Annotated in this window: 101 protein-coding genes (2 of these 101 running past the window's edge); 21 read left to right on the forward strand and 80 right to left on the reverse strand. The window is 58.1% G+C overall.

The features are described 5' to 3' along the window. From HMPREF2708_RS02705 to HMPREF2708_RS02715, 3 genes are all read right to left on the reverse strand, one after another. Positions 1-907, reverse strand: the 5' portion of a protein-coding gene (locus HMPREF2708_RS02705) for an SPFH domain-containing protein (RefSeq protein WP_070831995.1). 485 nt of this gene lie to the left of the window's left edge; only the first 907 of its 1392 coding nucleotides appear in the window; its start codon is at positions 905-907; its stop codon lies beyond the left edge, outside the window. 91 nt (positions 908-998) lie between these two features. Then, complete coding sequence (locus HMPREF2708_RS02710) at positions 999-1436, reverse strand: NfeD family protein (RefSeq protein WP_042388696.1); 438 nt, start codon at positions 1434-1436, stop codon at positions 999-1001. Positions 1437-1496: 60 nt separating this feature from the next. Then, positions 1497-2351, reverse strand: a complete 855-nt coding sequence (locus HMPREF2708_RS02715; RefSeq protein ID WP_070831998.1) for a DUF3097 domain-containing protein — start codon at positions 2349-2351, stop codon at positions 1497-1499. Between the two features lie 65 nt (positions 2352-2416). Between HMPREF2708_RS02715 and HMPREF2708_RS02720 the strand changes: the two genes are divergently transcribed. After that, positions 2417-3274: a hypothetical protein gene (locus tag HMPREF2708_RS02720; RefSeq protein WP_070832002.1), complete on the forward strand. Its 858-nt coding sequence runs from the start codon at positions 2417-2419 to the stop codon at positions 3272-3274. A gap of 40 nt (positions 3275-3314) precedes the next feature. Here the strand turns inward: HMPREF2708_RS02720 and HMPREF2708_RS02725 are convergent, their stop codons facing one another. The 6 genes from HMPREF2708_RS02725 to HMPREF2708_RS02750 form a co-directional block, all read right to left on the reverse strand. Continuing rightward, entirely contained in the window at positions 3315-4373 is a 1059-nt protein-coding gene (locus HMPREF2708_RS02725) for a ferrochelatase (protein WP_070832005.1), read from the reverse strand. Between the two features lie 116 nt (positions 4374-4489). Beyond that, complete coding sequence (locus tag HMPREF2708_RS02730; protein WP_070832008.1) at positions 4490-5482, reverse strand: VWA domain-containing protein; 993 nt, start codon at positions 5480-5482, stop codon at positions 4490-4492. Between the two features lie 112 nt (positions 5483-5594). Then, complete coding sequence (locus HMPREF2708_RS02735; protein ID WP_070832011.1) at positions 5595-6443, reverse strand: DUF58 domain-containing protein; 849 nt, start codon at positions 6441-6443, stop codon at positions 5595-5597. After that, positions 6443-7447, reverse strand: coding sequence for an AAA family ATPase (locus tag HMPREF2708_RS02740; protein WP_070832014.1), 1005 nt, complete (start codon positions 7445-7447; stop codon positions 6443-6445). Before HMPREF2708_RS02740 ends, HMPREF2708_RS02735 begins: the two co-directional genes overlap by 1 nt. A 54-nt stretch (positions 7448-7501) precedes the next feature. Further along, positions 7502-9121 carry a DIP1281 family NlpC/P60 protein gene (locus HMPREF2708_RS02745; protein WP_070832017.1) on the reverse strand — a complete coding sequence of 540 codons (1620 nt, stop codon included), beginning with the start codon at positions 9119-9121 and terminating at the stop codon, positions 7502-7504. A gap of 628 nt (positions 9122-9749) precedes the next feature. After that, the gene (locus HMPREF2708_RS02750) at positions 9750-10259 is read right to left on the reverse strand and encodes an Rv1476 family membrane protein (protein ID WP_038625409.1); all 510 of its coding nucleotides are present in this window, start codon (positions 10257-10259) and stop codon (positions 9750-9752) included. 366 nt (positions 10260-10625) lie between these two features. Between HMPREF2708_RS02750 and acnA the strand changes: the two genes are divergently transcribed. The 6 genes from acnA to HMPREF2708_RS02780 all read left to right on the forward strand — a co-directional run bounded on the left by acnA (position 10626) and on the right by HMPREF2708_RS02780 (position 18963). Further along, positions 10626-13412, forward strand: coding sequence for an aconitate hydratase AcnA (acnA, locus tag HMPREF2708_RS02755; RefSeq protein WP_083321856.1), 2787 nt, complete (start codon positions 10626-10628; stop codon positions 13410-13412). A 224-nt stretch (positions 13413-13636) separates the two neighbouring features. Beyond that, on the forward strand, positions 13637-14203 hold the full coding sequence (locus tag HMPREF2708_RS02760; protein WP_038625405.1) for a TetR/AcrR family transcriptional regulator: 567 nt from the start codon (positions 13637-13639) through the stop codon (positions 14201-14203). 142 nt (positions 14204-14345) lie between these two features. After that, on the forward strand, positions 14346-15095 hold the full coding sequence (locus tag HMPREF2708_RS02765) for a glutamine amidotransferase-related protein (RefSeq protein WP_070832023.1): 750 nt from the start codon (positions 14346-14348) through the stop codon (positions 15093-15095). Between the two features lie 48 nt (positions 15096-15143). After that, positions 15144-15890 carry a glutamine amidotransferase gene (locus HMPREF2708_RS02770; RefSeq protein WP_083321847.1) on the forward strand — a complete coding sequence of 249 codons (747 nt, stop codon included), beginning with the start codon at positions 15144-15146 and terminating at the stop codon, positions 15888-15890. Positions 15891-15935: 45 nt separating this feature from the next. Further along, positions 15936-18212 carry a sensor histidine kinase gene (locus HMPREF2708_RS02775; protein WP_070832029.1) on the forward strand — a complete coding sequence of 759 codons (2277 nt, stop codon included), beginning with the start codon at positions 15936-15938 and terminating at the stop codon, positions 18210-18212. Continuing rightward, the gene (locus HMPREF2708_RS02780; RefSeq protein ID WP_224786551.1) at positions 18205-18963 is read left to right on the forward strand and encodes a response regulator transcription factor; all 759 of its coding nucleotides are present in this window, start codon (positions 18205-18207) and stop codon (positions 18961-18963) included. The genes HMPREF2708_RS02775 and HMPREF2708_RS02780 overlap by 8 nt, the downstream gene beginning before the upstream one ends. Here HMPREF2708_RS02780 and HMPREF2708_RS02785 read toward each other — a convergent pair. Then, positions 18960-20591, reverse strand: a complete 1632-nt coding sequence (locus tag HMPREF2708_RS02785; RefSeq protein ID WP_070832032.1) for an ABC-F family ATP-binding cassette domain-containing protein — start codon at positions 20589-20591, stop codon at positions 18960-18962. The two genes, HMPREF2708_RS02780 and HMPREF2708_RS02785, sit on opposite strands and share 4 nt — an antisense overlap. A gap of 20 nt (positions 20592-20611) precedes the next feature. Between HMPREF2708_RS02785 and HMPREF2708_RS02790 the strand changes: the two genes are divergently transcribed. Continuing rightward, entirely contained in the window at positions 20612-21820 is a 1209-nt protein-coding gene (locus tag HMPREF2708_RS02790) for a lycopene cyclase family protein (RefSeq protein ID WP_070832036.1), read from the forward strand. Positions 21821-21918: 98 nt separating this feature from the next. Further along, on the forward strand, positions 21919-23382 hold the full coding sequence (locus HMPREF2708_RS02795; protein ID WP_070832039.1) for an amino acid permease: 1464 nt from the start codon (positions 21919-21921) through the stop codon (positions 23380-23382). A 405-nt stretch (positions 23383-23787) separates the two neighbouring features. On the opposite strand, the gene HMPREF2708_RS02800 is transcribed toward HMPREF2708_RS02795, so the two are convergent. From HMPREF2708_RS02800 to HMPREF2708_RS02830, 7 genes are all read right to left on the reverse strand, one after another. Continuing rightward, on the reverse strand, positions 23788-24252 hold the full coding sequence (locus HMPREF2708_RS02800) for a metal-sulfur cluster assembly factor (protein ID WP_070832042.1): 465 nt from the start codon (positions 24250-24252) through the stop codon (positions 23788-23790). Then, complete coding sequence (gene sufU / locus HMPREF2708_RS02805) at positions 24245-24760, reverse strand: Fe-S cluster assembly sulfur transfer protein SufU (protein WP_070832045.1); 516 nt, start codon at positions 24758-24760, stop codon at positions 24245-24247. The genes HMPREF2708_RS02800 and sufU overlap by 8 nt, the downstream gene beginning before the upstream one ends. 20 nt (positions 24761-24780) lie before the next feature. Beyond that, positions 24781-26034 (reverse strand): cysteine desulfurase, encoded by a 1254-nt coding sequence (locus HMPREF2708_RS02810; RefSeq protein ID WP_070832048.1) that lies wholly within the window; start codon positions 26032-26034, stop codon positions 24781-24783. Continuing rightward, the gene (sufC, locus tag HMPREF2708_RS02815; RefSeq protein ID WP_070832051.1) at positions 26027-26788 is read right to left on the reverse strand and encodes a Fe-S cluster assembly ATPase SufC; all 762 of its coding nucleotides are present in this window, start codon (positions 26786-26788) and stop codon (positions 26027-26029) included. Before sufC ends, HMPREF2708_RS02810 begins: the two co-directional genes overlap by 8 nt. Before the next feature lie 95 nt (positions 26789-26883). Then, entirely contained in the window at positions 26884-28074 is a 1191-nt protein-coding gene (sufD, locus tag HMPREF2708_RS02820; protein WP_070832054.1) for a Fe-S cluster assembly protein SufD, read from the reverse strand. 5 nt (positions 28075-28079) lie between these two features. Beyond that, positions 28080-29546: a Fe-S cluster assembly protein SufB gene (gene sufB, locus HMPREF2708_RS02825; protein WP_049170616.1), complete on the reverse strand. Its 1467-nt coding sequence runs from the start codon at positions 29544-29546 to the stop codon at positions 28080-28082. Continuing rightward, a complete protein-coding gene (locus HMPREF2708_RS02830) occupies positions 29543-30241 on the reverse strand; it encodes a helix-turn-helix transcriptional regulator (RefSeq protein WP_038625383.1) in 699 nt (232 codons plus the stop codon). Before HMPREF2708_RS02830 ends, sufB begins: the two co-directional genes overlap by 4 nt. Positions 30242-30427: 186 nt before the next feature. On the opposite strand from HMPREF2708_RS02830, the gene mptB reads away from it, so the two are divergent. From mptB to HMPREF2708_RS02850, 4 genes are all read left to right on the forward strand, one after another. Continuing rightward, positions 30428-32167: a polyprenol phosphomannose-dependent alpha 1,6 mannosyltransferase MptB gene (gene mptB, locus HMPREF2708_RS02835; protein ID WP_070832057.1), complete on the forward strand. Its 1740-nt coding sequence runs from the start codon at positions 30428-30430 to the stop codon at positions 32165-32167. Between the two features lie 25 nt (positions 32168-32192). Beyond that, complete coding sequence (locus HMPREF2708_RS02840; protein WP_070832060.1) at positions 32193-33161, forward strand: ABC transporter ATP-binding protein; 969 nt, start codon at positions 32193-32195, stop codon at positions 33159-33161. Next, positions 33161-33964 carry an ABC transporter permease gene (locus HMPREF2708_RS02845; RefSeq protein ID WP_070832063.1) on the forward strand — a complete coding sequence of 268 codons (804 nt, stop codon included), beginning with the start codon at positions 33161-33163 and terminating at the stop codon, positions 33962-33964. Before HMPREF2708_RS02840 ends, HMPREF2708_RS02845 begins: the two co-directional genes overlap by 1 nt. A gap of 93 nt (positions 33965-34057) precedes the next feature. Next, positions 34058-35071, forward strand: coding sequence for a COX15/CtaA family protein (locus HMPREF2708_RS02850; protein ID WP_070832066.1), 1014 nt, complete (start codon positions 34058-34060; stop codon positions 35069-35071). Positions 35072-35457: 386 nt separating this feature from the next. On the opposite strand, the gene HMPREF2708_RS02855 is transcribed toward HMPREF2708_RS02850, so the two are convergent. Next, positions 35458-36372: a heme o synthase gene (locus tag HMPREF2708_RS02855; protein ID WP_210400313.1), complete on the reverse strand. Its 915-nt coding sequence runs from the start codon at positions 36370-36372 to the stop codon at positions 35458-35460. Between the two features lie 289 nt (positions 36373-36661). Between HMPREF2708_RS02855 and tkt the strand changes: the two genes are divergently transcribed. Together tkt and tal are read left to right on the forward strand one after the other, a co-directional pair. After that, positions 36662-38761 (forward strand): transketolase, encoded by a 2100-nt coding sequence (gene tkt / locus HMPREF2708_RS02860; protein ID WP_070832072.1) that lies wholly within the window; start codon positions 36662-36664, stop codon positions 38759-38761. Between the two features lie 169 nt (positions 38762-38930). Then, entirely contained in the window at positions 38931-40046 is a 1116-nt protein-coding gene (gene tal / locus HMPREF2708_RS02865) for a transaldolase (RefSeq protein ID WP_070832075.1), read from the forward strand. Positions 40047-40267: 221 nt separating this feature from the next. On the opposite strand, the gene HMPREF2708_RS02870 is transcribed toward tal, so the two are convergent. Genes HMPREF2708_RS02870 through HMPREF2708_RS02880 form a run of 3 tightly spaced genes read right to left on the reverse strand, consistent with a single transcriptional unit; the run spans position 40268 to position 42062 of the window. After that, a complete protein-coding gene (locus HMPREF2708_RS02870; RefSeq protein ID WP_070832078.1) occupies positions 40268-40987 on the reverse strand; it encodes a hypothetical protein in 720 nt (239 codons plus the stop codon). Continuing rightward, complete coding sequence (locus HMPREF2708_RS02875) at positions 40984-41703, reverse strand: AAA family ATPase (RefSeq protein WP_070832081.1); 720 nt, start codon at positions 41701-41703, stop codon at positions 40984-40986. Before HMPREF2708_RS02875 ends, HMPREF2708_RS02870 begins: the two co-directional genes overlap by 4 nt. After that, positions 41700-42062 (reverse strand): GntR family transcriptional regulator, encoded by a 363-nt coding sequence (locus HMPREF2708_RS02880; RefSeq protein ID WP_070832084.1) that lies wholly within the window; start codon positions 42060-42062, stop codon positions 41700-41702. Before HMPREF2708_RS02880 ends, HMPREF2708_RS02875 begins: the two co-directional genes overlap by 4 nt. A 233-nt stretch (positions 42063-42295) precedes the next feature. Between HMPREF2708_RS02880 and zwf the strand changes: the two genes are divergently transcribed. The 3 genes from zwf to pgl are packed head-to-tail and all read left to right on the forward strand — an operon-like array spanning position 42296 to position 45632. Further along, positions 42296-43801 (forward strand): glucose-6-phosphate dehydrogenase, encoded by a 1506-nt coding sequence (gene zwf / locus HMPREF2708_RS02885; protein WP_038629644.1) that lies wholly within the window; start codon positions 42296-42298, stop codon positions 43799-43801. A gap of 50 nt (positions 43802-43851) precedes the next feature. Next, positions 43852-44868 (forward strand): glucose-6-phosphate dehydrogenase assembly protein OpcA, encoded by a 1017-nt coding sequence (locus tag HMPREF2708_RS02890; RefSeq protein WP_070832090.1) that lies wholly within the window; start codon positions 43852-43854, stop codon positions 44866-44868. Beyond that, complete coding sequence (pgl, locus tag HMPREF2708_RS02895) at positions 44865-45632, forward strand: 6-phosphogluconolactonase (RefSeq protein ID WP_070832093.1); 768 nt, start codon at positions 44865-44867, stop codon at positions 45630-45632. Before HMPREF2708_RS02890 ends, pgl begins: the two co-directional genes overlap by 4 nt. Positions 45633-45749: 117 nt before the next feature. Here the strand turns inward: pgl and secG are convergent, their stop codons facing one another. The 45 genes from secG to aspS all read right to left on the reverse strand — a co-directional run bounded on the left by secG (position 45750) and on the right by aspS (position 97579). Next, entirely contained in the window at positions 45750-45986 is a 237-nt protein-coding gene (secG, locus tag HMPREF2708_RS02900) for a preprotein translocase subunit SecG (RefSeq protein WP_038628976.1), read from the reverse strand. Between the two features lie 91 nt (positions 45987-46077). After that, entirely contained in the window at positions 46078-48906 is a 2829-nt protein-coding gene (gene ppc, locus HMPREF2708_RS02905; protein WP_070832096.1) for a phosphoenolpyruvate carboxylase, read from the reverse strand. A 202-nt stretch (positions 48907-49108) separates the two neighbouring features. Then, the gene (tpiA, locus tag HMPREF2708_RS02910; RefSeq protein WP_070832099.1) at positions 49109-49897 is read right to left on the reverse strand and encodes a triose-phosphate isomerase; all 789 of its coding nucleotides are present in this window, start codon (positions 49895-49897) and stop codon (positions 49109-49111) included. A gap of 69 nt (positions 49898-49966) precedes the next feature. After that, positions 49967-51178 carry a phosphoglycerate kinase gene (pgk, locus tag HMPREF2708_RS02915; RefSeq protein WP_070832102.1) on the reverse strand — a complete coding sequence of 404 codons (1212 nt, stop codon included), beginning with the start codon at positions 51176-51178 and terminating at the stop codon, positions 49967-49969. Positions 51179-51288: 110 nt separating this feature from the next. Beyond that, the gene (gene gap, locus HMPREF2708_RS02920) at positions 51289-52293 is read right to left on the reverse strand and encodes a type I glyceraldehyde-3-phosphate dehydrogenase (RefSeq protein ID WP_070832490.1); all 1005 of its coding nucleotides are present in this window, start codon (positions 52291-52293) and stop codon (positions 51289-51291) included. Between the two features lie 183 nt (positions 52294-52476). Further along, the gene (gene whiA / locus HMPREF2708_RS02925; RefSeq protein ID WP_070832491.1) at positions 52477-53475 is read right to left on the reverse strand and encodes a DNA-binding protein WhiA; all 999 of its coding nucleotides are present in this window, start codon (positions 53473-53475) and stop codon (positions 52477-52479) included. A gap of 191 nt (positions 53476-53666) precedes the next feature. Then, positions 53667-54614, reverse strand: coding sequence for a gluconeogenesis factor YvcK family protein (gene yvcK / locus HMPREF2708_RS02930; RefSeq protein ID WP_070832105.1), 948 nt, complete (start codon positions 54612-54614; stop codon positions 53667-53669). 23 nt (positions 54615-54637) lie between these two features. Next, positions 54638-55528: an RNase adapter RapZ gene (rapZ, locus tag HMPREF2708_RS02935; RefSeq protein ID WP_005510809.1), complete on the reverse strand. Its 891-nt coding sequence runs from the start codon at positions 55526-55528 to the stop codon at positions 54638-54640. 112 nt (positions 55529-55640) lie between these two features. Then, positions 55641-57689, reverse strand: coding sequence for an excinuclease ABC subunit UvrC (gene uvrC / locus HMPREF2708_RS02940; protein WP_070832108.1), 2049 nt, complete (start codon positions 57687-57689; stop codon positions 55641-55643). Between the two features lie 29 nt (positions 57690-57718). Next, on the reverse strand, positions 57719-58213 hold the full coding sequence (locus tag HMPREF2708_RS02945; RefSeq protein ID WP_070832110.1) for a PH domain-containing protein: 495 nt from the start codon (positions 58211-58213) through the stop codon (positions 57719-57721). Between the two features lie 2 nt (positions 58214-58215). After that, positions 58216-58698, reverse strand: a complete 483-nt coding sequence (ribH, locus tag HMPREF2708_RS02950; RefSeq protein ID WP_070832113.1) for a 6,7-dimethyl-8-ribityllumazine synthase — start codon at positions 58696-58698, stop codon at positions 58216-58218. Continuing rightward, complete coding sequence (locus HMPREF2708_RS02955; protein WP_070832115.1) at positions 58699-59961, reverse strand: bifunctional 3,4-dihydroxy-2-butanone-4-phosphate synthase/GTP cyclohydrolase II; 1263 nt, start codon at positions 59959-59961, stop codon at positions 58699-58701. It abuts the gene before it with no gap. Positions 59962-59972: 11 nt separating this feature from the next. After that, positions 59973-60560 carry a riboflavin synthase gene (locus tag HMPREF2708_RS02960; RefSeq protein WP_070832118.1) on the reverse strand — a complete coding sequence of 196 codons (588 nt, stop codon included), beginning with the start codon at positions 60558-60560 and terminating at the stop codon, positions 59973-59975. A 69-nt stretch (positions 60561-60629) separates the two neighbouring features. Then, entirely contained in the window at positions 60630-61628 is a 999-nt protein-coding gene (gene ribD, locus HMPREF2708_RS02965; protein ID WP_371326290.1) for a bifunctional diaminohydroxyphosphoribosylaminopyrimidine deaminase/5-amino-6-(5-phosphoribosylamino)uracil reductase RibD, read from the reverse strand. Between the two features lie 70 nt (positions 61629-61698). Next, on the reverse strand, positions 61699-62367 hold the full coding sequence (gene rpe, locus HMPREF2708_RS02970; RefSeq protein WP_070832124.1) for a ribulose-phosphate 3-epimerase: 669 nt from the start codon (positions 62365-62367) through the stop codon (positions 61699-61701). A gap of 11 nt (positions 62368-62378) precedes the next feature. Next, complete coding sequence (locus tag HMPREF2708_RS02975) at positions 62379-63836, reverse strand: RsmB/NOP family class I SAM-dependent RNA methyltransferase (protein ID WP_070832127.1); 1458 nt, start codon at positions 63834-63836, stop codon at positions 62379-62381. Continuing rightward, positions 63837-64811, reverse strand: a complete 975-nt coding sequence (gene fmt / locus HMPREF2708_RS02980) for a methionyl-tRNA formyltransferase (protein ID WP_070832129.1) — start codon at positions 64809-64811, stop codon at positions 63837-63839. Positions 64812-64904: 93 nt separating this feature from the next. Next, positions 64905-65408: a peptide deformylase gene (gene def / locus HMPREF2708_RS02985; RefSeq protein ID WP_005510753.1), complete on the reverse strand. Its 504-nt coding sequence runs from the start codon at positions 65406-65408 to the stop codon at positions 64905-64907. A gap of 60 nt (positions 65409-65468) precedes the next feature. Further along, entirely contained in the window at positions 65469-67505 is a 2037-nt protein-coding gene (locus HMPREF2708_RS02990; protein ID WP_070832132.1) for a primosomal protein N', read from the reverse strand. Between the two features lie 49 nt (positions 67506-67554). Continuing rightward, positions 67555-68772, reverse strand: coding sequence for a methionine adenosyltransferase (metK, locus tag HMPREF2708_RS02995; protein WP_070832135.1), 1218 nt, complete (start codon positions 68770-68772; stop codon positions 67555-67557). 118 nt (positions 68773-68890) lie between these two features. Beyond that, positions 68891-70171: a bifunctional phosphopantothenoylcysteine decarboxylase/phosphopantothenate--cysteine ligase CoaBC gene (gene coaBC / locus HMPREF2708_RS03000; protein ID WP_070832138.1), complete on the reverse strand. Its 1281-nt coding sequence runs from the start codon at positions 70169-70171 to the stop codon at positions 68891-68893. 27 nt (positions 70172-70198) lie between these two features. Next, positions 70199-70477, reverse strand: a complete 279-nt coding sequence (gene rpoZ, locus HMPREF2708_RS03005; RefSeq protein WP_005510796.1) for a DNA-directed RNA polymerase subunit omega — start codon at positions 70475-70477, stop codon at positions 70199-70201. A gap of 117 nt (positions 70478-70594) precedes the next feature. Continuing rightward, positions 70595-71167: a guanylate kinase gene (gene gmk / locus HMPREF2708_RS03010; RefSeq protein ID WP_070832141.1), complete on the reverse strand. Its 573-nt coding sequence runs from the start codon at positions 71165-71167 to the stop codon at positions 70595-70597. Between the two features lie 5 nt (positions 71168-71172). Then, a complete protein-coding gene (gene mihF / locus HMPREF2708_RS03015; RefSeq protein ID WP_016422714.1) occupies positions 71173-71499 on the reverse strand; it encodes an integration host factor, actinobacterial type in 327 nt (108 codons plus the stop codon). Positions 71500-71918: 419 nt separating this feature from the next. Then, positions 71919-72788: an orotidine-5'-phosphate decarboxylase gene (pyrF, locus tag HMPREF2708_RS03020; protein ID WP_070832144.1), complete on the reverse strand. Its 870-nt coding sequence runs from the start codon at positions 72786-72788 to the stop codon at positions 71919-71921. A gap of 1 nt (position 72789) precedes the next feature. Next, complete coding sequence (gene carB, locus HMPREF2708_RS03025; RefSeq protein ID WP_070832147.1) at positions 72790-76149, reverse strand: carbamoyl-phosphate synthase large subunit; 3360 nt, start codon at positions 76147-76149, stop codon at positions 72790-72792. A gap of 24 nt (positions 76150-76173) precedes the next feature. Beyond that, on the reverse strand, positions 76174-77406 hold the full coding sequence (carA, locus tag HMPREF2708_RS03030) for a glutamine-hydrolyzing carbamoyl-phosphate synthase small subunit (RefSeq protein WP_371326289.1): 1233 nt from the start codon (positions 77404-77406) through the stop codon (positions 76174-76176). A 38-nt stretch (positions 77407-77444) separates the two neighbouring features. After that, positions 77445-78806 carry a dihydroorotase gene (locus HMPREF2708_RS03035; protein ID WP_070832154.1) on the reverse strand — a complete coding sequence of 454 codons (1362 nt, stop codon included), beginning with the start codon at positions 78804-78806 and terminating at the stop codon, positions 77445-77447. Beyond that, a complete protein-coding gene (locus HMPREF2708_RS03040) occupies positions 78807-79760 on the reverse strand; it encodes an aspartate carbamoyltransferase catalytic subunit (protein ID WP_016422709.1) in 954 nt (317 codons plus the stop codon). After that, positions 79757-80326 carry a bifunctional pyr operon transcriptional regulator/uracil phosphoribosyltransferase PyrR gene (pyrR, locus tag HMPREF2708_RS03045; RefSeq protein ID WP_070832157.1) on the reverse strand — a complete coding sequence of 190 codons (570 nt, stop codon included), beginning with the start codon at positions 80324-80326 and terminating at the stop codon, positions 79757-79759. Before pyrR ends, HMPREF2708_RS03040 begins: the two co-directional genes overlap by 4 nt. Positions 80327-80576: 250 nt before the next feature. Further along, positions 80577-81281 (reverse strand): transcription antitermination factor NusB, encoded by a 705-nt coding sequence (gene nusB, locus HMPREF2708_RS03050; protein ID WP_070832160.1) that lies wholly within the window; start codon positions 81279-81281, stop codon positions 80577-80579. A 48-nt stretch (positions 81282-81329) separates the two neighbouring features. After that, complete coding sequence (gene efp, locus HMPREF2708_RS03055) at positions 81330-81893, reverse strand: elongation factor P (protein ID WP_070832164.1); 564 nt, start codon at positions 81891-81893, stop codon at positions 81330-81332. A gap of 87 nt (positions 81894-81980) precedes the next feature. Further along, positions 81981-83153 (reverse strand): M24 family metallopeptidase, encoded by a 1173-nt coding sequence (locus HMPREF2708_RS03060; RefSeq protein WP_070832168.1) that lies wholly within the window; start codon positions 83151-83153, stop codon positions 81981-81983. Continuing rightward, positions 83150-83626 carry a type II 3-dehydroquinate dehydratase gene (gene aroQ, locus HMPREF2708_RS03065; RefSeq protein ID WP_070832170.1) on the reverse strand — a complete coding sequence of 159 codons (477 nt, stop codon included), beginning with the start codon at positions 83624-83626 and terminating at the stop codon, positions 83150-83152. Before aroQ ends, HMPREF2708_RS03060 begins: the two co-directional genes overlap by 4 nt. After that, entirely contained in the window at positions 83626-84732 is a 1107-nt protein-coding gene (aroB, locus tag HMPREF2708_RS03070) for a 3-dehydroquinate synthase (RefSeq protein ID WP_070832173.1), read from the reverse strand. The genes aroQ and aroB overlap by 1 nt, the downstream gene beginning before the upstream one ends. A gap of 87 nt (positions 84733-84819) precedes the next feature. Further along, entirely contained in the window at positions 84820-85341 is a 522-nt protein-coding gene (locus tag HMPREF2708_RS03075) for a shikimate kinase (protein WP_070832176.1), read from the reverse strand. 40 nt (positions 85342-85381) lie between these two features. Next, on the reverse strand, positions 85382-86569 hold the full coding sequence (gene aroC, locus HMPREF2708_RS03080) for a chorismate synthase (RefSeq protein ID WP_210400310.1): 1188 nt from the start codon (positions 86567-86569) through the stop codon (positions 85382-85384). Between the two features lie 94 nt (positions 86570-86663). Beyond that, on the reverse strand, positions 86664-87275 hold the full coding sequence (locus HMPREF2708_RS03085) for a prepilin peptidase (RefSeq protein WP_070832179.1): 612 nt from the start codon (positions 87273-87275) through the stop codon (positions 86664-86666). A gap of 26 nt (positions 87276-87301) precedes the next feature. Next, positions 87302-88117, reverse strand: a complete 816-nt coding sequence (locus HMPREF2708_RS03090; RefSeq protein ID WP_070832182.1) for a shikimate dehydrogenase — start codon at positions 88115-88117, stop codon at positions 87302-87304. Between the two features lie 14 nt (positions 88118-88131). Continuing rightward, complete coding sequence (mltG, locus tag HMPREF2708_RS03095) at positions 88132-89358, reverse strand: endolytic transglycosylase MltG (RefSeq protein ID WP_070832185.1); 1227 nt, start codon at positions 89356-89358, stop codon at positions 88132-88134. 258 nt (positions 89359-89616) lie between these two features. Continuing rightward, a complete protein-coding gene (gene ruvX, locus HMPREF2708_RS03100) occupies positions 89617-90120 on the reverse strand; it encodes a Holliday junction resolvase RuvX (protein ID WP_070832188.1) in 504 nt (167 codons plus the stop codon). A gap of 37 nt (positions 90121-90157) precedes the next feature. Continuing rightward, entirely contained in the window at positions 90158-92818 is a 2661-nt protein-coding gene (gene alaS, locus HMPREF2708_RS03105; protein ID WP_070832191.1) for an alanine--tRNA ligase, read from the reverse strand. A 128-nt stretch (positions 92819-92946) separates the two neighbouring features. Continuing rightward, the gene (locus HMPREF2708_RS03110) at positions 92947-94272 is read right to left on the reverse strand and encodes a replication-associated recombination protein A (protein WP_246840321.1); all 1326 of its coding nucleotides are present in this window, start codon (positions 94270-94272) and stop codon (positions 92947-92949) included. Between the two features lie 148 nt (positions 94273-94420). Then, entirely contained in the window at positions 94421-95602 is a 1182-nt protein-coding gene (locus tag HMPREF2708_RS03115) for a phosphotransferase family protein (protein WP_070832197.1), read from the reverse strand. A 147-nt stretch (positions 95603-95749) separates the two neighbouring features. After that, on the reverse strand, positions 95750-97579 hold the full coding sequence (gene aspS / locus HMPREF2708_RS03120) for an aspartate--tRNA ligase (RefSeq protein WP_070832200.1): 1830 nt from the start codon (positions 97577-97579) through the stop codon (positions 95750-95752). A 271-nt stretch (positions 97580-97850) separates the two neighbouring features. On the opposite strand from aspS, the gene HMPREF2708_RS03125 reads away from it, so the two are divergent. After that, positions 97851-98738: a KPN_02809 family neutral zinc metallopeptidase gene (locus HMPREF2708_RS03125; protein ID WP_070832203.1), complete on the forward strand. Its 888-nt coding sequence runs from the start codon at positions 97851-97853 to the stop codon at positions 98736-98738. Between the two features lie 27 nt (positions 98739-98765). Here HMPREF2708_RS03125 and hisS read toward each other — a convergent pair whose 3' ends face one another. Both hisS and HMPREF2708_RS03135 read right to left on the reverse strand, forming a co-directional pair. Next, positions 98766-100049 (reverse strand): histidine--tRNA ligase, encoded by a 1284-nt coding sequence (gene hisS, locus HMPREF2708_RS03130; protein ID WP_070832206.1) that lies wholly within the window; start codon positions 100047-100049, stop codon positions 98766-98768. 43 nt (positions 100050-100092) lie between these two features. Continuing rightward, positions 100093-100764, reverse strand: coding sequence for an MBL fold metallo-hydrolase (locus tag HMPREF2708_RS03135; protein WP_070832209.1), 672 nt, complete (start codon positions 100762-100764; stop codon positions 100093-100095). 641 nt (positions 100765-101405) lie between these two features. Here HMPREF2708_RS03135 and HMPREF2708_RS03140 point away from each other — a divergent pair. Next, entirely contained in the window at positions 101406-102245 is an 840-nt protein-coding gene (locus HMPREF2708_RS03140; RefSeq protein ID WP_070832495.1) for a peptidylprolyl isomerase, read from the forward strand. Positions 102246-102367: 122 nt separating this feature from the next. On the opposite strand, the gene HMPREF2708_RS03145 is transcribed toward HMPREF2708_RS03140, so the two are convergent. From HMPREF2708_RS03145 to ruvC, 8 genes are all read right to left on the reverse strand, one after another. Then, positions 102368-104629 (reverse strand): RelA/SpoT family protein, encoded by a 2262-nt coding sequence (locus HMPREF2708_RS03145; RefSeq protein WP_070832212.1) that lies wholly within the window; start codon positions 104627-104629, stop codon positions 102368-102370. A gap of 7 nt (positions 104630-104636) precedes the next feature. Continuing rightward, positions 104637-105173 carry an adenine phosphoribosyltransferase gene (locus tag HMPREF2708_RS03150; RefSeq protein WP_070832215.1) on the reverse strand — a complete coding sequence of 179 codons (537 nt, stop codon included), beginning with the start codon at positions 105171-105173 and terminating at the stop codon, positions 104637-104639. A gap of 110 nt (positions 105174-105283) precedes the next feature. Next, a complete protein-coding gene (secF, locus tag HMPREF2708_RS03155) occupies positions 105284-106501 on the reverse strand; it encodes a protein translocase subunit SecF (protein WP_070832217.1) in 1218 nt (405 codons plus the stop codon). 6 nt (positions 106502-106507) lie between these two features. After that, positions 106508-108433 (reverse strand): protein translocase subunit SecD, encoded by a 1926-nt coding sequence (gene secD, locus HMPREF2708_RS03160; RefSeq protein ID WP_070832220.1) that lies wholly within the window; start codon positions 108431-108433, stop codon positions 106508-106510. Positions 108434-108742: 309 nt separating this feature from the next. Beyond that, the gene (yajC, locus tag HMPREF2708_RS03165) at positions 108743-109207 is read right to left on the reverse strand and encodes a preprotein translocase subunit YajC (RefSeq protein WP_070832223.1); all 465 of its coding nucleotides are present in this window, start codon (positions 109205-109207) and stop codon (positions 108743-108745) included. A 66-nt stretch (positions 109208-109273) separates the two neighbouring features. Next, a complete protein-coding gene (ruvB, locus tag HMPREF2708_RS03170; RefSeq protein WP_070832226.1) occupies positions 109274-110386 on the reverse strand; it encodes a Holliday junction branch migration DNA helicase RuvB in 1113 nt (370 codons plus the stop codon). Positions 110387-110452: 66 nt separating this feature from the next. Beyond that, positions 110453-111073 carry a Holliday junction branch migration protein RuvA gene (gene ruvA / locus HMPREF2708_RS03175; protein WP_070832229.1) on the reverse strand — a complete coding sequence of 207 codons (621 nt, stop codon included), beginning with the start codon at positions 111071-111073 and terminating at the stop codon, positions 110453-110455. Between the two features lie 82 nt (positions 111074-111155). Beyond that, complete coding sequence (ruvC, locus tag HMPREF2708_RS03180; protein ID WP_048731311.1) at positions 111156-111713, reverse strand: crossover junction endodeoxyribonuclease RuvC; 558 nt, start codon at positions 111711-111713, stop codon at positions 111156-111158. A gap of 115 nt (positions 111714-111828) precedes the next feature. Between ruvC and HMPREF2708_RS03185 the strand changes: the two genes are divergently transcribed. Next, positions 111829-112293, forward strand: coding sequence for a DUF3817 domain-containing protein (locus tag HMPREF2708_RS03185; protein ID WP_070832232.1), 465 nt, complete (start codon positions 111829-111831; stop codon positions 112291-112293). A gap of 155 nt (positions 112294-112448) precedes the next feature. On the opposite strand, the gene HMPREF2708_RS03190 is transcribed toward HMPREF2708_RS03185, so the two are convergent. From HMPREF2708_RS03190 to pdxS, 4 genes are all read right to left on the reverse strand, one after another. Continuing rightward, entirely contained in the window at positions 112449-113201 is a 753-nt protein-coding gene (locus tag HMPREF2708_RS03190) for a YebC/PmpR family DNA-binding transcriptional regulator (protein ID WP_070832235.1), read from the reverse strand. Positions 113202-113280: 79 nt separating this feature from the next. After that, positions 113281-113901 carry a pyridoxal 5'-phosphate synthase glutaminase subunit PdxT gene (gene pdxT, locus HMPREF2708_RS03195; RefSeq protein WP_070832238.1) on the reverse strand — a complete coding sequence of 207 codons (621 nt, stop codon included), beginning with the start codon at positions 113899-113901 and terminating at the stop codon, positions 113281-113283. Beyond that, complete coding sequence (locus HMPREF2708_RS03200) at positions 113901-114779, reverse strand: acyl-CoA thioesterase (protein WP_070832241.1); 879 nt, start codon at positions 114777-114779, stop codon at positions 113901-113903. The genes pdxT and HMPREF2708_RS03200 overlap by 1 nt, the downstream gene beginning before the upstream one ends. A gap of 2 nt (positions 114780-114781) precedes the next feature. Then, on the reverse strand, positions 114782-115343 hold the 3' portion of the coding sequence (pdxS, locus tag HMPREF2708_RS03205; RefSeq protein ID WP_005511452.1) for a pyridoxal 5'-phosphate synthase lyase subunit PdxS. 341 nt of this gene lie beyond the right edge of the window; 562 of the gene's 903 nt are visible here — the last part of the coding sequence; the start codon falls outside the window, past its right edge; the stop codon is at positions 114782-114784.

Consider the following 115343-nt stretch of genomic DNA (forward strand, 5'->3'; position numbering starts at 1 on the left):
AGCTCTCGAGGCTGTCACCGAACTGCGACGGAATCATCCAAACAGTATTGCCGTCCTTATTTGCCAGCTCAGGTAGCTTCTCCAGGTACTGCCAGGCAAGAATCTCAGGTGTCAACTGTGAAGCCTTGACAGCGGCGTTGACTTTCTGGATAGCGCGAGCATTACCCTGTGCCTCAAGGTAGGTAGCGGCGCGAGTACCCTCAGCGCGCAGAATGGTTGCCTGACGCTCAGCTTCAGCAGCCAGAATTGCTGCGTGCTTGTTACCCTCGGCGGCCAGAATCTGTGCCTGCTTACGGCCCTCAGCAGTTTTAATATCGGCTTCGCGGGTACCTTCCGCAGTCAGAATCATGGCGCGCTTCTCGCGATCGGCCTTCATCTGCTTTTCCATCGACTGCTGAATCGACGGTGGCGGCTCAATAGCCTTCAGCTCCACACGAGCGATACGAAGACCCCACTTGGCCGTGGCCTCGTCCAGCTCGCCGCGCAGACGGCGGTTGATGTAGTCACGGGAAGTCAGTGTCTCTTCCAGGGTCAGACCACCCACGACGTCGCGAAGCGTTGCGGTAGTGATCTGTTCGACGCCGAAGATGTAGTCGTCGATACCGTAAATCGCCCGATCCGGTTCGTTGACCTGGAAGGTCACGACGGTATCGATAGCCACAGTCAGGTTGTCTTCGGTGATCACTGCCTGTGGCGGAAAGGTAACCATACGCTCACGGGTATCAACCTTTTCGCGCACTCGGTCAATAATCGGGATGATGAAGTTCAGGCCGCTATTCAGTGTCTGCGTGTATCGTCCCAGTCGCTCTACGATTGCCGCTTCACCCTGAGGGACCAGCACAATCGCTTTGAGAACCAAGGTAACAACCACGAGAATGAAAACGACGAGGATGATAAAGCCTTCCATGGAATTCCCTCGTAGCTAGAAACTGTGTGGTCAGTTATTTGATGGTCAGTAACTAAGAGTGCTCCGAGCGCCCTTTAAGTGAGTTGACTGCTCAGAGCAGCTTGTCCACTACTGCGGTATTGCCCGAAATCTCTACAATCGTGACTCTTTCCTTCGCATCGAAGGTCTGCGCAGTTAGAAGACTGCGCGCGCTCCACAACTCGCCATTGACCTTAATCAGACCCGCTGACGAGGAAACTGGCTCGATGACCTCAGCATGACGTCCCGCTAGCAGTTCCGGACGCGACTCCAGTTCGGCGGACTTATCCGGTTTTGCCATCTTCTTGCGCAACACAGGGCGAACTGTCAGCACAAGTGCGGCGGACACAACGGCGAAGATAACCACTGACAGCCAAAGCGGCGCTCCAAGCTGGCTCGCACCGGACGCTGCCAGCGCACCACCTCCGAGCATTAACAGTGCTAAATCTCCGACCGCGAGTTCACCGAGAACCAGTAGGAGGCTTGCTCCGAGCCAAAGGAGAGGAATCACGCCCTCACCCTACCTACTTTGCAGAACAAATGTGGGGCGAGTGGAGCCATTATTTCGGGGTCAGTACTGCATATGTGGCTCAGTGACGAAGTCAACCAGGCGCTCAACTGCACCAATCAAATCCGACTCCAGATCACGGTAGGTGTGTACACCTGCGTAGACGCGTCGCCAGCCCTCCTTGGGGTCGTCTCCCCAACCCAAGCGACGGCAGATTCCTGTCTTCCAGTCCTCCCCGTAAGGAACTTCCGGCCATGCCTCAATGCCTACCGACGAGGGCTTGACCGCCTGCCAGACATCGATAAATGGGTGGCCAGTGACCATCACATGCGGGCCGAGCTGCTGAGTCATGCGGCTTTCTTTACTGCCTTCCACCAAGTGGTCTGCCAGGACTCCGACGCGGCGCTTCGGACCCGGACCAAATTCGGCCAAGCGTTCCGGGAGATTGTCCAAGCCCTCCAGATACTCGACGACTACGCCCTCAACACGCAGATCGTGGCCCCATACTTTCTCGACAATTGCCGCGTCATGAATACCCTCTACCCAGATACGGCTGGGTAGAGCAACCTTAGCCTTGACGTTGTGGACCCTGCGCGAGCCCGATGCCGACAGATCCTGCGAGGGCTTCTTTGGTTGTGCCTTCGGCCGTACCAGAGTCACAGGTTTGCCATCGATGAGAAAACCGCGCTCGTGCATGGGAAACAGCCGCGACTTTCCGTGGCGGTCCTCCAGCCGAACGCACCAGCCGTCGAAAGTTTTCTCCAACCCGATAATCGCACCGACGAATCCGTCATAGGACGCCTCGACGACAACACCATTTTCTGCTGTTACCTCGCGTGCCGGCTGCGGGATACGACGGCGGTGGCCACGTGCGCCAGCAAACACGTCCTGATTGCGATACGGGTCTTGAAAGCTCATGGGTACTGAGATTAACAGCATCGGTTACGGGCCCAACGACACACTGCACTAGGATGAGCTGCACTATGCAGCGCAGTGTTCTCGACCAGGTCTGGAGTCCAACTCAGCACATCGCCCTTTGGCTGGGCGCATGGTTGTCGGGTTTGGAAAACTACGATCATCTCCTCGATGCTCTTGACTCGCTCGGCGGGCCCACGTCAGTTCCGGGGACATTCGTGCTTGCCGACGCCATGGTTCCGAATGTCATCGATTGCGACGCTGATCTCGATCGAAGCGACATGCTCCGCCTTCTTCGAGCAGTTACTGACGCGGGAGATTGGCACAGTGACCATCGTCCCCTCGTCCGCCTTATTCTCTCCGGCCCCGGTGACGCACCTGCACTGCCTGCGGGAACCGACGCCGCTGAGGCCGCACGCGCAGCAGGCTCAGCCATTGTGATTGCGGATGCGGAGCCGGGTTGGAACCATGTGCTCGTACCAGTGACATCGCCGGTGCCCGGTCTGCCGCAGTGGCACTGGTACACGCTCGAAGGACACATCCCGGAGCCGGCCTATCTCTCCCCTGGCGAGGCAGATTTGCAGCTGGCGGATGCGGCGCGAGTTGCGGCTGCCACTATTGCGGCGATGCCGCGTTCACCGCTGACGTCGTCAAGCAGTGGTACCCCGAAGGCGGATCCCCGGCTGATGGTCGGCATGCTTGATGATCACCTGGACATGGCTTTTGTTCCGGATGATGTGCCGCGCCGTGCACTGGGAGTGCTCGCCAGAGCTGATCGGGTGTCGTCGATTCTGGCGGTGGCACAGGGCAGCGAGTCGGGGCACGGCAGCGCCGCGTTTGATGCGCAGCTCATCCCGCTGTGGCGAAAGATCCGGCAGGCGCGGATGAGCGCGGTGGAATACGCGATTCAGGAGTGGACCCGCTAGAGGTTTGCCTTGCCCTGCGGTCCAATTGAGGCCGAAGGAATCAGTGTGGGCGGCGCTTTGCCGGGGTACAACAGGATGTGGCGCAGGGGGCGCCGTTGCAGGCCGAGCCGAGTAGCGGTTCACTTCCCAGGCGGCGGGGTTCGGCATCTGCGATGCGCTCTTCGATGAGCTCCACGAGCATGTCAGTGAAAGTAGCCGTCGGGCCAGGTGTTGCGACACGCTCGATGACAATGTCGTGATGAGCCATTTCATCCTGTAGCTCAGCATCCAAATCCCAGGCGACCTCAACATGGTCCGAGATGAAGCCAATCGGGCACACTACTGCGGATCGAAGGCCTTGAGTGACCTCCGCTTCAACGTGGTCGACGATGTCAGGCTCCAACCACGGCACGTGCTCCGGGCCCGAGCGGGACTGCCAGACGAGGTCAAAGTCGGTGATACCGACTGCATCGGCGACGAGCCGCGCTGCTTCGTTGACCTGGCGAGAGTAAAGATTTCCGCCGAGCTCTACCGGCCCAGATGCCTTGTCCGCAGAGACCGGAATAGAGTGAGCGGTGAAAATAAGCCGGGCCTCGTCACGACGGTCATCCGGTAGCTTGGCAAACGCCTCACGCACGGCATCTGCATAGGCTTCTATAAAGAGCGGATGATCGTAGAAGCTCCGAATTTTCTCCATGTCAAAAGCACGGTCGCCCAGAGATTCGCGCATCCGAGCAATGTCTTCGTGATACTGGCGGCAACCGGAGTATCCGCCCCAGGCGCTAGTGGCGAATACGAGCGCTCGCTTAACGCCGTCATCAGCCATCTTTGCCGCGGTGTCTTCAGCCATCGGATGCCAATTGCGATTGCCGAAATAAACAGGCAAGTCATAGCCACGGCGAGTGAGCTCAGCCTTAAGGTTGGAGACAATTTCGCGGTTTAAATCGTTGAGCGGGGACTTACCGCCGAAGTGTGCATAGTGAGCACCGACCTCGTCCAACCTCTCCGGCGGAATTCCGCGGCCGCGGGTGACATTCTCCAGGAAGGGACGCACATCGGCCATCTTTTCGGGACCGCCGAAAGACAACAGCAAAATAGCGTCAAAATTATCAGAAGACATAGGCAACCAGTTTAGTAGCGCAGTCTGAGGACACCATAAGACGACTGTTCAATGCCCATGGTCTTCTGCCTGCTGGGTTCCATCCAATTGCTTTACGACGGCACCCTGACCCGGCCCTATTGCGGAATTCGACGATTGGTCACAAGCAGTGAGCCCACGGTCACTAGCAGCATCGCGAAGGCTGCGATCAGATAGGGCCTCGGATTCTCGGCCCGCTTGAGTTCGTAACCGATGTCATCCTCCAGTGAGCCATATGCATCGCGGAGCTGTTCGAGGGAACCGGCGCTGAAGAACTCACCTTTTGTTCGACGGGCGATTTCTCGCAGCGAATCGTCGTCGTTAGGCACTGGAATTAACTCGCCTTGAACCGTGATTGCGCCTTGCGCGGTACCGAACGAAATCGTGTTGACAGGCACCCCGGCCTTGGCGGCTTCGGCGGCGGCGGTATACGCGCCGCGGGGATCGTCCAGCTCTTGCGGGACGGTCTGTTTGCCGTCGGAAAGCAGCACAATTGTCGCTGGTGGGGCGCCTTCTCCCCCGCCCTGGACTGAGTCGCTGAACTGATTGATGGCATCGAGCGCGGCAGCGATGGCATCACCGGTAGCAGTCGCCTGATCTAACTCAGCAGCATGAAGGGCTCGATTCACGGTGTCATGGTTGGTAGTCGGGCTGACCGCAGTGCGAGCGCGGCCAGAGAACGTCACCAGGCCGATATTGAGGTCGTCGGGAAGGTTCTCCACGAACTCTTGGCCAGCTTCTTTAGCAGCAGTGATGCGGTCGGGCGCAACATCCGTGGCCGACATGGACAGCGAAACGTCGACCACCAACATGACAGTCGCTCGGTTGCGGGCGACTTTGGTCTCCGAAATCGGGCCGGCCAACGAAATGATGACCAGAACTAGAGACAACAGCGCACTGATAGCCACGACATGGCGTAGGCGTGCCGACGACTTATTCCCCAGTGACCCAACGATGGTGAAGTTGCCAAAGGCAATGGCACGTTGCTTTCGTTGCTTAGTGCTGATCCAATAGGCCACGGCTGCCACGAGAGGCAGAGCGAGCGCGAGCAGCCAACCTGGGTGCGCAAAAGTTGAGTTTAGGAACGTCATCGCGGTATCAGTTTCCTCACATCCAGTCGCCTAAACAGTCGCGTATAAACCAGTGGCTATAGCCGGTTAGTCGGTGGCCTAAAAATAGCACTAATAGGCGGTTACTCAGACGCTAATGTTGGCCAATTTGTCGGGCAAAATCCAGTACCCAATCGGAATCCGTACGCAAGGTAATAACGCGAGCACGGCATTTGCGTAGTTCATTGATTACACGCTCGTGGTGGGCACTAGCCTGAGCTGCGTACTCGGCGCGGGTTTTGTCGTTGATGTTGAGTTCAATGGTTTCACCAGTTGCTGAATCCGCCATGACCACCGGGCCATCGCCGGGTAAGGCTTCATCGGCTGGATCGACCAGGCGGATTGCCATAATCTCTGTCGAGGCCGAGGCAACGCGCAGCGGTCGCGCCCAATCGAGTGATCCAAGGAAGTCCGAGATAACAACCAACAACCCAGCGCGCGGAGCCTGGGTCATTACTGTGTCAATATCCGCGGCGAGATTATGCTCAGCGGTCGCGTCAGCCAAGCGCTTGAGCAGCATCAAGCTGTGGGCACGGCCCTGGCCCGCGGGCACTGGAGTGCCACCGGCGATTAATCCAGTTCGGGACCCCGGGGCGTCGTTAAGCATCGTTACAGCGCCGGCAGCGGCGGTGAGCAGATGTCGTTTGGTGGTATCGGCCAAGCCCGTGGACAGACGTGCGGCGGGTTCGGCGACGATCCAGCACTCCAGCTCGCGCTCGGCCTCGGAGGTGCGAACGTGCGGCACTCCAGTACGGGCTGTCACTGCCCAGTTCATCTGGCGAACATCATCGCCGATGACATATTCGCGGGAGCCAAGCGGCTCAGAGCCATCTCCAGTAGCGGTGGAAAGAAAGCTGCCGCGCAAAAGTCCGTTGAGCTTACGCGTAACAGTTAGCTCTAAGTACGCCAGGACGCGTGCAAGATCGTCTTCACGAGCTGACATTAGGAGGCAGTGCCCTCATCGGAGCCAGTGCCCGCGCCCTGGGGAAGGCGCACGTGAGACAACACGATGTCAATAATCCGTTCGGGAGTAACGCCATCGGCCAGGCCCTCATAGGACAGGACCAGGCGGTGACGCAGCACGTCGGGAAGCACGGAGACCACATCGTCCGGCACGACATAGTCGCGACCGGAAAACAGCGCGTGGGCGCGGGCAGCCGCGACAGCACCAAGGGTTGCACGCGGCGATGCGCCATAGGAAAGCCAGCGGTCGACATCCTTCAATTCCGCCCGCATCGGGTTACGGGTGAGTTCGATGACGGCCACGATGTAGTCAATCAGTGTGTGGTGGACAAAGACTTCGCGGGTAGCGCGCTGCAGTTCCCGAACACTCTCTGGGGTGAGAATCTGCTGCGCGACTGGAGGGGTGGCTCCCATACGGTAGACAATCTCCCGTTCTTCCGCCGGAGTGGGGTAACCCACGAGGACCTTGAATAGAAAACGGTCCCGCTGAGCCTCCGGCAGTGGGTAGACACCCTGGTTTTCAATTGGGTTTTGCGTGGCCAGGACCAAAAACGGCTCCGGTACTGGCGTGGACTCCCCTGCGATGGACACCTGGTGCTCTGCCATGACTTCCAGCAGTGCCGACTGCACCTTCGCCGGTGCGCGGTTGATTTCATCAGCGAGCACGATATTTGACATGACCGGGCCGGACTCGACAATGAACTCCGAGGTGTCCTGGCGGAAAATCCGGGTGCCGACAATATCCGATGGCACCAGATCCGGAGTGAACTGGATGCGGGAGTAGGAACCACCCATCACTTTGGCAAAAGTAGACACTGCCAGAGTTTTCGCAACACCCGGAACACCTTCGAGCAGGACATGACCTCCTGCGAGCATCGCGATAAAGAGCTGCTTGATTAGGTGCTCCTGGCCAACCACAACCTTCCCCAGCTCCGCGTATGCGCGCTCGAGGTCCGTGTGGTCAGTGGGCGTTGGGTAGGTCACAGAGAAACCCTTCTTTAGTTCGGTCGCCCGACCTGTAGAACACGTCGTTAGAAACTAGACGAGGCGGACAACGTTCGGTGTCATTCCGTTATAACGGACTGGCGAGATCTTAACCACAGAACCGGACTGTGGTGCCTCAATCATCTTGCCATCGCCCAGGTAGATAGCGACGTGGCCGTGACCATTCGGGCCCCAGAACAGCAGGTCACCACGCTTCATCTGAGATGCCGGGTAGTGCTTTCCGCGCTGGTACTGGTAGCCGGTGTAGTGAGGTAGGTCAATGCCAACAGCGGCGTAGGCGTACAGAGTCAGTCCCGAGCAGTCGAAACCAATCTTGTTGTAGTCGCCGTGGGAGTCAGCTACTCCGCCGTCACGGATGCCCTTGGTCGGGCCGTTGGCGTTGCCGCCGCCCCATGCGTATGGGACACCGAGCTGCCCCATCGCGCGTGCGATGACAGTCTCAACCTTCTGGCTGGAAGAACCCGAGGTGCTCTGACCGGTCTCCGGATTCGTCGGCGCCACAGTCTGTGCTGGGGTGCCGCTTGACGACGAGCTGCCGGTGCTAGACGATTCCGAAGTCTCGGTGGACTCAGAGGAGTCGGTAGATTCGGTCGTCTCAGAGGAACTGGTGGAGCCAGTCGAGCCAGAGGAGCTCGTAGAACCAGAGGAGCTGTTGGAACCAGTAGAGCTCGTAGAACTGTTGGAACCAGTGGAGCTCGTAGAACCAGAGGAGCTGTTGGAACCAGTGGAGCTAGAACTTTCATCCGTGGACTCAGAAGAGGAATCCTCTTCGGCCTGGTTCGCCTGGGCCTCGGCACGAGTCTTAGCTGCAGCTTCCTCAGCGGCCTTCTTGGCAGCGGCGTCTTCCGCTTCCTTGCGGGCCTGCTCGTTCTCATAATTCTGGCGCTGGGAATTCAGCTCGTTGACCGCATTACGGGCTGCGTCCAAAGATGCTTTTGCGGCATCGCGGTCAACTTGAGCCTGCTGGTAATCTGCTTGCTCCTTTTGAAGCTCCTGGTTTGCCTCGGAGTACGCGTTCTGAGCATCGGTGTTTCGCTGGTTTGCAGTCGCTTCCGCCTGCTGAGCCTCGTCACTCTTCTTGCGGAGTGCAGACTCCTGGTTGGCAGCCTCAGTTCGATTCTTGTCCAGAGAGTCAACGGTTTGCTCTTGACGGTCGGCTTCGCGACGCAAGGCGGACAGGCGATTAATAGCCTCGGATGTATCTCGCGCGCCCTCAAGAATCGAGCCGCTGGAACGTCCCTGGCGCATGATTGTGCGTGCCAGTTCGTCGAACTGCTTTTGTGCACTAGCGAGCTCAGCGCGAGAACGATCGAGCTGAGCGCGAGCCTCGTTGACCGCGTTGCGTGCACGGTTAGCGGCATCCCGGGCGTTTTCAAGGTCCACCATGGCCTTGTTGACGTCCTCGCGAAGAGTGCCCATGCGTAGCTCGAGGTCGGATACTCGGCGCTCGCTAGAAGTCACCTCGGCGACCAGGGACTGCAAGTACGACTCGGCGTTAGAGGCCGCCTCGCGCGCTTGGCGAATCTGGGCGTCACTCGGATTTAGTGGCTGTGCAACTGCAACCTGAGTGTTCGTCGCCAAAAGACCAGCCGTGATAATACCGGCAATTGGACGAGTCCAATATGATGCACGGACTTTGCGATTACTCGGCACCGCGTTACTCCTACATTTCTCCTATGGGGGCGTTCACGCCTCAGGTCCGACACCAGCGACTTCCCCATCGTTGGATATCTTCCTGTTGTTGTCTTCTAGTCTTGAGCGGAACTGTGCGAAACGTCGAACCGAAACAACGACCAAAAGCAACACCAGCGCTCCCGCGAGTTTTCTTTGGTCAATACTGGACCCTTGAGTCCACTATTGGCATCACGGAGCACTTTACGGGTCAAAAAGCTCTAAAAAAACATAAGTAACAAAATTACCAACCGTCCCCTACTTTGTAACCGTTTCGTTATACGTCGTGGCCTGCGGTTATGGCGGACCTTAGTTTTCTGTGTGAATTATGTCACTATCCGAAGGCTTGTCGGTGTGTCGAAGTATTGCAGGTAGTTATTTGGGGTACCGGGTATGAAAAAAGGTCAAGCCTTGATGCTTGACCTGTGAAATGTCGCTGACATCATTACGATGACTGCAACAGTGTTATCCAATTTAGGTGGAGCTTGTTTCTTCGCTGCTACCAGTTTGTGGGGCACTTACCCTATCTCTTGCCTGGGGATGGAAAACCGGGGCGGTGAATCTATTCGGTGGGGCTGACAAGCTTCAGTGCCCGTCGTAAAGCGATCCCTTAGGTGGTTGGGCGTGTACGTAGCCAGTAGAACGTCAGTCCAACGAAGAGTGCGACGATAACTACGCCTGCGATCAGGCTGTAAAGAGTCCATGGAACGACGTAGTTAGTAAGTTCGTGTAAGTAGGCATCTAGGCCCGCCGGATAGTCTCGAGGGGTCTCCATCATTGCGTGGTCGGCGCGTTCAATAGCTGCGCGGGGAAAATCGGCAGATGCGGTGGCCACATTGCCTGGCGTGCGCACAACAGTGGTTCCGCCGACTTGGTCTGCCACTTGGCGGGCAAAGGAAAAGATGTCCGTGTTCTTTTGCTCGGAAACGGGGTAAATCTTCTCGCTATCTAGGTAGATGATATTGAAATTGGGAACCCCCCGATTTGCGGCATCGTCGACAATTGGCTGGACCGCTTCTCGGAGCTGTGGGTTATTTGTCACGATGTTGTCGGTGCGGAGCTGAGCGACCGCCTTTTCGACGGTTTCTTTCGCTGCCTGTGAATCTGCTGGCGTATGCATTAACTGCCTTCCGTACGTGCTCCTGTTTTGCGTGAGAATGGTTTCCACGCGCCCCAATTTGGCGGAGATACTGCTTCGTTTGTCCTATCTATAATGGCCTGTCTTGGACGTGAACGGGGGTAGCTTGACTCGGCGCGCCGCGGGCAATCTACATACAGAACGTTCGTACTGTTATTGTTGATGCAAGGACGGTAACGCTTCCTTAAAAACGTGTGCGTGGGCTCGTGTGCCCCGCGTCGTGATTATTGCTTTAATTGGTTGATAAGGGGCGGCGTGATCGCACCTATGCCTTGTGGAGGGCCGAAATTCGAGTGCCGGTCTCTTCAGTTAAGGCGACAATTCACCCGAATAGAAATGGAGCTGACTGTGGCTGAAAGCAAGAACTCTTTCAACGCCCTGCGCAAGCTTGAGGTCGGAGACAAGTCCTATGACTACTTCGCTCTTGATGCCGTGCCGGGTATGGAGAAGCTGCCTTACTCGTTGAAGGTTCTCGGTGAGAACCTGCTGCGCAACGAAGATGGCGCCAACATCACTGAGGAGCACATCAAGGCTGTCGCCAACTGGGTTCCTTCCGCTGATCCGTCGATCGAGATTCAGTTCACCCCTGCTCGCGTTATTATGCAGGACTTCACTGGCGTCGCCTGTGTTGTTGACCTGGCTACCATGCGTGAGGCTGTTAAGACTCTCGGCGGCGACCCGGATCAGGTTAACCCGCTGAACCCGGCCGAGATGGTCATCGACCACTCGGTCATCATCGAGGCCTTCGGTAGCGAAGACGCTCTGGCTAAGAACGTCGAGATTGAGTACCAGCGTAATGATGAGCGCTACAAGTTCCTCCGCTGGGGTACTGGCGCATTCTCCAACTTCCGCGTTGTTCCTCCGGGAACCGGTATTGTCCACCAGGTCAACATCGAGTACCTGGCTCGCGTTGTCTTCGAGAACAACGGCCTGGCATACCCGGACACCTGTGTTGGTACTGACTCCCACACGACCATGCAGAACGGCCTGGGCATCCTGGGCTGGGGTGTCGGTGGTATTGAGGCTGAGGCCGCAATGCTTGGCCAGCCGATTTCCATGCTCATTCCGCGCGTCGTTGGCTTTAAGCTGACTGGCGACATTCAGCCGGGCGTTACCGCAACCGACGTTGTGCTCACCGTCACCGACATGCTGCGCCAGCACGGCGTCGTCGGCAAGTTCGTAGAGTTCTACGGCGCTGGCGTCTCCAAGCTGCCGCTGGCCAACCGTGCGACCATCGGTAACATGTCGCCGGAGTTCGGTTCCACCGCCGCAATCTTCCCGATCGACGATGAGACCGTCAAGTACCTGTCCCTGACTGGCCGCGACAAGGAGACCCTGGAGCGCGTCGAGGCTTACGCCAAGGCTCAGGGTATGTGGTTGGACGAGAACACTCCGGAGGCTGAGTACTCCGAGTACCTCGAGCTGGACCTGTCCACCGTCGTTCCGTCTATCGCTGGCCCGAAGCGCCCGCAGGACCGTATCGAGTTGGCTTCTGCCAAGGAGCAGTTCCGCAAGGACCTGCACAACTACTCCGACGGCGAGATCAAGGGTGCTGTCAAGGCTTCCGCACCGACCTCCGAGCTGGCCGCTGACTACAACGAGTCCCGCGAGGGACACGGCGAGTCCGCCGCTAACAGCGCTGAAGGTCGCCCGAGCTCCCCGATCACCGTCACTTCCCCGAAGGGCGGCGAGTACACGCTCGACCACGGTATGGTCGCTATCGCCTCCATCACCTCTTGTACCAACACCTCCAACCCGTCGGTCATGGTTGGCGCTGGTCTGTTGGCACGCAAGGCTGTCGAGAAGGGTCTGCAGGCTAAGCCGTGGGTCAAGACCATTTGTGCTCCGGGCTCCCAGGTTGTTAACGGCTACTTCAAGCGCGCTGACCTGTGGAAGGACCTCGAGGCTCTGGGCTTCTACCTGTCCGGTTTCGGTTGTGCAACCTGTATCGGTAACTCCGGTCCGCTGCCGGCTGAGATTTCCTCCGCCATCAACGAGGCCGACCTGGCTGCTACCGCGGTTCTGTCCGGTAACCGTAACTTCGAAGGCCGCATCTCCCCTGACGTGAAGATGAACTACCTGGCCTCCCCGATTCTGGTTATCGCTTACGCTATCGCCGGTACCATGGACTTCGACTTCGAAACCGATGCCCTGGGTCAGGACGCAGAGGGCAACGATGTCTTCCTGCGCGACATTTGGCCGTCCACCGAAGAAATCGAGGCCACCATCGAGGCTTCCATCTCCTCCGAGCTGTACGACGAGGACTACAAGGATGTCTTCGCTGGTGACGAGCGCTGGCAGAACCTGCCGACCCCGGAGGGCAAGACCTTCGCTTGGGACGACAAGTCCTCCTACATCCGCAAGGCACCGTACTTCGACGAGATGGAGATGGAGCCGGCACCAGTTTCCGATATCAAGGGCGCTCGCATCCTTGCTGCCCTGGGTGACTCGGTGACCACCGACCACATCTCCCCGGCTTCCTCCATTAAGCCGGGCACCCCGGCTGCTCAGTACCTCGACTCCATGGGTGTTGAGCGCAAGGACTACAACTCCCTGGGTTCCCGTCGTGGTAACCACGAAGTCATGGTGCGCGGCACCTTCGCTAACATCCGCCTGCAGAACCAGCTGCTTGACGGTGTTACCGGTGGCTACACCCGCGACTTCACCCAGGAGGGTGGTCCGCAGGCCTTCATCTACGACGCTGCCATGAACTACAAGGCGGCTGGCACTCCGCTGGTCGTCGTTGGTGGTAAGGAATACGGCACCGGTTCCTCCCGTGACTGGGCAGCCAAGGGCACCCTCCTGCTCGGCGTCAAGGCTGTTATCGCTGAGTCCTTCGAGCGTATTCACCGCTCGAACCTCATCGGCATGGGCGTTGTTCCGCTGCAGTTCCCTGAGGGTGAGTCCTGGAAGTCCCTGGGCATCGATGGCACTGAGACCTTCGACATCGCTGGTCTGGAGGAGCTGAACAACGGCTCCACTCCGAAGACCGTCAAGGTCACGGTTACCAAGGAAAACGGCGAGTCCTTCGACTTCGACGCTGTGGTCCGCATCGATACCCCCGGTGAGGCTGAGTACTACCGCCACGGCGGTATTCTGCAGTACGTCCTGCGCAACATGATCAAGGGCAACTAGTTTCCCTTCGACTCGTGCGCGCTAGGGCTTGTTGTAAGCAGCGCTTCTAGAGGCCGGTAGGTAGCGCTAGCCCGCGGATTCATACCCCACGGACTAGCGCCCTGCCGGCCTCGGGTTTCTCTACCCCAACCAAGATGAGGCTTGGGAAGTATAGGGATGGCGTTGCCACGTCATGCAGTGAAATATGCCCCCATGGGCGTCGCCGGCAAGAAAAGAGTTTCCTTATGCCAAAAGTGAGTAACCAGGATTTAGCTCAACGGCGGCACGAAATTCTCGACGGCGCGCGGCAGTGCTTTGCAGAATTCGGCTACGACGGCGCAACGGTCTCTCGTTTGGAGGCCACTACCGGTAAGTCTCGCGGTGCTATTTTCCATCACTTCGGATCCAAAGAAGGTCTGTTCTTAGCATTGGCCGAAGAAGATGCCGCAAATATGGCGGAAGTCGCGGAGTCTTCCGGATTAGTGGAAGTAATGCGGGATATCGTGGCGAACCCAGACAAGCATGGCTGGCTGGGAACTCGCCTCGAGATTGCCCGTCGCCTTCGCAGCGACCCGGAGTTTAAGGGCCAATGGTTGGGCCATCAGGATCAATTGGATGACGCTGTTGCCCACCGATTGACCCAGACATCTTCATCTGGCTCTCTACGGTCGGATTATTCGGTTCGCACGATGCAGCTTTTTCTCGAGCTGATGCTCGATGGCATCATCGTTCGTCTGGCATCTGGTCGCACTGTCGACGAATTGGATTCCGTGCTTGATTTAGTTGAAGACAGCTTACGGCGCAAGGACTAGCCACTCAGGCTAGGCCTGATAGTGTTCCGTACCACCCGCTCCCCTAAAACGGGAGCGGGTTTCGGCTTTCTACCGTGGATTTATCCCGTTTGACCGGTGAAGATGCATAGATTTCACTCAATATGGACTAAGCTGTCTATTTATGAGTGTGGGTAGGTTTTTGTTGGTGGCGCTCCGCCCCGCAGATGGTGCGGGGCAAGCCGAGTACCAGGACTTTCTGGATTCCACCGGGCTTGAGCCCAGCCAGTTGGATCTGTTTACCATCGACGCTGTCGGCGCTAAGTTGCCCGACCTGACCTCCTATGACGGAGTATTCGTCGGCGGCAGCCCATTTAACGTCACCGACCTAGAGCATTCGGGTCTGCAGAAGTATTCGCACGATGTGCTTTACGACGTACTTAGGAGTCCTGTCCCCGCACTGCTTATCTGCTACGGCGCTAGCTACACGGCCTTTACTTCGGGTGGTTTGGTTAACCTGTGTCACGGCGAAGTAGCGGGTTCTACCCGGGTAGAGCTCACCGAAGCTGCTACTCAGGATCCAATAGCTTCGGTGTTACCTCCGGCTTTTTATGCGTTGACTGGCCACAAGGAATCCGTTGCGGAACTTCCCAATCACGCAACTTTGCTTGCCACGGGTCCAACCTGTCCGGTGCAGATGTACTCGATCGGGTCGAATAACTGGGTTACCCAATTTCATCCGGAGATGAATGCTAACGGACTGCTCCGCAGAATGTCTTTCTACACCGACGTCGGTTACTTTGACCCGGAGGAAGTCGACGCGATTCGACTAAAGGTATCTGATGTGGACCTCCAGGCCGTTGCGTCAATCATCCCCCGATTTATGCACGTATGTACGCATGCTGCCAATCCGAGCATGCTAATGGTGCAGTAATCTCCGTCCCTTCCAGCTCCCCTTTTTTACGAAACTCTTTTCCCGCATATGTCTACCTCCGCCAAGCCCTTCCTCTTGCTTTCCACACGTGGCGAAGATGCCGCAGCTCACGCAGAACATCTCTCATTTGCCAGGAGATGTGGGTTGGCGCCGGCGAAGTTGCATCAAATTCGCCTGGAACAATCGCGTCCGGCCAATCTAAATCTTGATAACTACTCAGGAGTAATCGTTGGCGGAGGTCCCTTTAACGCCTCCGACGACGATAAGAGCTATCTACAAAAGGAAGTCGAGACCTGGTTTGACGATTTGCTGGCAGAAGTGCTCGAGCGAGATTTCCCCTTCTTCGGAGCTTGTTATGGTGTCGGTCTGCTCGGTACTGCTGGTCATGGCCGGGTCTCCCGCAAGTACGGGGAGCAGGCAGCTGTAATCGAAGTAGCTGCAACGCCGGATGGAGAAACAGACCCAATTCTTGAAGGTTTGCCAGCCCACTTTCACGCCATCGTAGGCCACAAGGAGGCCATCGAAGAGCTTCCTGGCGACGCTACATTGCTGGCAACTGGAAAGGACTGTCCAGTGCAGATGTTCCGGTTGGGTCACAATGCATATGCGACGCAGTTCCACCCGGAATTAGATGCCAACACGTTTGCCCAGCGTCTCCAGATTTACGCCAATCAGGGATACTATTTACCAGGAACAGATCTTGAAGCGGTATCGGCCGCGCGGCAGTTGGATGTTGCTCGAAGTGGACGAATTCTTCAGAATTTCGTTCGGCTTCATACCGCTTGTAGAGGCTGATTAGTTTTATCTAGTGGCAATAAGCAAAAGGAATGTGATTGTCGCATGGAGAGGTGGAATCCCGATTCGGCACTTGCCGGACAGTCACCATCAATTGAAATGTCTGTGCTGCGATCCGGCGCGATTATTATTGCCGTCACCGGATTTTTGTGGCAGATTGAATCGGCTATTCGTTCTGTCCCCTTAGAAAACTTTCTGAGCCACTGGTTCCCTTTTGCATCACTACTCATATTCATTCTCAGCGATATGTTGCTGATTTGGGCAGTGATCAATAATACGCGGCGAGGCCTTATTACTGCACTGCGTGTACCGATGTACATCATGTTGGTTTTCCTGATGTTGGTTTCAACCTATTGGGATCTGCCTCATAACCCCATTGGAAATGCACTCTGGTATAGCCCATTTTCAGGTTTGGCCCTCGCTGCATTTGCGCTGACGGTGCCACTCCACATCAGTTTGTCCGTGATGGTATTTGTTCCCGGACTTATTGCCGTCATTAATTCTTGGTTGCTGGGGCACACTTTTTGGCTCGACATGTTATCGGATGTCGGATTCAATCTCATCAACACTTTTCCATTTGTGATTATCGCGGGCTCTGCACAACCCGTCGCAAGGCTTATTGACTACACCTACGAGAATTCTCGGAAGGTCAATGAGAGAGCGGAGCGTATGCGTGTCCGCGGCGAGGCAATGAGTAGCTTCAACGCCTATGTCCATGACTATGTATTGGCCGCACTGTCTGCAATTGGTAAGGGCTCTAAGATTGACTTCTCGCTAGACGAGCAGACTGGGCTGTTTTTCTCGCCTCGGCAAACAGTAAGCGGTCGAACTTTTGCGGAGGCTGTACGGGCGCAATTGCTGTCGGTGAGCTCTGACATTTCGGTAACGCTAGATACCAGCGAAGAAGGCGGTCCAGTTCGTCTCCCAGGAGAAGTTGCTAACACGTTCCTATTAGCTGCAACTGAGGTGGCAAATAATGCCAAGCGTCATGCAGGTACCACGGCGGAAAAGAAGTGCCACATTCGTGTTGCCTCTGGCGAGGTCTGCATTGATTTTCGTGACGATGGCAGCGGGTTCGACCCCAAGGGAATTGACCCGCATCGTGCAGGTATTCGATTAAGCGTTAAAGGTCGAATGGAGGCCCTTCGTGGCGGAGATGCCGACGTTAAATCAAAACCTGGGAAAGGTACTCGGGTTATTCTCAGGTGGCACGGTAATACCTCTCCTGTGGAAGAGGAAGATGTAGTCGATTCCTCGGTTCATACGACATCGCTGTATGACCTCATGGGAATGTCAATTGTTTTTTCCTGGCAGTTCTACGGCGCGATCGTCGGTGTGTTGTTCATGGTCCTAGTCAGTAATGGGCAATTATTTACGACGGCAGGACAAATCAGCCTGGCGTTAGCAATCGTTCTTCTCGGACTGATTATGTATGGTCGCCATTCACAATTGCCGTTGAGTCGCGCAATTGCAATTGGTGTCGTAATTGTTGTTTTAGCTGGGGTTGGGCTTTACCAGACCATTCCAAACAATTTGGAATGGTCGTATTTCTGGCACTTTAGCTTAATTTCTTTTGCGTCTGCATTGCTCGCCATCCGCGGCCGACCCTGGGTTGCGCTGAATTCCGTACTCGGTGGCGCAATCCTGGTGGAGATACTCAAGTTCTTCCCCTTTTCCCCCTCGGATTCGACCCACATCAGTATCTCTGGAGTCGACCTGCTAGTTCGCTCCGTGATGCTGGTCGCTGGAATTTTGACGTCCATCATGGTCCACTTCTTTATGCGTACCGTTCCGCAGTCTATTCAGGATTATAATCGTGCGCTGTACGCTGCCGGTGCTGCCAAAGAGTACGAAATTAGCAGCCAGAGCAACTACGAATGGCTGCAGCGTCGGGTTGGTCCCATATTTAGCGCCGCTGCAGTTTTGGATAAACCGACCCCGCGATTGCAGCTGCGTGCGCGTCTCACAGAGCAGCTCCTCCGAGACGTTCTACGTTCGCCGCATCTAAATGTCGGGTCACTTCACCAAGCTGTTTGGGATGCGCGGGCCAGAGGCGTTCATGTCCGGCTCCTCGATGACCGTAATCACACGCAGGCCGTTACTGGTCGCACCGACGTGCGCCGTATTCCGCTTGTCGACGATGATTCCGCGGTGGCTAAGTTGATGCCGAACTTCCTCGAAGCAATCGATAACGCCGAAGAAGGATCGGTAACAATTCGTCTATTGCCCCCGGGCAGACGTGCATTTGCATCCATTTCTGATGACAATGGAGTGCAAAGGTTTGATGAAGCCGGTGAGAGGATAGTGATGTCACGTGACTAGGGAGAACATTGCGGGAATGAGCAATGCTTCCATCGACGTCTCGGCTGCAATTGACTCCGACAACATCGGAGACTACAGCGTGCAGTCGGATCGTTTGCTTCGCGTTGCTGCGATTGATGATCATGCCTTGACTCTGCAGGGGCTCGAAACCCTGCTGTCTGCAGAGCCAGACTTTGAGCTCGTCGGCTGTTATCAAACTGTGCCGGCACTACTGGCTGATGTGGGCACCGACGATCGCCTGGATGTGGTCGTGCTGGACCTGCGGCTGGCGGATAATTCAGATCCAGCGCAGAACGTGCTCTCGCTGGAATTGGTCACCGACCACGTGCTCATTCTCTCGTCAGCTGAAAGCCCCTACCTTGTCCGAAAGGCAGTGCGTACCGGAGTGATGGGGGTTGTTCAGAAATCGGAAACCCCGGAAACAGTCGTGTCTGCAGTACGGCTGGCGGCGCTTGGCAAGGGCGCGTTGACTACGGAATGGGCATCGGTAGTTGACTCTGATCCCCTGCTCGATTCTGTCGATTTGTCAGAACGCCAGCGTGAGGTACTGGAGCTCTACGCCTCCGGTGAGTCGACGAAGCGAGTCGCGTCGATGACAGGGCTGACACCGAATACCGTGTTGGACTACTTGGGTCGCATTCGAGCCAAGTATGCGGCAGCTGGCCGGGCCGAAAACAGCCTTAACAAGTCGGAGATGTATAGGCTCGCCCAGCAGGACGGTTACCTGCCTGGACCAATGGATCCGTCTTAAGCCAGCTCGACGATTTCCATGTAGTCGTCACTCCAGAGGTCTTCCGTGCCGTCGGGAAGCACGATGACGCGCTCGGGCTCTAACGCCTTGACCGCACCTGGATCGTGGGTAACCAGTACGACGGCCCCGGTGTATGTGCGCAGTGCGTCGAGCACCTGTTCGCGGGACTGAGGGTCGAGGTTGTTAGTGGGCTCGTCGAGAAGCAGGACGTTTGCGCGGGAGCTAACCAGCGTCGCCAGCGCTAGACGTGTCTTCTCACCACCGGAGAGGGTACCCGCTGGCTGCTGCAGCTTATCGCCGGAGAACATAAAGGCACCGAGCAGGCTCCGCAGTTCCGGCTCGTTGACGTCAGGGCAGGCGTAGACGGTGTTTTCCCAGACAGTCTTGTCCGGGTCAATCGTGTCATGTTCCTGGGCGAAGTAGCCGATGCGCAGGCCGTGGCCGGAGACAATGCCGCCTTCGCCATCGGTGCGCTCCACACCGGCGAGTAGCTTCAGCAGCGTCGTCTTACCAGCACCATTGAAGCCGAGGACAACCACGCGGGAGCCCTTGTCAATCGCAAGATCCACACCGGCGAAGACTTCCAACGAGCCATACATCTTGGTCAGTCCCGTGGCGTTGAGTGGAGTCTTGCCACAGGGCGCCGGCTCTGGGAAGGAAATGTGAGCCACCTTATCCTCGACGCGGACCTCGTCGAGACTGTTCATCATGCGCTCAGCACGAGCCACCATCTGCTTGGCTGCACGGGCCTTCGTTGCCTTCGCGCCTAGCTTCTCGGCTTGCTTGCGCAGTGCGCTGGCTTTCTTCTCCGCGTTAGCGAACTCGCGGCGACGTCGAGCCTCATCGGTCGCGCGTGCCGACAGGTAGTTCTTCCAGCCCATGTTGTACACATCAGCTTCGGCGCGCACCGCGTCGAGGAACCAGACTTTGTTACACACGGCCTCGAGCAGCTCGACATCGTGCGAGATCATAATCAAGCCGCCCTCATGCTTGCTGAGGAATTCGCGGAGCCAGGCAATCGAATCCGCATCGAGGTGGTTCGTCGGCTCGTCGAGAAGCAGTGTCGTGGCGGACTTGCCTGAGCCTTCGGTAGCGGCGAAGAGAATCTGAGCAAGTTCGACACGGCGGCGCTGACCACCCGAGAGCGTCTTCAGAGGCTGGTCGAGTATGCGCTCCGGCAACCCCAGTGCGTCGCAAATGCGGGCTGCCTCGGCGTTCGCCTCGTAACCGCCGAGATCGTGGTAGCGCTCCTCGAGACGCGAAAACTTCCTAATCGCCGCATCGCGCTTCGTGTCAGTGGTCGCGGTTTCCATAATCTCCTGTTGGCGATCCATGCTGCGGCGGATTTGGTCAAGGCCTCGCGCCGACAGCACACGGTCGCGGGCGGAGATGTCGATGTTGCCCTCGCGCGAGTCCTGTGGCAGGTATCCAATCGAGCCGGAGCGCACTACTGAGCCGCCATAGGGTTCAGTTTCGCCGGAGAGAATACGCATAGTCGTCGTTTTGCCAGCACCATTTCGCCCGACGAGTCCAATCCGGTCTCCCGGCTGGACACGCAGCTGCTCACCCGGCGCGGTGAGCAGGGTACGGGCGCCGACTCGGACTTCAAGGTCATGGGTCACAATCACGAACGAGTAGCCTACCAGTTATGACTTCATTTCCCGTGACCGCCTCCGTCGTCGGCCTCGGGCCCGCCGGAAGAATCGCCGCCCACCGCGCATCCGCTCGCGGCTGGGACGTGACCGCTTACGACCCCGCCGGTGGCACACTGCCCTCGACGATTGGTCTCTGGTGCGACCAACTCCCCGACTGGTTGCCCAGCGATTTCCTCGCCGCCACTTTTCAACCCAGCGTCATTCTTGTCGACGGCGCCGAACGTCAGCTCACCCGCACTTACGGCGTTGTTAACAACGACTGCCTGCAAAAACTTGGCGGTTTCCACATCGAACGCCGCGTGCTCACCGATCCCGAATCCACGGGTGCTGACATCACGATCGTCACCACCGGGCGGACACACGCCGCAGTCGGGCGAGGTGGGCAGGTACGGCAGCTTGCCATCGGGCACGTCTTTTCGCTTGACGACGTCCCCAGCGCCCACCGCCGCGCAGTCCTCATGGACTTCACTCCAGCAGACCTGAATGCCCCAGAGACAGAGCCGGCTAGTTTCTCCTATCGCATTTTCTTGGATGACAGGACCTTCCTCATTGAAGAGACCATCCTCGCTACTCCGACTCCTATGGTTGGCGGGCATCTCGTCGAAACCGGTGCGGCAGTCGGCACCGGCGGTAAGGCCGATGACACCGTACTTCTAGAGCTGTTGCGTAGACGCCAAAATGCACGGTTGAAGTCTCTGGAGCTCTCGGAAGATCTGGCCATTGACGAAGAAGTGGTGTCCTTTCCCCTACTGGCAAACTTTCCCTCTCGCCGCGGTGACTTGACGCACAACGGACCATCCATGGGCACCCGCTTCGGCTTTGCCGGCGGTTGGATGAATCCTGCCACTGGTTACTCGGTGGGCTCGGTTATCGCAGATGTCGACCGTTTCTTGGCCGATATGGAAAAGAAGGGAAGCCGGTCGCTGGGGACGTCGTTAAGCATGCGATTGCAGCGATGGTTACGCGAACGTGGACTCGCGGCGTTGCTGGGGTTCGATGCACGACAGACGGGTGCGTTTTTTCGGGCGTTCTTTTCGTTGCCGGAGAAGGACGTGTTTGCCTATTTGATAGGGACATCCCCACTGACGACGCTTCGCGCTATGGCGAAAGTGGCCGTGCCTTTGCTGAAAATGAGTCCGCGTACGTGCGGAAAGCTCATCACAGGGTTTATGCGGGGACCTGGGAGATGGAGAACTCGTTGACGGGGCGTATAGCTGCCAGCCGATTTGTGGGGTGATACCAACAATTAAAGCGGTGTGGTTTTTGCATTCAACGGAGTGGAAACGCTTATGATAAATGAATGACTTCGACGCAATCTGAGGAGACTTCCTCACACAACCATAAGCTTCAGCGCAGGCTGAGAGCTCGCCACTTGAACATGATTGCCATTGGCGGGGCCATTGGTACGGGTCTTTTTGTTGCCTCCGGTGCGACCATTTCACAGGCCGGTCCAGGCGGCGCGCTCATCGCTTACGCCCTTATCGGCATCATGGTGTGGCTGGTTATGCAGTCTCTCGGCGAGATGGCCGCCTACCTGCCGGTGCCCGGTTCCTTTCAAGAGTACGGTCGCCGATACGTCTCAGAATCCTTCGGCTTTGCCATGGGCTGGAACTACTGGTTTAACTGGGCGATTACTGTGGCTGCAGAGCTCGTCGCTGCTGCACTGGTGATGCGCTATTGGTTCCCGGATGTGCCTTCAATTATCTGGTCCGCGCTCTTCCTCGCGATTCTATTCGGGCTGAATGCCTTGTCTGCACGTGCATTCGGCGAAGGTGAGTTCTGGTTTGCGACCATCAAGGTCATCACCGTCGTTGTCTTTCTTGTTCTGGGCATCGGCATGATCTTCGGCATCTTGGGTGGGGCCTCCCCTGGCTTCGAAAACTGGACCACGGGTGAGGCGCCGTTTGTCGATGGCGGAATGGGACTGCTGGCTGTTTTCGTCGTAGCCGGCTACTCCTTCCAGGGCACCGAGATGGTTGGTGTTGCGGCAGGTGAGGCTGAGGATCCTGAACGCACGATCCCGCGTGCGATTCGCACAATCTTCTGGCGCATTCTGCTGTTTTACATCGGGGCCATCGCTGTCATCGGTTTCCTTATTGCGTACACGGACCCGAATCTTCTGAACGCCACCGAGGACAACATCTCCATTTCACCGTTCACCCTGGTCTTTGAACGCGCTGGTATCGCGATTGCCGCTGGCCTGATGAACGCCGTTATTCTGACCTCGGTGTTGTCCGCAGGTAACTCCGGTATGTATGTGTCCACTCGTATGCTGTTTTCCCTGGCCCGTCAAGGACACGCTCCGCGTTACTTCGGCAAGCTTTCCGGGCACGGCGTTCCGCTGCGCGCTCTGATTGCCACCGCTGTCATCGGTATGGCTGGCTTCATTACTTCATTGGTAGGCGATGGTGCGGCGTACACTTTCTTGCTGACGCTCTCTGCCCTCGCGGGCTTTATCACCTGGTTTGGTATCTCTTTCAGCCACTACCGCTTCCGCAAGTGTCTGAAGGCCCAGAATATCCCGTTAGATTCCCTTCCCTACCAGGCAAAATTTTTCCCTGCCGGTGCCGTTCTGGCACTGATAATGTGTTTCTTTGTAGTGGCCGGACAGGCACTTGACCCGATTCGCACTGGCGAGAATATCTTCGCTATCCTCACTCCGTACCTGGGCATTCCGGTCTTCATCCTGCTGTGGTTCATCCATAAGAAGGTCACGGGCTCCAAGCTCGTTGACCCGGCCACCGCAGACATGAGTCGCGAATAGCTGCGAATGGCTGTGAATAGATGCGAGTAGTTATGCATCTCGCATCGAACCCTCACGACTCGGATTAGTAGTCGAAGACAATAGCGACCCCACTTGGCACTCTTTTAGCGCCAGGTGGGGTCGCTTTTTAACTCCAAATCGGACAATCCCAAAAAATTTACGGGCTGCACGTGTGAATACGCGGCTGCACATGTGAAACTGTGCGAGTTTATGACACTTTCAGGCCATTTTTCGGGCCATTTTTGACATAAACGCAGTCAGTAACTCGCATCGACGCACCGCCGCCAGTCATAATCGCAGTCACTAAACCAAAAAAACGAAAAAGTGCCTAGCTGACCGAGCCAGGAGCTCGTCGCCAAGCACTTTTTACGTAGCGGTGCACTCATCACCGCTGCCAATGATCGTCTAGACCGAGAAGCCGAGAGCGCGCATCTGCTCGCGCCCTTCCTCGGTAATCATGTGTGGGCCCCATGCCGGGGACCAGACCCAATTGAGACGGAAGTCGCGGATACCTTCGACCTTCATAACCTCGGAAGCAGTCTGGTCGGTAAGCATATCGGTCAGCGGGCAGGCCGGGGACGTCAGAGTCATGAAGATAACGGCAATGTCGCCTTCTTCAATCCAGATGTCATAAACCAGGCCCAGGTCCACGACGTTGACTCCGAGCTCCGGGTCAACAACCTCGTACATTGCCTCTTCAACCTGGATGGCCAGCTTGTTATCGGCTTCGGTCTGCTCCGGTGCTGGCGGGACGGTAATCGACTCGTACGCGTCCCCCTCATCGACTGGAGCACCAGTGGTCATGGTGTCCTCGTCGACAGCATCAGGCTGTGCGGGCGAGGTGGCGTCATTAGCGATTGGTTCAGTCATGGAGATGGCCTTCCTCGTCATCGGTAACGGTTACAGTCGCGGTGCCAACGCCGTTGCCTTCAGCGGCGTTGGCCAGGGCCTCAGCGGTTGCGGCCTGGAAAGCTTTCCATCCGAGAAGTGCGCACTTCACGCGGGCGGGGTATTTAGAAACACCAGCGAAGGCAATCCCATCGCCGATAATGTCCTCATCGCCCTCAATCTTGCCCCGGGACGTGACCATCTTCTCGAATTCGGCAAGCTTGGCCATGGCCTCGTCGACAGTCTTGCCGACAATCTCCTCAGCCATAACCGAGGTGGAGGCCTGTGAGATAGAACAGCCCACGGCGTCATAGGAGACGTCATTGACGACGGTGAGGTCGTCGTTCAGGGTGACGCGAAGCGTGAGTTCATCGCCACACGACGGGTTGACATGGTGCACTTCCGTGTTGAAAGGCTCCCGCAAACCCGCATGCTGCGGATGCTTGTAGTGATCCAGGATGACTTCCTGGTACATCTGCTCGAGCTTCATGTCCTTCTCCTTTCTTAAAGTTACGGGGTGACACCGAAGAACTTCTGGGCGTGGCGCACTGCGTCGGCAAGCGCCTGAACGTCCTCTTCCGTGTTGTAGATATAGAAGGATGCCCGGGCGGTCGACTGGGCGTTGAGGATTTGGTGAATTGGCCACGCGCAATGGTGACCGACGCGGATGCACACGCCCTGGTCGTCGAGAACCTGGCCAAGATCGTGCGGGTGAATGCCCTCGACCTTAAAGGACACGGCAGAGCCACGCTGCTCTGGGGTAGTCGGACCGATGATGGTCACGCCGTCAATTTCCTGCAGCTTTTCCAGCGCGAGCGCGGTCAGGCGGTGCTCATGAGCCGCCACCTTATCCATACCGATGGCATCCAAGTACTTCACCGCAGCACCAAGGCCGACGACCTGAGAAGTCATCATGGTTCCCGCCTCAAAGCGCTGCGGAGGCGCTGCGAAGGTGGTCTTCTCCATGGTGACGACCTCAATCATCGAGCCACCAGTGAGGAACGGTGGCAGTGCCTCCAGCAGTTCCCGGCGAGCGTAGAGCGCACCGACCCCGTTGGGGCCGAGCATCTTATGGCCGGAGAACGCTAGGAAATCCACATCGAGATCCTTGACATCGACAGGCATATGCGGCACCGACTGGCAGGCATCGAGAACAACCAGCGCGCCGACTGCGCGTGCACGGCGCACCATTTCCTTCACATCGGTGACTGCACCGGTGACATTTGACTGATGGGTAAAGGCCACAACCTTGGTTTTTTCGCTGAGCTCCAGCGAGTCCATGTCAATGCGGCCGTCCTCAGTCACGCCATACCAACGCAGTGTCGCGCCAGTGCGACGAGCCAGCTCCTGCCACGGCACCAAATTCGCGTGATGCTCCAACTCAGTGACGACAATCTCGTCACCTTCGCCGACCTGGTACTGCCCTGCGCGGTCGTCGCCAAGCACGAATGCCACTGTGTTCAACGCTTCGGTGGCGTTCTTGGTGAAGACCAGCTCGTCGTAGTCGGCGCCGATGAAGCCTGCGATGGCTTCGCGGGCATCTTCGTAGGCGTCCGTGGCCTCCTCAGCAATCTCGTAGGCACCGCGGTGCACCGGGGCGTTGTGGTGGGTTAGAAACTCCACCTCAGCATCGATGACCTGTTTCGGGCGCTGCGAGGTCGCTCCGGAGTCCAGGTAGACCAGCCGCTTTCCGTCACGGACAGTGCGCGACAGAATCGGAAAGTCCTCGCGGAGTGATGGGCTGAGCAGTTCGGGATTAGGCATTGATGTACTTCTCGTAGCCGTGCTCTTCCAGTTCGTCTGCAAGCTCCGGGCCGCCGGAGGTGATGAAGCGACCATCGTGGAAGACGTGAACGTAGTCCGGCTTCACGTAGTTCAGGATGCGCTGGTAGTGAGTAATGATCAGGATGCCGCCGTCGTTTTCGTCCTGGTAGCGGTTAATGCCGTCAGAGACGACGCGCAGAGCGTCGACGTCAAGGCCAGAGTCGGTCTCGTCCAGGATGGCGAACTTCGGCTTCAGCAGGTCGAGCTGCAGAATCTCGTGACGCTTCTTCTCACCACCGGAGAAACCCTCGTTTACGGAGCGCTCGGAGAACGACGAATCGATCTCCAGGTCAGCCATTGCCTCACGGACCTCCTTGACCCAGTGGCGCAGCTTCGGAGCTTCGCCACGAACAGCGGTTGCTGCAGAGCGCAGGAAGTTGGACATGGACACGCCGGTGACCTCGACCGGGTACTGCATAGCCAGGAAGAGGCCAGCGCGAGCGCGCTCGTCGACGCTCATCTCCAGCACGTTTTCGCCATCGAGGAGGATCTCGCCCTCGGTGACTTCGTAACGTGGGTGACCTGCGATGGTGTAGCTCAGGGTGGACTTACCGGAGCCGTTCGGCCCCATCACGGCGTGGGTTTCACCGGAGTTAATCGTCAGGTTGACGCCCTTCAAAATCTCCTTGGGCTCGGCGGACTCGTCGGTAGGCAGCACCTGCGCGTGGAGGTTACGGATTTCCAAAGTGCTCATAGTGAAATCTTTTCCTTTAATCGGTGTTAGTGGCCTGCTCCCCCGGTGTTACCGGGGTGACAGGGCGGAAATAGGGTGAGAAAGAAGATAAGCGGTTAGAAGCCAGCGGTGTTGAGCTCTTCGTCAACGAGTTGCTCGAGCTTCTCGCGAACGGACTCGACCGGAATCAGGTTGATGACCTCGCTGAAGAAGCCGCGAACCACCAGACGGCGAGCTGCCATTTCGGGGATACCGCGGGAGAGCAGGTAGAACAGCTGTTCCTCGTCGAAGCGACCAACGGTGGCAGCGTGACCAGCACCGGCAATCTCACCGGTTTCAATTTCCAGGTTCGGAACTGCGTCGGCACGCGCGCCCTCGGTGAGCAGCAGGTTGCGGTTGAGTTCATAGGTATCGGTGCCCGTGGCCTCTGCACGAATGAGCACGTCTCCCACCCACGCGGTGCGGGCCTCACGATGAGCGACATTCGGCTCGCCCTGCAGCGCGCCCTTGTACATGACGTTGGAGCGACAGTTCGGCACAGCGTGGTCTACCAGCATGCGGTTTTCGAAGTACTGGCCGCCATCAGCGAAGTACACGCCCAGTAGGTCGACATCGCCACCCGGAGCGGTGAATGCCACGCGCGGAACGATACGGACAACCTCGCCACCGAAGGTCGCGACGGTGTGGCGCAGCGTGGCATCGCGACCGACGCGAATATGGTGCGCAGAGCCGTGAACTGCATCTTCGTTCCAGTTCACCATGGTCACGACGCTCAGCTTAGCGCCGTCGCCGATTACGAACTCAATGTTGTCCGCGAACGTGCCGCTGCCACGGTAGTTAATCACGCAGACGGCCTCGGCGTGGGACTGCACATCAATGACGATATGGCCGTAGGAAACGTTGTCCTCGCCCGGGCCATCGATGTCAATGACGACCGGTTCCTTGGAAACCGAATTCTTCGCGAAGGTCACGATGTGTGCATCGTCGAAGTTGGAGTACGCCTGTGCTGCCACGCGATCCGTCGGGGTACCGGCGCGGCCAAGGCGTTCGTCGTCACGCTTGACGACGTCCACAGCGACACCATCCTGACCGGCAGTCTCGACCGAAATCGACGCTGCAACCGGATCGGCGGCGGTGCCGTTGTGGAGACCGCGAAGCTTGCGCAGCGGTGTGAACTTCCACTCCTCATCCTTGCCATGTGGCACGGAGAAGTCCTCCACGTTGAAAGATGAGAAAACGTCGCCCTTGTTCGCCAGCACGCGGCGGTTATGAGCAGCCTGGTTTTCGTTGTTAATCGTCGTAGTCATAGGTATTAACCGACCGAACCTTCCATCTGCAGTTCAATGAGGCGGTTGAGCTCGAGGGCGTATTCCATCGGGAGCTCCTTGGCAATGGGCTCGACAAAGCCACGCACGACCATGGCCATTGCATCTTCTTCTTCGATGCCGCGGCTCATCAGGTAGAAAAGCTGATCGTCAGAGACCTTGGAAACCGTTGCCTCGTGGCCGAGGGTGACGTCGTCCTCGCGGACATCCACGTACGGGTACGTGTCCGAGCGCGAAATCGTGTCGACCAGCAGCGCGTCACACTCGACGTTGGAGTGTGAGTGCTTGGCGCCCTTGTTGACCTGCACCAGACCGCGGTAGGCAGCGCGGCCACCGTTGCGGGCCACGGACTTGGACACGATGTTGGAGCTCGTGTGCGGAGCCATATGCACCATCTTGGCGCCGGTGTCCTGGAACTGGTCCTCGCCAGCCATAGCAACGGACAGCACCTCGCCCTTGGCGTGCGGACCAGTCATCCACACTGCCGGGTACTTCATGGTGACCTTAGAACCGATGTTGCCGTCAATCCACTCCATGGTTGCACCCTCTTCGCACTTGGTGCGCTTGGTAACCAGGTTGTAGACGTTGTTCGACCAGTTCTGAATTGTGGTGTAGCGGCAGCGGCCGCCCTTCTTCACGATGATTTCCACAACAGCCGAGTGCAGCGAGTCGGACTTGTAAATCGGAGCGGTACAGCCCTCGACGTAGTGCACGTAAGCATCCTCGTCGACAATAATGAGCGTGCGCTCGAACTGTCCCATGTTTTCCGTGTTGATACGGAAGTATGCCTGCAGCGGGATGTCCACGTGGACGCCCTTTGGGACGTAAATGAAGGAGCCGCCGGACCAGACTGCGGTGTTCAGAGCAGAGAATTTGTTGTCGCCAGCAGGAATAACGGTGCCGAAGTACTCCTTGAATAGCTCCGGGTGTTCCTTGAGCGCAGTATCAGTGTCCAGGAAGATAACGCCCTGGCTCTCCAAATCCTCGCGAATCTGGTGGTAGACAACCTCAGATTCGTACTGAGCGGCGACACCGGCGACCAAGCGCTGCTTCTCCGCTTCCGGAATTCCGAGCTTGTCGTAGGTGTTCTTAATATCCTCCGGAAGGTCTTCCCAGGTCTGGGCCTGCTTCTCGGTGGAGCGAACGAAGTACTTAATGTTGTCGAAGTCGATGCCCGACAAATCCGCGCCCCAGGTGGGCAGTGGCTTGCGGTCGAAGATTTCCAGAGCCTTCAAGCGACGCTCAAGCATCCACTCAGGCTCGTTCTTCTTAGCCGAGATATCGCGAACGACCGCTTCAGACAGGCCGCGCTTCGCGGAAGCGCCAGCGGTATCCGGGTCGTGCCAACCGAACTGGTAGGCACCAATGGACTCAATAATCTCTTCGTCGGTCTGCGGAGTGGCAGCCTTCGTGGATTCAGCCACGTCGGTGGAGTTCTCATGGGCGAGGGTCATTGTCCGCTCCTTTCATGTGGCAATTCAGTAAGTGTCTTTGTTACGGGAGTGAGTGGGATATTTGTGGTGCAGATACCGTTTCCATCAGCGATAGTCGCCAACGGTTGGGTGTGCTGCCCTAATAATTTACTAACGGCTTCATGCTCCGCCGCGCAGAGCTCCGGAAACTCGGAGGCTACGTGGCTAATTGGGCAATGGTGCTGGCAAATCTGCACGCCGCCAGTGTTCTGGTTGATAGTTGCCGCGTATCCGGCCCGTCGGAAAGCATCGACAACGGCCTCTACGACCTCTTCCTTCTCTGCGTCCTGCCCCACAGGGGTGACGCCGAGCAGAATGTCATCAATGCGCTGACGGGCAAACTGGGCAACTGCCTGCTCACCGCCGGCCTTGCGCAGTGCGGTCAGAGCTGCGCTAGCAAGATCGTCGTAAGCGTGTCCGAATCTAGCGCGGCCCCGATCTGTCAGGCGGTAGGACTTTGCTGGCCTGCCTCGACCCCGGGGGCCAGTACTGGGTGCCGGAGCGGTTTCGGCGAGACCTTCGTCCACCAGAATGTCGATGTGGCGACGGACTCCTGCAGCGGATAGTCCCAGGGTGTCAGCGATAAAAGTCGCGGACGCCGGGTTGTGTTCCAGAAGCAATTGGAGAATGCGCTTGCGCGTATCACCGTCATTGACGGTCGGCTTCCGATCAGCCATGACTGGTGAGTCACCTCCTGCGATTGGACTGCTGGATTATAAAAAGGTGTCTAGGTGGCTCAGCGAGGCAAATATCCCACTTGCGCCGCTGGTGTATTAGACAACACAATTGTGTCGTAATTGGTGCATAAAGTCCAACGCATTTAAATATCAATGCAACGTCGCTGATTAGAACGCCCTTTCGGCGTGTCGAATCGTCTACTATGTGACCTTGTGAAAACTAACCGACCCGCCCCGCGCCGCTCGTCCACCTTCGACGATGCTCTCGGGGTGCGTGACGCCATTCCGAAAATTGGTCTGGCCGGTTCCAGGTCGGCAACCCTCCACCAAGGCTCAGAACAGCCGCTCCAACACCGCATCAATTACCGCGAGCTCCGACGCTTCACCTGGCTGCGTTGGCTGGGTACTCTTGGGTCGGTCTTTATTATGGTCACCGGGATTGGCGCAGGCGCGACACCGGTGGTCGGAAATGAGTTTTGGGGTACACCACTCGGGCTAATCCTCGGTCGAATGTTGGTGGCAACGACAATCGTCACCTTCGTGGGGATTGGCATGTTAGTCACAGCCTGGTTGGGTGTCGGAGCTTTCGTTCTGGCCGGTGCGCGGACTCGCGTCACCGCGGTGACCACTCCGATGCTCATACGCACCTACGCGGCATGGGTATTGCCCTTGGTGTTTACCGCTCCCCTGTTTACGCAGGATATTTACTCCTATTTGGCGCAGGCTGCAATTGTGGAGCGGGGTATGGATCCCTATCTCGCAGGACCTGTTGACCTATTGGGAGCCAACGATCCACTGGCCCGATCGGTGCCATTGATTTGGTCGCACTCTCCGAGCCCGTACGGCCCCACAGCCCTCGCAGTGGCATGGGGTATCGCCAAGATAACCAGCGACGGGGTGATTGCTTCCGTCTTTCTACACCGACTCGTCGCCATCGTTTCGCTTCTCGTGGTGTCCTGGGCGCTGGTGCAGCTTGGTCGCCGCTGCGGAGTTAGCTCTCAGTTCACCCTATGGCTGGGCACGCTCAATCCGCTGGTATTACTGCACCTGGTGGGCGGTATCCACAACGAGGCCCTGCTGCTTGCACTCCTGCTCGTTGGCCTCGAACTGTGTCTACGCGCTATCCACGGTCCTGCACAATCGATGGAGCCCGATGAGCTGCCAGAACCCGGACCAATCGGAAACGAGAACCAAAGCCGAGGAAGATCATGGGCGCTGTATGCAGGAGGCATTGTGCTCATCAGCCTCGCCGGAATGGTCAAAGTTACCGGTTTCGTGGCGCTCGGCTTTGCCGGCATGTGGCTGGCCAGAAAGTTCGGCAGCACCTGGAAGGCGGTTGCTCTTTCCGCAGTAGTGACGGGCGCAATAACCGTCGCCACGGCGCTCGTTGTTTCCTTAGGAACTGGTCTGGGCTTTGGTTGGATCACCGCGCAAGGTGGCGCCGCAACGGTGCGCAGTTGGATGTCGTTGACTACCCTGCTCGGGATCATCGCCGGCTTCTTCGGACGGCTCCTGGGGCTCGGCGATATCAGCGACAGTGCTTTGCTGTTTACCCGCGGCATTGGTGTAGCGCTGGTGGCTGCCTGGCTCCTACGCATGCTGTTAGCGACGTTCCGTGGTCGCATTCACCCGCTCGGCGGCTACGGCCTGGCGATGTTCGCTCTCGTAATCCTCTTCCCCGTCGTGCACCCCTGGTACCTGCTATGGGCCATCGTGCCGCTGTCCGCCTGGGCCAACCGGGTACAATTTCGCATTGCCGTGGTTCTGTACTCGGCAATTTTCAGTTTTGTAGTACTACCACGCGGCCTGGGGTTGCCTCCGGGCACCGTCGCTCAGATTTACCTACTGGCGTTGGTATTCTTCGTCGCAGTCATGCTCGTCATCTTGGCGTACTCGACGCGATCTAAGGTATTTCGCCTTCATTAAAACTGTGAGATTAGACTGACTAACCGTGAATAACGCTGCCAATTCTCCTGCTCTGCGCCTTGAGAACGTAACGAAGAAATTCGATGACGTTGAGGCTGTATCAGACCTTTCGCTTTCCCTGGATCGAGGTAGGGTTCTTGCGCTTCTCGGCCCCAACGGCGCTGGTAAGACCACAACCGTTGAAATGTGTGAGGGCTTCATCAAGCCGGATGAAGGGCGAATTCGCATTCTCGATCTCGACCCGGTCACTCAAACCACAGCACTGCGCAGCCGCATTGGCATCATGCTCCAGGGTGGAGGTGCCTACCCCGGTGTTCGCGTTGGCGAAATGCTGGACCTCGTTGCCAGTTACTCCGCAAATCCGCTGGACACTGATTGGCTCCTTGAAGTCGTAGGCCTAGAACGCCATCGTAAGACGAACTACCGCAGGCTCTCGGGCGGTCAGCAGCAGCGACTGTCGCTCGCATGCGCCCTGGTCGGACGTCCGGAGCTGGTATTCCTCGACGAGCCGACAGCAGGCCTCGATGCCCAGTCCCGTCTAGCCGTCTGGGATCTCATCTCGTCGCTGCGCCGGGATGGGGTCACCGTAGTCCTGACAACGCATCTGATGGACGAGGCTGAATCGCTTGCCGACGACGTTGCGATTATCGACCGAGGTCAATTGGTTGTGGCCGGCACTACCGAGGAGATCACTAGCGCAGGCGCATCGGCACTCCATGGGACGTCGTCAAGCACTGCTATAAAGGTCAGCGTTCGAGGCAGCCTTGATCTCGAAGAGGTCAACCGCAGCTTTAGTGAGTCTGGTCTTTCACAACGTCTGCAGCGTTCTGGCGGTGGAGAGTTCTCCCTGATTGGTGAGGCTTCACCGCGCGCCTTGACTGTATTGGCGCAGAGTTGCGAGCGACAAGAGGTGTTGATCACCTCGTTGAATAAGGCGACGCAATCGCTTGAAGATGTCTTCTTGCAGATCACTGGAACGGAGATGAGGAGCTAATGACTACCGCACCGAGGTCTGATGCCTCCCGCTTTGCTAAGGGCACTTTCGCCCCGGCGCCGCAGCGTTCGGACATGGCGAAGTTGGTCATGTCGCAGGCGTGGTTGGAGACGAAGCTCTTCTGGCGGCACGGTGAGCAAATGCTCCTCACCATCATTATCCCGTTGGCGATGCTCATCGGCCTGGTGACGGTGCCTGTGTTGGAACTGGATGATCCGCTCGAGCGCATCTTCCCCATGGTGCTGGCGATTTCCGTCATGTCTGCAGGTTTTACGGGGCAGGCAATTGCCGTGGGCTTTGACCGTCGTTACGGAGCCCTGAAGCGCATCGGTGCCTCAGGCGTGCCACCGTGGGGCATTATTGCAGGCAAGATTGTGTCGGTCTGCACTACCGTCACGTTGCAATACATACTGTTCAGCCTCGTGGGGCTCGCTCTTGGCGCAGAGCTCTCGATTGGCGGCTGGCTGTTGGCTTATGCGGGGATGCTTCTGGGAACGTTCGTCTTCACTTCGCTGGGCTTGCTTATGGGGGGCACGCTGGGCGCTGAGCTGATTCTCGGTCTCGCCAACCTAATCTGGTTCATCCTCATTGGTGCGACGACATACGTCGCCGTTGCTCCGTCGCTCGATGGCATCGGTTCCGTGTTGTTACACCTCCTGCCGTCCGTCGCGCTTGCCGACGTGCTCACCGCGGCATTGGCCATGTCTGTCCACTGGTCAGCCGTTGGTGTGCTGGTTGTTTGGGGCGTGGTCGGTGCTGCACTGGCCACTCGGTGGTTCCGTTTTGATATGCCGAATGATTAGCAATCTGACTGGAAATCTGAATAGAAATTCGCAGCCCAACGCCGGGGTTTCGCTTATTACCATTTTCTGCCAGCATGGGTAGAATTTCTTAATGTGAATACTGCAGATCGAAGTTTGCCCCTATCGTTTTTGCCGCTGACACCAATCGGGCGCCAGAAGCTCTATGCGCTTCTCGTATTGATTGCACAGGCGGCGATCGCGGTAACCGGTTCTATCGTCCGTGTTACTGGTTCAGGCCTCGGTTGTGCATCGTGGCCAGAATGTCACCCGGGCAGTTTCGTTCCTGTTGCCGGGGAAGCAGAAATGCTCCATCAAATTATTGAGTTCGGCAATCGCCTGCTCACCTTTGTACTGGTTGCGCTCACGCTTCTGCTTTTCCTTTCGGTGATACGTGTTGGGCGCCGTAAGGAAATCAAGCTGTTGGCGTTCCTCAACGGTCTCGGCGTTATCGTCCAGGCTGTTATCGGTGGCATTTCCGTGTGGGTTGACCTGAAGTGGTACGCCGTGGCCCTGCACTTCCTGCCATCGATGATTCTGGTCTGGCTCGCGGGCATGCTTTTCGTCAAGATCTCTGAGCCTGACGACGGTACTGCTACCCGCATGTACCCGCGTTACTTGCGCCACCTCGCTGCGGCTTCCGGTTTGGCTCTGACGATGACGTTGATTACCGGCACCATGGTCACCGGTGCGGGGCCGCACGCCGGAGATGCTTCGGTGCTGCCGGAGGATCGCCTGCAGCTGCCGATTGTTGACCTGGCGCATATCCACGCTGGTTTCATGTACCTCTACCTGGGTTTGGTTATCGGCCTGATTTTCGGCTTGCTGGCTTCTGAGGCATTTGCCCCCGTACGCAAGGTAGCCATTGCACTGGTTGTGTTCATTCTGGCCCAAGGCGTGGTTGGAATGATTCAGTACTGGTCCGGTGTGCCCGAGGCCTTGGTTCCGGTGCACGTTGCCGGTTCTGGCATCTGCACCGCTTTGACTGCAGTACTCTTCCAGCTTGGTTACCGCACTGTTGGTGGCAGCGCAGTAGTGACTGGCTCTCTTGAAGGCGATGCGGCAGCCGCTACTGTTGCGTCGGAAAAGCAGGTTGAGGTTCCCGCGTAGCTGTTTGCTGGTTAGCGGCTGTATTAACGACTGTGTTACCGGCCGTTGATTCCTGGTTGAACCGCCTAAACACGCACTTTGATTTCCGCGTGTTTAGGCGGTTTTGCTGTCTGCTTGGCTTTGTGTGCTTGGATGTGCGTTTTCCCAGTGGCTAGCGGGCTGCGCGAGCGGTGCTAGGAGCGGTGTGAGGGGCGGTGCGAGGGGCGGGCTGCCCACCTATCGATCCGAGTTACTGACTGCGTTCATGACAAAAATGTCCCGAAAAATGGCCTGAAAGTGTCATAAACTCGCACAGTTTCACATTTGCAGCCCGTCTCCACACACAAAAGAGGCCCTCCCCGCGAAATTTTCGGGAAGAGCCTCATTAAAGGAGCTCAGCAGCTGCCCTAGAACATGCTCGAAACTGTCTGCAGTCCGAGTACAGCATCCAGCGAAAGCGCCACACACACGATGGACAAGTAGTTGTTCGACATGAAGAACAGCTTCATCGGCTTAATCTTGCCACCGGTCTTAACGTGACGGTGCAGGTCAATGGCGCCCCACAGGAACCAGGCACCAGCGCCAACCGCGCCAATCAGATAAATCCAACCGGCGTACGGAACCAACAGCAGAGTGGTAATGACGGTTGCAGCGGTGTAGTAAATAATGCGCTTGGAAACGACGATTGCCGGCTTGACCACTGGCATCATCGGCACGCCAGCGGCCTTGTAATCCTCCTTGTAGCGAAGCCCCAGCGCCCAGGTGTGCGGCGGAGTCCAGAAGAAGATGAGCAGGAACAGGATGAATGCCTGCCACCAGTGAGCGAGCCCCGTAATCTCCGGGTTGTTGTCAGTGATGACGGCCCAGCCAACCATCACCGGCATACAACCCGCAGCGCCACCCCAGATTACGTTCTGATCAGTTCGGCGCTTCAGCCACAACGTATAGACGAAGATGTAGAACGCAATCGTAATCAGAACGAAAACGGCGGCCAGCAGCGAGTTACATAGCAGCCACAGCCAGAGGAACGACGCAATCATCAAGATGGTGCCGAAAATCGCTGCCGCGCGACGGCTAACCTGGTTGCGCGCGAGCGGGCGACGGCGGGTGCGGCGCATCTTCTGGTCAATGTCGTAATCCATGACCATGTTGAAGGTGTGCGCAGCTGCTGCACCCAGCCAACCACCGAACAAGGTGAGAAGAATCAGTCCAACGTGAACATGACCGCGATCAGCCTGAAGCATTGCGGGAATGGCCGCGACGAGCAGGAGCTCGATAATTCTTGGCTTAGTCAGTGCAATATACGCCTTGACTGTTTCCAACAAAGCAATGTCCCTTTCACGCGCCATAAACAAAGCCCCCGTTTACAGATAGTCGGATGCAACGGTCGGAAAGTTCCCGACGAATTTTTCCGCAAGATAAAATGAGGGGCAGGCAATTAGTTTACCGATAATCATAACGGTTCCAATAATGACCGTCGTAAAGCATGTGCGGCGCGCCCTTTGATACTTACCTCTGAGCTATTCGGCCCGGTTTAAACCGAGCGCACGTATTCCTAGTTAGTATGGAAGAGATCTTTACTAATCCATTTGGATACTAGGAGTCATTCACGTGACACTGTCGACTGAGCATGAAGCACGGGTTGTTCGCAACTACCCCTCGGACTGGTCTGGCTTGGATACGAAGGCCGTAGATACGGCTCGTGTGCTGGCTGCAGACGCCGTGGAAAAGGCAGGTTCGGGACATCCCGGCACTGCTATGAGCCTCGCACCGCTGGCTTACTCTCTCTACCAGCGCGTTATGCGCCATGACCCGAAGGATACGAAGTGGATCGGCCGTGACCGTTTCATCCTCTCCTGTGGTCACACCTCTCTGACGCAGTACGTCCAGCTCTACCTCGGCGGTTTTGGCCTGGAGCTCGATGATCTGAAGGCACTGCGTACGTGGGACGCGCTCACCCCGGGTCACCCGGAGTACGGCCACACTGACGGCGTGGAAATCACCACTGGTCCGCTGGGGCAGGGGCTGGCGTCGGCTGTCGGTTTTGCCATGGCTTCGCGACGGGAACGTGGGCTGTTCGACCCGGAAGCTGCTCCGGGTGAGTCTCCGTTCGATCACTACGTGTACGTCATTGCTTCTGATGGTGACGTTCAGGAGGGTGTCACTGCCGAGGCCAGCTCGCTGGCCGGCACTCAGCAGCTGGGCAACCTGATTGTCTTCTGGGATGACAACGGCATCTCCATCGAGGACGACACCACTATTGCTTTCACCGAGAATGTGGCGGACCGCTACCGTGCTTACGGCTGGCAGGTCATTGAGGTCGACGGCGGCGAGGACGTCGCAGCGCTCGAGGCTGCTGTCGAGGAGGCCAAGAAGGATACGGAGCGTCCGACCTTCATTCGCGTTCGCACCGTGATCGCTTACCCGGCTCCGACCAAGATGAACACCGGCGCTTCGCACGGTGCTGCTCTTGGTGGCGAGGAGATTGCTGGCATCAAGGAAGCCCTCGGCTTCGATACCGATAAGAGCTTTGACGTCGCTGACGAGGTCATTGAGCACACCCGCAAGCTGGTTGAGCGCGGTGCTGAGGCTCACGCACAGTGGCAGGTTAAGTTCGACGAGTGGGCTGCGGCCAACCCGGAGCGCAAGGCTCTGCTGGATCGTCTGACCGCCGGCGAGCTGCCAGAGGACTTCGACGCTGAGCTGCCGACGTGGGAGCCGGATGAGAAGGGCGTTGCCACCCGCAAGGCTTCCGAGGCTGCGCTGCAGGCACTGGGTAAGGCTCTGCCGGAGCTGTGGGGTGGCTCAGCTGACCTGGCTGGCTCCAACAACACCGTCCTGAAGGGCGAGCCGTCCTTCGGTCCGAAGTCCATCACCACCGGCACCTGGACCACCGACCCGTACGGCCGTAACCTGCACTTCGGTATCCGTGAGCACGCCATGGGGTCGATCCTCAACGGCATCCTGCTCCACGGTGGTACGCGTCCGTACGGCGGCACGTTCCTTATCTTCTCGGACTACATGCGTCCGGCTGTCCGCCTGGCATCGCTGATGGGCATCTCCCCTATTTATGTCTGGACCCACGACTCCATTGGTCTGGGCGAAGACGGCCCGACGCACCAGCCTATTGAGCAGCTGGCTTCACTGCGCGCTATCCCGGGTGTGTCCACCGTCCGTCCTGCTGATGCTAACGAGACCGCTCAGGCTTGGGCCGCTGTTCTCGAAGGCGAGGCAGGCCCGAAGGCTCTGGCTCTGACCCGCCAGAACGTTCCGGTTCTGGAAGGCACGAAGGAAAAGGCCGCCGAGGGCGTCCGGCGTGGTGCATACGTGCTTGTCGACGGCACCAAGGAGACCCCGGACGTCATCCTCATGGGTACTGGTTCGGAAGTTCACCTCGCCGTCGAAGCTGCTGACAAGCTGTCTGAGGAAGGTGTCAGCGCCCGCGTTGTCTCCGTTCCATGTCTCGACTGGTTCGAGCAGCAGGACGAGGCCTACCGCGAGCAGGTTCTGCCGAAGGCCGTCCGCGCTCGCGTCTCGGTTGAGGCCGGTATTGCAATGCCGTGGTACCGCCACCTGGGCGATGCTGGTCGTGCTGTCTCCCTGGAGCACTTCGGTGCATCGGCTCCGTACAAGGATCTGTTCGAGAAGTTCGGTATCACCGCAGAGGCTGTTGTCGATGCAGCCAAGGAGTCCATCGAGGCTGCTAAGTAAGTTTGTTAAACCTGGCGCTATCGGCCGCTGTCGGTACGGGATTTGTGAAAACCGTACCGAGCTCCGGTGGCGCCAGTATTGTTTGTGGCGCACAGTAGTTTAAAGACACACAGTATTTAGAGAAGTCTTTAGACAACGAAGCGGTATAGACAGAAAGGCGTTAAACACTATGGGAAACACCACGATGGAAGCACTCGCCAAGGTAGGAACCTCGGCGTGGCTCGACGATCTTTCGCGCCAGCGCCTCACCTCGGGCGATTTGAAGAATCTTATTGAAGAGCTGCGGGTTGTTGGTGTCACTACTAACCCGGCTATCTTTTCTTCGGCGATGACCGCCGGTGAGGACTACGACTCTCAGTTGGCACAGCTCACTGCGGCGGGGGCGAACCCGGCAGATGCTGTGTTCGCCATGGCGATCGACGACGTCCGCGACGCCTGCGACCTCTTCGCCGGTGTGGCTGAGGATACCGACGGTGTCGATGGTCGCGTTTCCATCGAGGTCGATCCTCGCTACGCCGACAACTACGAGGCCACGATTGCGCAAGCCCGTAAGCTCTGGGAGCGCGTCGGCAAGCAGAACGCGATGATTAAGATTCCGGCGACCGATGCTTCCCTGCCGGCTGTCACCCAGGCTCTGTCCGAGGGTATTTCGGTAAACGTCACCCTGATTTTCTCGGTGGAGCGTTACCTGCAGGTCATCGATGCGTTTATCGAGGGCATCGAGCGTGCGAAGGACAACGGTGTGGACCTGGCTTCGGTTCACTCTGTTGCGTCGCTGTTTGTTTCCCGCGTTGACACCGAAATCGACGCTCGCCTGGACAAGATTGGCTCCGAGGAGGCCCTGGCTCTGCGCGGCAAGGCTGGTTTGGCCAATGCCCGTGCCGCCTACGCCAAGTTCGAGGAGACTTTCTCTGCGCAGAATATTCGCTGGGCACAGTTGGAAAACGCCGGTGCTAACCCGCAGCGCCTGCTGTGGGCTTCGACCGGTGTGAAGAACCCGGCTTACCCGGACACTCTCTACGTCACTGAGCTGGCTGCACCACAGACTGTGAACACCATGCCGGAGAAGACGCTGCGTGCTGCTGCTGGCTTCGAGGGCGAGGTTCGCGACGCCGTCAGCGGTCAGGGCGAGGCAGCCAATGCTGTGATGACTCAGCTCAGCGAGATTGGCATCGACCTGGATGATGTCTTCGCCGTCCTGGAGCGCGAGGGCGTGGAGAAGTTTGTGGACTCCTGGCAGTCCCTGCTCGAGTCGATTGCACAGCGCATGGAGCAGCTGAAGTAAGCCTGCTGATTATCTAGCTGCCTGTTGGTAGCGGCCGCGTTTATGGCGGCGCCAGCGGGTCGATGAACGATGCGAGTTACTGACTGCGCTTATGGCAAAAATGGTCCGAAAAATAGGCTGAAAGTGCTATAAACTTGCACAGTTTCACATTTGCAGCCCGTGTTTTTCGGCCCGTAAGCTGCGCACAAAAAGGCTCCCCCGCGGGGGAGCTTTCTTGGCTGTTAGGCCTCGGCGAAGGCGGGGCGCACGGCGGGCAATGGGCGTTGTTCTTCTTTCAGCGCCCAGGCCATCACGACCGCGGAGATCACGGTGATGATTGAGGCGAAGATCGGCACAGCTGGCCAGGGGGCGCCCGGGACGGAGTCGGTCACATCCAGCAGGTAACTGAACAGGAAGAGCGCGACCAGGGCCAAGCCGATGGTGATCGATCCCGCTCGAACGCCCTTCGCGCCGGTGACGGCGCCAATCGCGGTGCCCGCCACGGTGGCCATGAGGAAGCTCAAGAAGACGCACAGGGCCGTGAGCAGAATTGTGGTGTAGTTCTGCCCAGAATCCTCGATCATGTACAGCTCCCCGTTGGTGTCCGGGAACAGGGCCGGTCCAGAGGTGACAATGAAGCTATCGAATAAGCGGTAGAAACCGGACTTGTTCTGTTCGATAACCATCGCCATGACGATGAAGGCGGTAGCCACCAGCGATGTGCCCAGGATTGCGATAATCGCGGAGCGCACCCAGCGGGCGGTGCGCACGCCGTAGTCGCGCAGGGTGACCGAGCGTCGGGCGGTGATGAGGAAGAGGATGCCCAGCGCGACGATGCCCAGCAGCGTGTTGCCGGTGCCGCTGCCCATGAGCATGCGCCCGAAGGCCGAGTACAGGATGGCCACGGCGGCGACGCCGAGGAAGGTTTTCTTGTTGGTTGCGATGAAAGCCCCGGTGCTCATTTCTTGCTCCTTTCGATGTAAGAGGAGGTGCTGGCGAGGTCGATGAGGGCCGTAGGGTCGAGATAGCTCACTTCAATGCCGAGGGCGCGGGCATGCGCGGCGTTAGACGGGCTGAGCGCTGCAGCCAGAATCGCCTCGCAGCGCTCGCCGAGGGTTTTCTTAGCGAGGACTGGGCCAGTCACCTGCGTCACGAGGTCCGCAGAGCCGCGCAGCACCGGATGGGCAGCGCGCAGCTTATCGACGTCATAGGGTCCGTACGCATCCTGCTTGTGGATGACGATCAAGGTGTCCACCAGGTCTGCGAGATCCTGGGAGTGCTGCGACGTGACCACGATGTCGGCCGATTCGGCGGCGTCGATAAGCATGCCGCGCAACATGGTGCGGTGCTCGACATCGAGGCCGTTGAAGGGTTCGTCGAAAAGCAATGCTTCCTTGCCCGATGCCAGGGTTGCTACGGCGATGAGCAGTTGGCGCTGGCCCAGGCTGAGTTGCTTGATGGGGGTGTCGGCGCGGAAATCGAGGAGAGACTCCGCGTGGGTCACATCTAGTTGATCCCAGCCGGTGCGCAGGATGCGGAAATATTCGCGCGGGGTGGCGCCGAAGATTTGGGTGTCGGGTGCTGCCTTCGCCAGGGCAGCCGTGGGCAGTTGCGCGAGGGTGTGAAGGTAGTAGGTCTTGCCGGCACCGTTGGGGCCGATCACGCCGTAGATACTCATTTCTCCTCCTCCAGCATGGCGATGATGTCGTCAAGGGTGAGGCCGAGGACGCCGGCCTCCGCTTTTAGTGGCTCGATGTAGGTACGTTGAAACGCTTCACGACGCTCAGCTCGAATGCGCTCACGGGCGCCTGGAGTGACAAACATGCCGAGACCTCTTTTCTTCTCCACAAGCCCCACCATCGACAGTTCCGTCATGGCCTTGGCGGCCGTGGTGGGATTGACCTGATAGAACTCCGAGAGCTCCTTGGTTGAGGGGGCGCGATTCTCAGCCGCGAGCTCCCCGGACAGGATTAGTGATTTCAGATCCTCGGCAATCTGGATATAGATGGGCCGAGGGTCCGCCTCCTTCGCCTGCATATCCACCTCCATGGTTTACGGGTATACCACCTATGCCATAAACCTAAAGCAAAAGAAAGGGGCCCGTCAAGGCCCCATCGGAGGAATCGGAAACGATTCCACCGGACTTTTCTCGATATGACATTATGTAAACCGTGAGTGATTCTCTGCAACGCAACGATCCGAACTCCCCTACTGCCAATTCTCCGCACAACGGAGATGGCAGCACCAACCACCACGGATACGTCAACCCGCTGCGCGACCCGCAGGATAAGCGCTTGCCGCGTATTGCGGGGCCGGGTGGCATGGTGATTTTCGGAGTGACGGGCGATCTGGCCCGAAAGAAGCTCCTGCCTGCCATTTATGACCTGGCCAACCGCGGTCTGCTACCTGCCTCCTTCGCGCTAGTCGGCTACGGTCGTCGCGAATGGTCGAAGCAGGACTTTGAGGATTATGTGCGCACCGCAGTGGAACAGGGCGCCCGCACCGACTTCCGTGAGAGTGTCTGGCAGCGCCTGGCTGAGGGCATTCACTTTGTTACCGGTACCTTCACCGATGACGAGGCCTTCGATCGCCTGGCCGCGCAACTTGAGGAGCTCGATCGCTCCCGCGGCACCGCTGGCAACTGGGCCTACTACCTGTCCATTCCGCCAGCTAACTTCCCCGATGTCTGTCATCAGCTCGATCGTTCGGGGCTGGCGCAGTCGGGCGAGGATTATTGGCGTCGCGTGATTATTGAGAAGCCATTCGGCCACGATCTGGCCTCCGCTCAGGAACTCAACCGGATTGTGAACTCGGTGTTCCCAGAAGACGCTGTGTTCCGCATTGACCACTACCTGGGCAAAGAAACCGTCCAAAACATTTTGGCCATGCGTTTTGCCAATCAGTTGTTCGATCCGATGTGGAATTCTCACTACATTGACCACGTTCAGATCACCATGGCCGAGGACATCGGTTTGGGTGGTCGCGCCGGTTACTATGACGGTATCGGTGCGGCTCGTGACGTGATTCAGAACCACCTACTCCAGCTGCTGGCACTGGTGGCAATGGAAGAGCCCATCGCCTTTACCCCGGAAGAGCTGCAGGCGGAAAAGATTAAGGTTCTGCGTGCCGTCGAGCCAGTGCGTCCGTTTTCGAAATACACCGCACGTGGCCAGTACACCGCGGATTGGCAGGGCAGCAACTTTGTGCCGGGGCTGCGCGATGAGGAAGGATTCGACCCCGAGTCCACGACCGAGACCTACGCCGCTTGTACGCTCCAGATCAATTCTCGTCGTTGGGCCGGTGTCCCCTTCTACCTGCGCACCGGCAAGCGTCTCGGTCGTCGCGTCACTGAAATTGCGCTGGTCTTTAAGTCCGCACCGCACTTGCCTTTTGCGGAGACGATGACTGCCGCTCTCGGCCAGAACGCCATGGTGATTCGAGTCCAGCCAGACGAGGGTGTGCTCATGCGCTTCGGCTCGAAGGTTCCGGGCTCGGCCATGGAGGTGCGCGATGTCAACATGGACTTCTCCTACTCCGAGGTGTTTACCGAGCAGTCGCCAGAGGCCTACGAGCGCCTGATTCTGGATGCGCTTCTCGACGAGGCCAGCCTCTTCCCCACTAATGAGGAAGTCGAGCTGTCCTGGAAGATTCTTGACCCCATCATCGAGTACTGGGCCAAGCGCGGTCGTCCCGAGGGCTACCCCGCAGGTTCGTGGGGGCCGTCCTCCGCTGACCACATGCTTGAGCGCGACGGTCGTGCTTGGCGACGGCCATAGGTTGCCGACCTCTCAGTTCTTAAGAATTTTCTGACAGAAAGAACACTTTCATGATTGTCAATTTGCCAGACACTGACACCGCGAGCATTGCTCGTCAGTTGGTCCAGCTTCGAGAGCAGGGCGGCATCGTTACCACGGGCCGTGTCCTTACCCTGATCGTTTTGGCCAAAAGCGAAGACGACCTGGAAAACATTATTTCCACGGTCAACTCCGTTTCCCGCGAGCACCCATCCCGTGTGCTGGTATTGGTCTCCGATGATCCGCGTTTGGACAATCGCCTCGACGCGGAACTCCGCGTCGGTGGAGATGCCGGTGCCGCTGAGATCGTCGTTATGCACATGTCCGGTGAGATTGGTCAGCACCACAGCTCTGTGGTGACTCCCCTGTTGCTGCCGGATACACCGGTCGTAGCGTGGTGGCCGTCTGAGGCGCCTCAAGTCCCAGCGGCGACACCAATCGGCAGGATTGCCCAGCGACGTATCACCGATTCGTTGTGTGACCCGAGTAGTAACGCTATCTACACGCGCCGTACGGGCTACACGCCTGGCGATTCCGACCTGAGCTGGTCGCGACTGACGAACTGGCGCGGTGTGTTGGCCTCGGCTTTCGACTTGCCGCCGCACTCACCGGTGACCTCCGTGTCTATCTACGGTCCACAGGAGTCGCCATCGGTGGAGGTCGCCGCCGGCTGGTTGGCAGATCGCCTGGGGCTGCCGGTCAACCGTTACTCCACCGGGGAGAAGAAGATTCCGGTGGACGAAAAGGGCCGCGCCAAGCCACCGGTGACCTCGGTCGCGTTTGAGCGTGAAAATGGCCAGACCCTGCGCATCGATATTGAAAGCGCCACCACTGCATCGGTCACGAACGGAGAAAAGCCCCCGTTCAAGGTCGCATTGTCGCGTCCCACACGCTCCGAGTGCTTGGCAGAGGAGCTGCGTCACCTTGACCACGATACTGCCTACGGACGTGCCCTGCGTGGTCTCAGCCAGATTCACACCGTAGGCATGCAGGCCCCAACGTCCACGATTACCAGCTTCGCGAACGAACCAGGAGTCTCTGACAAGTGACAACCGATAACGTCTCGAATACCGTCCCCGCCCCTCAGTTCCACCGCGCCGCCGACCAGGCCGGCATCGTCGAGGCTGCACGTCAACGCTTCATCGATGCGGTTGTCGCCGTCCAGAATGGCAACGTCTCTCCAGTCACCGATGACGGTTTTGTACGCGTCGTTCTCACCGGTGGCGGCGCGGGTACCGCCTTGCTCAGTGCGCTTGCCGACGATTCTGGAGACATCGACTGGAACCGAGTCCTGGTGTTTTTCGGAGATGAACGCTTTGTCGCTGCCGACTCGGTAGACCGTAATGCGCTGGCTGCTCGTGAGCGTCTCTTGTCCCCCGTCGGCGTGCCGGAGGAAAACATTTTCGAGTTCGCCGCTGCCGACAGCGGCGTGACTACCAGGGAGGCCGCCGAAAGCTACGAAGCTATCGTTCGCCAGAAGGCTCCAAACGGCTTTGACCTGCACCTTCTTGGTATGGGCGGAGAGGGACACATCAACTCGATTTTCCCACATACCGCAGCGCTCGCTGAGCAGGAACGCTTGGTCGTGGACGTGCACAACTGCCCGAAGCCACCACCGACCCGCATCACATTGACGATGCCGGCCATCGCCAGCTCTCAGCGTGTGTGGCTACTGGTAGCCGGTGGTGAAAAGGCCGAGGCAATCGCGGCGATCGCTCAGCAGGACGACCCAGCGCAGTGGCCGGCGGCCGGGGTCCGCGGTGCTCAAGAGACCGTTGTCTTTGTTGACGATGCTGCGGCTGCACAGCTTTAGGCTTCCGGTTCACCGCTAACAGCCCAGAAACAGCAAATTCCCGTCGATAAGCGAAATGCTATCGACGGGAATTTTTATTACTTAAAGGCCTTCGGTGGGGCGTGCTGCGTGCGGAACCTACCAGCCGAAGGTATTGAACAGCAGCAACAGGACAATGCAGAGCAACCAGATAATCATGGTCACAATAGTGACGCGGTCAAGGTTCTTCTCCACCACAGTCGAACCGGACAGATTCGACTGCATACCGCCACCAAAGAGGCTGGACAGTCCGCCACCCTTACCCTTGTGGAGCAGGATGAACAGCGTCATCAGGATGGATGTGATGACCAGGACAATCTGAATGGCGAGGTACACGCGCACTTCCTTTTGAAACGTCGCTTCTTTAAGAACTCCAACTATACTAGCGCAATTACTCCGCTGGCTAGGTATTCCCCAGCCGCCTTTTCTAGCCGGAGTTGCGCAGTGCAGTTGCCAGACCATTCATGGTCAGCTGAATGCCCCGACGCACCTTGTCGCGGTTATCGCCAGCACGGTAGCGACGCAGCATCTCCAGCTGGATGATGTTCAGCGGCATGAGGTATGGGAAGCGCATGTCCACCGAGCGCCTGAGCAGCGGATTGTCTTCAAGCAGGTCCTTGTACCCGGTTACCTTCAGGAACATCTTCAGTGTCAGGTCGAACTCAGCCTTGATGATGCCGTAGATGCGCTCACCGTCGGCCTTATTTTCGCACAGGCTAGCGTAGGCGCGCGCCAGGTTCAGGTCAGCCTTGGACATGACCTGCGCCATGTTCGACAGCACCGAATTGAAGAACGGCCAGTCCTCGTTGAGCTGCCGGAGCTCGGCCAGGCGGGAACCGTCCTCGTCTTCACCGATCCACTCCTGCAGTGCAGAGCCGACACCAAACCAACCCGGCACCATAGAACGCTGCTGCGACCAGGACAGTACCCACGGAATTGCGCGCAGGTCAGAAATGGTCTGGGTCTGCTTGCGTGAGGTTGGACGCGAACCGATGTTCAGGCTGCCGATCTCATCGACCGGAGTCGACGAAGTGAAGAAGTCAATAAAGCCCGGGTCCTCGTGCATGAGCTTCGAATAGGCCTCGCGAGATAGGTCGGAAATCTCCGACATGATCTCATGGGCGCGAGCTGGGTTCTTCAGGTCATCGACGTCGAGCAGAGTCGACTCGATAGTTGCCGAAACCAGCGCGGCGAGGTTCCTGCGTGCCGCTGCAGGGTGACCGTACTTAGCAGAGATAATCTCGCCCTGCTCGGTGATACGCACCGAACCCTGGACTGCACCCGACGGCTGCGCCAGGATTGCCTCGTAGGACGGTCCGCCACCACGGCCGACGGTACCTCCGCGGCCGTGGAAGAGACGCAGGCGAATGTCGTTGTCCTTCGCGGCTGCCACGATGGCGACCTCCGCGTCGTAAAGCGCCCAGTTTGCAGCGAAGTACCCGCCGTCCTTGTTGGAGTCGGAGTAGCCGAGCATGACTTCCTGCAGATCTCCGCGTGCAGAGACGTATGCGCGGTAGACCGGAATGTCCCACGCAGCACGCAGCACGTCGGCACCAGCCTGCAGGTCTTCGATGGTTTCGAACAGCGGGATGACGTCAACAGAACCGGCCGGCTGGGAGCCATTCGGGCGAATCAGTCCGACCTCTTTGAGCAGAATCATCGGCTCCAGCAAATCGGAAACCGATGTACACATCGAAATGATGCAGTGCGGAACCGCGTCGCGACCGTACTTGCGCACCGCACGAGATGCCGCACGCATAATGCCTAGCTCGCGAGCCGTAGCTTCGGAAAGATTTGCGGAAGACGAAACCAGCGGACGCGAGGACTGCAGTTCCTTGGTCAGCAGCTCGACCTTGTCAGCTTCCTTCAATCCCGCGTAGTTGTCCACCACACCAGCAGCGGAGAATAGCTCGGTGAGGATTTCCTCGTGAGAGTCCGAATTCTGACGGATATCAATCGAGTACAGGTGGAAACCAAATACCTCAACTGCATCCATCAGATCGCGCAGACGGTGATCGGCGATGAGGTCATCATGGCTGGAACGCAGTGAGTCATCGATAATCGAGAGCTCTTCAAGCAGCTCCTCGGCGCTGTCATACGGAGTGAATTCCGACCAGTCGCCCTCGATGATGGACTCATCGAAGAAGTTCACCGCTGTTGCCGCCACGCGACCGCGGATACCGTGAACCGCACGACGGTACGGCTCATCTTCACGGTTTGGTACGTCATTGTGGCCGCGGCTGGCCAAGGCGACCAGATCGACGGTGACCTTAGTCAGGCGGTCGCTGAGACTGAGTTCGCGCTCCAACAGGTGCAGCTGCGAGAAATAGTGACGCAGGATGGTGCCCGCTGCTCTATCGGAGGCGTAGCGCAGCGTCTCCTCTGTCACGTATGGGTTGCCATCGTGGTCACCGCCAATCCACGAGCCCATACGAATCGTTGGGTTAGCCTGCAGCTTGTCGCCGCCGAGCTGACGCAAGTGCTTGACGACGTCCCGGTTAATCTGTGGCACAGCTTCCAGCAGAGAAAGCTGGTAGTAGCGAAGACCAACCTCGACCTCATCGCGAATATCCGGGCGGTTCATGCGAATCAGAGCCGTCTGCCACAGCGTCAGGATACGGCGGCGGATATCGGCATCAATCTCAGCGAGTCGGTCCGCGGTGCGTGCATTCAGCGGGGCTGCCTGGATCTCGTGGCGGCGCCGCATTGCGGCCGTGATGTGCTTCTGCACATCGAATACTGTACGACGACGAGTTTCCGTTGGGTGTGCGGTCAGAACTGGGACGACCTCAATGTGGTCCATCATTTCTGCAATGGCGCTGCCAGAAACCTTGGCGTCCCGAAGCTTCTGCCATGTTGCCTCCAGCGTGGAGTCCTGCGGCGGATCGCCAGCATCGAGAGAGGCCTCGATGCCTAGTTCTTCGTGCAGGTCCTCAGCGAGGTTAGCCAAAAGTGCGAAGTGCGTGAAAGCACGGATGACCGGGCTTGCCTCGGCCGGGTCTATGTCACGGAAGAGGCCGGCGAGTTTCTCGATATCGCCATCGCCACGATGGAGTTCGAAGGCTGCGCGGCGAGCATTTTCGACCAGGTTAAAGACTTCGTCACCCTCTTGCTCGCGGATTACCTGTCCGAGAATTCGACCCAGGTGGCGAATATCCTCCCAGAGCAAGTCCTGCTGCTTCGCGGTAGCGGTCGATGAGGATTGCTCATTGGTTGCAGTGCGTTGGTCGGTGTCACGATGTACTTGTTCGTTCATTGAGCACGTCCTTTTAAAACTGCCGGGCGTTCATTGTGGAAAGCCTCGGGAAATGTGTTGCGCTGAAATATTGCCATCCGGTGTGCCTGGGTTGAGCCCGCCTAAAGACAATAACCCCGAATCGGTTTTATGAGAATCAATAAAACCAATCCGGGGTCGCGCATGGCGCCTATCTTATCAGTTGTTCTGATTTTATATAGAGTTAGGCGTTCTGGGCGGCATCTGCAGCAAGTGCGCAGAGCTTCGCGAATGCTTCACCGTCGAGCGAGGCACCGCCGACGAGGCCGCCGTCGACGTCAGGCTTGCCGACGATTTCAGCGACGTTTTCGGCCTTGACGGAGCCACCGTAGAGAATGCGCATTTCCTTAGCGATGTTCTCGTCTGCAATTTCCGCAACGGTTTCGCGGATAGCTGCACAGACCTCCTGAGCGTCTGCAGCCGATGCGACCTTACCGGTGCCGATAGCCCAAACTGGCTCGTAGGCGATGACGGTCTTGGCCAGCTCAGCGTTGGTCAGGTTAGCCAGGGAACCCTTAACCTGAGAGACAACGTACTCGACGTGCTCTTCGGCCTCTCGAACCTCCAGCGGCTCGCCGACACAGACGATTGGGTTCATGCCCTCGCGCAGTGCTGCCTTGGCCTTCTTTGCGACCAGCTCGTCGTCTTCTGCGTGCATATCGCGACGCTCGGAGTGACCGACGACGACCCAGGTGCAGCCGAGCTTTGCCAGCATCGAGGAGGAAATCTCGCCGGTGTAAGCGCCGGACTCGTGGACTGAGACATCCTGCGCACCGTAGGTAACGCCGAGCTTATCGCCCTCAACCAGAGTCTGGACCGAACGCAGGTCGGTAAACGGTGGGATGACGGCGACGTCAACCTTGTCGTAGTACTCCTTCGGCAGAGCGAACGCGAGTTTCTGCACCACACCGATAGCCTCGAGATGGTTCAGGTTCATCTTCCAGTTACCAGCAATAAATGGTGTACGTGCCATAGTGGTGGAATTCACTTCCCTATCAATTAGTGGACTTTTAAGCGTTGAAAAGCCAGTGGTGGAAAAATCTTAGTCTTCCAGGACGGAGACGCCCGGCAGAGTCTTGCCCTCGAGGAACTCGAGCGAAGCGCCACCACCGGTGGAGATGTGGCTGAAACCGTCCTCGTTCAATCCCAGGGTACGTACTGCTGCTGCGGAGTCGCCGCCACCGACGACGGAGAAGCAACCGTTGTTAGTGGTGGCATCGATGATGGCCTGTGCAACCTGGCGGGTGCCAGCTGCGAAAGCCTCCATCTCGAACACGCCCATCGGGCCGTTCCAGAACACAGTCTTGGACTCAGCCAGCACCTTGCCGAATGCCTCAGCGGAAGCCGGTCCGATGTCCAGGCCCATCCAGCCTTCCGGAATCTCGGTGGCGTCTGCAACCTTGTTTTCAGCGTCAGCAGCGAACTTGTCGGCCACGACTACGTCAGTTGGCAGAACAATCTTGTCGCCGTAGCGGTCCAGCAGATCCTTACAGGTGTCAATCATTTCTTCCTGCAGCAGGGAAGCGCCAACGGCGTAGCCCTTGGCAGCCAGGAAGGTGAAGCACATGCCACCGCCGATGACCAGGGAGTCAACCTTCGGCGCGAGAGCCTCAATAACGCCCAGCTTGTCGGAAACCTTGGAACCGCCGAGCACGACGGTGTACGGCTTTTCCGGGGTCTCTGCAACCTTGCGCAGAACCTCAAGCTCAGCCTGAACCAGGTTGCCGGCGTAGTGTGGCAGCTTCTTCGCAACGTCGAAGACCGAAGCCTGGGCGCGGTGAACAACACCGAAACCGTCAGAGACAAATGCTCCGTCCGGAACAAGTGCAGCCAGCTCGGCTGCGAACTCGGCGCGTTCTGTCTCGTCCTTGGAGGTCTCGCGCGAATCGAAGCGGACGTTCTCCAACAGAAGTACATCGCCCTCGGTCAGGCCATTAGCGCGCTCGTGCGCGTCCTCACCGGAGACATCACCGGCGAGCGCGACATACTGCTCCAGGCGCTCAGAGAGAGCTTCAGCGACCGGGGCCAGGGAGAACTCAGGCTTAACCTCTCCCTTCGGGCGACCCAGGTGAGCCATAACAACGACCTTGGCGCCGGCGTCGACAAGAGCGGACAGAGTGGGCAGCGAAGCATCGATTCGGCCCGGATCGGTGATTACGCCGTCCTTCAACGGAACGTTAAAGTCGGAGCGGACGAGGACGTAACGGCCTTCAATACCTTCGTTGATCAGGTCTTTGACAGTCTTAACAGTCATCTCAATGAAATCCTTGTGAAAGTGTGTAAAAAACGGGCCGTGGGTGGCGTGCCCTACTCAGGCACAACCACCCCGGCCCGTTCGGGGTCTGGGATTAACCAGGTGTGTTATTAGAGGCGCTCACCGACGTAGACAGCCAGGTCGACGAGGCGGTTGGAGTAGCCCCACTCGTTGTCGTACCAGGAGACAACCTTGACCTGATCGCCGATGACCTTGGTCAGCGGTGCGTCGAAAATCGAGGAACGCGGGTCGCCCTCGATGTCCTTGGAAACGATTGGGTCCTCGTTGTAGCCCAGAACACCCTTGAGCTCGCCCTCAGCAGCTTCCTTGATGGCAGCGTTGACGGACTCGACGGTGACCTCGTTCTTAGCAGTGAAGGTCAGGTCGGTGACAGAGCCGGTCGGGGTCGGAACACGCAGTGCGTAGCCGTCCAGCAGGCCCTTGAGCTGCGGCAGAACCAGAGCAACTGCCTTTGCAGCGCCGGTGGAGGTCGGAACAATGTTCAGAGCAGCAGCGCGAGCGCGACGCAGGTCCTTGTGCGGAGCGTCGTGCAGGCGCTGGTCACCGGTGTAGGCGTGGATGGTGGTCATGAGACCGCGTTCGATGCCGAACTTGTCGTCCAGGACCTTAGCCATCGGAGCCAGGCAGTTGGTGGTGCAAGAAGCGTTCGAAATGATGTTGTGCTTCTCCGGGTCGTAGTCAGTGTGGTTGACGCCGACAACGAAGGTTGCGTCTTCGTTCTTAGCCGGAGCGGAGATGATTACCTTCTTGGCGCCAGCCTCGATGTGAGCCTTGGCAGCGTTGGCATCGGTGAAGAAACCGGTGGACTCAATGACGATGTCGACCTTGTGCTCGCCCCACGGTAGGTTCTTCGGGTCGCGCTCAGCGTATGCGGCGATGCGCTTGCCGTTGACGGTGAGGGACTCATCGTCGTAGGTGACCTCTGCGTCAAGCTTGCCCATGATGGAGTCGTACTTGAGCAGGTGAGCCAGGGTCTTGTTATCAGTGAGGTCGTTTACAGCAACGACTTCTAGGTCAGCGCTCGCAGCGAGCAGGGAGCGGAAGAAGTTGCGGCCAATGCGACCAAAACCGTTAATACCTACACGAACCGTCACAATAATCTCCTTAATGGATTGGCGAATCGATGCCACTTGTCAGGGCGCTGATTGCGCTCCAACAGGTTCACTACAGAAGTGTACGTTGGGTTTTTCATTCGCGCAGCGATGCTTTGGCGCGAAAATCCCAAATAAACGGAGATTTATCCAAATTTCCGCACCTGACTAGGCATAACAGGTGCTTTACTCGTCAACTTCTTTGTCAAAAAGTTCGTCTGTAACGACTGCAGTTGTGGGGGGAATTCCGAGTTCGTTTGCTCTTTTGTCCGCCATGGAGAGCAAACGCCGGATGCGTCCTGCGACTGCGTCTTTGGTCATTGGCGGATTGGCTAGCTGTCCAAGTTCTTCCAATGATGCCTGCTTGTGCTCGATGCGCAGCTGTCCTGCAGACACCAAGTGGTCTGGTACATCGTCGCCGAGAATCTCTAGAGCGCGTTCTACTCGTGCTGCCGCAATGACGGCCGCACGAGCTGAGCGCCGCAGGTTGGCATCGTCGAAGTTTGCCAAGCGGGTGGCTGTCGCTCGCACTTCACGACGCATTCGCTGTTCTTCCCATTGCAGGCGAGTAGTCTGGGCTCCCATTCGCGTGAGGAGCGCACCAATCGCATCGCCCTCCCGGATGATTACTCGATCGCCACTGCGGGACTTATTTTCCTTACTCTTAGCCGTAATTCCGAGCCTACGAGCACATCCCACTAATGCGAGTGCCGCTTCAGCAGAAGGAGCAGTGACTTCCAAAGCTGAGGAACGCCCCGGCTCGGTCAGTGAACCATGTGCCAAAAATGCACCCCGCCATGCAGCTTCCTGATCAATCTTCTGCCCCATGATCAGCTTGCGTGGTAGCCCACGTACGGGACGTCCTGCAGAGTCAATCAAGCCAGTTTGCCTAACGACGAGTTCCGCGCCATCGGTTACCCGTACGATGTACTTCGAGGTCTTTCGCAACCCACCGGGAGACAAGACATTGAGGCTGGCTTTGACATCGTAGAGTTCGGCCAGCATGGAGCGCAGGCGGCGTGCGACAGCGCCGGAATCCAACTCAGCCTCCAGCACAATCGAACCTGCCACCAGGTGGAGTCCTCCCGCGAAGCGGAACAGGGTCGCAATCTCCGCTGCCTGAGCGCTTTCCTGCGAAACTGACACGCGGGCTAGTTCGTCTTTGACCTTCGCCGTCAATGCCACGATGCTGTCCATCCTCATTTCATGTGTACGAGCTGGGTTTGGGCCTGGCTAATTTAGATTTAATTAACCCCATTTGAGCTCTAGCAATAAACCTCAAGGATAGTATCCTGAACCAATCGAGTGGCAATTAGCTGATTGCCTGCTGCATCCCCGCAGGAGAATGCAGAAATACCCTCGATTGGCCGGACGCTTTAGAGGAACTGACGAAGTGCAGTAGCTAGCTTCTCCGGCGAATGCCGACCCGTCAGAGCTCCGTGGTCGTCCACTTCTTGCACATCGGCGAAAACAACTTTCGCGTCGAGGCTGTTCGCCGCTCGCTGCAGGTATTCCCGTTCGGTATCCGCGAGCGGCGTGTTGTCGTCGACAAGCACGTAATTGAGCTTCAAGTTAGGTGCATGCTGCGTGAGCATATGGATGTGCCGTTCGGAAGAAAAACCGGCGGTCTCCCCCGGCTCGGCGACCAGATTAAGCACCACGACGGTTGTGGCATTGGTTTCTTGCAGAGCGTCCCGCAACCCGGGCACCTGAAGATGTGGCAGAACCGAAGTGAACCACGAACCCGGACCCAGCGTCACCAAATCAGCATTGAGGATAGCTTCAATGGCCTCCTCGGATGCCGGCGGCGCCTCAGGAATCAGCCGGATTCGACGCACCTGACCAGGCGTGGTGGCCACTGCGACCTGGCCACGGACTTGGCGCACGACGCGGGCATCCTGCTCCAGGCCAACGACTTCGGCCTCAATCTCTAACGGGATTGGCGACATAGGCACGACGCGACCTTGGATTTGCAGCAGCCGGCCAATTTCGTCAAGCGCGTCGACTTCATTTCCCATCACACTGGTGAGGCCAGCGATGATCAGATTCCCAATCGCATGCCCTGCGAGTGCGCCAGTTCCGCCAAAGCGGTGCTGCAGTGTCTTTTCCCACAGATCGCCTTTTTCCGTATCTGCGGAAAGCGCGGCGAGCGCCATGCGAAGGTCTCCAGGGGGAATCTGCCCCAGCTCACGACGAAGGCGACCGGAGGATCCTCCATCGTCGGCAACTGTGACCACCGCTGTGACATGGTTCGCAACTTGACGGTCAGCTCTCAGCGTGGCAAATAGACCATGACCGCCACCCAGACTGGTAATTGATGTCAATTTCTACACCTCCACGAAAACCGCTAATTGCGGTCAATATCGCGGTGGACGACGTTGACGTTGATCCCGGAAACTCCCTCGAGCTTCTTAGCCAGCGCCTCCGACATGGCCACACTTCGGTGATGGCCTCCGGTGCATCCCACAGCGATAGTCATAAAACCCTTGCCCTCACGGCGGTAACCGGGCAAAACCAATTCAATCAAGTTTGTGACGTTGTCCAAGAACCCCTGAGACTCCGGTTGGGACAGTACGTAGTCGGCCACTGCTTTGTTGGTACCGCGGCCCGCACGCAGCTCAGGTACCCAATAGGGGTTGGGGAGAAAACGGACGTCGAAAAGCATGTCGGCATCGCGCGGTGCACCGTGCTTAAACCCAAAGGACTCGATGGTAATCTGTTGAATCTTGCTAGCGGTATCCGACAGCTGATGCTCTAACTCACGGCGCAAATCGTGCACGCTCATGTCAGAGGTATCCACTACTAAATCCGACATGCCCTTTATGGGCAGCAGCATCTGACGTTCAGCTGCAATACCCTGTGAAAGCGTGCCGTTTTCCTGTAGCGGATGGGTGCGGCGGACTGAGTCGTAGCGGGCGATGAGGGTGTCGTCGTTGGCATCAAAGAAGATGACATAGGGCTGGCGCCCCTCATTGCGGAGTCCGTCGAGCACCTCCCCCAAACTGCCCGCGAATGCGCGCGAGCGAACGTCGGTGACGATAGCGAGGCGCTCTACTGGAGAGTCCGCCTCAAACGACAACTCGACCATGCGCATAATTAACTCCGGGGGCAGGTTGTCTGCGACATACCAGCCCATCTCCTCCAAGACGCTGGCGGCCGTATTGCGTCCGGAACCGGACATGCCGGTAATCAGCACAAGTGACTTTTCAGCCTGAGGGGAATAACCCGAAGTAATCATGCCAATACTCTAATACAATTTCGGCCAACCGCTCTCGGTTTTACTAGCGGAAGTAAACCCTCTAGCACTGTTTCAAGTGCGGTTATAGCCACTTGTTTACCTACTTCTACGCCTATTCTCCGGTACCGACATCCGATTTTGGTTCTGAGGATTTTTCGTCTGGGTGGAGGTAATCGTAGACAGTTTTCGCGAGCATCGGCCCGAAACCAGCCACCTCTTCGATCTGCTCGACGCTGGCCTTTTTCAGCGCCGCAACGGAGCCAAAGTGTTTGACCAACTCACTGCGGCGTGCTGGTCCCAGCCCCTTAATGCCATCGAGTACCGAAGAGCGCATGCGCTTAGAGCGCTGCTGGCGGTGATAAGTAATGGCAAAGCGGTGCGCCTCATCACGAATTCGCTGGATAAGGTACATCGCTTCCGAATTGCGCGGCAGAATGAGTGGCTCATCATCGTCGGGAATCCACAGCTCTTCTAAGCGCTTGGCAATACCCACGAGCGTCACATCGGTGACCTCGAGTTCATCGAGGACTGCCTGAGCGGCTGCGACCTGCGGTGCACCACCGTCGACAATGAACAACTGTGGCGGGTAGGCAAACTTGCGACTACTCCGCGACTGCTCATCGACGGCATCAGTCGTCTCCTCGACGAACATTTCGCTGGCATCATCGGGCATGGCGAGCTTGTCCTCGTTATGGCGCAGAAAACGACGGCGCACCACCTCAGCGATGGAGCCGACGTCGTCGGAGCGACCGTCACCCGCTGCATCCTTAATCCGGTAGCGGCGATAGTCGGACTTCTTCGGCAATCCGTCCTCGAAGACCACCAACGAGGCCACCACATCGGTGCCCTGAATATGCGAGATGTCAGTGCATTCGATACGCAGCGGCGCTTCATCCATAAACAGCGCGTCCTGAAGTTCGGAGAGAGCTTGCGATCGAGTAGTTAGATCTCCACTTCGCTTTAGTTTGTGCTGGCGTAGCGCTTCAGCTGCATTTTTCTGCACGGTCTCCATGAGTGTTCGCTTGTCACCGCGCTGTGGGACCCGAATATCCACATTGGTGCCACGAATATCGGCCAAAAATGCAGCAACCTCGTCAAGATCGTCGGGCGTGGCCTGGACGAGAATTTCGCGTGGCACAACTTGGGCGGCAGTGGTCGATTCATCGCCGTCGACATCCGCGTGCTTGGCGGCATCGCCATAGAACTGTGTCAGGAACTGCGTTAGCAGCCCACCCAAGCTGGGGTCAGTCTCTCCCTCTCGAAACTCTGTAGTCGCGTATTCGCCGGACTTCTCCACTACCCAGCCGCGCTGACCGTAAATACGTCCTGCCCGAACGTGGAAAATCTGCACGGCCGCTTCCAGCTCGTCCGTTGCTAGCGCAATAAAGTCGGCATCGGCGGCGTCGGAAAGCACGACTGACTGCCTCTCCATGACCTTGTCGATGGCAGCGAGGTTGTCGCGCAGGCTCGCGGCGCGCTCGAAGTCTAACTCGCCGGCAGCTTCCTCCATTTCCTTCTTCAAACGCCTGGTGACCGGGCTCGTATTCCCAGACATGAAGCTGGTAAAACCACGGACAATTTCGCGGTGTTCCTCGGCACTGACACGGCCGACACAAGGCGCCGAGCATTTGTCGATATAGCCGAGCAAACAGGGCCGCCCCAGGGCCTGCTGCCGGTTGAAGACTCCCTTGGAACAAGTGCGGGCCGGGAAAACTCGCGTAAGCAAGTCGAGCGTTTCTCGGATAGCCCACGCGTGTGAATAGGGGCCGAAATAACGCACGCCCTTCCGGCGCGGTCCTCGGTAGAGAAAGAGCCGCGGGTACAGCTCGCCGACGCTGACGGCCAACATCGGATACGACTTATCGTCGCGGTACATCACGTTGAACCGCGGATTAAAGCGCTTAATCCAGGTGTACTCCAACTGCAGCGCTTCGACCTCATTGTGGACAACAGTCCACGTCACCTTCGAAGCGGACTGCACCATCTGGCGGGTGCGGGGATGCAGCCGAGTTAAGTCCTGGAAATAGTTAGACAGACGCGCACGGAGATTCTTCGCCTTGCCGACGTAGAGAACGCGCCCGGTTGAATCGAGAAAACGGTACACCCCCGGCTCCGTGGGAATGGTGCCGGGGGCGGGACGGTACTGAGAAGGGTCAGTCACTTACGGTGTCCTTAAAACGTGTCCTTGGGTTAGTCCTCCGGCATGAACTTGTCTTCAAGTTCACGGAACCGGCGGATGTCTTCCACGACGCGGCTGCCGTCGGCCGACTGGATTGCGAGCATCGGCACAAACTCAAAGTCTGGCAGCTCCAAGCGAGCCCAGCGGGACTTCTTTGGAAAACTCAGGCCGTAGATATCGACCCATGGGTAGAACTTTGCATTGAGCAGATTGCGGACTTCCACGCCCGTGGCATTTACGCGAACGCGAGCGCGAGTCAGCAGCAGGATTACCCCGGCGATAATCAAACCAATCATTGGGAAAGCCAGCTGGTCAATAGCGGTCACCGAAGCGCCGGTGTTACCAAAGTCCACTACGATACCCATGAAGATATGGATAGCGAAGACTACAACTGCAGCGACAATCGCCCACAGACGCAGCTTTTGCGAGGTGATTTCCAACAGCCATTTGTCTTCACTACCGGTGTCGACGGCAGTCGAATTGCTGTGGCGTTCGGAGTTACCCATTCTTACTCAGCTCCACCTTCACGAAGAGACTTCAACACGGCGACGGTATGCAGCGCTGCGGCCATGGCCTCGCGACCTTTATTCTCCACAGCTCCCTCACCGCCGGCACGATCAATTGCCTGCTGTTCAGTGTTACAGGTCAATACACCATTGCCAACAGGCGTCTCACAGTCCAGTGCAATCCGCGTCAGCCCCTCAGTCACCGAGTCGCAGACATAGTCGAAGTGCGGCGTACCACCGCGGATAACGCATCCCAGCGCCACCACGGCGTCGTGAGTTCGCGCGAGCTGTTGGGCTACAACGGGAATTTCTAGAGCACCGACGACAGTTACGTCAGTCACAACGGCTCCCACTTCCTCGGCCTGTGCCAGTGCTTCACGACGAAGCTGCCCGGTGATCTCCTCATTCCAATGAGAGGTGACCAGACCGACGGTCACACCAGTGGAATCTGGGACGGATACGTCAGGAAGACCTGCACCACTCATCTACTGTGCTCCTTCTGTCGAGATGCCGTGAGCCTCCATGTACTCATCCAACCAAGGAAGTTCATGACCCATGCGTTCGCGCTTTGTCAACAAGTATTTCAAGTTATCCTCGTTGACCTCAACTGGCACCGGTACCCGGCGGCTCATCTCCAGTCCATAACCACCTAGGCCGGCACGCTTGGTCGGATTGTTCGTCAGCAGGGCCATAGAGGTGACCCCAAGGTCCTGCAGAATCTGTGCACCAGTGCCGTACTCGCGTGCGTCCGACGGCAAACCGAGTGCGAGATTGGCATCAACGGTGTCAGCGCCTTCATCTTGCAGGTGGTAGGCCTGCAGCTTCGGCATCAGACCAATGCCTCGGCCTTCGTGACCGCGCATGTAGAGAACGACGCCGCGTCCTGCCTCGTGGACCATGCGCATGGAGTTGTGCAGCTGCTGACCGCAATCACAGCGGCGCGAGCCCAATGCATCGCCAGTCAGACATTCAGAATGAACGCGGACGAGCACATCCTGGCCATCATTGGAGGAGACATCACCGACAACAAGTGCAACATGCTCGACCCCGTCGATAAGACTGCGGTAACCGATGGCCCGGAACTCGCCGTATTCGGTGGGTAGCTTGGTTTCAACGACGCGTTCGATCAGCTGCTCGTGGCGACGGCGATACTCGATGAGCTGCTCAATGGAGATTAGCGACAACTCGTGCTTATCGCAGAAGCGGCGCAGCTCTTCCGCACGAGCCATGCCGGTGGGGTCGTCTTCGGAGACAACCTCACACAGCACGCCTGCGGGACGAAGCCCTGCAAGTCGCGCGAGATCTACCGAGGCCTCAGTGTGACCAGCGCGTACTAGAACACCGCCTTTGCGTGCGCGCAAGGGAACCACGTGCCCCGGGCGGGTGAAGTCATGTGGAGTCGACGTCGGGTCAGCCAGTGTGCGAATGGTGTTCGCACGATCACTGGCAGAAATGCCCGTGGTGCCAGTATTGGCATCAACCGTGACGGTATATGCGGTGCCGCGGGCATCCTCATTATCGGACACCATCGGCGGTAGGTTGAGTCGTTCGCAGTCTTCGGCAGTCAGCGGTGCGCAAATGTAGCCAGAGGAATAGCGAACCATAAAGGCAACAAGCTCAGGCGTGGCCATTTCTGCTGCGAAGATGATGTCGCCTTCGTTCTCGCGATCTTCATCATCAACGACAACCACGGCCTTGCCGGCAGCGATGTCCGCAATGGCCTGCTCTACGGAATCGAACTTAATCACAGTCTTGTAGCTTATCTTTCCAACATTTTCTCGACGTACTTGGCTAGTACATCGACTTCCAAATTGACCTTGGTACCTACCGAGGCGGAACCGATTACGGAGTCTGACAGCGTCGTTGGTATCAGGCTGACCTCAAAGAACCCCTCGCCTACTGCAGAGACAGTCAACGAGGTGCCATCCACGGCAATTGAGCCCTTTTCCACGACATACTTGGAGAGCTGCCCCGGCAGCGAAATCCGCACTACTTCCCAGCGTTCCCCTGGCGTGCGCGAAATAACCTCGCCGGTGCCATCGATATGTCCCTGCACGATATGGCCGCCGAGGCGTTGCCCTACTGCGGTTGCACGTTCGAGGTTGACCTTGGAACCGACCTCAACCTGGCCGAGACTCGACCTATCCAAAGTCTCTTGCATGAGATCAGCGGTAAAGAAGTCATCGCCAAACTCCACGACAGTCAAACAAACGCCGTTGACAGCAATGGAGTCACCGTGGTGCACGTCGTCAAGCACGGTGGACGCGCGAATGGTCAGAGTAATGGAATCGGCTTCGCGGTGGATTTCGCGAATTTCGCCGAGTTCCTCAACAATTCCCGTAAACATAGTGGTCAGGAAAATCCGTTACCGTTTGTTATAAATTGAAAGATTTTTACAAAGTTAACTCTAGCCGGTCTACCCGCGATCTTTGCCACTGCGGAGTGCCGTGATCAAAATGTCATCCCCCAGAGTCTCGACCGCGACGGTACGAAAGCGGGAGATGTCAGTGATGGTGGTCTCGTGATTGGCCGATGTCACTGGCAGACCAGCGCCGAGAAACGCCGGGGCAATGTAGGACTCAATCGCGTCTACAGCATCGGCTTCTAAGAAAGCGCTGGCGAGCCGTGGGCCGCCTTCTACCAGCACGTCAATAAGCCCCATATCCGCCATTGTCTCCAGCGCGACTTCCACATCGTGAGTGCGGATGTGGCGGAAGTTATCGCCGCGGATATTCGCATCGGCGGCAACCTCCGAGGTGCCAATCGCGATGCGCAGAGGTTGCGTAGACAGCTCCTCACCGTCTGGTGTGCGCGCGGTCAATCGCGGATTGTCGGCGAGCACTGTTCCCGTTCCGACGACAATCGCTTGCCGACGTGCACGATCAACATGTACCCGTGCCCGCGCCTGCTCCCCCGTGATCCACTGCGAGGTGCGGTCGGTAGCGGCAGCGAAACCATCAAGTGTGCCCGCCGTCTTCAGCGTGATGTGTGGGCGCCGAGTGCGCTGCCAGTGTAACCATGGACGTAGGTAGCCGGCGGTTACTCGGTCACGCTGGAATTCTCCAATGACTTCGATGTCCTTATAGCGCAACCATTCGCTGCCGCCAGCGGCCACGGGATTAGGATCAGCGACCGCAAATATGACGCGGGAAACACCGGCTGCCGCAAGTGCCTCGGTGCACGGTGGCGTACGGCCGATATGATTGCACGGCTCGAGTGTTACCACTGCAGTACCGCCCTGAGCTCGTGCCCCCGCCATCTCCAATGCCTGCGGCTCTGCGTGTCGCCCGCCTACCGGCTCAGTTCCGGCCACACCGACCGCGATCCCTGCGGTATCGAGAATGACGCAACCAATCGGAGGATTGGGATAGGTGGTGCCTCGAACTCGCTGGCCGGCTTCTATGGCCAATGCCATAGCTTGCGCGTCAGTCAGCGGCTGTGCGGAGACGAGATCCGGAAACTGTGCCACCGTTTCTCACCGCCGTCTACTTAGTTGCAGCAGCGGTTGCCAATGCGCGCAGCTCATCGACAGCCGCGGCACGATTCTCAGCGCCGAAAACGGCCGAGCCTGCGACAAAGGCGTCGCAACCAGCGGCGGCAGCGGATTCGATGGTTTTGGCGGAGATTCCACCGTCAATCTCGATCAGAGTATCCAGACCTTCGGCATCAATGCGCTCACGCAGCTTCTCGACCTTGGCCAGCTGATCCGGCATAAAGGACTGCCCCCCGAAACCGGGTTCGACACTCATGACCAGCACCTCGTCGAATTCGGCGAGGTGATCCAGCCACGGCTCAATTGGAGTACCCGGGCGCAGTGAGAACCCGGCCTTCACGCCCTGGGAACGAATGTGGCGTGCCAGTGCGATGGCATCGTCGGCGGCTTCAACATGGAAAATAACGGAGCTCGCTCCCGCCTTAATGTAGGTGTCGACCCACTTCTCCGGGTTTTCAATCATGAGATGGACATCCAAGTACTTGTCCGTCACGGCAGCTACGGCCTCCAGCACCGGAGCGCCGAAGGACAGGTTGGGTACGAAGTGGCCATCCATGACGTCGATATGTAGCCAATCTGCATTGCCTACAGCCTCAACCTCACGGTCGAGGCGAGCGAAGTCAGCAGCGAGAATGGACGGGGCAATAATTGGTGCGCTCATAACCTCTGAGCCTAGTCGTTCTTGCGCAAAACTGAGAAGAACATCGCATCGGTGCCGTGGCGGTGTGGCCACATCTGCACAGATGGATACGGTCCGACATCAGTCATCGGCGCTACCAACTCGTGTGCATTCAGCTCAGTCACAGGCAATTCCGTCACTGCTCTATCGACTATGCCCCTGGTTTCCCGCAGATGCGGCGAACACGTGGAGTAGACGATGATGCCACCCGGCCGTGCCAAACGCACAGCCTCACTGAGCAGTTCAAACTGAAGCGTAGTCAAGGAGTTAAGATCGGACGGCGACTTCCGCCAGCGCGCTTCCGGGCGACGACGGAGCGAGCCCAAGCCAGAGCAGGGCGCGTCTACCAAGATGCGGTCAAAGCCTGCCTCCAGCCCGGTATCGCGACCATCCGCGACGGTTACAGTCACTGGTAGCCCGGTCGTGGCCTTCTTCACCAGTTCTGCGCGAGTCGCCGATACCTCAACAGCATCGAGCTTCGCGCCCTCAATAGCTGCGATGCCGCCGATGAAAGCTGACTTACCACCGGGGCCGGAACATAGATCTAACCAGCGGCCGCTGTCTTCACGGGTAACGGGTGCCATGGTGACGGCACGCGCAATGAGCTGAGAACCCTCGTCCTGCACCGCAGCCAAGCCCTGTCGGACCGGCTCCAACTCTCCTGGGGCACCGGAGTCCAGGCGCACACAGTACGGCGACCACGGTCCCTCTTCACCGCCGGTGATCAGTGCCAATTCCTCAGCGGTGATCTCGCCCGGACGAGCGACCAAGTGCACCAGCGGGCGGGCATCGTCGGCAGCGAGTGCCTGCTGCAGCTCACCGGCTTGTGCACCGAGTGCGCGGGCAAACTCCATCGCGATCCAGCGCGGGTGGGCATGCTTCATTGCCACGTAGCCAATCGGATCGGTCGCGGGATCCGGCGCAATCTCAGCCACCCATTCGCTTTCGGTCTTCGAGGAGACCTTCCGCAAAATAGCGTTGACAAAGCCGCGCGCACCAGGTCCCGCCACCTTCGCCACTGCCCGCACCGAGGTATCGACCGCCGCGTAGGCGTCGACGCGCGTACGCAGCAGCTGGTACGTGCCCAGGCGTAGCACGTCCATCACCGGTCCAGCAATATCGTTTAACGGGCGTGACGACGATGCCTCAATCACGGCATCCAACAGGCCTTCCGCCCGCAGTGTGCCGTACGTCAGCTCCGTTGTAAAAGCAGCATCCCGCCCCTTGAGCTTGTGCGCCTTCAGCAATTTGGGCAGCAGCAGGTTTGCGTAAGCATCATTCTCGCGAACGTCGGCTAGTACCTTCAGTGCGACCTTGCGCGGCTGGTCAATGCCACCGCGATTATCCCCACCTCGGGTGTCACGGTTACGGTTGCGGTCATCGCGGTTCTGTCCGCCGCGGTTGCTGCGCTGCCGTCCGCCACCGGTGTGGCGGGGTTTGTCGTTGCCCATTTACTCGCAGACCTTTCCGCCAGGTTGGCTACCTCGCGCCCAGTCGGACGCATCCATCATCTTCTTACCCTGTGGCTGCACCTTCACCAGCTGCACATAGCCATCGGCACAACGCACGGATACCCGGTGCTTCTCCACTACCAACTCACCCGGTGTGGCGGCTGTAGCCTCCGGAGCAGCTGCCTTTCGCACCTCGTCGACCGCGGCGCTGTTCTCGTCGGAAAGCGGGGTGAGCTCTCCGACCTTCAAACGTGCGCCGTCGAGGGTCGTCCACGCACCTGGGGCAGGCGTGAACGCGCGAGCGCGGCGGTCGAGAAGATGTCGCGGCTGAGTCCAAACGATTCGGGCATCCTCCGGCCCGAACTTAGCGGCGTAGCTGACGTCCTGTTCCGGCTGAGCGGTCGGACGCAACGCACCGGCTTCGATGCCGTCCATGGTGGCGGCTAGAAGATCCGCGCCGGAGTATGCGAGGCGGGTCAAAAGGTCGTCGGCATTATCGGTCGGGCGTATCGCTTCGGTGACGGTACCGAAAACTGGTCCGGTATCCAGGCCCTTTTCAATCCGGAAGGTACTGGCACCCGTGACTTCGTCGCCAGCGGCGATAGCTGCCTGCACCGGCGCGGCACCTCGCCAAGCAGGAAGCAGTGAGAAATGCAGATTTACCCAGCCGTGCGTCGGTACATCGAGCAACTCCTCCGGCACGAGATTGCCGTAGGCGACCACCGGGATGCAGTCGGCGTTTAATTCGCGGATCTGCTGTTGGATTTCCGCATCGCGCAGGGTCGTCGGGGTGAGAACGGGAATGTCGTGTTCCAAGGCCAGAGCCTTCACCGGCGAGGGCGAAAGCGACTTACCGCGGCCACGGCGGGCATCGGGGCGAGTGAGAACAGCAACGACCTCATGGTGGGAGTCTTCGAGCAACTTTTTCAGTGCAACGACAGCGGGTTCCGGGGTTCCGGCAAAAATCAGGCGCACAGTAAGTGGATTCCTTCCTGGTGGACCTAGTTGTTCTAGTTAATCTAGTGATGAAACTCGGGGCGCCACACCCGGGGGCTAGGCGTAGGTGAGTTAACCGCGGTTGAGGAACCAGTCCTGCTCACGCAGAGAGCGCATCGCGGTCTTGCGCTCGTCGCCCTCGAGACGCTTCAAAAACAGCACACCGTCCAGGTGGTCGCTTTCATGCTGCACGCAGCGAGCCAGCAGATCATCAGCTTCGAAACTCACCGGTGTGCCGTGGCGATCCTGGCCAGTAACGCGTACACGTGCGTGCCGAGTCACGGGTCCATTAATCCCCGGGATAGACAGGCATCCTTCGATTTCGTGGACAGTTTCATCGCCGATGGCTTCCCATTCCGGATTGACGATGTGCCCGCGGGTGCCATTGCAGTCGTAGACGAAGACGCGCTGCAGCACGCCAACCTGGTTTGCCGCGAGCCCGACACCCTGTTGCTCATCCATCGTGTCGAACATGTCATCAATCAGGTGCGACAGCGTCGCGTCGAAATCAGTGACGGTTTCCGCCTTGGACAGCAACACCGGATCGCCGAAAAGACGTACCTCACGAACTGCCATGAACTTAGAGCCTCCAAGAAAACTGGTGTGAATCAAGCAATAACGCGCTCATTTTAGCAGCTAGCCGAAATTAATCGGATCGACGACAACGCGCACCGGCGTCGGGTCCTTCCTAGTCGCGCGAACGACCTGCGCTGCCTTCAACGCCGCTCCCACTGCCCGTGCTTGACGACGGTCACAGCGAACCAGCATCCGCTGAATAGGTGTACCCGGCTCCACGCCTGCTGGTGGCCTGGCGTTGCGGGGAAGGTCTACCGGCCCCAGAATTTCCGCGCCCGATGGAACTTCCAGGGACTCCATGAAGTTACGCAGGCCCTCTTCAGTCCCATCCACCGCTGCCACGTGAAAGGCCGGAGGCAGAGCGGCAGCTGTGCGGTCGGCCAATTCCCTGTTCGCAGCGCCTACCGCGTCCCATGCCAGAAGATCGGCCACAGTCGGGACTGCAGCATCCGCATCGATAACCACTGCTCCGCCTTGCTCCCGCGGGCGGGCAAGTGTGACGGCCCGAGACCAATGCGCATAGGCTTCTTCATGAGCGCGCAAGTCCTGCCGGCCGAGCATCGCCCAAGTGTCCAGTAGCATCACTGCACCGTAGCCCTCCGGCGCATAAGGCTCGGCTCCCGGCGTGGCCACCACGACCCTCGGGCCTTCGGGAATGTCGTCAACAATGCGTTCTCCAGAGGAAGCGATGACTGGGAATGGACTGAAAATACGGCCAAACTCCTCTGCCGTACGTTCACTGCCGACCACGACTGGCCGAATCTTGGTGGACCCGCAGCTATGGCAACGGTGGTGGATGTCGATACGACCACACCACCGACAGGTCGGTGGTGCCGGGTCGTCCGGGTTATCGGACGGTGGAATTCCCAGTGGACCATTACACCAGCGACAGCGCGCAGGCGCGCCACAGGAGCGACACGACAGTGTCGGCACATATCCCTTGCGAGGTACCTGGACCAGGATCGGAAGCTCTTCGCGCAGCGCGGCCTTTGCCCGTCGAAAAGCGATGGCAGGAAGGCGTCCCCTACTGACGTCATCCGGGTCTTCGGAAGTGTCCGTCGAGGCAATCATCTCCGGCATGGACTCAGTCAGGGCGTCAGTTCCCGCGACCAGATTGTGCGCCCAACCTGAGGAGACCAGCAGCTGCACCTCGGCTGTACGGCTATACGACGCAAAGATGAGAGCGCATCCTTCCTGCGCACTACGCGTCACCAACACCTCGCGAGAGTGCACGTAGGGTGCGCGGGAATCCACAAGGTTGTCATCGCCATCATCGACAATCACTGCTAAACGCAGATTCTTCACTGGCGCGTATGCTGCCGAACGCGTGCCGACGACTATGCGCCCCTGGCCGTGCAGGATATCCAGGTAGCGGCGATAGCGGGACTCGGGACCGAGGCCAGCCCCGAGAAGAGTGAGCTGACGGGCAGAAATGAGCTCGCGAAAAGCGCTCTCAAAGCGCGCCTGTGTGCGTGCGTCCGGCACAATGATGAGAACACCGCCACCATCGCGCGCGACCGAAACGCTGAGCGCGGCGAGCATAGTTGCCACCTGTTCGCCTGGAACTGGCTGCCACGCTGCGCGTGCCGGGGTGCCCTTGCGGACGGAATTGACAAAGGATTCTCCGAAGACATAGTTGTCCCAAGCGGAAAGGTCCGGATCTTCGGTGGCAAGCTTTCCCAACTCCTCCCACGTCGGGGGCATGTTCTCCCTGCGAGCACGTTCGGCCCGTGCATGACGGGTTGGGATGGCGGAGCGAATGATGTTTGAGCGCGTTGCGCCGTAATACTCCGCCAGAGAATCCACCAACCGTCGAAGCTGTGGCGGATAGACAACCTCAGAGCTGATGACATCCTTGAGATAGGACAGTTTGCCGTCGTGAGTGGGCGTGGCACAGCGCTCCAGCACCAGCGCATTGACCAACTGGCCGTGGAAGCGAATCCGCACGCGGCAACCGACGACCGCTTCCTCCGCTAGCGCGCGCGGAACCAGGTAGTCGAAGGGGCGATCTAACTGCGGCAGCCCCAAAAGCGGAAGCACCCGCGCGACTGGTAGCTTCTCAGCTGCGGCGGCGGGTGCGAAGGGGGCGTCGGTCATAGAGTCTTACTCTACTGCCCCACCCCAGGGTAATGCTGGCGGGTGGTGTTTATCCCAGGCCAGCGGCTGCGCGGAGCTCTTCAACGCGGTTGAGCTGCTCCCACGGCAGGTCCAAGTCAGTTCGCCCGAAGTGACCGTAGGTGGAGGTCTGCGCATAAATCGGGCGCAGCAGGTCCAGGTCACGAATAATAGCGGCCGGACGAAGGTCGAAGACCTTGTTGATAGCCTCGCGGATGGCGTCATCCGAAACGTGACCGGTGCCGAAAGAATCGACGTAGAGGCCCACTGGGCGAGCGCGACCGATAGCGTAGGCGACCTGAATCTCGAGGCGGTCAGCCAGTCCCGCGGCCACGGCATTCTTCGCAACCCAACGGGTGGCATATGCGCCGGAGCGATCCACCTTTGACGGGTCCTTGCCCGAGAACGCGCCGCCCCCGTGACGAGCCATACCGCCGTAAGTGTCGACGATAATCTTGCGACCGGTCAGGCCGGCATCGCCCATCGGGCCACCGATAATAAACTGGCCAGAAGGGTTAACCAGCAGCTTCAATTCATCGGTGACAAAACGCTCGCGCAGGTTAGCATCGTCGAGCACCCAATCGACGACGTGAGTCTTAATCTGCTCGGTGATCCACTCCTGGGTGACATCCGGGTCGTGCTGCGTGGACACCACAACGGTGTCCAAGTACACCGGGTTATTGTCTTCGTCGTAAGCGAAGGTGACCTGAGTCTTACCATCCGGTCGAAGCGATGGGACGATCCGTTCCTTGCGTACCTGCGTCAAGCGGCGAGCCAGGCGGTGCGCCAGTGCAATCGGTAGCGGCATGTACTCCGGCGTTTCGTTGGTAGCGTAGCCGAACATCAGCCCCTGGTCGCCAGCGCCCTTGAGATCTTCTGCTTCGACTTCTCCACCAGAGCTGCGTGCTTCCAGAGAAGTGTGCACACCGTCGTGGATGTCTGAGGACTGCTCACCGATCGAAATGGAGACGCCACAGGTTTTGCCGTCAAAGCCCTTTTCAGAAGAATCGAAACCGATCTCCTTCAGTCGACTCCGGACAATACCGGGGATGTCAACGTAGCTCTTCGTGCGAACCTCGCCAACAACATGGACTAAACCGGTAGTCACCACAGTCTCAACAGCGACCATCGATGCAGAATCCTGCGCGAGCATAGCGTCAAGGATGGAGTCCGAAATCGAGTCGCAAATCTTATCCGGGTGCCCCTCGGTAACAGATTCACTGGAAAACAGCCGAAGATTAGAGGCCACGAGCAGTACAACTTTCTTCTAGATTATTTCCCCACCCCTGCGGTGTCGCTACGGCGTGGGTTTTCGTTTGATTCGATAATTATAGACCAAGCGGTTCAGTCGCCGTAGTAGGCACCGGCTACTCCGCTGGCTGAGGTTCCTGCCGCAGCTCGGAAACTGCATCCAAAATCGAACCGGCCACCGAGAATTTTGAGCCCCGCGGCACGTCCCACTGCTCGCCATCGAGAGACAGCAACCATCCGACATTGTCCGTCGCACCGAAAGTTTGCCCACCCGAGACGTCGTTACACATGAGCAAATCGCAGCCCTTGCGGACAATCTTCTGCTTCGCAAGCTCGAGCGGCGTCGTCGTCTCGTCACCGGTCTCAGCCGCAAAGCCCACCATCGTCGTGGTCGCCGGAATCTCACCCGCTTTACGACGCTCCACAGTGGTAGCCAAAATATCTGGGTTTTCTACGAGCTGAATGTTGCTCAACGCGTCGTCTGCGACGCCCTTCTTCATCTTGGCCCCAGCGGTCGATGCCGGACGGAAGTCGGCGACGGCGGCAGCAAAAATGCAGACATCGGCCAGCTTGGAGTGTTCGTGCGCCGCCTCGGCCATCTCCAAAGTGGAATCAACCTTTACAACATTCGCGCCCAGCGGTGTCGGCAACTGATCCGTATATCCTGCCACCACAGTGACCTGAGCGCCACGCTGTGCTGCCATCTCGGCTAGCGCGAAGCCCTGACGACCTGAAGAGTGGTTGCCGATAAAACGTACCGGGTCGATAGCCTCACGGGTGCCACCGGCAGTAATCATGAAGCGTACGCCCTCGAAGTCGCGACGGAAGTGGCGTGGATTCTCGACTGCTGCCAATGCCAGTGAAACAATCTGCTCTGGCTCCGGCAGGCGACCTGGACCGGTGTCCTTACCAGTCAAACGGCCATGGGCCGGATCGAGGACAATAGTGCCATGGCGACGAAGAGTCGCGACATTATCCCGCGTAGCTGGATGGTTCCACATTTCGGTGTGCATGGCAGGGGCCAACACCACTGGGCAGGTCGCCACAAGCAAGGTTGCGGTGAGCAGGTCGTCGGCACGCCCGTGCGCGGCGCGCGCCATAAAGTCGGCAGTCGCGGGAACCACGACGACGAGGTCGGCCTCCTGCCCCACGCGGACATGCTGAACCTCATCGACTGCGTCAAAAACTGTAGTCGACACCGGGTTCCCCGACAGCGCCTCGAAAGTAGCTGCACCTACAAAGTTCAATGCGGACTCAGTGGGAACGACACGAACATCGTGACCAAGTTCCCTGAAGCCTCGAACAACGTGTGCGGCCTTATATGCAGCGATGCCGCCGGCAACCCCGACGACAACCTTTAAACATTCGGATACGTCAGCATTACCGGCGGCATGCATACAGATATCTCCCCTTAAGGAAATGCTCTAGCCCTCAGTGTGGTCCAACAGACCAGCGTTGATTTCACGAAGAGCGATGGACAGAGGCTTCTCAGCGACCCCCGGAGTAACCAGCGGGCCAACGTACTCCAGCATGCCTTCGTCGATCTGCTGGTAGTAGTCATTAATCTGGCGTGCACGCTTGGCAGCAAAGATAGCCAGAGCGTACTTCGAAGAAGCCTTACCAAGCAGCTCATCGATCGGCGGGTTGGTAATACCAATTGGCGGGTCGAACACTGCCTCGGTGGCGGTATTTTCCTGGGTCACGAGAAATCTTTCCTCAATAGAACGTGAGTTACTGGGGTGACAATAAAAATCGTCATAGCAATAGAAACACCATTGCTCGAAAGCGATTTCTACTATCTATGATGTGGAGTCGCCCTGTTACTTGCCAGTAGTCAGCGCCCGAGCGATGGCCGCCACAGCATCATCGACGTTGTCGTTGACAACAACCTCATCGAATTCGTGCTGAGCATCCATTTCCACTCGTGCGGTTTCCAGGCGACGCTTGACTTGCGCCTCGGTTTCCGTGCCACGACCAGTGAGCCTGCTGACGAGAATTTCCCAGCTTGGCGGAGCCAAGAACAGCAGGTGAGCATTGGGCGCTACCTTACGGATGGAGCGGGCTCCCGCCAGATCCACCTCAACGAGTACTGGACGCCCCTCGGCGAGAGCTTTATCCACCGGGCCGCGCGGCGTACCAGAACGCTGCAGACCACCGTGGATTTCAGCCCACTCGAGCATCTCTCCTGCATCAATATGCTGTTGGAACTTCTCCGGGGTCACGAAGAAATAGTCGCGGCCATCGACCTCCCCCGGCCGTGCGGCGCGGGTGGTCATGGAAACGCTGAAGTACAGTCCGGGAACCTCGGCACGAAGCCGACTGACAACAGTGGATTTTCCTACACCGGCAGGGCCGGCGAGGATTACCAACTGACCGTTTTCATTCCCGGCCACTGCGACTAGTCCTCCACTGCGTAGCCGAAGCGCTCCAGCAGAGCGCGACGCTGACGGTCGCCCAGGCCACGCAGGCGGCGGGTCTGAGCGATCTCCAGGTCATTCATGATGTCCTGCGCCTTGACCTTGCCGACCTTCGGCAGAGCCTCGAGCAGAGCGGAGACCTTCATCTTGCCGATGATCTCGTTCTCGTCAGCCTGCTTGAGAACCTCTGGCAGATCGATAGCGCCACGCTTCAGCTTGTCCTTGAGCTCTGCGCGCACCTTGCGGGCCTGAGCTGCCTTCTCGAGTGCTGCTGCACGCTGCTCCGGGGTCAACTGCGGAAGGGCCACGTGTTCCTCCGTAAAAATAGATTGGTTAGCTTCTTATTTACTTGCACGAGCCTCGCGTCCACCAAAGGCAGGCAACGACACCGTGCTTAACGATTGGAGACCGTACCGCACTTACCGGTTGTTGAGGCAAATGCTGACGGGGTGTCGATAAAAATGACACCAGGGCTTTATCCGCCCCACCTTTCGGTCGTGGTCAACCAACTCCGGCGATTGTAGCACCGTTTGCCCAGGAGAATGGAAATTGACCACGGTTTTTGTACGAAATCTCCTAGGAATTGTCAGAGTAACTTGCCTATACCTACGCCACCGCCATCCAAGGCTCATTAGGAAAATCCCGGCAGCTAGGTACGGAAGAGCCCGCAGGGGCACCTGTTCTATGAGGTGTCCCCGCGGGCGTCTGACAATTCGCCGATCTGCTGCTAGCTCTCGGAGAGGAACGGAGCTGCAGCTTCAATCGTTGCGCGCCGCAGCGCAGCAGGATCAGGCCCAGCGGAGAGAATTGCACGCGAAATATTCGGCAGTGCAAGCCCCTTGGATTCCCCTGCCAGACGATCTACATCTGCCGGGGTTCCACCCTGAGCTCCCACACCGGGCATGAGAATGGGACCGCGCAGGTCACTGAGCACCGGGGCGTCGTCAAGCGTTGCGCCAACAACAACGCCGATGCTGCCCGCCTTTGCACCAGCGTCAATTTGGCGAGCATTAATAGCGGCTGCCTGGTTGACCATGGTCTGAGCCAGAATCTCACCCGAAACCATCGCCTTCTGCACTGACGCACCTTCCGGATTGGACGTCGCGGCAAGCACAAACAAGCCCCGTCCGTTCTCCAACGCCAACGAAACCGCCGGATCAAGAGCACCGAACCCAAGGTACGGAGATACCGTCAGTGCGTCGGCGGCTAGCGGCGAGCTATCCGACAGCCAGGCTTCGGCGTATGCAGCCATAGTCGAACCGATATCGCCACGCTTGGCATCTGCAATCGACAGCGCACCTGCGTCCTTCAGGTCCGCCAACGTCCGCTCCAAGACGGCAAAGCCCTTGGAACCGTAGGCTTCGAAGAACGCCACCTGGGGCTTGACGACGGCAACGATGTCACCAAACGCTTCGACGCATGTGGTGGCAAAGCGCTCTAGGCCTTCTGCCGATCGCGGTAACTGCCAGGCATCCAGCAACCTAGGGTGCGGGTCAATCCCCACACAGAGCCGGCCGCGCTCGGCGACAACCTCGCTGAGGCGATCGCCGAACCCCTTAATTGTCCGCACTGCGGATCCTTCAGCCTTCGCGGTCATGTTAGGCCTGCTCCTGAGCAACCAACTCTGCCGGGTGGAGTTCCTGCAGAGCCTTAACGCTCATCTCACCGCCCCGCAGCGCCAGAATGCCCTGCAGTGCGGCGACAGCACCCTGAGCGGTGGTCACACAAGTTACGCCCTGGCTCACCGCAGCGGCGCGAATCTCGTATCCGTCAGAACGTGCGCCAGCGGAACCGGATGGGGTGTTGATAATGATGTCAACCTCACCGTCGCGGATCATGTCGACAATGTCGCGCTCGTCAGACGGCGCTTCGGAATCAGTCGTACGCTTTGCGACGACCTCACACTCAACACCGTTGCGGCGCAGCATGCCGGCAGTACCCTCCGTTGCCAGGATGCGGAAGCCCATATCCGCCAGCGTGAGAATCGGGAATACCAGAGTGCGCTTATCGCGGTTGGCCAGCGAGACGAAGATTGTGCCCTCGGTCGGCAGCTCACCGAAACCGGCCAGCTCTCCCTTGGCGAAAGCGGCACCAAAGTTGTCGGCCAGACCCATGACTTCACCGGTGGACTTCATCTCCGGACTCAGCAGGCTGTCGAGAGCGCGGCCCTCAAAGTCGCGGAAGCGGTTGAACGGCAGGACGGCTTCCTTAACCGCAATCGGAGCGTCAGCAGGCAGAGAACCGCCGTCGAAGTTGGACGGAATCATGCCCTCTTCGCGCAGTTCCGCGATTGTAGCACCCATCATGACACGGGATGCGGCCTTAGCCAGCGGAACCGAGGTTGCCTTGGAGACAAACGGTACGGTACGAGATGCACGCGGGTTGGCCTCGATGACGTAGAGGGTCTCGTCCTTGAGTGCGTACTGAACGTTCATCAGGCCTTTCACACCGATGCCGTGTGCCAGTGCCTTGGTGGATTCACGCACCTTGTCGATGATGCTTCCGGACAGAGTCATCGGAGGCAGCGCACACGCGGAGTCACCGGAGTGAATACCGGCTTCCTCGATGTGCTCCATGACGCCGCCGAGGTAGACCTCTTCTCCATCACACAGTGCATCAACATCGATTTCGATGGCGCTGTCCAGGAAGCGGTCAACCAGTACCGGGTGCTCATTGGACAGCTCGGTAGCGCGGTTGATGTAGTCCTCCAGGGTGGCCTCATCGTAGACGATTTCCATGCCACGGCCACCGAGGACGTAGGACGGACGGACCAGCACCGGGTAACCGATGCCAGCGGCAACCTGGCGAGCTTCTGCGAAGGAGGTGGCGGTACCGAACTCCGGCGCCGGCAGGTTGGCCTCAGCCAGGACCTCGCCGAACTCACCACGGTCCTCAGCCAGATCGATTGCCTCCGGGCTGGTGCCGACAATCGGAACACCTGCGGCCTGCAGACGCTCAGCCAGGCCCAGCGGAGTCTGGCCACCGAGCTGAACAATGACGCCTGCGACCTTTCCAGACTGGCTCTCAGCGTGGTAGACCTCAAGGACATCCTCGAAGGTCAACGGCTCAAAGTAGAGACGGTCTGCGGTGTCATAGTCGGTGGAGACGGTTTCCGGGTTGCAGTTGACCATGACGGTCTCGTAGCCAACGCGGGAGAGCTCGAGGGCCGCGTGAACACAGGAGTAGTCGAACTCAATGCCCTGGCCGATGCGGTTCGGACCGGAACCGAGGATGATCACCTTTTCCTTCTCGGTCTGCGGAGCGACCTCGGACTCAGCAGCCGGGTCCAGCTCGTATGCCGAGTAGTGGTACGGAGTCTGTGCTTCGAACTCGGCGGAGCAGGTATCGACTGTCTTGAATACCGGGTGGATGTTCAGACGCCAGCGCAGTTCGCGCACGCCGTCTTCTCCGGCCAACTCCGGACGCAGAGCAGCAATCTGGGCGTCGGAGAGACCCCAGTACTTAGCTTCGCGAAGCAGATCGGAGGTCACCACCGGAGCGTCGATAAGCTCCTTGCGGATATCCTGCAGGTTTTCCATCTCGGCGATAAACCACGGATCTAGACCAGAAGCTTCGTGGATCTGCTCAATGGAAGCACCCAAACGCTGAGCCAGCTCAACGTCGTAGATGCGGCCTTCAGTCGGACGCTTCAGGTCCTCAAGGACAGCGTTGACATCGTTTGCGCGTTCACCTGCGAAGTCCTCATCCGCAACGGTCCAGAAACCAGCTGGCTTGTTCTCCAGCGAGCGCATGACCTTACCGAGCGCGCCGATGTAGTTGCGGCCAATAGCCATGGCCTCACCGACGGACTTCATGGTGGTGGTCAGCGTGTCGTCAGCACCAGGGAACTTCTCGAAAGCAAAGCGTGGAGCCTTGACAATCACGTAGTCCTGCACCGGCTCAAACGCAGCCGGGGTTTCACCGGTGATGTCGTTGGTGATCTCATCGAGGGTGTAGCCGATAGCCAGCTTGGCAGCAATCTTTGCAATCGGGAAACCAGTTGCCTTGGAAGCAAGCGCCGAGGAGCGGGAGACGCGCGGGTTCATCTCAATGGTGATGATGCGGCCGTCATTTGGATTGATGGCGAACTGGATGTTACAGCCACCGGTGTCAACGCCGACCTCGCGCAGGATTGCGATGCCCTGGTCACGCATAGTCTGGAACTCGCGGTCGGTCAGAGTCATCGACGGAGCGACAGTCACCGAGTCACCAGTGTGGACACCGAGGGCATCAACGTTTTCAATGGAGCAGACCACGACAACGTTGTCGTCGCCATCGCGCATGAGCTCGAGCTCAAATTCCTTCCAACCGAGGATGGACTCCTCAATCAGAACATTGGCCTCGGGCGATGCGGCTAGGCCGCCACCTGCAATACGGTCGAGGTCTTCCTGGTTGAAAGCCAGACCGGAGCCCAGACCACCCATGGTGAACGAGGGGCGAACAACGACCGGAAGACCGAGCTCTGCGACAGTCTCATGGACTTCTTCCATGTTGTGGCAGACGCGGGAGCGAGCGGACTCGCCACCAATTTTGGCGACGATGTCCTTGAACATCTGGCGATCCTCACCGCGCTGAATGGCCGGAATATCAGCACCAATCAGCTCGACATTGTACTTCTCCAGAATGCCCTCGCGGTCCAGCTGAATAGCTGCGTTCAGTGCAGTCTGGCCACCGAGAGTTGCCAGGACAGCGTCAATCGGGTTGCCCTCTGCAGCTTCCTTGGCCAGGATCTTTTCGATGTACTTGGTTTCAATCGGCTCGATGTAGGTGGAGTCTGCGAACTCCGGGTCAGTCATAATCGTTGCCGGGTTAGAGTTAACCAGCGTGACTCGCAGGCCCTCTTCGCGCAGCACGCGGCAAGCCTGGGTGCCGGAGTAATCGAACTCGCAGGCCTGACCGATAACAATCGGGCCGGAGCCGATAACCAGTACGTGGTTGATGTCTGTACGACGTGGCATGGTGTTAGGTCCCTTAGCCCTTTCCTACTTGTTCGAGTTTCCGGTTGCGGACTTGTTGAAATCGACCTTCTGGATCAGCTCCAGGAAGTCATCGAAGAGAGAGTGCGCATCGTGCGGGCCGGCTGCGGACTCTGGGTGGTACTGCACAGAAAAGGCCATGCCATTGTTCAGTGCGACACCTTCAACGACATCGTCGTTAAGGCATGTGTGCGTAACCTCTGCCTCGCCCCACGGAGTTTCGAAACTCTCGCCGGCCTTGCCTTCAAGTGCGAAGCCGTGGTTCTGAGCGGTGATAAAGATACGGCCAGTGCGGTGGTCCTTCACCGGAACATTGACGCCGCGGTGGCCGAAGACCAGCTTGTAGGTGTTCAGGCCGAGTGCGCGGCCAAGAATCTGGTTACCGAAGCAGATACCGAATAGCGGCATGCCGTCATCGAGTGCAGCCTTGGCGACCGCAACCATCTCATCAGCAGTTGCCGGGTCACCCGGGCCGTTGGACAAGAAGACGCCGTCCGGCTGGTATTCCTTCTTAATATCTTCGTACGGAGTGTTAGCCGGAACAACTACGACTTCCAGGCCACGCTTAGCCAGCTCACGCGGGGTGTTGGACTTGATACCCAGGTCGTAGGCCACAACACGTGCCTTCTTCTCCCCCTGTGCTTCCACAACATAGGCCTGAGTGGTGCTGACCTCGCGAGCCAGATCCGCGCCCTTCATCGCAGGCTGAGCGCGAACGATTTCCACCAGCTTATCGACGGGTTGCTGTGCGTCCTCACCAGAGAAAATTCCAGCGGCAATCGAGCCATTGTCGCGCAAATGGCGAACCAGCGCGCGGGTATCAATCTGGCGGATACCGATGATGCCCTGTGCCTTCAGCTCATCTTCCAAGCTGCGCTCGGAGCGCCAGTTTGAGGGAATACGCGATAGATCGCGGATAATAAAGCCAGCTGCCCAAATCTTGTTTCCGCGGGATTCATAGTCCTCATCGTTCCAACCGGTGTTGCCAATCTGTGGTGCGGTAGCCACAATCAGCTGGCGGTGGTAGGACGGGTCCGTCAGAGTTTCCTGGTAGCCCGTCATAGCAGTGGTAAAAACTGCCTCACCCAGGGTCGTACCGGTGGCGCCGAAACCGCGTCCGCGGAACACTCGGCCATCTGCCAATACCAGGACTGCCGCTGTAGCGGCCGCGGCCTGCGACTCGTTGCTCACGTTATTGCCTTTCAGTTGGGTAGCGTGCGGGGAATTTACATTAATCATACGGGACGCATGTGAGTTTTTATGCGTTGACATGAATATTATCCAGCGACCTCTCCGTTAAGAGCGGTGACCTTACCGCGCAGCACGGTAGCTGCCACGGACACGGCCATCTCCATTTCCTCATAAGGAGTGTTCTCGGACTTCGACGCCAGGTCTTCGCCGCGGACCGTCCACTTTTTGCCCGGGTCAACAACGGTCAGGTTGGCAGGCTCACCGACAGCGATTGGTCGGCCGTGCCCTGGCAGCTTCACAATTTGAGCAGGACGCTCACTCATGACCTTGGCCAGCCAGCGCCAATCACAATCGCCCTTCAAAACGAACTCTTCGGCGATGATTGGCATCGAGGTCTCCAGCCCCAGCATGCCCGGCTTGGCGTGCTCGAACTCGCAGCATTTTTCTTCAGAGCCGTGCGGAGCGTGGTCGGTAGCGACACAGTCAATAATCCCGTCAATCAGAGCCTGACGCAGAGCCAGGGTGTCGCGCTGCTCACGCAGAGGCGGGTTGACGCGGTAGACGCCGTCGTAGGTCTCCAGCTTCTCATCGGTGAGAATTAGGTGATGCGGGGTAACCTCGGCGGTCAGCGGAATGTCATGCTCCTTTGCCCACTTGACCAGCTCAACAGTGCCTTCAGTGGAAGCGTGGCAGATGTGCATGCGTCCGCCGTAGTCGCGAGCCATGATGGCATCTCGGGCCACGATGGACTCCTCGGCTACGCGCGGCCACCCTGTCAGGCCCAGACGTGCGGCGGTCGCACCTTCGTGGGCCGATGCATCTGCGGTCAGAAGCGAATCTTCACAGTGCTGCGCCAGCAATACGTCTTCGCCGCGGGCGTATTCAATCGCGCGGCGCATAATCAGCGGATTGTCGACGCACTTACCGTCATCGGAGAACATGCGTACCTTCGCCTGCGAGTCTGCCATCATGCCGAACTCGGTCAGTGTCTCGCCCTTCAGGCCCTTAGTAATGGAGCCGACCGGGTGAACGTCGCAGCGGTTCAACGCCTGGCCCTTGAGCCATACCGACTCAGCAATCGAGGGGTCGTCGGTTACCGGCGCGGTATTGGCCATAGTGAACACTGCGGTGAAACCACCACGTGCTGCGGCAGCGGAACCAGTGGCCAGGGTCTCCGTATCTTCACGGCCCGGCTCGCGCAGGTGCACATGGATGTCAACCAGACCTGGGAGAAGAACGAGGGAGTCGAACTCCAGGACCTCTACCCCGTCCTCGGCCGAGAGGTTTTCGCCAATCTCAGCGATAACGCCATCTTCAATCAAGACGTCGACATCTTCGCCTTCACCGTAGGGACGCACACCCTTCAGCAGTAGTTGTCCCCGTGCAGGTGCTGCCAATGGTCCTACCTCGGGGTACGAGGCTTCGTCATATTCATTGCGATTCGACATTTATGCCTGCCCTTCCAAGTTGGCGGAAACGCCTGAGGTCAGCAGTGTGAAAAGAACTGCCATGCGGACGTGGACACCGTTGGCTACCTGCTGCAGCACGGCAGTGCGCGGCAGATCAGCGACGGCATCGTTAATTTCCATGCCACGAAGCATCGGACCTGGGTGCATCACAATGCAGTCGTCGCGAAGCATCTTCTCACGAGCCTTCGACAGCCCGTAGCGAGTGGCGTATTCGCGATGGGATGGGAAGAAACCTCCGTTCATGCGCTCCTGCTGAACGCGGAGCATCATCACGGCATCAGCATCTCGGATCTCGTCTTCCATGCGGTAGGCAACACGCACCGGCCAGGTCTCGATGCCAAACGGCAGCAACGTCGGTGGGGCGACGAAGACGACCTCGGCGCCGAGCTTGCTCAGGAGATCGGCGTTAGAGCGGGCAACGCGAGAATGCAGGATATCGCCAACGATGACGACCTTGCGCCCCTCAATTCCACCGAGGCGCTGACGCAACGTCACCGCGTCCAGGAGAGCCTGCGTCGGGTGCTGGTGCTTTCCGTCACCCGCGTTGATGATCGATGGGCCGTTGCCAAATTCCTCAGTCCACTTGGCGATTAGCTGTGCCGCTCCCGACGATGGGTGCCTAACGACGATGGCATCGCCGCCGATAGCATCCAAAGTCAGCGCGGTGTCTTTCAGGCTCTCGCCCTTCTTCACAGAGGAAGAGGAAGCTGAGATATTAATAACATCGGCGCTCATCCACTTACCCGCAGTCTCAAAAGATGAGCGGGTACGCGTCGAGTTCTCGTAAAAGAGGTTGTAAATAGTGCGGCCGCGCAGGGTCGGCAGCTTCTTGATTTCCCGACCGCGGATGACCTCCTTGAAACGATCGGCCTCATCCATCAGGCCGACAATTTCATCCTTGGTCAAATCCGCAATGCTAATCAGGTGTTTCACTGGTCCTCCGCCCGGGTGAGAATAACCGCGTCGCGGCCATCAAGTGCCTCGACCAGCACATCGACGTCTTCGTCGCGGGAAGTTGGCAGATTCTTACCGACGTAATCGGCGCGAATTGGTAGTTGACGATGACCACGATCGACCAGCACTGCAAGCTGGATTACTCGCGGGCGACCGATGTCAGCAATAGCGTCGAGCGCGGCACGAATCGTGCGACCTGAGAAAAGGACATCGTCTACGAGAACAACGGTGGTGCCGTCAATTCCGGAGTTCGGAATATTCGTGGGCTGCAGGGCGCGGTGCGGGCCCTTGCGCAAGTCATCCCTGTACAGGGTGATATCGAGCGATCCAGTTTCCGGACGTATGCCGGAGAACTGTTCAATCAAATCGGCTAGCTTTTCCGCCAGCGGTACGCCACCAGATGGAATGCCGAGGAGAACTACGCGCCCAGCATTGGGGCTATCCAGCGCAGTTTTTTCAATAATTTGGTGCGCGATGCGCGCGATGGTACGTGCAACTTCGTCTGCATTGAGCAGCTCGGTTGTTTGCGGCGTTCCTTCGCTCATCGTGACCTCCTTCCCCGCCTCTCAGTGCGGTCCGTTAAAGGATGTCTTGATTGTGGATATTTGATTATCAGTTTGCATGACCCGCAACTACGGTCACGGTGCAAACTTCCGCTGACCAGAATAGCACCCACACTTAAATTGCCTCTAAATGCAACAAAACTCCAAGCCCCCAAAAAGGGACTTGGAGTTCCAGACAATCCGCGAGAACCGACTGCGGTCGGCTCGCAGTGATCCCGGCCGCTTTGACCGGTTAGGACCCGTTCTCGCTCTTAGCCACGTCTTCAGCCACCAGCTTGGCAATATCGCTCATGTCCAGGCCGGTAATCTTAGCCATCTCATCGGAGTCGGCCAGCGCCTTGTCAGCTTCCTCATTTGCGGCAGTCTGTGCCTGGATAGCCTCATCGAACTGGGACTCGCCCACCGAAGTGCTCACAGCTGCAGCTGCCAGGCGTGCCTGGTCGGCAATCTTTGCTTCAGCATCGAGTACTGCGTTGATGTACGGTGCCGCCACATCAGTGGAGTATTCCGATGCTAGCTCAACGCCTTCCACCACGGCCACACGCGGCGGCACGTCGGAGTTGTAGAACAGCTCCCAGGTGGAAAGACGCAAAATAGCACGGTCGACTGCCGGTAGACGACGCAGCGGCCACTCCTCCGTCAGGTACGAAGAAATCGTAGAGTCGATACCGATGATCTCCGCAGCTACACCGCGCACAATCTGCTCGGTGTACTCCGCAATTGGATTCACATCCAGATTGGGATTACGGACCATTTCCAGCCGCTCTTCAAGAAGCTTGACGACGTCGACGCCTCGCTGCTCGGCCTCAAAAAGCAGATCCACCGCACGACGGCGCGCACGGTAGCGCGCGCCGTGGCGCTTGTAGTTAGGTTCGCGAACTTTCGCGGACTCCTGCGCATCCGAGGTGTCGACGGACTTGTGATCCTTTTCAGTCATGGATGTGTATGTATCGCTCTCAACAAAAGGGTGAACTAGATGAGGGAATTAGTGGTTGACGCGGGACAGGTAGGAACCGTCACGGGTATCGACCTTCAGAACGTCGCCGGTTTCGATGAACAGCGGCACCTGAATCTCAGCGCCAGTCTCCAAAGTTGCCGGCTTGGTGCCACCGGTGGAGCGGTCGCCCTGCAGACCCGGGTCGGTCTGCTCAACCTTCAGTTCGACCGAAACAGGCATTTCAGCGAAAAGAACGTTGCCCTCATAGAAGGACACCTGGCAGGTGGTTTCCGGAAGCAGGAACTTAGCACCCTCCGGCATCTGAGCATCCAGGATGGAAATCTGGTCGTAGGTCTTGTCGTCCATGAAGACGTATCCTTCACCGTCGTGGTACAGGTACGTCATGTCGCGGCGGTCGACGGTAGCAGTCTCAATCTTGACGCCAGCGTTGAAAGTCTTGTCAACAACCTTGCCGGTCAGAACGTCCTTCAGCTTGGTGCGGACGAATGCCGGACCCTTACCTGGCTTGACGTGCTGGAACTCCACGATCTGCTGAAGCTTGTTGTCGTGCTTGATAACTAGACCGTTTTTAAAATCTGCGGTGGTAGCCAACTAAACTCTCCTGAAATTGTTAAAAAGCTCTCTGACGAAACCACGATACTCCGTATCTCATCGAGAGAAAAATAAAACGCCGTGATGTTAGGCTCGCGGTTTCGGCAGCTGCGTAATAATTTCCGGCTCGGTGTCAGTGATAATCAACGTATCTTCGATGCGCACACCGCCGAACCCCGGAACATAAATACCAGGCTCGATGGTCAACGTCATGCCAGCTGCCAACTTCCCCTTGCCGGTGCGAGCGGCAAATGGAGCCTCATGCACCTCAATACCGATTCCGTGGCCTGTGGAATGGACGAAGTGCTCCCCATAACCAGCCTGTTCAATAATGTCCCGGCATGCTGCGTCAACAGCCACAACATCAGCCCCTGGCACGGCCGCTTTTACGCCGGCCAGCTGTGCTTCCAGCACGACATTGTAAATCTCTCGGGCTTTCTCGTCTGCGAACTCCACACCGGCAACAATCGCGCCGGCCAGATCCGACGACGTACTGTTCGGATCGTTTTCGCTTGACGACGTTCCCGTCTCACCGGCAAACAGGGTACGTGTCATATCGGAGTTGTAGCCCCCGGCAAAGGCACCAAAGTCAATAGTGACCAGGTCACCTGCCTCGATTACGCGATCTTCCGCTCCGTGATGTGGCTTGGCGGAATTCGGGCCGCTTGCGACAATCGTGTCGAAGCTAGGCCGATCGGCACCATGCATGCGCATCCGGTACTCCAACTCTGCGGCGACTTCGCGCTCCTTGCGGCCGGCGACCACGATGCCGTCGTGAAGCAAGTCCTCGAATGCGCGGACCGCGATGTCGGCGACGTGGCGCAGAGCGACGAGTTCCGTATCGGACTTGATTTCCCGCAGTTTAGAGACGACGCCCGTAGTCGATACCAGCTCGAGTGCCTGTGGACGGGCATCCTCTAGCTCTTGGTAAGCGGCCATGGTGAGGAACTCAGATTCAACACCAAGACGCGAGATATCCAACTTTCGGGATTGACCGACGAGTGCCACGCCGGTGTTGCGGGCGGTGAGTAACTCCACGTCCGGTGCCTGCTTGCCAGCCTGAACCGTATAGCGGCCGTCGGTGGAAAGCAGCGCTTCCCCACTGGCCGCAACAATCAAACCAGCATTCGAGCCGTGGAAACCCGTAAGCCAACCAACATGCGTCGGATCGACTGTGAGGAAACCGTCGCAGTCGTAGTCGGACAATGCGTCGATAAGAGCGGCTCGGCGGGCGGCGTAGTTCGTGGAGATTTCTGTCATAGTGTCGTACTCACCCTTCTCAGTGCCATGGAATAGCCATCAGTTCCACATCCGACGATAACGCCCGCGGCAAGCGCCGAAAGATACGAGTGGTGCCGAAACTCCTCCCGGGCGTGAATGTTTGAAATATGAACCTCGTGGAAGCCCGCGCCGTCGGCAATCTCGGCAAGCGCGTCACGTAGGGCGACGGAGGTGTGTGTCAACCCTCCTGGATTGATAATTACTGGCCAACCGTAATCGGCAGCTTCGTGAACCCACTCGATGAGTTGACCTTCATAGTTGGATTGGCGGCAATCCACTACGACGCCAAGCTCCTTGGCTAGGGTGCGAAGTTCAGATTCGACATCGGCCAAAGTAGTGGCACCGTAAATTTCTGGCTGACGCTTGCCCAGACGATCGAGGTTCGGGCCGTTCAAAACAAGCACGGTCGGAATCGACGTTGTGGCATCCGTTGCTGCGCGAAGAGAGGTCATTAGCGGGTTGACTCCTCAGATGCGGCCTGCCCATTGTTGCAGAGCAGTTCGTATGCACGCTCGAGGTCATCCATGCCCGGACCTTCAAGACGGGCTGTTTCACCGGGGCGTTCCAGAATAACGAATCGGATCGCACCATCGCGGTTCTTTTTATCCCTGGTCATAGCATCGTAGAGCTCGGTAAAACGACCTGCCTGGTAGGTCGTTGGCAGCCCAATGGACTCTAGGATGCGACGGTGGCGGTCTACGAGTTCCTGATTAATATGTCCGGTGATCTTGGCCAGCTCGGCGACATAAACCATGCCTACAGCTACGGCGTGGCCATGGCGCCAGCGGTAGTTTTCAAAGTGCTCAACGGCATGACCGAAAGTGTGGCCATAGTTCAGGATCTCGCGGAGGCCAGATTCCTTCAAATCCTCAGCGACAACGCGTGCCTTGACAGCAATTGCGCGCTCGACCAGTTCTGGCAAGTCACCGTCAACATTGAGGCAGGTCTGCGGGTTTGTCTCGTAAAGATCGAGAATCTTCGTGTCCGCGATAAATCCAGCCTTGATGATCTCTGCCGAACCCGCAATCAGTTCAGCCTTCGGCAAGGTGCGCAGGACATCCAGGTCACAGAATACCGCGGCAGGCTCGTGGAAGGCGCCGACCAGGTTCTTTCCGGCTGCAGTGTTGATACCGGTCTTACCACCGACAGCTGCGTCGACCATGCCGAGCAGCGTTGTCGGGACCTGGATAACCTTCACTCCACGCATCCACGCGGCGGCGACGAATCCACCGAAATCTGTGGCTGCACCGCCGCCAATCGCGATTACCGCGTCACGCCGGCCCAGACCGCGTTCACCAAAAGTGTCCCAAACTGTTTCAGCAACTGTGAGCGTCTTACCCTCTTCCGCATCTGGAATCTGGATGCTGAAGGCATCGACGCCCTTGTCCGCCAGTGCCTTGATGACACCGAAGCTCAGCTCTTGAACGCTCCCCTGGTGAATCACCGCAACCTGGGAGGCAAAGTTAGCGGCCTCCGCAATCTGCTCGGTGAGTCCATGCCCCATGGTCACCGTGTACGGGGATGGGCCTTCAACACGGATTGTGCGGGTTGAGTTCATTGTCAGTCCCTAGTCGTTAGCGTAAGAAATGTATGGAGTTGCTGGTTATGCGGCAGTGATTAGCTACCGCCATTTAATAGTCGCCAGTTAAGCCTCGTCGCAGGTTTCATCGAGGTAGCTGAGGATCTCGGCTACAACGCGCTGCGGGGAACGTTCGTCGGAACGCACCTTGAAAGTGGCTGCATCTTCGTAGAAAGCTCGGCGAGCCTCATAGAGTGCGCGGTAATGAGCCTCTGGGTCAGCCGCCTGGAGTACCGGGCGCGAATTGTTACCCGCGGTACGGCGGACGCCCTCTGTAACGCTGATCTCGAGGTAGACGACGTTATGGTCTGCCAGCAGGTCACGGGTCGCCTGCGAAATCACGGCTCCACCGCCAAGTGAGACGATCCCGTCGTGGGTCAGAGCCTCCGCCACGACTTGTTCCTCGATGCGGCGGAATTCCGGCTCTCCCAGCTCGGAAAAGACTTCACCACAAGTCTTGCCCATGCGCTGTTCAATCATCTCATCGGTATCGGTGAGTCTCGTGCTCAATGCACGAGACAGTCGACGACCGATGGTGGACTTTCCCGATCCGGGCGGTCCGACAAGGACAATAGTAGGAACGGACATTCCCCTCGTTTTACCCTTCTTCGTGTGCGCGACAGTGGCGCTATTTCCAATTAAGGCGACGTCGAGTCTGCTCCAAGTAGCCCTCAACGTTACGCTTGGTTTCCTCCAGGCTATCGCCGCCGAACTTCTCCATTACTGCACGCGCCAGTACTAGCGCGACCATTGCCTCTGCGACAACACCACCGGCCGGGACCGCGCAGACATCAGAGCGCTGGTGGATTGCGGTAGCTGCATCGCCGCTGGCCATATCAACGGTCTTCAGCGCACGCGGAACGGTCGAAATTGGCTTCATCGCAGCACGTACAACGAGAGGTTGAGCATTAGTCATGCCACCCTCCAGGCCACCGGCGCGGTTAGTTTCACGATCCACGCCGTCGTCGGTACGCACCATTTCATCATGGGCCTCGGTGCCACGGCGACGGGCTTCCTCAAAACCGTCGCCGATCTCCACGCCCTTGACGGACTGAATTCCCATCAAGGCACCTGCAAGCTGCGAATCCAGACGGGCATCACCGGAAATGTGCGATCCCAGGCCCACAGGCAGACCGTGGACAACGACCTCGACGATGCCGCCGAGAGTGTCGCCCTGCTTCTTGGCGGCCTTGATTTCGTCAATCATCGACTCCTCCGCAGCTGCGGAGAATGCACGCACTGGCGACTCGTCAATCTTGTCCTGATCGGCGAAGGTCGGCAGTGGCCCCTCGTAGGGCTCGGAACGACCGATGGAAATAACGTGGCTGACAACTTCCACACCGAGAGTCTCACGCAGAATTGAGCGTGCCACAACCGATGCCGCCACACGTGCTGCAGTCTCACGAGCCGATGAACGCTCCAGGATGTTTCGAGCATCGGTGTGGTTGTACTTCAGCATGCCGTTGAAATCGGCATGCCCCGGGCGCGGGCGGGTTAAGGTGGCGCCACGAGCTGTATCCAGAACAGCTGGGTCAACTGGATCCGGGCTCATGACCTCAGTCCACTTGGGCCATTCGGAGTTGCCGACCATTATGCCAATCGGCGATCCCAGCGTCTCACCATGTCGAATGCCAGTCAGCAGCGTGACCTCATCAGCCTCAAACTTCATTCGCGCCCCGCGACCATAACCGAGGCGGCGGCGTGCGAGGTGGCGTGATACGTCATCTGTAGTCAGGGGAAGTCCGGCTGGCGCACCTTCTACGAGAGCGATAAGCGCTTTGCCGTGAGATTCACCCGCGGTAGTCCAACGAAGCATAGGTATCATAATGTCACGTTTGCCGTACTTCTTGTGCATTTGGGGGCATACAAGTTTCAAATATGCCCCATTTTATCGCCCCTGGTCTACCGCTTCAGGGGACTTGTAGGTGGCCTCCGCTTATCCCCCACACAATGGCAGTTGCTGCAAGCATCGCAGGCCCATGAGGAACGCTCGCCGGCACACGCGCGGTTTTTGCTTTACGAATGTCACCCCAGCCCCGCTTTCCCGCCGTGACTACTGCGATGAGGAGAGTGAGTCCCGCAGCCAACAGAATTGCCACTGCAATCCAGATTGCTGCCGCCACCGGCTCGCCCGATACCAGACCGACACCGCCACCGAGAATTGCTGCGAGCTTCACATCTCCAGCCCCCATAGAGCGTGGGTTGATTATGAAGACTGTTACATAGAGGCCAAACCAGAGGCCAATTCCTGTTCCTATGGCTGCGACTGCACTGGCGAGATCGTCAGCCAAGGTGCCCTTTTGCTGGAGCACCATTCCAGTGATCGCTATCAGGCCCGCTACCCCTAGCATCAACCACCAGTTCGGCAGTCTTCGCCGGGTCACATCCAACCAGCAACCAGTACCGCCCCAGCCGAGAACAAGCAACACGACTAGATAATAGAAAACCCGGTCAAGGTAGACCGGGTCAATCCTGTGCTGTCCAATCGGATACAGCCCTATCTCAGTTACGCCCCACCCCATAACTTTGGGATTGTAACGGGTGTGAGTTAGTTCGGCAGCGCTGCACGCATCGCCTCGACATCGGGAGTGCGCCCAGTGAACTGCTCAAACTGTCCCACCGCTTGATGTAGCAACATGGACAGTCCACCGACCGCCTGTGTCCCTCCGCGTTCGGCTGCTTTCACAAGTGGGGTTGGCCAGGGATTGTAAATGACATCGAGAATCTTCGGTGCTCGAGCGAGGTAGCCAGCAACCGATTCAATTGCGGCTGACGGCACCGTAGAGACCAGTACGTCGGCATTGCCAGCAATATCTGCCAGGTTTGGAACATCAAAAGTCACCCAAACAAATTCCATCCCCAGCGCGGCAGCTAGCGGTTCAATGTCATATGCGCGCTTGGAGCGCGCTACTACAGTCACATGATTGACACCCAGCTGCGACAGCGCCCAAAGTGCCGGTCGTGCCGTGCCACCGGCACCAACGACAATGGCGCGACCACGTGGTGCGTTCGTGCAGTCAATCTCGCGCAGTGCTCCCAATACGCCGTCACCATCAGTGTTGTCGGCAAACCAGCCCGAATCACGACGGACCAGGGTGTTCGCCGAACCAATTAGCCGTGCGCGCTCACTGACTTCATCGGCGAAGTCCAGCGCGGCAAACTTGCCGGGCATGGTGACGGAAAACCCCTGGAAACTGGGGTCTGCGCCACCAACGACGTCGGCAAGCTCTTCGGCGTTGCAGCGAATGCGGTCATAGTGCCAGTCATTCATTCCCGCAGCGCGGTAACCGGCGTTGTGAATAGCCGGCGAGTACGAGTGATCAATCGGATCTCCTAGCACGGCTGCGCGATGAGTTATAGGCATAGGAGTTCTACCTCTTAGCGGTTCGAATCCAGCACGCCATTGCTGCGTGACTCGTCAATAGCGGCCTCGTGCTCTTCGAAGGTCGTGCTAAAGACGGTATTCCCTTCCTTGTCCACCGTGACAAAGTACAGCCAGGTGCCGTCAGCCGGATTTTCCATGGCACGAATCGCCTCGATGGAGGGCGAAGCAATAGGGGTTTCCGGCAGCCCCTCCTTGGCGTAGGTGTTCCATGCGGTCTTTCGCGCGCGGTCCTCATCCGTGGTTGCGATTTCCTGATCCGGCAGATCGTAGTTGACTGTCGAGTCGAACTGCAGCTGCATCGGCTCGTCCAGACGGTTCAGAATAACGCGAGCGACCTTATCGAAGTCACCATCTGGCGACTCCATCTGGATCAGAGAAGCTGCGGTAATCAGCTCGTATGGAGACAGACCAACCATGTCCGCTGAAACCGTGAGCCCTGTGTCCTCATAGTTCTTCACCGATTCCTTGACCAATTTTGCCAGCATCTGTTCGGGTGTCTGCTGCGGGTCAAGGTGATGAATACCCGGCGTAATGAGTCCCTCAAGACGACGAGGGTCGTTGCCACGCGCAGCTACCGCGTCCCGTGCCCATTCTGGAACACCGAGCGCGGCCAAATCAGCCTCGCCAGCAGCACGTTCGAGATCGGCCTTGGACACACAGTCATTGTCCTCAACACAAGTGGCCTCTGAAATAAGCGAGAAAATTCCCTTACGCACATCCGATGAGGACACAATGCGGGTATCGGCGAAACGGGCTCCAGTCGGAATGTCAACGGTACCGACCTGATTTTCGACATCCAGAAGAGCCTCGACGGTCTCGTCGGCCTTCATCCGCTGGTGGAGTCGGTAGAAACCTGGCTGCAATTCACTTGAATGGGAGTTTTCATTCGCGGCCTGGATGAATGCACGGGAAGACTTGACGACGCCGCTTTCCACCAATTGGTTGGACAAATCAGTAAGTGACGTGCCTTCACTGACCTCAACAATCGTCATTGGCCCCTCGGCTTTGCCGTCGTAATCGTCCACAATGCCCCCACGATTCCAGACGAGGCCAATCACTCCGAGGACTAACACGCATAACAGGACAGAAGTCACATTGATTGCCACTGCCGTTTGGCGGTGACGAACCCGAGGCTTTGTCCCACCACTGCGAGCACCAGCGCGGTCCCGGTCGTCACCGCCGCTACCAGTGCGGCGCGCAGTTTGCGCGTCTTTACTCATCAATAATCTCCTCGAACGCAGCTCACTCTCCCATCGGTATCAGCCCGGAGTCTTCCCATTTGGGTGCGACACGCGACTAATAACGACTGGTGCGACATAGCTTTACGACGAAGTCGTAGCACTAGGTTGCATTGTAGGTGTGAATCGCCACTTCAACTTTTCAAATCCCATGCACGCAAAAACGTGCTCAGGTATTACACACTTAATAATTGCGCAAAGGCGGGTGAATTGTCACCTTTCGGTAACTTTTGTGTGCCCCTAGTCGGTATTCTCGTCCAAAGATTTTGCCCGTCTGTCCAACCAGGATTGTAGAATTTCTACTGCCGCAGCCTGGTCAATAATCTTCCGCCCGGACTTAACATCAATACCTGCTGCGTGCAGCCGTGATTGGGCCATTACCGTCGTCATCCGCTCGTCGGCGTAATGCACTACGACTCGGTCACCGAGTCGGCGCTGCAGCCGAAATCCAACGTCAGTAGCTTTCCGCGCAGACGTCCCGAACGTGCCGTCGAGCATAAGGGGCATGCCGACAACAATCTCGACGACCTCAAGTTCAGTGGCGAGTTCCACGAGCCGGTCAATATCCGGCCCGTCAGGATCTTTTCGCCCCGTCGCTCGAGTGACTGTTTCAACCGGGGTCGCCAGGATACAGTCGGGGTCAGAAACTGCGACACCAACGCGGACATCGCCGACGTCGATTCCGAGCCGCCGACCCCGACCGGGATCATCCTGACCGGGGGTATCAATGCGGGGCTTAGCCATTGTTTACTGCTCTTCCGATAGCACAGCCGTTAATTGACTACTTGGACAGTTCGGCCTCAACAGCGGCCAATGCTGCGTCGATACCGGAGGCATCAGAGCCGGAGCCCTGTGCCATTGCCGGTTTACCGCCGCCCTTGCCGCCGACCTCGGCGCCCATCAGCTTCACCAAATCGCCGGCCTTAATACCGCGATTGACGGCTTCATCCGAAACCGAGGCCACAAATGGAACCTTGCCGCCAGCGTTGGAAATCAACGCAATAACGCTTGGGCGATCCGCAAGACGCTTCGCCAAGTCATTAGCCAGCGAACGGATGTCCTTCATCTCCGTACCGTCGGGAAGTTTAAGGCCGAGGTAAGTAACATCGCCGATGGTGCGAGCGGACTCCAGGTGAGATGTGGCATTGGCCAGCAGCTGTCCGGCCTTGAAATCAGCGAGCTGCTTCTCTGCAGCCTTGAGCTTCTCAGCCAGTGCTGCGATGCGGTCTGGCAGCTCAGCAGACGGAGCCTTGAATTCAGTGGCCAGTCGTTCAGCCAGGAGACGCTCGGTGGACAGGTAGCGGAAGGAATCCATACCCGAGTAGGCCTCAATACGGCGCACGCCCGACCCGACAGAGGACTCGCCCAGCACAGCTACCGGGCCAATCTGCGAGGAATGCGAAACGTGGGTACCGCCACACAGCTCAATTGAGAACGGGCCACCGACCTCGACAACGCGGACGATGTCGCCGTAGTTCTCGTTGAACAATGCCATGGCACCAGTGGCCTTGGCCTCTTCCAACGGCATCTCGGCAGTATTGACAGCCCAGTCGTTGTCGACAGCCTCATTGGTAATCTGCTCAATCTCACGGAGCTGTTCCGGTGTGAGCTGCTCACCGTACTTAAAGTCGAAACGGAGGTAGCCCGGCTTATTCATGGAACCAGCCTGAGTGGCAGTATCCCCCAGTACCTGGCGCAGAGCACCGTGAATCAGGTGAGTTGCAGTGTGCGCCTGACGAGCACCGTGACGCCACTGCTCGTCGACCAAAGCTTCAGCGGAGACGCCCGGGGTGAACTCACCGGCGGTGACGATACCCTTGTGCAGCCACAGCTTCTTGCCCACCTTTTGGACATCGTTGATGTGGACCACAGCGCCGGAATCAGTCACGATACGACCACGGTCAGCCAGCTGACCTCCGGCCTCGGCATAGAGCGGAGTGCGGTCGAGGATAACCTCAATCTCATCGCCCTCTGCGGCAAACGCCTGCTTCTGGCCATCGGCAATGATGCCGAGAATCGTGGATTCGTCGGCAAGCCGATCGTAACCAGTGAAGGACGTCGGGTGTTCATCGATGAACTCGCGGTAGACGTGCAGGTCGGTGTGCGACTGCTTCTTTGCCTGGCTGTCGGCCTTTGCACGCGCACGCTGCTCAGCCATCTCGCGATCGAATTCCTCGCGGTCGATGGTCAGACCAGCTTCTTCGGCCATCTCGATGGTCAGGTCGATTGGGAAGCCGTGGGTGTCATGCAGGGTGAAGGCATCGTGACCGGATAGAACGGTTTTACCCTCTGCCTTGGCCTTGGTGGCCGCGCGTTCAAACAGCTCCTCACCGGCGGACAGGGTCTTGGTGAAGGCCTTCTCCTCGGCGACGGCTACCCGGCGAATACGGTTCCAGTTCTCCGCGATCTCTGGGTACGACGGGGTCATGGTCTCGGCCGCGATACCAATCAGCTTCTCCAGCACTGGACCATTAGCTCCGAGCAGGCGCGCAGAGCGGATAATACGGCGCAGAAGGCGACGCAGAATATAGCCACGATCGGAGTTCGAGGGAGTGACGCCGTCGAGCATCAGCATCAAGCCGGTGCGGCTGTGGTCAGCGATGACGCGGAAGCGGATGTTGTCCTGGTGGTTCGAGTTGTATTTCGAACCGGTGAGCCGCTCAGCCTCGTCGATAACCGGACGCAGCAGGTCGGTTTCGTAGACGTTGTCGACACCCTGCAGCAGGAAAGCAACACGCTCGATACCCATACCGGTATCGATGTTCTTCTTCGGCAACGGGCCAAGAATCTCGAAAGAGTCCTTGCCTGTTCCTTCGCCACGCTCGTTTTCCATGAAGACGAGGTTCCAAATCTCGATGTAGCGATCCTCGTCGGCCTCTGGGCCACCATCAGCACCGTACTCCGGGCCGCGGTCGTAGAAAATCTCTGAGCACGGACCACACGGGCCAGGCACACCCATGGACCAGTAGTTGTCCGCCATACCTCGGCGCTGAATGCGCTCCTCCGGCACACCAACCTTCTCGTGCCAGATGTCATGGGCCTCATCGTCGTCGAGGAAAACCGTTACCCACAGCTTCTCAGCCGGGATGCCAAAGCCGCCGTCCTCAACAGCACCAGTCAGAAGGCTCCATGCATGAGTGATGGCACCTTCCTTGAAGTAATTTCCGAATGAGAAGTTACCCGCCATCTGGAAGAAGGTGTTGTGGCGGGTGGTGATACCCACCTCTTCAATGTCCAGTGTGCGCACGCACTTCTGAATTGAGGTCGCGGTGGAGAAGTCCGGAGTCTCATTGCCGAGGAAGTAGGGCTTGAACGGCACCATGCCGGCATTAACGAACAGCAGGTTCGGGTCATCCAAAACCAGGGAGGCACTGGGGACCTCGGTGTGTCCCGCCTTTACGAAATGCTGGATGAAGCGATTTCGAATTTCATGAGTCTGCACGGTGTTCTACTTCCTCGTTTCACGTCGAGCGTCCGAGATGTTTAATACAAAACTAGCAGTCTACCCGCTCGGTTCGAGCAACTTTAAAACCACCCCACCGGCACCCCGTAGATCCCGACCAATCTCGCCTACTTCGATTTCCGGCTGCTCCCCCGGATAATTCGGCGAATGCGTCCGAGGTACTCAGCCATGCCGTTTTCACGACCGTGATTGGATGGAACGAAATAATCAGTGCCCACCAACTGATCTGGTGGATACTGTTGGACAACGACACCCATGGGGTCATTGTGCGGGTAGATATAGTCCACCGCGTGACCAAGGTCCTTAGCCCCGCTGTAATGTCCGTCGCGCAAATGCGGTGGAACCGGCCCGGTCTTCCCGGAACGAACATCCTTCAACGCCCCGTCGATTGCGCTTATGACCGAATTGGATTTCGGTGCCGTGGCCAAGTGAATCGTGGCCTGCGCCAGCGTCAGCCGGGCTTCCGGCATGCCTATCAAGGCAACGGCCTGCGCCGCGGCGACGGCGGTTTGCAGTGCTGTCGGGTCTGCCATGCCGATGTCTTCGCTAGCCAGAATTACGATCCGGCGGGCAATAAACCGAGGGTCTTCCCCACCCTCAATCATCCGCGCCAAGTAGTGCAGGGCAGCATCGACATCAGACCCTCGAACGGACTTAATAAACGCGCTGGTGACGTCGTAATGCTGGTCGCCATCGCGGTCATAGCGAACCACGGCCCTGTTGATCGAATTGGCAAGCGACTCAGCGGTAATCTGTTCACCATCGGCTACGGCTTCTGCGGCTGCCTCGAGGTACGTGAGGGAACGACGGGCATCACCAGCTGCCAGCGCAATGAGTTGTTTACGTGCATCGTCGGTCATACTGACGCGACCATTGAGGCCGCGCTCATCAGTAAGTGCTCGATCAATGAGCGTGCCGACGGCTTCGTCATCCAGTGGCTGCAACTGTAACAACAGTGATCGACTGAGCAGCGGGGACACCACTGAGAAGGATGGGTTTTCCGTCGTTGCCGCAACGAGAAGGACAATCCGATTTTCCACGGCACCCAACAGGGCATCCTGCTGGGTCTTAGAGAAGCGGTGCACCTCGTCGATGAAGAGCACCGTTTGAATGCCCTGATTAACGAGCGTGCGACGAGCAGTATCGATAACCGCACGCACTTCCTTCACCCCGGCATTAAGCGCGGAAAGCGCTTCAAAGTGTCGACCGGTCGCCGCGGAAATCAAACTGGCAAGAGTAGTCTTGCCAGTTCCAGGAGGGCCAAACAGAATAACGGAGGTGTCGCCGCCACCCTCGACCAGACGGCGCAACGGTGCTCCGGGTGCTAGCAGGTGGTCTTGACCAACGACTTCATCCAGGTTTCGCGGTCGCATCCGAACCGCCAACGGCGCATGTGCACCTGGGTGGAAATAGGTGTTCGCATCGGAGTTCAGGCCAGTGCTTGTTGGCCCCGCACCCCGACCTTGGCTCTTGGCCGCCGCAGGGCTGGCGATCGAAGGCTCGTCGAAAAGCCCTGGAGCGTCATCGGCGGAGCCGTTTGCACCGCCTGTCGGCAGCTTATTCGGATCCGCCACGTATGCCCTAGCCTTCCTCTTGCTCTAAGAAATCAATTACAGCATGCGCGAACTTTTCCAGCTCGTCGGCACGATCGTCCTCACATCTATGGGCGAACTGCGCAATGGCGCGAGCCGTGTTAGCCATGTCGCGCCGCTCCAATGCTGAGCCACCAACTTCCGGCTTCAGGTCCGTACGTCCTTCATGCCCCACCCACAGCGCTTGCTTCGGAGAACCGAAGAAGGAAACCGTTGCGGAGATGAAGAACCAACCGAGCAACGCCGCAGCAATGAACGCCATCATACGGCGGTCGCTCGTGTCGCGATACCAATGGTCACGAATCTCTTCCATCCATGCACGGACAAACACGTCGACCTCTGCCTCCGATGGGCGCTCCACGAAAACGTGCAGCGGGAAGCCTGCGACGACGCTGGCCACGTCGAAGATGACATCGCGGTAACCAGCCCACTCATAGTCGAGGAACTGAACCTTGTCCGCCAGCAGAATGTTGTCCGGGGCGAGGTCAAACGGCGTGAACGCCCTATGCGTGCCCTTCTCAATTCGACGTGCAGCATCCTCACCGAAAGAGCGCACAGCGTCGGGAACAGGAATGCCGGAGCCTTCAATAGCTCGCATACCAAAGCGAATTCCCGACACAATGCCGTGGTCACGCGCCTCGAGAGCCTCACGATCGACCTTGTTCTTCACCCACATACGACGACGCAGGGTCTCAAACCCCTCTTCGCGAGTATGCGTGTGAATATGCATCCGGCCCAGCGACGCGCCGAGGCTGCGGAACGCGCGCAAACGTCGCTCTTCATCGTCACGAAAGAGTACGTCCGCAAGAGTGTCCACGACCCCGACGTCGCTGAGAACCAATAGCTGCTTTGAAACATCGTAAGCAAGAAGCTGAGGCCCCGGGCGAACGTCGTCAGGCAGCGTATTGATGAACTGGTACGCCACAACTTCCCGTAAAACGGCGGGGTCGATGCCTTCAGTCATCGTAGGAATTTGCTTTACGACGACCGTGCGTTCCTGCATAAAGGGATTTGTGGCGACCCGTACGCGGACAACAAGAGCACTTGACTGGCCTGTAAGTACTTCTGGATCCGACAACACTGGAGTGCCGCCGAATCGTGCGGAAAGCAGTGTCTCTGCATCTTTAACTACGCTGTCGACTTCTGCTGCAGCGTCGTCCGAGTACTCCATTGAATGCCCTTTCAATGAGCCAGTTTCAGTCAGGCGATACGGATGTTGCGTTGTGGCCCGTACCGCCTTGGTGAGGAGGAATTGACCCCGCTCGCGCTGCACACGCTGGAGTGGCAGATCACATTCCTCGCAATGTGATTTCTTTGTTTACTTGCTGTCGCCTGCGTCGGCTGCTGCCTTGGCGCCGTCTGCCTTCTGCTTTGGCTTCGGCTTGAAGTCGATACCGGTCTCCTTGCGCTGCTGAGCGGTAATCGGAGTCGGGGCATCAGTCAACGGATCAACGCCGCCACCGGACTTCGGGAAGGCGATAACTTCGCGAATGGAGTCAACGCCGGCCAGCAGGGAAACGATACGGTCCCAACCGAATGCGATACCACCGTGCGGCGGAGCGCCGTACTGGAAGGCGTCCAGCAGGAAGCCGAACTGCTCCTGTGCCTCTTCCTCGCCGATGCCCATAACATCGAAGACGCGCTTCTGGACATCTGGGCGGTGAATACGAATGGAGCCGCCACCAATTTCGTTACCGTTGCAGACGATGTCGTAGGCGTAAGCCAGTGCGTTGCCCGGATCCTTGTCGAAGGTATCCATGTGCTCTGGCTTCGGCGAGGTGAAGGCGTGGTGCACAGCAGTCCACTGGGAGTGGCCCAGGGCAACGTCACCGGAAGCGGTAGCGTCGGCAGCCGGCTCGAACAACGGTGCGTCGACGACCCAGGTGAATGCCCAGTCACCTTCCTTGATCAGGCCGAGCTTCTTGGCAATCTCTCCACGAGCAGCACCCAGCAGTGCACGGGAGCTCTTAGCATCACCTGCAGCGAAGAAGATGCAGTCCCCCGGCTTCGCGCCGACGTGCGCCGCGATGCCTTCACGCTCTGCGTCAGTAATATTCTTGGCAACCGGGCCGCCAAGAGTGCCGTCCTCCCCGACGAGGATGTACGCCAGGCCCTTTGCGCCGCGCTGGCGGGCCCAATCCTGCCAAGCGTCGAGTTGGCGACGAGGCTGCGATGCGCCACCGTCCATAACAACTGCACCTACGTAGTCGTTCTGGAAGACACGGAAAGTGGTGTCCTTGAAGAACTCAGTGCACTCCACCAGGGGAATGTCGAAGCGCAGGTCCGGCTTGTCAGAACCGTACTTCTCCATGGCCTCCTTGAAGGTCATGCGTGGAATCGGAGTCTGAACAGTGACACCGGCCTCGGCGAAGATAGCAACCAGAATCTCTTCTGCCAGCGCAATGACATCGTCCTGCTCGGCGAAGCTCATCTCAACGTCGAGCTGAGTGAACTCTGGCTGGCGGTCAGCGCGGAAGTCCTCATCGCGGTAGCAGCGGGCGATCTGGTAGTAGCGCTCCATGCCAGCGACCATAAGCAGCTGCTTGAACAGCTGAGGGGACTGCGGCAGTGCATAGAAAGTGCCCGGCTTCAAACGAGCCGGCACCACGAAGTCACGAGCGCCTTCCGGCGTAGAGCGAGTCAACGTCGGAGTCTCGATTTCGGTGAAGTCGTGGCTGTCCAGCACCTTACGTGCTGCGCGGTTGACAGCCGCACGAAGACGCATAATCTTGGCCGGGCCTTCACGTCGTAGGTCTAGGTAGCGGTACTTCAGGCGGGCTTCTTCGCCCACAGTGCCAGAAGTTCCAACATCCTCGAGCTGGAACGGCAATGCCGCCGACTCGTTGAGGATGGTCAGCTCCGTAACATTGACCTCAATTTCTCCCGATGCCAGGTTCGGGTTTTCGGAGCCCTCCGGGCGCTTCTCAACGACACCGGTGACCTGAATGCAGTACTCGCTGCGCAGGTGGTGTGCACGCTCAGCAACTTCGCTGTTGCGGAACACAACCTGGGCGTAACCGGAGCGGTCACGCATGTCGATGAAGATCACGCCACCGTGGTCACGGCGGCGTCCTACCCAACCGGTCAGGGTTACTGTGCTGCCGGCGAGGTCAGCGCGGAGGTCTCCGGCAAGATGCGTACGAAGCACTGCGAATTGGTCCTTCCAAAATTGGTGCTATAGGGATTAACGCTGTGGATAGCGGTTTCGTCCGTGTAGTCTACCTTGAAGCCATCAAGGTGAGAAGAAGACCCCGGCTATTCTGCCTATTACCGGTCATCGCCTTGGGTCTACCTCGGGCTTCATGTACTCACTTAGACATAGATCTTCGTAGGCCCTGACGTGGACTTACCTACGGACACTTTGACGCAGCGATATTCAATGGCCCGTTTTCCGCACCTTATGCAATAGTCTTACTCCTATGACCTTCCGGAATGACTTCCAAAAGAGCTCGGCTCGTGCCGAGCGACGCTCGGGGGGTGGCCGCGCTATTGCAGTAGGCGGTGGCGGCATCGGCGGCCTTGTCCTCATTGGCCTGTACTTACTTCTCGGCGGTGACCCGGGGCAATTGGGACAGCTGACAGGTGCCCAGAACAACCAGTCCACTCAGACTGCACAGCAGTCCCCTGGTGAGGATCCCTGCAAGACCGGCGAAGATGCCAACAGCCGTATCGATTGCCGAATGGAATTTACCGGCATTTCCGTCGACCAGGTGTGGGCGGAGCAACTCCCCGTACAGGCCGGCATCGAGTACACGAACCCAGGTCTAGTCCTCTTTGAAGGCTCCACTCAGTCGGGCTGCGGCGCAGCGTCCTCGTCCACCGGCCCGTTCTACTGCCCCGCCGATCAAACGGCCTACTTCGACACGGAGTTCTTTAGCACCCTGGAGCGCATGGGCGGAGGCAACGGACCGCTCGCACAGGAATATGTCGTGGCACACGAATTCGGGCACCATATCCAAAGATTGGAGGGTACGCTCGGCCGCAGTAACTATAACGAACCGGGCCCCGATTCCGACGCTGTAAAGATTGAACTGCAGGCCGACTGCTATGCGGGTATCTGGGCTCATTACGCGGACAAGGGGCCGGACGCAATCCTCGAACCGCTTTCCGACGAGCAAGTTGCCGATGCCCTCAAAACTACGAAGGCTATTGGCGATGACACCATCCAGCAGCATTCCGGCGGTGGTGTTCAACCGGACTCCTGGACCCACGGCTCGGCTGAACAGCGTACGAAGGCATTCCTCACCGGCTACAAGTCAGGAAAGATGTCTCAGTGCGACACTCTCGAGCGCGGCGTCTACAGCTAGACTCCGCACTCAACAAATGCGTGTTTCCTAGATGCGCGACTGCAACTCCTGAACCAGCGCATCTAGGGCCACCGCGTGCTGCTCGTGGGACTCGAGGTTCTTCAGCTGAACCTCGCCCGCGGCCAATTCAGACTCACCGAGGACCAACGCAAATTGGGCTCCAGCGCGATCGGCGCCCTTCATTGCGCCCTTCAGCCCGCGGCCACCGTAGGACATATCCGCGCGGATACCAGCTTGGCGCAGCTTATTGATCTGCACCGCCATAGCGTGAGCGGCTTCTTCACCGAGCGCAACACCATAGACATCGACGCGTCGACCATCGCTGGCCTGCTTGCCCTCGGCTTCCAAGGCGAGCAGCGCACGATCCACACCCAAGCCAAAGCCAATTCCAGACAGCTCTTGGCCGCCGAGCTGCGCCATCAGCCCGTCGTAGCGACCACCGCCACCGATACCCGACTGCGCACCAAGGCCGTCGTGAACAAACTCGAAGCACGTCTTGGTGTAGTAGTCCAGTCCCCGCACCATTCGAGGATTGATGACATAGGGCACCTTCATGTCATCCAACAGTCCAGTCACAGCTTCAAAGTGACTGCGAGCGCTGTCAGAAAGGTGGTTCAGCATCAGTGGTGCGTCGGCGAGCATTTCCTGCATTTCCGGTCGCTTATCGTCGAGGACGCGCAGCGGGTTGATGTTTGCACGGTGGCGCGTTTCCTCATCCAGAGGCAGGTCAAACAAGAATTCCTGCAGCTTAGCGCGGTATTCGGGGCGACAGGTGTTGTCACCGAGGCTTGTCAGCTCAAGCCGGAATCCTTCCAGGCCGATGCCGCGGAAACATGCGTCGGCAAGCGCGATGACCTCAGCGTCCAGCGCGGGATCATCGACGCCGATTGCCTCTACGCCCACCTGCTGCAACTGACGGTAACGGCCGGCCTGCGGGCGTTCATAGCGGAAGAACGGCCCCGCGTAGGAAAGCTTGACCGGCAACTGACCGCGGTCCAGATTGTGCTCAATGACCGCGCGCATCACGCCCGCGGTACCCTCCGGGCGCAGGGTGACGGAGCGGTCGCCGCGGTCGGCGAACGTGTACATCTCCTTGGTGACGACGTCGGTCGATTCACCTACACCGCGTGCAAAAAGCCCGGTTTCCTCGAAAATTGGCAGCTCAATGTGCTCATAGCCCGCAAGTCGTGCGCGGTGCTGGAATGAGTTTCGCACCGCCTCGAATTCGCGGGAGACCGGCGGGACGTAATCCGGCACGCCCTTGGGCGCGGAGAATGGCTTCAACTTCTTTGGCTTCTGGCTAGAGTTCACTCCGCTAACTCTACCTGCCGACTCTCACAACGTGTCAGCCAGGCTAGGTGAGGTTTTGCAGGAACGGGTTGGTCGCGCGCTCCTCGCCTATCGACGATGCGGAGCCATGTCCCGGAAGAATCATCAGGTCATCCGCCAGCGGGAGGACCTTATCCCTCAGTGACTGCTGCATCTGCTCCGGACTACTGCCCGGCAAATCAACACGACCGATAGCCCCCTTAAAGAGGACGTCGCCACTGAAAACAATCTCGTCTTCCCCGTCAGAAGCGTGCAGCATCACGCATCCCGGAGAGTGACCCGGTGCGTGAATGACTTCGAAATTCAACCCTGCCCACTTTACTTCGTCGCCATCTTCGAAGAAGTCGGCCTTTGTATAGGCCTCCATAGCGTCCACGTTAAATAGGTGCCCGAAGGAGGAACCGCCGAGTTTCGGGTTGGCCAGCAACACATTGTCGCTTTCGTGAATGAAGACGGGGATATCCCAGAAGTCGGCGGCCTCAGCAACATCGCGGATGTGGTCGATATGGCCATGGGTCAGCAGAATTGCCTCCGGCTTCCAATTTCGCTTCTCAACCTCAGTGCGCACAACCTCAAGTGCCCCCATGCCCGGGTCAATAATCACGCACGGGGTAGCCAAATCGTCCATCTCCGGAGCGCCTGTTGCCACATAGCAGTTGGTCTGAAAAGGGCCGGCTGCAAATCCAAATATCTCCATAGCGCACATTCTATCGAGTGTCTGCTTGGCTCGAGCTGGGTTCATTTATCACGCTGTTAAGTTCCCGCTAAAACGACGGCTGATAGGTGGCGAAACTCGTAGAACTGTTCTTGGCAATTGGAACTGACGATTGGAAGCTTTTATGCAGATTACGTACTCAGCCACTATCACCTTTTTCATCGTGACAGCTGTGGGAACGGCTCTAGCAGGTTATCCGCGACTGGCCTTCATCCTTTTCATGTCAGCCGCAATAAGCTTGGGTGCGAGGAGTCTAACTCGCCGTTGTCGTAGTCGTGTTGTCAAAGGCACAGGCAGAAGTAAGAGCTGCATCACGCCGGAGAAGGTGAAGAAATACCGTCGCCAACACCCCGGTGTCGGCATCAAAGAAGCTGTCGAAGCTCTACGTGCTAAAGCGGAACGCCCTTTCCCATGCCGACTTGGCCTGTCATCTCGCAAATGAGAACCGACTCCGGGCATAATGGTCGATTGTGTACGCGACGGTGACCGACTGAGCTTTCACCTCAAACTCGGTCACTATCTATGGACAAAACCGTCCGCTGGTGTTCCGTCACCGGCAATCGATGACTAAGAGATACGGAGAGAGACTAGTGGCCAATAATGAGCAAAGGCGCAAAGATGCGATGCGGACGCTCGAGCGCGAACTTAAGCGCCGTGCCCGTGCCGAGAAGCTGAAGCCACTGGGCGTTGTCGTTACCACCTTGGCAATCCTGCTCTTTATCGGTGGCGGAATCTACCTGCTGACCACAGCTGGCGGCGCTGACGACAATGAGGCCGCTGATGAATCCACGACTCCAGTCGAGCCGGCAGCTCTCACGGCTACTCCCGTCAGCGGTGAAAAGGTTCCGATGAAGCGCTCTTCCCCGCTTCCGGAAACCGTGACCTGTGACTACCCGGATGATGGCGAGGCATCGAAGGACATCGATAAGCCAGCTACCGACAACGTTCCCGCCACTGGCACTGTAACCATCACTCTGAAGACTAACCAGGGCGACATTCCGATGGAGCTGGACCGCGCTATTTCACCTTGCGGTGTCAATGCGATTGAGCACATGGCCAAGTCCAACTACTTCGACGACACCGTGTGCCACCGTATTACCGGTGGTGGCCTGAACGTTCTGCAGTGTGGTGACCCGACTGGTACCGGTAGCGGCGGCCCGGGATTCAAGTTCGCTGGCGAGTGGCCGGTCAAGGATTCCGGTCTGGATCAGAACACCCCGCTGGTGTACCCGAAGGGTTCTATCGCCATGGCAAACCCGAGCGACCCGGATGCCAACGGCAGCCAGTTCTTCCTCAACTGGGCAGATTCTCAGCTGCCACCGCAGTACACCGTGCTTGGCTCCATGACTGACGAGGGCACCAAGACGGTTGCGGACATTGCGAAGAATGGTATCGAGGGTGGCGGTACCTCTGACGGTAAGCCAGCTAAGGAAGTCCGTATTGAGAAGGCGGAAGTCAAGTAGCTGACTCAACTAACTGATTGAGAAATTAATCAAAAACAGGGCCAAGGTGTTTCACCTTGGCCCTGTTTTAATACCGACGCGGCCTCAATCTTTATTCACATATGGATGCGCTGCTAAACAGGCTACTGACCAGAAGTAATGCGGTAAACATCGAAGACTCCCTCGACACCACGCAAAATGTTGATGATATAGCCCATCTGCTTGGTGTCTGAGACTTCGAAGCTGAAGCGCATCACAGCTACGCGGTCATCGGAGGTATGGGAGGACGTCGACAGGATTGAGACCTTCTGATCGGAGAAGACGCGAGTAATCTCCGAGAGCAATCCGTGACGGTCAAGTGCTTCGATTTGCACCGTAACCATGAAGACCGCACCGGAGGAATCTGTTGCCCAGGAGACCTCGATAATGCGCTCGGGCTCCTGGTGCAGCTTCTCCGCATTAGTGCAGTCCGTACGGTGCACACTGACCCCACCGCCGCGGGTGACGAAGCCAAAGATGGCATCGCCTGGCACAGGCGTACAGCATTTGGCAAGCTTAGCGGCCATATCCGCGCTGCCTTCTACCAACACACCCGTGCTGTCAGCGCGGCGCGGAGTGTTGTGCACGTTCATCTTTGAAATTGGCGTGCGGGAGACCAACTGCTCTTCGGCATCGTCTGTGCTCGAGAACTGCGCCATCAGGCGGTGAGTCACATGCTGCGCTGAGACCTGTCCCTTACCGATAGCGGTATAGAGCGCATCGACATCCGCATAGTGCAGCTCGGAGGCAATCTGCTTGATGGACGCCGGAGTGAACAGGCGGTGCATCGGCAGACCGCCGCGCTGTACCTCTGCAGCCAGCGCGTCACGTCCGGCATCGAGTGCCTCCTCGCGTCGCTCCTTGGCAAACCACTGGCGAATCTTTGCCCGCGCACGGGGAGTTTTAACGAACTTCTCCCAGTCCTTGGACGGACCGGAATGGGCATCCTTGGACGTGAAAATCTCGACGCGGTCACCGGTTTTTAGCGGTGATTCCAACGCCACCAACTTGCCGTTGACTTTGGCACCAATGCAGCGGTGGCCAACCTCAGTGTGAACCGCGTAGGCAAAGTCGACCGGCGTGGAGTCCGCGGGCAATGTGATGACATCACCCTTAGGCGTGAACGCAAAAATTTCAGTGACTGAGAGGTCATAGCGCAGCGAGTCCAGGAACTCGTTAGGATCTGCGGCCTCGCGCTGCCAATCCAGCAGCTGACGCATCCACGCCATCTGATCGACTTCGGCGGAATCTCCCTTATGAGAGCCTTTTGTTTCCTTGTAGCGCCAGTGTGCGGCAATGCCGTACTCAGCGTTGTAGTGCATCTCATGGGTGCGAATCTGTACTTCTAGCGGGGCCCCACCTGGACCAATGACCGTTGTGTGCAACGACTGGTAAACCCCGAAGCGCGGCGCGGAAATATAGTCCTTGAATCGCCCCGGCATGGGTTTGAACAGCGAGTGGACGGCACCCATGGCGGCGTAGCAGTCCTTGGTCGTGTCCACCAGGACACGGAGTCCAACCAGGTCAAAAATCTCGTCGAACTCGTGACCTCGGACAATCATCTTCTGATAAATCGACCAGTAGTGCTTCGGCCTGCCCTGTACCTCAGCAGCAATGTGAGACTCCTTCAGATCCTTCTGAATCATCTCGGAGACTTCCTGGATGTACCGGTCCCGCTGCGGCGCTCGGTCTGCGACCAAACGCACAATCTCGTCGTACTTCTTCGGGTACAAAATGGCGAAGGAGAGATCTTCCAACTCCCACTTCACGCTGGCCATTCCCAAACGATGCGCCAGGGGTGCAATCACCTCGAGGGTCTCGCGGGCCTTCTTAGCCTGCTTTTCCGGCGGCAGGAAACGCATTGTGCGCATGTTATGCAGCCGGTCAGCCACCTTGATAACCAGCACGCGCGGGTCCTGGCTCATGGCGATAATCATCTTTCGCACGGTCTCTGCCTCGGCGGCGGAGCCCAACGCAACTTTGTCCAATTTAGTCACGCCGTCGACTAGGCGCGCGACCTCTGGGCCGAAGTCCCGCTCCAGGTCCTCCAGCGTGTAATCGGTGTCCTCGACCGTGTCATGCAGCAACGCCGCCACCAGCGTGGTGGTATCCATACCGATCTCGGCGGCAATAGTGGCGACTGCAAGCGGGTGAGTGATGTATGGCTCGCCGGATTTCCGGTACACGCCGTCGTGAAGGCGCTCGGCGGTATCGTAGGCACGCTGAAGCACAGCCAAATCCGCGCGCGGATGCACCTGCCGATGCACCGCGACAAGCGGATCTAGCACCGGGCGGGTCTTCGTTCTGTTACCGGTAAGGCTTCGCGCTAGGCGAGCACCATAACGGCGTGCGGGCCCTTCAGCCATGGCTCATTCACCCCTTATTAACCACGTACAGAGGCAGATCAGCAAGCTTCTCCCGAGCGCCCAGGCCTTCAACCTCCAGCACGGTGCACAGCCCGGTTACTTCTACACCAGCTGACTCCAACAGAGCGCGGGCTGCACAAAGGGTGCCACCGGTTGCCAACACATCGTCGACAAGTACAGCTTTCTTGCCTTTCAGCTCAATCCCACTCGCCGGAATCTCCAGTGCTGCTGTACCGTATTCCAGGTCATAGGTTTCTGTCAGCACAGGCGGTGGCAGCTTGCCCTTCTTACGAATAGCGAGCACCCCCAGTCCGAGCTTGTATGCCACCGCAGAACCCAACAGGAATCCACGCGCATCAAGACTGCCGATGACATCAGCCCCGAATTCCTCTACCTTGGCGGCAATCTCGTCCACAATCAGGTTGAACGTCGTGGCGTCGGCAAGCGCCGGCGTTAGATCCTCGAAGAGCACGCCCTCAACTGGAAAATCGGGCACGAAGCGAATCTGGTCGGCCAATGCCTCTCGCGCGTGTGCATACGACACAGGTTTAAGCTCCTTTTCAGCAAAAAGAAAAAGTGCGGGTACCTGTCAACGATACCCGCACTATGTCCTTTTAAAGTAGTTTCACCCCAACCGCTGGGGTCCGCTACCTCCTACTGCCCCGGACGCCAGGACAGTGGCTTGTCATCATCGCCCTGGAGCTTCGGAGTAGTCACTGTTCGCTTCGGCTTGGACTGCTCTATGTCGCTTGCCGACGCGTCTTCCGCGCCCGTGCCCTCCGCGGCATCGGTGGCAGCCGACTCAGTGTTCGAGCCTTCCCCAGCAGATACCTTTGCGCGAGCGGCCAGCACCGCTTCATCATGCTTGCGGTAATCACGCTGACGCGACTTGAGCGATACCAACAGCGGCGAAGCCAGGAAAATCGAGGAGAACGTGCCCTGAATAATGCCGATGAGCTGAACGAGCGCAAGGTCCTTCAGCGTACCGACCCCCAGCATGCCCACGGCGATGACCATCAGCGACAGGATTGGCAGGAGCGTCGACACTGTGGTGTTGATAGAACGCATGATGGTTTGGTTGACCGCCAGGTTTACCAACTCGGCGTAACTTCTGCGTGTCGATGAACGATAGCCTGCCGTGTTCTCGTCGACCTTGTCGAAAACCACGACGGTGTCGTACAGGGAGAACGACAGCACTGTCAGCAAGCCGATAATGGTTGCCGGGGTGACATCAAGACCAATGAGCGCATAGATGCCCATAATCACGATTGCGTCCACAACCAGGGCGAGAATGGCAGAAATTGCCATGTCGCGCTCGAAGTGAATGGTGATGTAGATGAACACCAGGCCCAAGAACACCACTGCAGCCAGCAGCATTCGGTTAGTAATCGAAGAACCCCACGACTCCGACACGGTCGAGTCACCAATGGCATCCGGGGTCTGATGACCCTGCACATCGACGGGTTTGAACGCGTCATTCAACGCGACACGAGCATCATTAATCTCGTCCTGAGTCAGCTTCTCAGAGGTGATCTCCAGGATTCGGCCCTCACCAGAACCGATAATTTGCACCAGCTCCGGCTTCACACCGGTGGCTTCGCTGAAAACCTCCTCGGCCTGCTCAGTTGTCACTGAGGCCGGCGGCATAGTCATCTTGGTACCGCCCTCGAAGTCGATACCGAAGCTGAAGCCGCGAATCAACATCGCTGCGAAAGCAACAACGATGATTACGGCGGCAATCTGGTACCAGCGCTTCCGCTTGCCGACGATGTTGATTCCTCCCTCGCCGGTGTAGAGGCGGCGGAAGAAGGAGTCGCCGTTCACGCTTTCAGGCTCAGTGATTAGCGCCGGATTCGTCTGAGTAGTATTCATGGATTCCTACTTCCCCTCATTCGCGCTGGAGTGAGCTGCACCGGTGTCGGCAGCCGTACTGGCGGAGGCATCGGCGGCTCCGACCTTTTTACCGGCGGTTACGGCCTTAGTCCTCTGTGCGATCTCCATGACCGAGCCGAAACCGTTCATCGACGGCTTGGACAAAGCTGGCCACTTGCGAGTAGCCAGGATGACCAACGGCGCAGTCACGAGGAAAGCCGTCACAATGTCGAATGCGGTGGAGAGACCAAGTGTGAATGCGAAACCACGGACATCGCCAACGGCCAGGATATAAAGAACCACAGCCGCGATGATGGATACAAAGTTACCCGATAGGATGGTGCGCCGTGCTCGTCGCCAAGCGTGCGGAACCGCGGAGCGGAATGTTCTACCCGAGCGGATTTCGTCCTTGATGCGTTCGAAGAAGACGATGAAGGAGTCAGCCGTTACACCAATAGAAATGATGATGCCGGCGATGCCAGCGAGATCGAGCGAGTAGCCTATCCAACGACCAAGAAGGACAAGGACGCCATAGACCATCGCGCCAGCTGCTGCCAGCGAAACCAACGAAATCACGCCCAGGCCACGGTAGAGAGCAATTGCGTAGACGACAATTAGGGCGATACCGATAATGCCGGCAAGCAGACCGGCTTCCAAGGAAGCCGAACCAAGCATGGCCGGGATAGTCGTGGTCGTGCCGCCCGGCTCGCCGTCCTCACCTGCAAACGACAGCGGCAGTGCACCGTAACGCAGGTTATTGGCCAGCCCCTGTGCCTCGTCGACTGAGAAGTCGCCCGTGATGCGGGTGGCAGAACCAACTGGGGTGGCCTCCTGAATCACCGGGGCGGAAATAACCTTCGAGTCCAACACGATAGCGACCTGTCGCTGCAGGTAGTCATTGGTCAACTTGGTCCATGTGCGAGCGCCGGTGTCATTCTTCCCGGACTTGAAGCTAAAGGAGACCTGAATCTGACCAGACTGCTGATCGTAGCCACCGCTAATCGGCGCATTAGTATCAATAGCGTCACCGGACAGACGCTGGCCCTTGGCCTCGTCGTTCTGCCCAATCAGCAGCGGAGCCTTGCCCAGGAAGATTGCCTTACCGCCTTCTGGCGCACAGGTCACCAGCGGCTTGGCCGGGTCATCGGCACCCTGTAGCGGATCAACTGCATCGCGGTTATCGCAGGTCATTAGCGCAGCGGCTGCAAACTGTGTCGTTGGATCTTCGGACTGGCGAGTCGCCAACAGCACGTCACGAACCTTCGTACGCAGCTCTGCCGCTTCAATCGAGTTCGCCGGCTTTGCCGGAGCCGTTGCGTCCAGCTTCGGGGCCTCGCCCAGCGACGTGGACAATTCCTCCGGGACCGGCTGGGCCGGGTTCTGTTCCTTGAAGGCATCAATTGCACGCTTCTGCGTTTCATTCATGTCCTTGTACAGGTCATCAACGCGCTTGGTGGCATCCTCCTTCGACAGGACACCGACTGACACCCAATCTTCAGCAGTCTTCTTAACTACCTCGCCAAAGGCAGCCTCATCAGGGCCCTGCGTGGGCTGCTCTACCGGACGGAAGAAGAGCTGCGAGGTCTGGCCGAGCGTACGCGCCTCCTGTGAGTCTTCACCCGGCACGGTAATGACCAGCGTGTCACCGTCGGTGACAACTTGAGCGCCACTGACGCCCATGCCGTTTACGCGGTTCTCCAGAATCTTGCGAGCCTGGTCCAGCTGATCGCGCGTCGGCTTTTCGCCCTGCGGCACCAGGGTTACTCGGGTACCACCCTGCAAGTCGATGCCCAACTTTGGCTTGGCTGATCCGCCGCCGGTGAAAAAGACGAGTGCGTACGTAAGAATGAGGAAGCCAACAAACAGTGCCAACAGCCACTGCGGCCAGTTCCTCTTGAATGTATTCGCACCGGATCTGGATTTGCTGTTCAAAGCAAAGTCTCCTGAATCGTGACGTTTAGGTACTTAAGCGCTTCGGGAAGAAACGCATGTCTATAACCACACCGCGAACTCGCGCGATACCAGGAAGCGGCATTGCGGGCGTCGTTAAGCAAAGCTATAAACACCAACCGCTCGAGAATAACCGATTTAACGCAGTGCGCCGGTTTTGACTTGTACCTATTTAGTGAAAATCTTGCCCACGCTTGCCGACGGCGAAACCTGGGGCGCGCCCGTAGCCCCACGGCGCACGCTACAGCTTGGATGCATGCAAACCGGCAGGGCGTGGGCGTACGAAAACTGCTACTGCTTTTCGGTGGAAGTGGATCCGTCTGGACCCGAGGTATCCGGATTACTCGGGGTATTCGGGTTCTCGACCTGCTCATTGATGTCCGAAGCTCTATTGTCAGCCGGGCCGTGACCGGTGATTTCTTGAACATCGCCGACGTGGTCATCTGGCGCATCGGAAACACGGCCGCGTCGATCACGGTGAGCGTAGCTAGCTCCGGTACCGGTGGTGAGGTTGCGGGCAATGGCACCCTTTTCCCAACGGGTCACGATGCCGTCAGCGATTACTAGGTCGACGGTTGTTTCGGTCGTATCAACGACCACACCATGCATGCCGGAACCGGTGATGACCTCCGCGCCCGGGGCCAACTTATCCTGCATGTCCCGGATGGTGCGCACCTGCTTGTTCTGCTTGATGATCTGCCAAATTGGCAGCGCCAGGAACAAGAAAATAAGTAGGAGGAGAATAGTTTGATTCATGTCTGCCGAGTTTAACGAATTGCCAGCTAGCAATTCCACACTGACCCGGGCGGGTCGATGAGAAAGCTATTCTCCGATAGTTCCCTCCGGGGGCTGCAGCCCCAAGTGCCGCCATGCTCGGGCAGTTGCCACGCGTCCGCGCGATGTACGTGCAATCATCCCGGCACGGACCAGGTAGGGCTCGCACACTTCTTCCACAGTCGAGGGTTCCTCACCCACTGCCAACGCCAGGGAATTCACGCCCACAGGGCCGCCACCGTGCCCCTTGACCAGGGCCGTCAGCACTGCGCGGTCCAGACGGTCAAGCCCAAGCTCATCGACATCGAAGACAATCAATGCCGCCTTGGCCGCACCAAGATCAATAACGCCACCAGAGTGAACATCCGCGAAATCGCGGACGCGACGCAGCAGACGGTTGGCAATTCGCGGTGTACCGCGCGAACGCGACGCAATCTCCACTGCAGCCTCCGGGGTGATGTCTACCCCGAGGATCCCAGCGGCACGGGTAACCACCTTTGTCAGATCTTCGACCTCGTAGAACTCCATCTGCGCGGTAAAACCAAAGCGGTCACGCAGTGGGCCAGTCAGCATACCCGAACGCGTCGTCGCACCGACCAACGTGAATGGTGGAATCTCGAGTGGAATCGACGTAGCTCCAGGACCTTTGCCTACGATGACATCAATACGGAAATCTTCCATTGCCATGTACAGCATTTCTTCCACCGGCCTGGCAATACGGTGAATCTCATCGATAAACAAGACATCGCCCTCGAGCAGGTTCGACAGCATTGCTGCCAAATCGCCAGCGCGAATAAGCGCCGGACCGGAGGTCATTCGAAGGGAGGCCCCCATCTCCTGCGCAATAATCATGGCCATGGTGGTCTTACCCAGCCCGGGAGGTCCCGACAGCAGAATGTGGTCCGGAGTCACATTTCGCCCCCGTGCCCCGGAGAGCACTAAATCCAACTGTTCGCGAACCTTGGGTTGGCCGATGAACTCCCCTAACGACTTTGGACGTAGGTTCGATTCCGCATCGACTTCCTCGACCTGAGCACGGGCATCGACATCACGTTGTGCACCACTTCCCCCACCGCCAAAATGGTCGTTGGCTGCCCCTCCAGAGGAGTCCCTGAAGGGATTGCCCGACACGTTAAACTCCGTGCGCTCGATATCGCTCATAGTCCCCTCATCCTAGTGCACTGCCAAATTTCATCATCAATGTAGCTGCAGGTCCTCGACCTGGATTTACTTCTCGCCCAATGTCTTTAGCGCCGCCTTCAGCGCCATTGAAGTATCCAAGGTCGGATCAATCCGAACAACGGTCTCCGCTGCCTCATTCGCGTCAGCTTCCGGGAACCCAAGCCCGACCAAAGCACCAACGACCTGATCCAGATCTGCCTTCAAAACAATGCCAGGCGCTGCTCCGTTTGCAGCTTCCTCCGGCGGGGATACCGCCCTGTCCGCGAAAACCTCGACCTTATCCTTCAACTCAACCAACAGGCGCTCCGCCAATCGCTTGCCGACGCCGTTAGCCGCCTGCAGGACCTTGGCATTCTTTGAGGCGACCGCATTGGCAATCTCCGCCGGCGACAGTACCGAAAGAACAGACATCGCTACCTTTGGCCCCACCGTCGAGACAGTGCGCAGGAGCGCAAACATCTCACGTTCCTGTGAATTGGCAAAACCAAAAAGCGTAATCGCGTCTTCACGAACCGCCATTGTGGTCAACATGAAAGTCTGCTCATGCCTCACCAGCTGGGAAGCTAGCCTGCCTGTAATGGTGACCAAATGCCCGACACCACCGCACTCGATAACGCAATAGTCCGCACCGAGGTCGATAACCTCACCGCGAAGAGATGCAATCACTTCTCACAATTCCTTTCACTACGGCTTCCCGAAAGACACCGCGATAAACGCCGAACTCACAAGTGTTATCTAGCAAGCTCCCCTACCGCGAGGGATTCTCACGGCGAGAAAGCTCCAACTCCCGCTCCTCGTGCTGCTTCGCAAGCGCAGCCAAGGTGTCGCGCTGGCGTTGCAGAACCGGACCACGCCAACAGTGGCAGATAGCGATGGCCAAAGCATCCGCTGCATCTGCAGGTTTTGGCGGAGTTTCCAACCCAAGGATTCTCGTCACCATCATGGTCATCTGCTTCTTATCAGCTCGACCGTTGCCGGTAAGCGCCTTCTTTACCTCCGATGGCGTGTACATATGCACTTCCAAACCGCGTCTCGCAGCAGCGAGGACAAGGACACCAACCGCGTGCGCCGTCTGCATCACGGTGGACACGTTGCCGCGCTCGAATACCCGTTCCATCGCAACCACGTCCGGCTCGTACTCATCCATCCACTGCTCCACGGCATTGGAAAGCCGTAAAAGACGATCCTCCAACGACGCCGTGGTTGGTGTGCGGGCGACCCCCACAGCAATGGGAATGACTTTCCTACCCTGAGCGCCTTCCGCAATGGAAAGACCGCAACGAGTGAGGCCAGGGTCGATGCCCATCACCCGCAGAGATCCAGCTCGATAATTCACTCCTCCACTAATACCATATTTCGAACAGCTGTTTGTATCGTAGCTAGAAGGAGTACCAACCGTTGGTTCTGATAGGTTTAACACCATGAATTCACCGAAGAAGCTCTACGGCGTCCTCGCTGCAGCTGAAATGGTCACGTGGGCTCTGCTGCTTTTAGGCCTGGCGCTGAAGTACCTGTTCAAAGTCACTGACGTCGCCACCACTATCTTCGGCAGCATCCACGGCTTTACGTTCCTGTGCTACGTAGTCACCACCATCATGGTGTGGATCAACCAGCAGTGGAGCTTTGGCCGCGGTGTCATCGGCCTCGCCTCTTCTATCATTCCATTCGCAACCTATCCGTTTGAACGAAACACCTTGAAGGCAGGTCTTCTGGATCGACCCTGGCGCTTTACCGACGAATCCGAGGAGCCACAGGGCATATTCGAGTGGGCACTCGCCATGATTATTCGTCGCCCCTTTATCTCGGCGTTCGGCATCTTGATTGTTCTCGCGGTGGTCTTCACACTGTTGCTCATGGCCGGACCTCCGACTCAGTGGTTCTCCTAGGACGCCCATAAAAACCAATCCCCATCGGACTGCTTTCCGATGGGGACTTTCTGTTGACACCAGCTCGCCGAGCAATTCAGCGCTGCGGACTGCCCTACCACGGGCACCCTTTAACGCCGAGAAGCCAGTCAGCAGAACCGCCGACAAGAAAACGCCTAGTCGTCGAGCTCTGCCAAGACCTCGTCGCTGATGTCGGCGTTGGAGTAGACATTCTGAACGTCGTCGGACTCTTCGAGAGCGTCAATCAGACGGAAGAGCTTGCGTGCGCCGTCGGCATCGAGAGCGACTGTGGTAGAAGCGCGGTAGTCCTGATCTGCGGAGTCGTACTCCATTTCGGCATCGACAAGAGCAGTGCGGACATTCATCAGATCGGTAAAGGCGGAGACAACCTCGAACTTTTCACCCAGGTCGTTGACTTCCTCTGCACCGGCATCGAGAACCGCCATGAGCAGGTCATCCTCGGTCAGCTCGCCCTTCGGCAGCTCGACGACCCCCTTCTTTTCGAAGAGGTACGCCACGGCGCCGTTGTCCGCCATGTTGCCGTTGTTCTTGTTGAACGCCGAGCGCACATCGGAAGCAGCACGGTTACGGTTATCGGTCAGGCACTCCACAATCAAAGCGACACCGCCAGGTGCGTAGCCTTCGTAGACAACGGTCTCCCAGTCAGCACCGCCGGACTCCTCGCCAGAACCACGCTTGCGGGCACGCTCAATGTTGTCGTTGGGAACCGAGGCCTTCTTGGCCTTCTTAATCATGTCATCGAGGGTGGGGTTACCAGCCGGATCACCGCCGCCGGTACGAGCCGCGACCTCGATGTTCTTGATCATCTTTGCCCACTCTTTGGCGCGCTTGGCGTCATTAGCAGCCTTCTTGTGCTTTGTGGTTGCCCATTTTGAATGACCCGCCATGTGCTAGTTCCTACCAATCCTCTCGTCAATACCCATGTAGATGGGAATTCGTCAGGTGTTCATTATACAAACCGGGGATTTAAATGCCGACAAGCTCTCGCAAAAAGAACTCGTGGAGCCGCGTCTCCCCCGTCGACTCCGGGTGAAAGCTGGTGGCCATCGCAGCCCCCTGCCGTACTCCGACCACTGTACCTGCGGTCTCTCCAGCCGATTCTGGCACCCGCGCTAGCACCTCAACATCATCACCGACACGCTCGACCCACGGAGCACGAATAAAGGCGGCGTGCACAGGCGGCTGGTCACCGCTAATCGCCAGCTGCGGAATATCCAAGTCAGTTTCGAAGGAATCCACTTGCCGGCCAAATGCGTTACGACGGACGGTGATGTCAATCGCTCCCAGGCTAACGGCATCCGGACGGGTATCGAGCACTTCGTCGGCAAGCAAAATCATGCCTGCGCAGGTGCCGTATGCCGGAAGGCCATCGCGGAGGGCTTCCCGCAGCGGATCTTCAAGCTCATTGAAGACCATCAACTTGCTCATGGTCGTTGATTCGCCGCCGGGCAAAATAAGGCCACTAAGCCCTTCGAGGTCGCGAGGCAAGCGCACCTTGCGGTGTGGCACGCCGAGCTGGTCGAGAACATATCCGTGTTCGGCAACGTTGCCCTGAAGAGCGAGGATACCGATTGTTTCCTGTGCCATTAATCTAGGTTCTCACTGCGAGCATCGAAGTTCGTCGCCACTGGCACGGGCTCGACACCCGGGGCCAGGCTTCGAGTCAGCCCTTCCTGCGTGACGACGGCCACGAGCTCGCCCTTTTGGTTAAAGATGCGACCGTGAGTCAGTGCGCGACCAGCGTGCGCCGATGGCGAAATCTGGTCGTAGAGTAGCCATTCATCCGCACGGAACGGACGCATAAACCACATCGCGTGGTCGAGGCTGGCTTCCTGGACCTCAACGCCTGGATGCGGAACGAGTGCCGATGACAGCAAAGTCATATCCGACATGTACGCCAGCGTGCAGACGTGGAAGGTCTCGTTATCCGGCAGGCGATCCTTGCACCGGAACCACACCAGCTGCTGGGACGGGGTGTACTTGTTGTGTTCGAACTGATCATCCGGCACTACCCGGATATCCCAATCCGCCCACTCGCGCATAAGCAGGCGGCGGGTGTTCGTCATCTCAGAGGTGTCGGTGACCACATCTTCAGGATTTGGCACCTTGCGCATCACGTCAGAGTGCTCGAGTCCCTCATCCCCCTTGCGGTGGAAGCTGACCTGCATGACGAAAATCGTACGGCCATCTTGCACAGCTTCGACGGAGCGGTGGCAGAAAGACCGGCCATCGCGAATACGTTTGACCATGTACACCGTCGGGATATGGGGGCGACCCGGGCCTACAAAGTAGGCGTGGAGGGAGTTCACCGCGAAGGTATTACCCACCGTGCGCGTCGCCGCGACGAGGGACTGGCCGGCAACTTGGCCACCGAAAGTGCGCTGCAGAATTGACTTAATGACTGGGCCACGGAAAATGTCCCGGTCAATCTGCTCCAGATCTAATACGTCGCGGATGTTAGCCATTTTTACCAGCCACGCTCAGCGAGTCGGTGCGGCTGCGGAATCTCGTCGACGTTGATGCCGACCATCGCCTCGCCGAGACCGCGAGAGACATCTGCAATGACCTTCGGGTCATCGTAGTGCTGGGTTGCCTGCACGATAGCCTTGGCGCGCTTCTCCGGATCACCGGATTTGAAAATACCGGAACCAACAAAGACGCCCTCGGCACCGAGCTGCATCATCATTGCAGCGTCAGCTGGAGTCGCAATGCCACCTGCGGTGAACAGCACGACCGGTAGCTTACCGGTCTCAGCGACCTCGCGTACTAGCTCGTACGGCGCCTGCAGCTCCTTGGCAGCAACATAGAGCTCGTCCGGAGCCATGGAACGCAGACGGTTAATTTCAGCGCGGATGGTGCGCATGTGAGTCACAGCGTTGGAGACATCACCGGTACCGGCCTCGCCCTTCGAGCGAATCATGGCAGCACCTTCGTTGATGCGGCGTAGAGCCTCACCCAGGTTGGTCGCACCACAGACGAACGGCACGGTGAAGTCGAACTTGTCGATGTGGTTCGAGTAATCGGCCGGG

Source organism: Corynebacterium sp. HMSC073H12 (assembly GCF_001837775.1).
GTDB classification, from domain to species: Bacteria; Actinomycetota; Actinomycetes; order Mycobacteriales; family Mycobacteriaceae; genus Corynebacterium; species Corynebacterium amycolatum.

Coding starts and splice junctions, on each gene's coding strand:
- aroQ (WP_070832170.1), bottom strand. CDS start 83,626: ATGACCTCTCTTCGCGCAGCAACGGATGCCACAACGTCGATTCCGACC.
- HMPREF2708_RS02760 (WP_038625405.1), top strand. CDS start 13,637: ATGCCAAAAGTGAGTAACCAGGATTTAGCTCAACGGCGGCACGAAATT.
- ppc (WP_070832096.1), bottom strand. CDS start 48,906: ATGAACGAACAAGTACATCGTGACACCGACCAACGCACTGCAACCAAT.
- nusB (WP_070832160.1), bottom strand. CDS start 81,281: ATGACTGAAAAGGATCACAAGTCCGTCGACACCTCGGATGCGCAGGAG.
- HMPREF2708_RS02875 (WP_070832081.1), bottom strand. CDS start 41,703: ATGAGTATCTACGGCGTGATCGGCCCCAACGGTGCCGGCAAGACCTAC.
- HMPREF2708_RS02730 (WP_070832008.1), bottom strand. CDS start 5,482: ATGACGTTCCTAAACTCAACTTTTGCGCACCCAGGTTGGCTGCTCGCG.
- aroB (WP_070832173.1), bottom strand. CDS start 84,732: ATGAACTCAACCCGCACAATCCGTGTTGAAGGCCCATCCCCGTACACG.
- secF (WP_070832217.1), bottom strand. CDS start 106,501: ATGAATACTACTCAGACGAATCCGGCGCTAATCACTGAGCCTGAAAGC.
- HMPREF2708_RS02790 (WP_070832036.1), top strand. CDS start 20,612: ATGACTTCATTTCCCGTGACCGCCTCCGTCGTCGGCCTCGGGCCCGCC.
- rpe (WP_070832124.1), bottom strand. CDS start 62,367: ATGAGCGCACCAATTATTGCCCCGTCCATTCTCGCTGCTGACTTCGCT.
- pyrR (WP_070832157.1), bottom strand. CDS start 80,326: ATGAGCGAAGGAACGCCGCAAACAACCGAGCTGCTCAATGCAGACGAA.
- HMPREF2708_RS03060 (WP_070832168.1), bottom strand. CDS start 83,153: ATGACAGAAATCTCCACGAACTACGCCGCCCGCCGAGCCGCTCTTATC.
- ribD (WP_371326290.1), bottom strand. CDS start 61,628: ATGGCATTGGCCATAGAAGCCGGCCAGCGAGTTCGAGGCACCACCTAT.
- pgk (WP_070832102.1), bottom strand. CDS start 51,178: ATGACTGTTAAGACTGTCAAAGACCTGATCAACGAAGGTATTGAAGGC.
- HMPREF2708_RS02960 (WP_070832118.1), bottom strand. CDS start 60,560: ATGTTTACGGGAATTGTTGAGGAACTCGGCGAAATTCGCGAAATCCAC.
- HMPREF2708_RS02945 (WP_070832110.1), bottom strand. CDS start 58,213: ATGGGTAACTCCGAACGCCACAGCAATTCGACTGCCGTCGACACCGGT.
- HMPREF2708_RS02765 (WP_070832023.1), top strand. CDS start 14,346: ATGAGTGTGGGTAGGTTTTTGTTGGTGGCGCTCCGCCCCGCAGATGGT.
- HMPREF2708_RS02870 (WP_070832078.1), bottom strand. CDS start 40,987: ATGAGCACCGGGGCTTTCATCGCAACCAACAAGAAAACCTTCCTCGGC.
- HMPREF2708_RS02725 (WP_070832005.1), bottom strand. CDS start 4,373: ATGTCTTCTGATAATTTTGACGCTATTTTGCTGTTGTCTTTCGGCGGT.
- HMPREF2708_RS02770 (WP_083321847.1), top strand. CDS start 15,144: ATGTCTACCTCCGCCAAGCCCTTCCTCTTGCTTTCCACACGTGGCGAA.
- sufD (WP_070832054.1), bottom strand. CDS start 28,074: ATGACTACGACGATTAACAACGAAAACCAGGCTGCTCATAACCGCCGC.
- HMPREF2708_RS02795 (WP_070832039.1), top strand. CDS start 21,919: ATGACTTCGACGCAATCTGAGGAGACTTCCTCACACAACCATAAGCTT.
- HMPREF2708_RS03090 (WP_070832182.1), bottom strand. CDS start 88,117: ATGCCTATAACTCATCGCGCAGCCGTGCTAGGAGATCCGATTGATCAC.
- HMPREF2708_RS02990 (WP_070832132.1), bottom strand. CDS start 67,505: ATGACCGACGCCCCCTTCGCACCCGCCGCCGCAGCTGAGAAGCTACCA.
- HMPREF2708_RS02845 (WP_070832063.1), top strand. CDS start 33,161: ATGACTACCGCACCGAGGTCTGATGCCTCCCGCTTTGCTAAGGGCACT.
- HMPREF2708_RS02975 (WP_070832127.1), bottom strand. CDS start 63,836: ATGGGCAACGACAAACCCCGCCACACCGGTGGCGGACGGCAGCGCAGC.
- carA (WP_371326289.1), bottom strand. CDS start 77,406: ATGATTAATGTAAATTCCCCGCACGCTACCCAACTGAAAGGCAATAAC.
- HMPREF2708_RS03115 (WP_070832197.1), bottom strand. CDS start 95,602: ATGGAGTACTCGGACGACGCTGCAGCAGAAGTCGACAGCGTAGTTAAA.
- HMPREF2708_RS03035 (WP_070832154.1), bottom strand. CDS start 78,806: ATGTCGAATCGCAATGAATATGACGAAGCCTCGTACCCCGAGGTAGGA.
- HMPREF2708_RS02830 (WP_038625383.1), bottom strand. CDS start 30,241: ATGGCTGATCGGAAGCCGACCGTCAATGACGGTGATACGCGCAAGCGC.
- HMPREF2708_RS02775 (WP_070832029.1), top strand. CDS start 15,936: ATGGAGAGGTGGAATCCCGATTCGGCACTTGCCGGACAGTCACCATCA.
- rapZ (WP_005510809.1), bottom strand. CDS start 55,528: ATGATTACTTCGGGTTATTCCCCTCAGGCTGAAAAGTCACTTGTGCTG.
- HMPREF2708_RS03200 (WP_070832241.1), bottom strand. CDS start 114,779: ATGGCTAACATCCGCGACGTATTAGATCTGGAGCAGATTGACCGGGAC.
- sufU (WP_070832045.1), bottom strand. CDS start 24,760: ATGAAGCTCGAGCAGATGTACCAGGAAGTCATCCTGGATCACTACAAG.
- coaBC (WP_070832138.1), bottom strand. CDS start 70,171: ATGCATGCCGCCGGTAATGCTGACGTATCCGAATGTTTAAAGGTTGTC.
- carB (WP_070832147.1), bottom strand. CDS start 76,149: ATGCCACGTCGTACAGACATCAACCACGTACTGGTTATCGGCTCCGGC.
- HMPREF2708_RS02810 (WP_070832048.1), bottom strand. CDS start 26,034: ATGCCTAATCCCGAACTGCTCAGCCCATCACTCCGCGAGGACTTTCCG.
- HMPREF2708_RS02880 (WP_070832084.1), bottom strand. CDS start 42,062: ATGCAGGCGAAGGAGGCGGACCCTCGGCCCATCTATATCCAGATTGCC.
- HMPREF2708_RS03145 (WP_070832212.1), bottom strand. CDS start 104,629: ATGGCTGAAGGGCCCGCACGCCGTTATGGTGCTCGCCTAGCGCGAAGC.
- HMPREF2708_RS03185 (WP_070832232.1), top strand. CDS start 111,829: ATGAATTCACCGAAGAAGCTCTACGGCGTCCTCGCTGCAGCTGAAATG.
- pdxT (WP_070832238.1), bottom strand. CDS start 113,901: ATGGCACAGGAAACAATCGGTATCCTCGCTCTTCAGGGCAACGTTGCC.
- HMPREF2708_RS03135 (WP_070832209.1), bottom strand. CDS start 100,764: ATGGAGATATTTGGATTTGCAGCCGGCCCTTTTCAGACCAACTGCTAT.
- tpiA (WP_070832099.1), bottom strand. CDS start 49,897: ATGGCACGTACACCATTTATTGCTGGTAACTGGAAGATGAACCTGAAC.
- HMPREF2708_RS03075 (WP_070832176.1), bottom strand. CDS start 85,341: ATGTCCGTTCCTACTATTGTCCTTGTCGGACCGCCCGGATCGGGAAAG.
- pyrF (WP_070832144.1), bottom strand. CDS start 72,788: ATGACCGCGAAGGCTGAAGGATCCGCAGTGCGGACAATTAAGGGGTTC.
- HMPREF2708_RS02750 (WP_038625409.1), bottom strand. CDS start 10,259: ATGCATACGCCAGCAGATTCACAGGCAGCGAAAGAAACCGTCGAAAAG.
- ruvX (WP_070832188.1), bottom strand. CDS start 90,120: ATGGCTAAGCCCCGCATTGATACCCCCGGTCAGGATGATCCCGGTCGG.
- sufC (WP_070832051.1), bottom strand. CDS start 26,788: ATGAGCACTTTGGAAATCCGTAACCTCCACGCGCAGGTGCTGCCTACC.
- HMPREF2708_RS02735 (WP_070832011.1), bottom strand. CDS start 6,443: ATGTCAGCTCGTGAAGACGATCTTGCACGCGTCCTGGCGTACTTAGAG.
- HMPREF2708_RS02720 (WP_070832002.1), top strand. CDS start 2,417: ATGCAGCGCAGTGTTCTCGACCAGGTCTGGAGTCCAACTCAGCACATC.
- HMPREF2708_RS03085 (WP_070832179.1), bottom strand. CDS start 87,275: ATGGGGTGGGGCGTAACTGAGATAGGGCTGTATCCGATTGGACAGCAC.
- ruvC (WP_048731311.1), bottom strand. CDS start 111,713: ATGGGCATCGACCCTGGCCTCACTCGTTGCGGTCTTTCCATTGCGGAA.
- def (WP_005510753.1), bottom strand. CDS start 65,408: ATGGCAGTTCGTGAGGTACGTCTTTTCGGCGATCCGGTGTTGCTGTCC.
- aroC (WP_210400310.1), bottom strand. CDS start 86,569: ATGCTTCGTTGGACTACCGCGGGTGAATCTCACGGCAAAGCGCTTATC.
- ruvB (WP_070832226.1), bottom strand. CDS start 110,386: ATGAGCGATATCGAGCGCACGGAGTTTAACGTGTCGGGCAATCCCTTC.
- HMPREF2708_RS02715 (WP_070831998.1), bottom strand. CDS start 2,351: ATGAGCTTTCAAGACCCGTATCGCAATCAGGACGTGTTTGCTGGCGCA.
- tal (WP_070832075.1), top strand. CDS start 38,931: ATGGGAAACACCACGATGGAAGCACTCGCCAAGGTAGGAACCTCGGCG.
- HMPREF2708_RS02890 (WP_070832090.1), top strand. CDS start 43,852: ATGATTGTCAATTTGCCAGACACTGACACCGCGAGCATTGCTCGTCAG.
- HMPREF2708_RS03140 (WP_070832495.1), top strand. CDS start 101,406: ATGCGGACGCTCGAGCGCGAACTTAAGCGCCGTGCCCGTGCCGAGAAG.
- sufB (WP_049170616.1), bottom strand. CDS start 29,546: ATGACCCTCGCCCATGAGAACTCCACCGACGTGGCTGAATCCACGAAG.
- mltG (WP_070832185.1), bottom strand. CDS start 89,358: ATGAGTAAAGACGCGCAAACTGCGCGCCGCACTGGTAGCGGCGGTGAC.
- HMPREF2708_RS03190 (WP_070832235.1), bottom strand. CDS start 113,201: ATGGCGGGTCATTCAAAATGGGCAACCACAAAGCACAAGAAGGCTGCT.
- HMPREF2708_RS03125 (WP_070832203.1), top strand. CDS start 97,851: ATGACCTTCCGGAATGACTTCCAAAAGAGCTCGGCTCGTGCCGAGCGA.
- yajC (WP_070832223.1), bottom strand. CDS start 109,207: ATGAATCAAACTATTCTCCTCCTACTTATTTTCTTGTTCCTGGCGCTG.
- ribH (WP_070832113.1), bottom strand. CDS start 58,698: ATGAGTGGTGCAGGTCTTCCTGACGTATCCGTCCCAGATTCCACTGGT.
- HMPREF2708_RS02800 (WP_070832042.1), bottom strand. CDS start 24,252: ATGACTGAACCAATCGCTAATGACGCCACCTCGCCCGCACAGCCTGAT.